Consider the following 115,343-nt stretch of genomic DNA (forward strand, 5'->3'; position numbering starts at 1 on the left):
CTCACAATACTGCTCGAAGGAATATCAAGATATCCATGAGAAACACAGAGTGACTTGCTCGATGACTGACGGGTATGACTGTTATCAGAATGCGTTAGCAGAGCGCGTAAATGGGATACTCAAAATGGAGCTCTTACTGAGGAAGCCGAAAGATCTGGAAGAAGCGAGGAAAATGGTAGCAGAATCTGTAGAGATCTATAATCAAATGAGGCCTCATACGGCTTTAAAATACAAAACGCCCGATGAAGTACATCGAGCGTTTTAGTTAAAAAGTGTCAACTCATATCAGGACGGGTCAGAAATTAATCGACAGTTTTGCTCAGTCTCAGACTCGTGATGGCGGCAATCACGCCGATGATCACATACAGACTGACGTTCCATACTCCAGCCTCCACCACCGCGTTCAACGGATTCGAACTGAGCAGCGCGTGCATCGGCAACGCGAAAATAGCCGTGAAGAAATCGCTGATGCCGTAAAAATCAAACAAACCGATCGACATCCATTTCAATGCGTAGATTGCCACTACCATCACCAAGATCGGGGAATTGACCCGCTGAGAGATCGCCATCGCGGTCAGCGCCAGTGGTATAACCAGCCCCCCCACTAACGCCATGCGCAAAATGAACTCCAGCCAATGCATGAGGACAAAGCTCAACGCCACCTGTTTATACAACCCATTCAGCTGATTGTCTGTCGACAGGTTCAACAGCCACAACAGCAAATCGGCTGCCAGCACCAGAGCCGAACACACCAGTGGAATGGCCAACAAACCAAACCCCAGCTTCACCAGTAACGTTTTCACATCACTGACCGGCATACTGCGCCAAAACATCAAACTGCCTTCCTGACGCGCTTTGCGCAGCGTTTTAGGAAAATACAGACTTGCCAATATCAGAGAGACCAACCCCGCCCCGCCCATGACCAATGTGTTCAGGCTGTCATTCAACTCAAGATCAAAGGGTCCGCTGTTGTCACCGAAACTCAGTTCAAAAAACAGATTGTGTTGAATGGTCGCGTTGGTCAGCAGGCTGGCAAACAAAGCCAGTCCACATATCATCACAAACAACGGGATGTACAGCACCACCCGGTTTTCCAGCCACTCTTTTTCCAGCATCGCCATACTCGCTCGCATCACGCAGCCTCCTTTTGCAGGGCCAAAAACAAATCGGCCAATTTTACACTGTAAACAGAACCTAAGTCGGCCACGCTGGCAGCATGCCTGGCATCCAATAACCAGCGCGTACTACCCAATGCTTTCTGAGACGATAAGGGGTTCAGAGCCCGGATCTGCGCCGCATGATCATCGCTGGCATCCAGAATAAAATAACGCTCACTGAGCTCATCCATGGAGCTTTGCATAACCGCACGGCCATGTTTGAGGATCAGTACATCGGTCAGCAGGTGTTCAATCTCAGCGACCTCATGGCTGGCGATGATCAGCGTCCGCTCACCGTCGTGAAACCATTCCAGCAGATGACGATAAAACGTATCACGGTACACCAGATCAAGCCCCAGAGTTGGTTCGTCCAGAATCAGTACCTGAGTGTCCGTCGCAATCACTATCGCCAAATGAAGCTGGACTTTCATCCCCTTAGACAGCGCCCGAACTTTTGCGCGGGCAACAATGTCCGTCTTGGCCAACATCGTCTGCGCTTTATTAATGTCAAAGCTGGGATGCACACCCTCGACATATTTGAGCAATTGAGCCACCGTCATCCATTCTGGCAGTACATTGACATCCGAGATGTAAGAAAGATGCGCCATCAGCTCTGCGCGGTGCGCAATCGGCTCCAGATCGTTAATGCGAATATCACCCTGATAGTGATGTGCGCCAAGCAACGCTTTGATCAGAGTAGACTTCCCGGCACCGTTGTGACCGAGAAGCCCCAGCACCTGGCCGCCACGCAGTTCAAAGCTGATATCGTGCAGCGCTTCACCTTGTGTCGCTTCGCGACCGGCATAGAGTTTCGAAACATGTTTCACACTGACTAACGGCATGATGGATCACCTTGTAAATGAGGTTGGAGCAGCTCGACGAAATCGTCCAGCGGCATACCCAAACGAGTTAATGTGGCTGCAATCTGCGGGATCTGCTGTTGGATAAAAGAGGCGCGCTCCGCCTCAGCCAGCTTGGTCGTCGCCCCCGCAGCGACAAACATACCCTGACCACGACGTTTTTCTACCAGACCTTCATCAACCAAAAGTTGATACCCTTTCATTACAGTTAAGTGATTGATTTTCATGTCAGCGGACACGCTTCGCACCGAAGGTAGTGCTTCGCCTTCGGCCCAGACTCCCTGCAGAATCTGTCGGGTGATCTGATCCGCCAATTGACGAAAAATCGGTTGGTTATCCTGCCATTCCGTCAAATCCTGGGTCCTCTCATTGATATGGTGTTATACATACATATAACACCATAATTAAAAGCCGCCAATAAAAAAAACTCCACCCGAAGGTGGAGTTTCTTAATTCACATGTTGAACGTAGGATCAGTTGGTCGTGCAATCTGCCGGACCGATCTCTTTCCAAACGCCCCACTCGCCCGTTGTTCCAGGCTCTTCTCCGGTGGTCCACCATTTGGCTTCCCAGACCTTCGCTGCCCAAGTAACTTGATCGCCGCCGTTGTACACTCCCGCAGTCTCCCACAGATTAGTGCACGTGCCGCCGCCGGTGTCTTTCTTCGCAACGACCACCGTGGTTGACGCCGACGCGGCCGCTTTGCCATCACTCACGGTGACCGTGAACTGCAGCGATGTGTCTTGCGTATATTCAGCCGCCACAAAGCTCAGGGTAGCGCCATCGATGGTTGCATTCACACCAGCAGGGACATCCCAGCTGAACGTCAGTGTATCGTTGTCAGCATCGCTGGATGCCGACGCATCCACCACCACCAGCTCACCCGCGACAGCATTGGCTGGCGCAGAGACAGCCGCTACCGGAGCGTTATTTTCTGGTTCAGTGCCTTTTGGCTGTACCGTTACGACCACTTGATCCGATGCTGAAGCACCATCATTGTCGGTCACAGTCAATTCGAACGTCAGGGTTTCCGTCGCAGCGACTTCGGCCACATTGAAACTGGCTTGCGCTGTGTTGGCGCCTGTCAGCGTCACTGGCGTACCCGCCACTTGTTGCCATTGGTAGCTGGCGATCGTGCCATCGGAGTCTCGCGATGCGCTGCCGTCCAGTGTCACGCTGGCCGGACTAGTCACCGTCACATCAACGCCAGCGGAAGCCGTTGGTGCTCGATTGGCAGGAGGATCCCCCGCCAAGCCTTCATGCATGGCGTTCAGGATATCGCCGTTATCCGCATCAATTTCCCATGAAAACAGACCCGCCAGCCCCAGACTGCGAGCGTAAGCGCCTTTCGCCAACACAGAGCGGTGGTCGTCAAACGTGATCAGCTGACCAGTTGAACGGTTCCACACCCAAGGCGCTTCGGCTTGCGCATCATAGCCATACTCGAAGCCATTGATGCCTGTGCCATCTGGCCCCAGCATGTAAGATTTCACGCCTTTGTAATCAATGACGCCCTCTTCCCACACGCCTTGCGCGGTAGTGCCTTTCAGCTTGCCGTTACCCACACCGGTCATCGGATCGTTCGGATCGCTCAGAGAACCAGGTGTGACACCTTCCCAGCCACGGCCGTACATCGCCGTACCCAGCACCAGTTTGTTCGCTGGCACACCCTGTGCAAGCAACAGCTGAATGCCGTTATCCGCGGTGTAAGCCGGACCTTTGTACGGTTCGCCGTTTTCATCGACGCCGGAGCCATCACACTGACCAGGGCGCATGAACGTGCCACAGTTGAGTGCTGTCTGATGGCCCAGCACGTTGTTCCAGCCGCCGTAGAAGTCGTACGTCATGGCGAAGATGTAGTCCATATACTGTACCGCTTCGCCGTAGTTCACGTCTTCGATCTTGTCGTAGCCCACACCAATTGCAGACGTCAGTTCGTAGGTGCGACCCGTCTCTGCTTCCAGTTCATCCAACATGGCTCGCAATTCGCGCATCAACGCCACGTATGCCGGGCCGTCATTGACTGGATCACCCAGATCCGGCGCCGCGCCGCCGCCGCCAGGGAATTCCCAGTCAATGTCGACACCATCATAGAATTTCCATGTTGTCAGGAAACGTTTCACCGACGCAACAAATGTGTCGCGGTTGGCTTTGGTGGTAAAGTCAAAGAACGGATCAGACAGTGTCCAACCACCGATTGACGGGATGATCTTAAGATCCGGATTGCGCTGTTTGAGCGCCATCAACATGGCGTAGTTGCCTTTGATCGGTGAGCTGTACTCGTGACCAGCTTGCGAAAAACTCTTCTGATACGCCGCCCAAGGGTCATGAATCACCACTTCGTAGTCCGGCACACCGTTACACGCCGTCATTAACGCGTTGTAGCTGTTACCGCCCACTTGCTTGACAGACTCGTTCGGACCACAAATTGGGATAAAGCCATACAGGATGTGGGTCAGGTTGTCTGCCGGGATATTGTCCACGGTATAGTTGCGGCCATAGATGCCCCACTCTACAAAGTAAGTCCCGACAACGGTATTTGGGTCGGTGTTGTAGGTTTTGTTGTTGGGATCCACATTCATGGTCAGCGGTTTCAGATGTGAGCCATCAGTGTCGGCGACAACCAGCTCAGCAGGCGCACTGGCACTACAACCACTGGAATCACACGCTTCGACGGTCATCTGGTATAAGCCACCTTTGCCATATTTGAAACTGGCGGTCGTTTGACTGCCGGTGATCGGGCCAGTCGCCACTTCCACGCCATCAAATAAAATTTTGTAGGTGTCGCCGGTGGTGCCACTCCACTGATTGAACTTAATGGTGATATCCGCTTGGTCGTGATATTTCACCATTTGGTTGTATCCCGCGGTGGTTTCCATCGCCAGCTCTATCTTGGAAAACTGAAGATTGTTGGAACCATAGACGTCAATACTAGGAGCCGCAGGTGCAGCCATCGCAGCGCCAGATAGTGCCATTGCGATACTCGCGGCGCACAAAGTAATACGATTCATACCTATTTCTCTCATTCCTTGTCTGTTTCACCCGCAATCGCCCTTTAACTGGTGTGTTCACCCCCAGGCCTGCGAGCAGCCAAATCTTCACCAATGCAGTGAAGATACCCAACAGTATTCGAGAGACTTTTTTTTAATTGAAAAAAATTAAAACACTATTCGAGTCAAGACGAAAAAATAGTCAGTTGTTATCATCTTGTTGCACTACAAAATCCACCCCGAGCCAATAATTTATAAATTTATTTAATAAAAGTGGAAAATGCGCCTGAGGTTACTAATTGAAGAAAAATAAGTTACAAAAGTGCAAATTAGCCAAGAGAGAAATCTTAAATTTCTTTAATTATCAGAAATATAAATAGCAAAAATCATCCGGTATTCCAGCCTGAGTATTGCATAGGATACGCTGAAACACCGGGATAATTTAACATTTAAGCAACAAAATGTACGTCATTTGCCCGCTGCCGCTTACAGGGCACGGAAACGCGCCGTAAAATGCCTCAACACCGGAGGTTCGTACTCGAACGTCAATCCTTTCAATTCGTGAGCACGCTGCTTGAGCGCAATGATGGCATCGGCGATGTAGTCCATATGATCGTTAGTGTAGACCCGGCGAGGAATGGTCAGACGCATCAATTCCAGCTCAGAGGATTTCTGTTCGCCAGTTTCGGGGTCACGTCCAAGCAGAAGGGAGCCGATCTCCACTGCTCGAATGCCCGCTTCCAGATAGAGAGCATTGCACAGCACCTGCGCCGGAAACTGCGCTGGCGGGATATGTGGCAAAATTTTAGCCGCATCGACAAACACAGCGTGGCCGCCGGTCGGTGACTGAATCGGAATTCCACCCTCAAGGAGCCGCTCACCTAAGTACTCAACCTGACTGATGCGATAGTGAAGGAAATCTTCATCCGCGGCTTCGTATAACCCGCGAGCCAATGCTTCCATGTCTCGTCCCGCCATCCCGCCGTAAGTCACAAAACCTTCCATCGGCACACAGCGGGTGCGTACCGCCTGAAACAGCTCTTCATGGTCACGAATGCAGCACAGCCCGCCGATATTGACCATGGGATCTTTCTTGGCCGACATAGTCAGCATATCGCCGTACTGGTACATCTCGCGAATGATATCCAGGATGGACTTATCCTGATAACCAGCCTCGCGTTGTTTGATGAAATAAGCATTCTCACAGTAACGGGCAGAATCGATCACCACCGGGATGTCGTGCTTAACCGCCATCTCATACACCGCACGCATATTGGCCATTGAGACAGGCTGTCCGCCTGAGCTGTTACACGTTACCGTGGTGATGATCGCACAAATGTTGTTGGCACCATGTACTTCAATGGTTTCCTCCAGTTTCTGCAGATCAAAATTGCCCTTCCAGTCATACGGTGTGGTGGTGTCAAATGCGTGCTTGTCCACCACGTTGATCGCCTTGCCACCATTGAGCTCAATGTGGCCTGCGGTGGTGTCGAAATGATAGTTTGAGATGAACACCGGGGTGCTGCCTCCACGCACCTGACGCATGCGTTCGATCAGCGCCGGAAACAGAATCTGCTCAGCTCCTCGTCCCTGGTGTGCCGGGACCGTCAGCTTGTAGCCGAAAAAGTGTTGCACCGCTTCGCACAAATGATAGTAGTTACGGCTGCCAGCGTAGGATTCGTCCCCCAGCATCAAGCCCGCCCACTGGTTGTCGCTCATGGCTCCGGTTCCGGAATCGGTTAACAGATCGATATAAACATCATCACTGCGCAATAAAAACGGATTGAGGCCCGCTTCGGCCAGTGCGCGCTCACGATCCGCTAACGTGGTCATTTTGATTGGCTCAACCATTTTGATTCGAAAAGGTTCTGGAATACGTTTCATCATTCATTTCCTTAGGAGTATAGAGTGCCCTGCAGTGAATACGCTGCACGGCGAATATCAGGTGGAGTTAGGTGTCAGAGACACCTGTCAGGAAACTAGAATGAAGAGCTCTCTTTGCTGAGCAGGGATAAGCCGTAATCGAGGTTATACCAGGGTGACAACACTAACGTGCTGTCGAGCAAATGGATGCGTCGCATAGCGTTATCTCTCCTTTGGTGACAATACACTCTAATATAGGACATTTTTCCACCACATCACTGTGAGGACGCCCTCAACTTAACATTTGAGAAACATTTGTCGTATGTTCAGGCCGGCGATTCCATATGCACTGACAACCGTATTGAGTGGGAGTGAAAACAAGATGTTAACAGCCATGAGAACAAATCGTAGGTTGGGATTAAATTTTGGTTAAATCTTCAAACTTCTGGCGATTAATCGTTGCATTCATCGTCATAGCTAGGCAGTCTCTTTCCGTTCAATAGGAATATGCACTAGGATAAATACAATGAATGCTATCAAACCTTTATCATTCTTGCTTGCTATGAGTGTCAGTGGCTTTGCAATGGCTGATGTGACGCTGAACATCCCAACCACCGTCGATGTGCTGGTTGCAAACGGTGAAAAGCCGTCGCTGTCCGGCAGCCTCTTTTCGTCAGAAAAGACGTTGACACTCCCAGACGGTGAGAACCAGCTGGCGTTCCGTATCGAGCAGTACTTTGATAAAGGCAATGATCGCATCATTGTGGAAAGCGACGTCATCATCGCCAAGTTTAATGAAAGCGGTAAAGAACTGAGCTTCGAGCTACCGAAATACCGCAATGAAGTTGAAGCTCAGGAAAACATCAAAGACGCGGAATGGTCGCTGGTGGATCAATCTGGTTCTCAAGTCAACGTGAGCGAAGACAAGCTGATCAAAAAAGGCATGCAGATTGGCCGTAACTACTCTCAGGAGCTGATGGAATATAACCGCAAAGGCGGTGTTGCCGCGGTAGCAGTTGCAGGGTATGCGGCCACGCCAGCAGTAACGGGCACACAACCTGCAGCGCCGGTTGCAACCAGCGCACCTGTCTCAGCCACAACGGCAGAAGAAATGCTGCACTTTTGGTACAGCAAAGCGGATGAGCAAACCAAAGCGCGCTTCAAAGCATACGTGAACGGTCAATAAATCGCCGTGTGAAAAAAGGAGCGTTTACGCTCCTTTTTTTATCTCCGACTGGCTGGTGTGTGAAGCATCGCGACCGGTGGAAATTTCATAGCACTTCTGCCCGTGTGCTTTGAGGCAGAAAAACACCCGGCTATCAAGCTGATGATTGACGACTTGCTGCTGGATAATCGTCATCGCCTGCTCCAGACTCATGCCATCCCGATACGGACGTGATTGGGTCAACGCCTGAAAAACATCCGTCATCGCCACAATCCGGCTCGGCATGTCCAACTCGCTGGCAGTTTTGCCAAGCGGATAACCGCTGCCATCCAATCGTTCATGATGATTAGAAGCCCACTCCACCACGCGCTGGGACGTAAACATACTGCGTAACGCATAACGAGTATCGGTCGCGTGGCGGCGAATGCAGGTGTATTCCGCTTCGGACAATCGGCCTTCTTTATGCAAGACATTATTAGGGGTACGAAGCTTGCCGATGTCGTGCACCAGTCCCGCCAGATACAACATACGCTGTATACGTTTGGAATACCCCAATTGCTTGCCGATGAACTCCGTTAACTCAGCCACGCGCAACGAATGCTGAAACGTAAACGAGCTTTTGGCATCGACCAACTGCGCCAAAAACTCCGCAATATGTATCGTTTCTTCCAGCCCCATCTGCGCTGAAAAAAATGGCACCGGTTCGAAATGCAGCGCCATATCTTCGATGTAATGACTCTCCATGGAAAACCAGAAGTCGTCGTTGTCCACCAGCTCACACAAATGCTGAACCATATTGGGTTCGAACAAGGTGCCACTGTTATCACCTAACTCCCTGATGATGGTGTGTTTGGCGTCCACACCCAGATTACCGAAGTGATCCGGATCGGCGATAGAATAGAGATAATCCAAGCGATCGGAGATAAACGCCAGCGCCGCCAACTGCTTTTCAACCTCGGTCAGCACATCTAAATGAGAGAGATCCTGCCACCAGGTATGATGGTGTAAAACTGGCACTGCAAACCCCGATAACGGATGACAGCTGCTGAGCAGTTCATACCCTTTCCGACAGTGAGAGTGGGTGTCCCGGGGTAATAACTCTGACAGCAGCGGGGTCATCTCCTCGGGCTGAGTGACACCACAGTCATGGATCAGGCCGAGATAAAAAGCGAGCTGAGCCTGCTCCTCATCCCAACCCATCCGTTTAGCGCAGCGATAAGCGATATACCCGACCCGGTGACCATGATACGCATCGTTGATGCCCACCGCATCCAGAGAATCAGCGATACCAAAGAGCACGCGACGTAAGTCAATGCTCACTTCGTCACGAAGAAAGTCCATTCTGTTAACCTAACTGACATGTTGTTTTTATTATGGTGCTCAGAGAGTAAAGCAAATGTGACGATTAATCCCATATTTTCTTGTGGTTATTAGGCAATTCGTGACTGAACTAACGTAGACCATGAATTACGTGCAACAAATAATAAAAGACTATTTGTAACAATAGGTTAAACTCATAACTACGGATAATATATCGCAAGGAGAACCGGATGTTCACCCGCATCATCGACGACGAGCTTGAACTGGCTCTGCCTCAACCATCATTCGCGCCGCGCTACCTGGAGCTGGTCAATACCCAGCGTGACTATCTGGCCCAATGGCTGGCATGGCCGACGAAAGCCCATAATGAAGCCTTTTTTGCTTCGTTTATCCGCAATGCTGTGAAAGATTACGCTGACGGGAACAGCATGGTCTGCGCCATTATTTATCAGGGAGAAGTGGTTGGAAATTGCAGTTTTAATCGCCTCTATCATGACCTGAAAAAAGCCGAGGTCGGCTACTGGCTATCCGAATCCCATCAGGGCAAAGGTATCATGACTCGCGTGGTCAAAACACTGATCGACATTGCCTTCAGTGAGTTGCACATGGAAAAAGTCGAACTGAGCGCCGCGGTAAACAATACTGCCAGCCGCGCAGTGGCTGAGCGGTGTGGCATGCAATTGGAGGCGGTTCTCAGCCATCAGGAAAAGATCGGGGAACGTATTCTCGATCACGCTATTTATTCGGTGACACGAAACTGACCAAACCAGCAAAGAGGTGCCGAACCACCGGCACCTCCCTAACAGGTTTTAGACCCAGAAGAACATGGCGATCATCGTCAGAGCAATGATGCAGGCAATGTTCAGTACCAAGCCCACTCGCATCATTTCACTTTGTTTGATGTGACCTGAGCCGAAAACAATCGCATTCGGTGGGGTTGCAACCGGCAGCATAAACGCGCACGAAGCTGCAACAGCAATCAGCACCGACAGCACCACAGGTGACAGACCAAACGCTTCAGCGACCGTAGCAAACAGAGGGATCAGCAACGCGGCGCTGGCGGTGTTGCTGGCAAACTCCGTCAGGAAAACCACAAAGATCGCAATCACCAACACGATGAAGAAGATGCCCAGATGCGCGATGGCGTCACTGAGTACATTGGCCAGAAATACACTGGTTCCAGTGACTTTCAATACGTTGCTCAGACAAATCCCGCCGCCAAACAGCAGCAGCACACCCCAGTCAGCGGTTTTTTCGATGTCTTTCCAGTGCACCACACGAGCAAAACTGACCAGAATAATAGCACCCAGCGCGACGATGGTATCGAACTTGGCGTACCCGCCCAGCATGGCGTTGATCGGCTTACTGAAAATCCACAACACAACCGTCAGGGAGAAAATGCCCAGCGTCACCACTTTGCCTTTATCCCAGTGGACGGCCTCTTGATTGAGCTCGAACTGACCGCGCAGATCCGGTTTAAGCATAAAGTACAGTACCGCAATGGCGATCGGCAGTAATACCGCCGCCGTCGGCAGGCCAAATGCCATCCAGTCAGTGAACGTCAGACCCACTTCTGCGGCGGCAATAGCGTTAGGCGGACTGCCCACCATGGTCGCAATACCGCCAATACTGGCACTGTACGCCACGCCTAGTAGTACAAACACATAGGTTTTATGTCCGCTGTCTGAATTGACTTTGCTCAACACCCCGAGCACCAGCGGCAACATCATCGCCGCAGTCGCGGTATTACTGATCCACATGGAAAGCAGCGCCGTCACCCCAAACAACATAAAGACCGCCACGCTCATGCGACCTTTGGCCAAAACCAAGACTTTATCGGCGATAACTTTATCCAGCCCCTGGACATGCATCGCGGCAGCAAGCGCAAAGCCCCCTAAAAACAGGAAAATGATTGAGTTGGCGAAGTTATTCAGCGCTGTCTGGGTATCAAACACCCCCAACAGTACGGCCATCACGGGCACTAGAATCGCGGTAACCGTCACGTGCAGAGCTTCGGTCAACCACAAAATGGCCACAAAAACCAGAATGCTGAGTCCAAGCACGACTTGCGGATCAAAGGGTAAGGTGGTGTACATCACCAAAAATAACAGGATATCGGCGATGATGATGAGGCTGTTTCGGTTAAAAAACCATTCTCGGGTATTGGAAGGTAAAGGGACACTATCGTTTCTGTTCATTATTATATTCCTTATGAAAGCCTGTCGGCGTCGCGCCCACTGAGTCAGACAGAAACAGCGTGCATCTCTGCTCAGAGGGAACCGGAATATGATCCCACAGATTCAAACACGGAGATAATAATGATTACAAAATTGTTAACCGCATCAAGGACGAGGTTATAATTATTAAATATTTGATTTGTATTGTAATAAAAAATAAACAACACCAATAAAAGCACGAGTACGCCAGACGGTTATCGAACAACGATCGGAGTGGTGAGGTGGTCATGGTAATAGGCGCTGCCCGGCACCGACTTAGCCACATACATGGCCTTATCGGCCAGCTGAATTAGCTTGCTTGCATTGTCTGACTGGCTCGGGTAGTAGCTGATGCCGATACTGACCCCGACACTCAATGTCTGATGTTCAAAACTGATCGGTTCACTGAGCTTGCGGATCAGCATCACAACTCGGTCAAGCAAAGCCGGGACAGACTCCTGCCCAACCAGTTCACAACAGATGATAAACTCATCGCCCCCCATGCGAGCCACGATGTCATGATCGCGGACACTATTAAGCAATCGCTTGGCAATGGTGCACAATAACGCATCCCCAGCGGCGTGCCCATGACGGTCATTCACCTGCTTAAATCCATCCAGGTCGAAATAAATCAGTGCGACATCCGAATCTCGGGACTGTGCCCGCTCAATCGCCGCATTGAGGTGATGTTCAAGCGCCCGGCGGTTGAACAACCCGGTCAGCGGATCGTGCAAAGAGAGGTGCAGCAGCTCGTTCTTTTGTTTGATGATCGCCGCGGTCTGCATCGCCACTTCTCTGGACAGTTCATTACGGGAAATGGTGGTCTGATTGAGGGTGTGGCCGAGTTTGTGGAGAAAATCAGCCAGCAAGACAAACTCTTTGTCGAGCGTATCAACACCAACCTGGTACTGATAGTTACCACTTTGTAACTCACGAATACACCGGGCAATGGCCCGCCGACCATGGGTGAAACGGTTGAGAATGAAAAACGCGGTGATGATTAACACCAGAGCAAAAGCACTCAGTACCGCAGCGACCAGATACATCATGCCGGTATTACGCTGTTCGGTGTCCACCAAGAGCTGACGCTGAGTACCAAGCAGTTGATCGGTGATGTTCTGCAGCACCATGTTGTAGCGGGCAAACAGCAGATCCTGTGCACTGTCGAACTCTCTTGTCTGCATCAGGTTACGGGCATTGTTCAGCCGCTGTTCTTGCTGAAGCAATTCGTTTAGACGAGACACCAGCTTCAACATAGTATCGTTGCTGCTTTGCTTGTCCTCAATTTTCGCCGCAATTAACTCAAAGTTAGCGAGTCCGGCATTGAGACGATCTTCTGCGCTGACGCCCTCAGACAAATACTGTTTCTGCCACAACAGGGTTCGCACCAACTCCAGTTGCCGCTGAGCCAGTGCGACCTGCTCAATCTGGCTATGCAGTTGATTATATTGAGAAACCTGACTCCAGATCAGTAACACGATCGCCGCACAGAGCAGAAAAGTGCAACTGAACTGGAAATACAACTTCTTGCGCAGCGAACGTTTCATTGCAACGGCACCTCAGTCTGCATCGCACGTTCAAACGGGCGCTGATCGATCACATGGCTCAATTCCATGCTGCCACCGTCTACTTTGCCCTGCTGCTGTGACCAGCGCATCTGATAACGCAGATTTGACATCAGGGCATTGCTCAGCGACACACGAAAAATGTAGTCGTCCCACACCCAGTGAATCAGATCATGGGACAGCCCAAGTGCGGTGGCAACCTGCCGACGCGCCCGCTCCGGATGATCGTGAATCCATTGCGTGGCCAGATTGAGCGCACTCAGCAATCGTCGGGCTTCATCGGTGTTTTGCTCGGCATACGCCCGCTGGCTGATCAGGTTAAACGACAAGGTATACACGCCGGGAATGCCCAGTTCACGCACCTGGCCGGAGGTTTGCGCGTATGCGTAGTACCCATGTGGTTCCCACACCGAAACGGCGTCGACTTCCCCGGACAGCAGTGCACTGTCGAGTTTATCGGAGGTCAGGTAGACTTTGTTGACTTGCATCGAACGCAAGCCACTGGCGATCACCACAGCATCAAAATAGAATTCGCTCGCGCTGCCGGGGGTCATGCCGACCCGGCGCTGAGATAAATCGGCAATAGCCTGAATCGGAGAGGAAGCGAGGCTCAATAGCTTAAGATCGTTATCGGATTCGACAAAGCTGGCGAGTAATACCAAATCGTGTTGGCGACGCCGCTCAGCCAGCAGCACCGACTCGGAGGCGGTGGCGTACTCAGCCATCCCCTGATTGAGCAACTGAGCACAGCGCACACCACCTTTCATCTGAATCAGCTCAACCTTGAGACCAAACCGAGCAAACAATCCCTGCTGCTCCGCAATGATCAGTGGTGCAGAAAGTGCTGTCTTTGATACCGCAATGCGAATTACTTTATCGGCACGCTCCTGATTGCGCACAGATTGTGTGACGGTAAACAAACACACCGCAACAATCCCCGCTAAAAGCACGCCTCTGCCAGCTCTCATGGTACAACCTGTACTTAACAACGAATAGAAAAACCATTATGTCCCACCATAGCCAGCTGACGGTGTTGTTATCGGAGATTGCAACTTTGTGCAGTCACACTTATTGAGTAATTAGATTATAATTTTTAGCTGAAAATGTGATGTTTTGCCAATACAAATAATGCATAAAGAAAGCAGGAATGGCTTGGGCTAAGCGAAATGGAAGAGCCGTGCACACGGCTCTTCACACAGAAGCAAACATGAAGTGCTTGATTTACAAGCTGGTATACGAAATACGACGCACTGTTTACGCTTGAGTAAGCGCATTAAACGCATCGAACACCATGGATGATTTCATGATCCGACCATGTCCCTGGTTGTGGGTCGTCACCAGCGTGACCCGCTCGATCTCCTGATCGGCCTGCTGAGACACTGCGTAATTGGCAAATTTATCCTGCTCGTCGTGCACGATAATGGTCGGTGCGTCACGCTGGGTTAAACGCAGGTAGGGATTGATGGACTGAATCGGGTAGCGGTACTGCTGTTCCACTTCTGACACCACAGCATGAAACAAACGCATCGAATAACCGGAGCGCTCAATGCTACCAAACAAGTTATCGAGGTAATCGAGGACTGGCGCAATTAATAGCATTGGTTTGTTTTCTAGTTTCGCATGTCGGCACTCCAGCGCAGAAGCCGTCCCCATACTGTGACCAATTAACCCCGCGACCTCGTCCACACTGTCGAGGATCGCGTCCAGGCCCATGACAAAAGCCGGGATATGTCCGTAACGGCCTTCGCTTTCCCCATGAGCGGGATGATCGTACGCCAGCGCCGTATAACCCTGACTGGCGACGTGTTCCATCAAAGGATAAAACTGGCTCGCCGATCCCGACCAGCCGTGGGTCATCACCCATACCGGCCCCTGACCCAAGCTATACGTGCGCAGTACACCTTCCGCCGAATGGATTTCCCCTTTGCGTAATCCTTGAGGCTCATGATTCTTTGGTTTGGCTCGTGCCGGTGTTAGCAGCAATTGACGCGCTGTTTTTCGGGCATGAGCCGGAGCCAGTGTGTGATGTAAGCGGGTACTCACATTCACGAGTGTTCTTTTTACACTGAACTTGTTGGAGGTATTAAAATAAATCTTCTCACTCATAATGTCGTCCTTTATGCGGTCATCATTTAATCGAACGACCGTGCTTTTTTAATGCAAATAATCGGTAAAACTCAAGGCCAGAACTTCACTAGCGTGATACTTTCCAGCGCTCGAGCAAACACTCCACACCATGCCAGAAGCGCTGATAGCTACTCTGCTGACCATGGATGGAATAAAACAGGTGCGCACTGAGGTAGAGCCCATACAGTTCAAACACCGCCTGACCGGCCGACAAATCGGCACGGAACTCACCATTGGCAATGCCTTTATCAATCTGGATCTCAAGGTAGTGAATCCAGGTTGCGATGGTTTTTTTCAGCACCTGCTGGGTCGCATCGTGTTCGCGGCCCGTCTCTTTCCACGCATCAAGAAACATGCAGCTGCCCTGAAACGAGTGATTCCACCCCAGCCAATTGTCCAGCAGCAGTTTGAGTTTGCGTTCAATATTGTCCGACCCCAGTGCTCTGGCCGGAGAAATAACCCGCTGCGTGAACACACTGTTGGCGTACTCGACCAGTGCCACCTGCAGATTTTCCTTCGAGTTAAAGTGTGCAAACAGGCCACTTTTAGACATACCGCACTGCTTGGCCAACTCACCGATGGTCAGGCTTTCCAGCCCATCTTCACTGGCCAGTTCAAATGCTTTGCTAAGGATGGTTTCCCGGGTCAGGCGCCCTTTACTCATGATGTGATCCGTCGTGACAATCAAGTTCTATATTTAGCACGATCGTACTATTATGCAAATTCTTATTTGCATCACGCTTAAATTATGCACAATAGATTCTTTACGCATGCTGTTTCAAAGGATTGATATGACTGGCATTCTCGATCAGTTGCTGTTCTCTGCGTCTATTACTGGCCCGATCTGTCTCATGCTGTTTCTCGGTGTCTTTTTAAAGCGCTCCGGTCGCATCAATGAAAACTTTATCGATGTCGCATCCAAGCTGGTGTTCCAAGTCACTCTGCCAGCCATGCTGTTCATCAGCATCGTCAATGCCGAACACGATTTCTCCTCCAGCACCCCGTTAATTCTTTACGGTGTGGCTGCCAATTTCGTCTTTTTCCTCATTGCCATTGTGGCAACCAGGAAGCTGCTGCGTGACAGCGGTGATCAAGGCGTGGTGATACAAGGTGGCTTTCGGGCCAATACCGGGATCATAGCCCTCGCTTACGTCGCCAATGCGTATGGGGAACCCGGCGTCGCGCTGGCCGCCATTTACGTTGCAGCCATGACGTTCTTGTACAACGTCCAGGCAGTCATCCTACTGACCCCGAAAGGTGAAACGTCCGGAATGCAGGCGATCAAAGTGATGTCGAAAACCATGACGCGCAACCCACTGATTCTGGCGATTGTGATTGGTATTTTGGTTTACGCTCTGGCGATTCCCGTGCCCGACATGGTGATTGATGCCGGACAGTATTTCGCCAGCATGACCCTGCCTCTGGCGTTACTGTGTACCGGCGGCTCGCTCGATATCAGCGCGCTAAAGCACGACAAAGCTCCCGCCTGGTTTGCCACCGGGCTGAAATTGCTACTGGCCCCACTACTGATTACCGGCACCGCCATCGGATTTGGCTTTCGCGGACTGGATTTGGGGGTGGTCTTTTTGATGAGTGCTTCGCCCACAGCGGCCGCCAGTTACGTCATGGCCCGAGCGATGGGGGGCAACGCACAACTGGCTGCCAACATTATCGCGCTCACAACCGTACTGTCTTTATTTACCTGTACACTCGGGATCTTTTTGCTTTCCAGCCAGGCACTGATCTAATCCGAACGCTTTCAGTGATCGATTTCGCTCCGACGAGCGTAAGCACATGGTGTAATAAGATCTCTGTAAGAGGGAGTTTTTGTTAGCGTTTGTCTATGAAACACTTGTAAGGTTGTCTTAGGACAACCTTTTTTTTACCTCGACTCAGGGAATCGTTATGCGCTTGATGGTGTTACTCGCCGCCTTAGTTAGTACTTACTCTTACTCCGCCAACGAAAAAACATGGACATTCATTAAAACGGAACAAGGCATCACCATCGACAAGCGCGACCATCAGGATGGGTTGATTGAAATTCGCGCCCAGATGCTGTTTCCGACCCGCTACTCAGCCTTTCTATTGTTGTTGGAGGACAGTGACAACATCCCTAATTGGATCGATAACGCCAGCCACAGCCGGGTGTTACAGCAAATCAGCTCTAACGAAAATATTGTCTACACCCAGTTTGCCGCCCCCTGGCCCGCCAAAGATCGCGACATGGTGACTTATTCTCGCTATCAATTTGTTGACGGCGCATTCGAACTGCTCATCAAAGACGCCAGTGACTATCTACCGCAAAATCCAGACTACATCCGTATCACAGCGGTACGGGCCCGCTGGGTCCTGGAAAAACTGACCAACGGCCAGACACACATCGAATACACCGCTTTTGCAAACCCGGGCGGTGCGCTGCCGGACTGGCTGGCCAATCAGTTGTCGGTGGACAGCGCGCTGGCGACGTTCATCGGCCTCAAGCGAGAACTGCCTGATTATCAGGTTCTCAATCACCCCAATATCGATGAACAAGCACTAAGACTGACGAGCGAGATCGCGGGCGAGAATGAGCGCTAAACCAAAAATTTGCAGGAACAGAGCGATGTTTTTATAAAACGCAATGCGCTCTTCAAGTTGCAAGGTGCGTTCATTCAGCGACAGATTCTGCAAATAAAAATCATCAATACGCTCCCGCTGATGACGCTGGGCAGCGTTGATCTGCACCATCAAGGCTGGTAAATGATCCGGCGTAACGTGCGCCACACTGTCGTCCCCCACCCAGATCGCCAGCTGTCCACGGAGTGCCTCATCCAGCGACTTGGAGAGCGGAGCCTGCGACGCGAGTTGCAAATGGAGCAGCAATGCCTCTCGCTTGCGCTCCAGCGTCTCAACGCCATTCCAGGCGAGTTGGATTGAATAGAGGTTTTCCGCTTTTTGCTCACTCAACTGGGCTTTGTCTGAGCTCAGTTTATCCAGCACGATACTCGACAACAGGATCGCCAGGATATTCAGCACTAACCCTGTGAGCACCAGCACCCAGGCCGCTGGCCACAAACGCTTCATCTTGTTACCACAAGTTAGCCAGCGGCAGATTAACCAGATTCAGGAGGATCAGCCCTGCCATAGCGGCAAAGGTGAGTTTCATGCCTTTGACCCGGCCTTTGAGACTTTCGTTAAGGATCGCGCGAGCATGAATAAAGCGCCCGGCACAGAACACCAGTCCGGTGAGATGGATCCAGAAAACACCAGCACCATTGAACTCAGCCAGCCCCATCAGAATCAGCGTGATAGGAATGTAGTCCACCGCGTTCCCTTGTGCCGTGCGTGCAATAGTTAGCTTTTCCACCCCGCCATCAGCGTACATCACCTTATTGTCACGTCGCTGATTAATGACCTGAAACGATAACCAAATCAGCAGCCCCGCCAACACTGACGCGTAAAGTGCTGTAATCATAAGAAGTTCCTTTCGATGAAATTGATCGTAACTAGTGTAGGCCAAGGCGAGCGTTTCATCGCCTGGTACGCTCACAGCCTGACTCTTTTATTCCTAACTTGTTGATTTTAAGCTTAACACTCTGATATTTGTCTTAGATTTAACTCAAACTGCCATCGTCTCACCTTTGAGAACAATTTTGCCCTAACAATGCACGGGCCTGAGCGCCGTCACTAAGATTGAATTTTCATGCATTTACATGAGCAATCCTTGAGCACTTTGGTTAAAATCAAGTGCGATAAATTTCATATCACACAATTTTCATAAATTTGGTGGATAATTCCGTCGTAAACTGTAACCCTGATCACACCTTGTGATGCGGCGATTCCAGGCGAAGAATCCCGGAACAAAACAGTGCAAAAGCGTCATAACCATAAACAGGAGAAATGAGAGCAGATCTATGAGAACACGATTATTTTGTTGGCTAAGTGTTTTGCTGGTCGCGTTCCCGGCAATGGCGCACGCGCGCACTGAGCCTCTGAGTTGGTTCGAAGAAAACTCAAAAATTATCTCAATGCTCCAGTATCCGGCTTTAACCAGTCGTGTGTATCAGGATGCGGATTTGCAGTTGATCTGGACCGACGAACAACTGCGTGACCAGTTTGAACAACAACTGGAAGTGATCCAGCGGGCCGGATTCAGTCCGTTATTCAGCCATCAACTGGATTACCTGCGCCTGTACCGAGAGCGCCACAGTTGGTTTGAATACGATCTGCTGGCAACCGATACCGCTCTGTTGTACCTCAGCTATGCACAACAGGCTCCGATCCAGGGTGAAAAATGGTTTTTCAGCTCGCGCCTGACCAGCAAATTACCAGAACCTCAGGCGGCTTCTGTCGCTGAATTTGAACAGGCAATCGCTCATCACAGCACCAGTGCTTATCTGCGTTCCTTTGCTCCTTCCCTGATCACCGACCCAGCGCTCTACAGTGCCTATCAGAGCCTCAAGCAGTTTGAAACCAAACCTCAACCCGTTTATTACCAAAGTGGTGTCATTCGTAAAGGGGATAAACTAGCCGATCGTCCTGCCTTGATTGCCCGATTAAACATGGTTGGTGTTGATGTCTCCGGTGTGGCCAACGATGTCGACTGGTACGACGAGAGCCTGGTCAGTGCGGTTAAAGCGTTTCAGCGCATCCATGGCCTGACTGACGACGGTGCGATTGGCCCGGCGACACTGAAATGGTTAAGCGTTTCATCGAGTAAGCGACTGGCCATGCTGGCACTCAATACCGAGCGGGCCAGAATGTGGCCGACAGAGCGTGATCAGCTGATCGTCGTAAACGTACCCGGTTTTTCAATGCATTACTGGGCTGAAGGTAATGAAGCATTTAGCTCAAAAGTGATCGTAGGGCGTAAAGCACGTCAGACCCCGGTGATGAAAACCTACATGAATGCGTTGATTTTCAACCCGACCTGGAACGTGCCTCCCACCATCATGAAAGAGGATATCCTGCCCAAGGCCAAAGTAAATCAATCCTACTTAAGCCAGCGCCACATTCAGATCCTCAAAAGCTGGGGGTCGAGTGAAGTGATCGATTATCAGCAAATCGACTGGAGCAGTGTCGATCCTAATAACTTCCCGTATCGCTTGCGTCAGGCCTCAGGCAACTGGAATGCGCTCGGACGTTACAAATTCAATACGCCAAACGCAGAAGCCATCTATCTGCACGATACACCGAGTAAATATCTGTTTAACCGCGCATCTCGTGCGTTCAGTTCCGGCTGTATCCGAGTGGAACATGCCGATAAGTTTGCTTCCGCTCTGATGCGAACACAGGGGCTGAACACCAAACCAGAATACCGTAAATCGTCCAATAAAGCCCTGCCACTGCGCAGCCGCATTCCGGTCTACATCATCTATAAAACCGCGTGGTATGACGGTCATCACGTACAATATCGTGACGACGTGTACGACTTTGACCACTTCGCTACCAGTCGCAGTTAAGCCTCACCGCCGGAGTTTCAACTCCGGCTTTTTTATTGCATGACCACCTGATTAAAGTCGATCCAGCCATTGGCCAGCAGTTCGGTCGTGGTCAGCCTGTCAGACACGTTCAACTCCTGCCGCACGTGATACAAAGGCTGATACACGCCTTTATCGATAAGCTTTTTTTCAATTTGAGCAAACCCACGCAAACGCTGGGCCAACGTTTCTCTGTTCATCACCCGTTCAATCTGAGTCTGCAGCCAGGTGCGCTCACGCGATGACAAGCACACTGACAACGAATGGGTGCACATCAGCCAGCTAAGCCAGGACATTTCTGTATCGTCACCGAACACTTCACCGCTGATCAGAATGTCCGCCTGAGACTGACGCAGACGACAATTGAAATCCGGAAAACTCAGCACTTGCCAGTCACAAGGAATACCCCGAGCCTGCAAAGCATACGCCAGCATTCGGGCTAGCGTGATATGGGTTTCCAGTTGATAGGTCAGGATCTTCAGCGGCTCCGCAGGCCGCGTTAACGGGCCAAACAAAGCCTCGAGATCTAATGGCTCGGGCGCAGTGAGCGTCTCCGGTTGTGACAGCATTCCCTTCGCCTTCGCCAGCTCTTCATCAAGTAAGTGTTGAGGCGGCTGCAGGCAAGTGGCCAAGTGCTGTAAGGCCTGACGATGGGCGTGCTTTTTCAGCCACGGGTGGCGCGACGGATTGAGCATCAGATACTCACAGCCCCGCTCCCATTGCTGGCAAATCTGATAGCCTGCCCGCGCCTTGCCACGCAGATGAACGCCATGCACCACATCGCTGTTGAGGGCAAAATCTTTCGCGTGAGCGCCGACATTCCAGATTTCAATACCATCAATCCAGGGACGATAACCATGATAATCAGCAAAACGGTGTAACAGGGTCCGGCGTTCGGTCTGCTCTGCAAGAGCAAACGGCCCGGAGCCCAACAATTGACCGTGACTCAGTTTGGTAATGCCCATGGCCCCATCGGCCAGCAGTTTGGGCAACAAAGCCGGCATACGCTGGCTGACAAAACGCAGCCGATCTGGGCTCAGTATCTCTACCCGGTCGATGCAATCAAACAGAGCCCGGTTCCCTGACTCTGAAGCTATGAGTCGCTCAAAATGCGCCACCACATCTGCCGCATTCAGCACAGAGCCATCATGAAAGCGCAGTCCTTTACGCAACACGACGTCCAGAGTGTCACCGCTTTGATACCAGGAATGCGCCAGGTCACCGTGCCAGTGGTCACGAATCGGGTCGTAACGAAGCAACGTGGCATAAAGGTAGCTGGCAATATGGTGCTCAGTGCGGCGGTTAATCGCTATCGGATCGAGCGAATGCGTAGCGCGATAAAACGGCACCTGAAGAATATGTGTGGACTGCGCCTGATTCTGATAACGGGCTACATAACTGGCAATGAAGGCGTCGCGCTGCGTCTCTGGGATGAGCTGCAATGCACTCTCCACTTTACCCTCTTCCAACAATCGGTTCGCCTTTGTTACCAGGCGATCCTCAATGGGCTTTTTCAGGCGCGCCCGAGGCAGGTTGCCACGTCCAACCCCGGGTTGCCAGTCTAAGGTCTGTTCTTGTGTTAAACGTCGCACCAGCAACTGGGCGTTGCGCCGCGTACAACACAGCGCTGTGGCGAGCGTATCCAGTGACACCGACTGCCACTGGTTGATCTCAAAATGGTCACGGCAAAAAGCGAGCGCTTTCCAATATCGCATATAGATGAAATCCCTATGAGCTCTCAGGCCATGTTTTCATGTTTCATGGCATCATAGGGATTTCAGCGTACAACAACAGCGCGATGTGGCAGGAGCGTTAGCACGAACACATTTTTGGCTTACAACTGGAGGGATCCTAGATTGTTCATCTGACGCATCACCCAGCGGGAACGTTGGTAGGTGTACTGTGTCATCGGGCTGGCTTTGATTCGATAAGGGTTTGGCAGCACCACCGCCAGTTGGGCAGCCTGCGATCGGGTCAAGCGGCTGGCTGGGACATGGAAGTAGTGTTCACTCGCCGCCTGCACACCGTAAATACCAGGTCCAAACTCAATCACGTTAAGATACACCTCCATGATGCGCTGTTTGCCCCAGATCACTTCCATCCACAGCGCAAAATACAGCTCGTACGCTTTTCTCAGGTATGAATGCGCCGGAAAAAGAAACACATTTTTTGCCGTTTGCTGAGTAATGGTGCTGGCGCCGCGGGACGGACCTTGATCATCTGCCGACAGGATCACGTCGAGCAGTGCCTGAGTATCCACGCCATGATGATAGGGAAATTTCTGATCTTCTGATGCCATCACGGCCACCGACATGCTAGTGGCAATTCGGTCCAGCGGCACCCATTGATGCTCAGTCCGGCTTGGATAACTGGCTGGCGGCGCAACCATACGCGCGATCTTCCAGCCCCAAATGGGCGGATCGATGAACTTGAACACGCCGATCAACACCACAGGCGCCAATAACAAGAAAAGACATATTTTGATCAGCAGCCGTTTGAGTTTTTTTACCATGCTTCGCCCAGATATCACCGATAACCGGCACAGTTTAGCGTACGGCAAGCAAGAAATGACAAATCCGTGTAATGAATCGTTGGTTTTTTATTCATCCATGCCAAGGATAAGGCAAACATAAAAGATGAAAATATGTTGAATATCTTCTATTTTTCTTCGTCTTTTAATTTCGATAATGAAACTTTTCAGGCCGTTAAAAGGAATTATAAATGAGCACCCTAACCCAAGAGCCGGGCTCGATATGGAAAAGCCGACCGTTTCTTATCCTATTTTCCAGCGCACTGTTTGTCGCCTTCAGCGCCCAAATTTATAACCTCGCCGTTCCCTTGCTGGTGTATGAACTGACTCACTCTTCCGAAATGATGGGCTGGATGCGCGCCGTCGAATTTGTCCCCAACTTGCTTCTCGCGTTGTTCATCGGCGTCTGGGTTGATCGGGTGGATAAAAAACGTTGGTCTCAGGCGATGTTACTCGGGCAGGTCGTTACCGTGAGTTGCTCCTATCTGGCGGTAGAATGGCTCCGCCAGCCGTTATGGGTGCTGTTCCCTTGTGCTTTTCTGATGATGGCGTTCAACTACGGTTACCACAATGCGCGTATAACCATGATGAAAAGCGCCCTGCCTCAGAGCATGCAAAATACGGCCACCGCGCGAATGAGTTCACTCAGTAGCTTTATGGAAACCGTTGGTCCGGTGTTGTCTGGGGCGCTGATGTTGCTGTCGGCGATCCACAATGTGTTTCTGGCCGTGGCCGGATTACTGCTGATTTCCTACTGGCAGCTCAACCGTCTGGAGTGGCACAGCACGCTCAATCCGCATCATGCCGGCGTATGGGCGGCGCTGCGCCAAGGTTGGCAGATCCTGCGCCAGGAGCAGAATATGTGGACCATTACACTGGCCGTGATGGTGATCAATACCACAGGTGCCGTGTTCTGGATTCAGGCCATTTATTATGCCAAAGCTGAATTGGCAATGAATGCCGTTGAGGTCAGTTATCTGGTGGCCGCATCCGGTGTCGGTGGCTTGCTTGGCGCATTCAGTGCCGACACAATTCGCCGCAAACTGGGGTTGGGTCCATTGCTGATCGGCGCCATTGCGCTGGAGTCGGTTGGATTTATGGTGCCACTGATTGTAACCAGTCCGTGGACACTGACACTGGCGTTTACCTGGGTGTCAGCCATAGGTCTGTTGAGCAGTATTTGCATCTGGAGCTACCGCCAGGAAGCCTTTGATGCCCAGCACCTCGGTCGGATCGCCGGTATCACAGGTTCGCTGTTCAAGCTGATGATGCCTTTCGGCCTGGTTGCATCAGGGTATCTGGTATCAGCGATTGGTATCGAACCCGTCTTCCTGCTCTGTTTCGCACTGCAAGTGTTAACAGCACTCTGGCTGGCCTGTAGCCGGGTTCGTTCCATCGAATAGTAGAGCCAAACCTGCCGAAACGGCAGGTTTTCCACTGGTTGGCTTGGTGTCTGCCGACCTAACTGACCGCACCTTTTCACGGATTCTGCGTCTTATCAGGATCCATTTTGCGTATTGTCATAATTATTTTTATCGTCACGACAATAAACCCGATATAAAGATTGTATATATACTCCCCGATTACAAACACTTAAAACCACTTATTTTAACCTCAAAGAAACGGACTCATTAAAGAATGAATAAATGGGTATTGGCACATGATTTCAAAACGATTTAAAAATCGATTAAGTTATCGTCCCAAGACATAAAAATAATTTAAGACGTATTTTCATCATTTTTAAAGCAACATTTTAACGCGTCGATATCAATAACCAGTCCATTGTATCAGCAAGCACATACCGCACAACACAGACGTTCAAAGGGAGAACTTATTACGATGAACCTAACCTTACTCGCGATTCTTTCAGGCATTATTGCGCTACTCGGACCATTGTTTCTGGTTGTGTACGGAAAATTTAATTCCAAATAACCCTGAGCAATATTGAAGCCCATACATTCACTTAACTGATAATAAATAATATTTAAGGTTTGCTTGTTATATTGACTCTTATCGATGGTCAGATAAGTACACCAAAAAATTAACCATTTAAAAATATGATGAATTAATTTGTCATATCGTAATATTTTATTTAAGGAAAGACGCATGTACGAATACATCGAATGGTCGTGGGGCTGGTATATTGCCCTACTGGTTTTACTCACTCCACTCAACCTGTTTTTTCGTGAATCTAAAGGACAACGCAGCCAAATTCGCTTGGACCACAACATGTTCGCCTGCTTTGCAGGCTCAGCATTCTGGTCCGGTATTATTAACCTGGCAATAGGGTTTCTGTAATGCGCTCCTTTCCGCTGCTTCTTTGCTTGATACTGGGGGTAACTGCACAAACGGCCGTGGCAAACAGTGTTGACGTACCGCCGGATATCGCATTTTCATCCTGTGTCCTGAAAAAGCAGGACGAATCCACTCACCTTGGGCTAAGTGGCGATGAACTTTATTACCTGTCGCTGTTAATGTGCAAACAAGAAGAGAAAAACTACACCACCTTTCTGTCTAAAAGTAGCCGTGATCTCGCCGACCATGATCGTCAACTCAGCAGCCTGAAGGCTTCGTTGATGGAATCCGCGCAATTGAAGACCATCATTTATAAACTCAATCAACAACCCGCCCAATAACCGGCAGCAGTGCCGTTCAGGCAATCACGACCTCAACGCCGCGTTCAGCAAAATCCTGAATGCAGCTTTGGGGAAACTGTGGATCGGTAATCACTTTGTCGAAACAGCTTATGTCCACAGCATGAAAGGGCGCTACCCGACCATATTTGGAAGAGTCACTCACCAGGTAGTTACTCTGCGCCGCCGCAATAATCGCCCTTTTGACTAAAACCTTGTCTTCACTCGGTGTGGAAATTCCACGCAAATTCCACGACGAGGTGGACACAAACGCCAGGTCGATATTCAACTCCCGGAGCAGGCTGGCGGCTTTGTCGCCGACACAAGACTGGTTAAAACGGTCAATTTTTCCCCCGGTGTGGTACAGCGCACAGTCGGAATTGGCCATCAGGTAAGCCGCAATTGCAAAATCATTGGTAATCACCGTGAGATCATGCCGCTGCGTCAGTTGATGGGCAATCTCAAGCGTAGTCGTACCTGCGTCCAAATAGATTGTGGTGTGTGGTCGGATGAACTCCGCAGCACACTGACCGATTCTGGCTTTTTCCTCCCGCTGCTTGGCAATCTTGTCGTCGTGCGGCAGCTCAATATGGATAGACTCAGTCAGTTGCACACCTCCTGAAACCGACATAACTCGTCCATCGGCCTCCAGCTTCGCAATATCACGGCGAATGGTCATGTGTGACACATCCAGTTGCTGCGTCAGTTCATTAATGCTGATCACTTGCTGATTACTCAGCAACGCCAGAATGGCGCGTTGACGTTCGGCAGGAATCATTTCTTTTACTCTGTGGCAATCAAACTGGCAAAAGCATAACACGTTATCGAACATCGATGTGAATATTTGTTAAACCTGAGAAACACATTCTCTCTAACTCATTGTTATTAGCTGTTCAGGACCAACTTATAGTCTTTTATTCACACAACCTCACAAGTGATAATTTAGTCAATGTTATTTTTTGTGATGAACATGGCAGTAATGTTTCAATCAATAGCTAGAATCACAAACATGAACATTAATTCACAAATTATAACAAAAGAGGATGGTGCGATGCACAAAGTACAATCGGTCGCCGTGATAGGGCTGGGCTCCATGGGAATGGGTGTCGCGCAGTCCTGCCTCCGAGCCAGTTTTGACGTCTACGGTGTGGATGTAAACCCACAAGCGCTGGAAACGCTGGCAACCAGTGGCGCTACCGCCACAGCAACCAGTGCGACCGCATTTGCTCAGGATCTGGACGCCGTTATCGTTTTGGTAGTGAATGCCCAGCAGGTTCGCAGTGTGTTGTTCGAATCGGGCCTGGCTGCAGCGCTCAAACCGTCGACTCCGATCATGGTGTGCGCAACTATCTCGGCAGAGGATGCCCGATCGATCGCGGCAGATCTGGCCGATTATTCACTGCCGATGTTAGACGCGCCCATTTCAGGTGGGGCCGTCAAGGCCACCGCCGGAGAACTGACCGTCATGGCGGCTGGCGCTCCGAGCGTCTTTGAGCAACTGGAGTCCGTGTTGTCCGCCGTCGCCAGTCAGGTTTACACCGTGGGCACAGAGATTGGCATGGGATCAACCGTCAAAATTATCCACCAATTGCTGGCCGGTGTGCACATAGCTGCTGGGGCAGAAGCTATGGCAATGGCCGCACGAGCCAATATCCCACTTGATTTAATGTATGACGTCGTCACACACGCAGCGGGTAACTCATGGATGTTCGAAAACCGGATGAAACACGTGGTGGACGGTGATTATACCCCCAAATCCATGGTGGATATCTTCGTGAAAGATCTGGGACTGGTGACCGACACCGCCAAATCGCTCCATTTCCCACTGCCTTTGGCGAGTACCGCACTCAATATGTTCACCACCGCCAGTAACGCAGGTCATGGCAAAGAAGACGACAGTGCCGTGATTAAAATTTTTCCAGGCATCACATTACCAACGAAGGAGTAATCCCATGTTATTAGGTGTCATCGCAGATGATTTCACTGGTGCGACGGATATCGCTGGGTTTCTGGTCGCCAATGGCATGAAAACCATTCAGTTGAACGGCGTTCCTCAAGAAGAGATGTCACTAACCGCCGATGCGGTGGTGATCAGCCTGAAGAGCCGTTCCTGTCCGGTCAACGAGGCCGTGTCGCTCTCGATCCAAGCGCTGCTCTGGCTGCAAGCGCAAGGCTGCCAGCAGTTTTACTTCAAATATTGTTCCACGTTTGACAGCACGCCACAGGGCAATATCGGCCCGGTAACCGATGCACTGCTCAATGAGCTGGGGGAACCGTTCACCATTATCTGCCCATCACTGCCCGTCAACGGCCGCAGCGTGTACCAGGGACACCTGTTTGTTCAGGGCGAGCTGCTCAACGAGTCCGGCATGCGCCACCACCCGGTCACGCCGATGAAAGACGCCAATTTAATGCGTCTGATGGAAGCGCAGGCACAAGGCCGGGCCGGATTAGTCAACTATCTGCAGATTGAGCAGGGCGCTGAGACCATCGCGGCACGTTTCGATGCACTCAGACAGCAAGGCTACCGCTACGCTGTGGTCGACACACTCAACGATGCACATTTGGCGTCGATCGGACGTGCATGCCGCGAGCTGAAGCTGATCACTGGCGGATCCGGATTGGCGGCTGGTATCGCGCAAAACTGGGCGAACGCGCTGTCGGATCAATCTGTGGCCATGCAAGCCGGACAACCCGGTTCAGGCAGCACTGTCATTCTGTCCGGCTCTTGTTCCGTCATGACGAATCGCCAGGTCGCCGCCTATCAATCTCAAGCCGCTCACTTTGCACTGGACGTGAAACAGTGTTTGTGTGAGCCGGCCTATATCGAACAGGTACTGGACTGGGTGATCTCCCATCTGAACGAGCCACTGGCGCCAATGGTCTACGCCACTGCACAGCCACACACGCTGCACGCGATTCAGGCTGAATTTGGTGCCCAGGCGTCCAGCCAGGCGGTAGAGCAATTTTTCCACCATCTGGTACAACGCCTGCAACAGCATGGCGTGAGCAACTTTATCGTTGCCGGAGGGGAAACCTCGGGTGTGGTCACTCAAAGCCTGAACGTCAGAGGTTTTTACATCGGACCGCAAATCGCCCCCGGAGTGCCTTGGGTCAAAGCCATCGATCAGCCGCTGTCACTGGCCTTGAAGTCCGGCAACTTCGGTGATGAACACTTCTTTACTAGCGCACAAGGGTTTATCCATGACTGAGCAACAATTAAGAGAACAGATGGTCAGCCTGGCCCGCTCAATGTTTGAGCGCGGCTACGCCACTGGCGGTGCCGGCAATCTCTCTGTGAAGCTGCCGGGCGGCACATTTCTCACCACACCAACCGGCTCGTCGTTCGGTCGCCTGAACGCCGACACGCTGTCCGTGGTGGATATTGATGGCCAGCATCTCTCGGGAGATCGTCCTTCGAAAGAGATCGCCTTCCATCTGGCGATTTATCGCAACCAGCCCGCTTGCAATGCGATCGTGCATCTTCACTCGACGTATCTGACCGCTTTATCGTGCCTGGAAGGGCTGGACCCGAACAACGCGATCCGTCCATTCACACCCTACTATGTGATGCGGATCGGACAGTTACCGGTGATCCCTTATCTGCGGCCAGGGGATCCTCAAATTGCCACTGAGCTCGCCAACCGGGCAGCCGACTACCGGGCGTTCTTGCTCGCCAACCATGGTCCGGTCATCACCGGGACCGATCTGTGTGATGCCGTCGACAACGCGGAAGAGCTCGAAGAAACCGCCAAACTGGCACTGATGCTTCGCGGTCAGACTATTCGTTATCTGACTGATGCGGAAGTCGATGATCTGAAAGGAAGGGGGAAATAATGGCCCGTTTTGCTGCCAATTTAACCATGCTGTTCACCGAGCAGCCATTTTTGCAACGTTTTGCTCTGGCTCGGCAAGCCGGGTTCAGAGCGGTAGAATTTTTGTTCCCTTACGCTTACGAGGCCGATGCGCTGGCACATCAGTTGAAAGCGCACCAGCTCGAACAAGCGCTGTTTAACCTGCCACCAGGCGACTGGGACAACGGCGAACGCGGTATCGCGGCACTGCCAGGACGTGAAGAAGAGTTTCGCCACAGTGTCGACACCGCACTGCACTACGCCACAACGCTGGGCTGCCCGAAAGTACACGCCATGGCCGGCATTGTTGATCCGCGCTACAGCCGGGCCCAGCACCTGGAAACGTTTGTCAGTAACATCCGCTACGCAGCGGATAAATTCGCCGAGCACGATATCACTCTGCTGATCGAGCCGCTCAACAGCCGGGATGTTCCCCATTATTTGATCGCGCATCAACGCGATGCTGCTCAGTTGATTGAGCGTATTGCACACCCCAACGTCAAGCTGCAGTTTGATGTCTATCACGCACAAATTATGGATGGCGACCTGACGCGCATGATCGCCGATCTGGCACCCGTAATCGGCCACGTGCAAATTGCTTCAGTTCCATTGCGTCACGAGCCCTCAGAAGGAGAAATCAACTATCCGCACATTTTTGCCGCGCTGGACAGCGCTGGCTATCACGGCTGGATAGGCTGCGAATACAACCCGAAATCAGGCACACAAGAAGGCCTGGGCTGGTTAACCCCATACCTATAACAGGAAGTACACACTAGCAATTACGACAAGGACAACCCTATGAACATCGTTATTACCGGTGGCGCCGGATTTCTGGGCGCCATGCTGACCCAAACCTTACTCCGTCGTTTTCCCGACATTACATCATTGAAGGTCGTCGACCGGGTGGTGCTGGCAGAATCCGCACAAACCGACCGCCGCATTGTGTCTGTGGTGGCAGACATCACCAATCCGGCTGACGTTGAAGGACTCATTGATACCGAGACAACCCATGTCTTTCACCTCGCGGCGATCGTCTCAAGCCACGCAGAAGAAGATTTCGATCTGGGCGTTAAAGTCAATCTCACCGCTACCCAACTGTTACTGGAAAAGTGCCGCCAGGTTAACCCGGCCATCCGCTTTGTCTTTTCCAGTTCACTGGCAGTGTTCGGCGGACAACTGCCTGCCGTGATTGAACCAATGACGGCTACTCAGCCGAGTTCATCCTACGGCACTCAAAAAGCCATGTGCGAGCTGCTGGTGAATGATTATGGGCGTCGCGGTCTGGTCGATGCCATCACCGTACGCCTGCCCACGATTTGCATCCGTCCGGGCACACCCAACAAGGCCGCCTCGTCGTTTGTGAGTGGCATCATTCGTGAGCCAATGAAAGGCGAAGGCGCCAACTGCCCGGTCAGACAGGATCTGCCATTATGGATTTCCAGTCCCGGCACGGTGATCGACAATATTATTCACGCCAGTCAGCTATCAGCCGAACATATCACGGGTTTCCGCACCTTCAATTTACCCGGCATTCAGGTCACACCAGCGACAATGCTGGCGGCACTGGCAGATGTGGCCGGCCCGCAGCGGTTGGCCCTGGTCAGTAACGAAACCGACCCAGTAATCGAACGAATTGTGGCCAGTTGGCCTCAAGCCTTCGACAACGACAAAGAACGGGCGCTGGGTTTTCAAGCTGACCGCGACTTCCCGACAATTCTGGCGAGCTACCTGAGCCAGTACCCAATCGCAGAACAGGAGGCCGTGTGATGTTACCTATTTCCGTTATTGGTTTGATTATCGCCGTGTTTGTGTTGATCTACCTGGTGCTTCGTACGCGTGTTCACGTTCTGATTGCCATGCTGGGTGCTGCCTGTATTGCTGGTTTGATCGGCGGTCTGAGTGTCGATGAAACCATGGCCGCCATCAGCAAAGGTTTTGGCGGCACGCTCGGCGGCATCGGTATTGTGATCGGGCTCGGGGTAATGATGGGCGCGATTCTGGAGACCTCCGGCGCTGGCGAGTCTATCGCTTACCACTTTATTAAATGGCTCGGCAAAAAGCGGGAAGAGATGGCATTGGCGATCACCGGTTATATTGTCAGTATTCCGGTGTTTGTCGACAGCGCACTCATCATTCTCTACCCCATTGCCAAGTCGCTGGCGAAAACATCTCAGCGTTCAATTCTGACGCTGACCGTGGCACTGGCCGGTGGTTTGGTGGTCGCGCACCACTGTATTCCGCCAACACCTGGGCCTCTTGGTGTTGCCAGTATCTTCGGTGTCGATATTGCCTCAATGCTTGGGTTAGGTCTGTTGATTGCCTTGCCGTGCATCTACGGCGTAGTGATGTACGCTCGCTGGCTGGAAAATCACTTTCCGGAGTACATGACACCGCCGCCGCTGGCACAGGAGTCAGACGATTTACAAAAAGTGCATGACGACTACATGGCATCAAAAGCCTCGAAAAATCTGCCGTCGCTGACCAAGTCGATCATGCCGATTGTGGTACCGATTATACTGATCCTGATTAACTCTCTGATGTCGCTGGCAGAAAAACAGCTGGGCATAGTGGGCCTGTCGGACAGCACCGCTGGCGCAACGATCAGCTTCCTCGGTCACCCGGTGATCGCGCTGTCTATCAGCACGTTGCTGGCCGTCTACACCTTGACTCCGTACCTGGATAAAGCCACCACCACCCACAAACTGGAAGAAGGGATTTCTACCTCAGGCATCATCCTGTTGGTTACCGGAGCCGGTGGCGCACTCGGCAGTGTGTTGCGTGAATCCGGCGCTGGCGCCGAAATCGCCAACCAGATTGCGGCCTTGTCGATTTCACCCATTATGATCCCGTTTATTATCGCCACACTGGTACGGGTGATTCAGGGCAGCGGCACGGTGTCGATGATCACCGCCGCCTCCATTTCCGCCCCGGTTCTGGCCGAAATGCAAGGCATCAACATGCTGTTTGCAGCCTCTGCCGCCACGATGGGCAGCCTGTTTGCCGGCTATTTCAACGACAGCCTGTTCCACATAGTCAACCGCTTGATGGGCGTAACGGAAGTGCGCAAGCAACTGGTCATCTGGACCGTGCCCACCACGATAGCCTGGGCCATCGGTGGCACGCTGGTGATGGTCCTTAACCTGTTGTTCGGTACGCACGGTAGTTGGTTCGACCCAGTGCTCCCTCTGTTGGTGCTGGCTGGCTGTGTCTATTTCGTAAAGTCACAAAGTAAATCGATGCAACACAGCGCCGCGTAAACCATCGTAGTCTAGTTTCACCAACGAATAAAAAGCCCGATTTACAGTATAAATCGGGCTTTTTCTTTGTTAGTTCAGCTTATTGCAGTTTGTAGAACAGCGTCGCCAATGGTGGAAGGCTCAGTGGTAATGAATGCGACAGACCCTGACTTTCAACCGCCTCGGTACGTAATTGTTGCGACACCGCATAGCAGCTGCCATGGTATTTAGCATCATCGGTGTTGAGCAGCAGGTGATACTCCCCCGCCACCGGCATACCCAGATGGAATACGTCATGAGGTACCGGGGTGAAGTTGGTCACCACCAGAATCCGCTCGCCGTGCTCGCTGATACGCTCATGAGCCAGAATGCTCATTTTCGCTTCATCTTGCAATCGCCACTCAAACCCACGAGGCTCACTGTCGAGCTCAAACAGCGCAGGTTGTTGACGATACATATGGTTCAAGTCACGAATCAGAGCCTGAACGCCCTGATGGCGCTCAAATTGCAGCAGAAACCACTGTAACTGATCATCGTGGTTCCACTCACCTGTCTGACCTATTTCAGCGCCCATGAAGTTGAGTTTTTTGCCCGGCTGACCATACATATAACCATAGTAAGCACGCAAGTTGGCGGTCTGCTGCCATTCGTCACCCGGCATCTTGTTGTGAATCGAGCCTTTGCCGTACACTACTTCATCGTGTGACAACGACAAAACGTAATTTTCACTATGCGCGTACACCAGCGGGAACGTGATGGTATCGTGATGATATTTACGATGGATTGGGTCTTCTTTGATGTACGCCAGACTGTCATGCATCCAACCCATGTTCCACTTGAAGCCAAAACCTAAGCCACCAGCAAAGGTTGGGGCAGACACGCCAGGAAACGCCGTCGACTCTTCTGCAATGGTCATGGCGTTCGGGAAGTATTTGTACACTTCCTCGTTCATCCATTTCAATGTCGCTATTGCATCGTAGTTTTCATTACCGCCATCGACGTTCGGCACCCATTGATCATGGCTACGGGAATAGTCGAGATACAGCATGGAAGCCACGGCATCAACTCGAATACCATCGATGTGGAATTGTTCAAACCAGTACAACGCATTGGCCACTAAGAAGCGACGGACGTGCTCGCGCCCCATGTCATAAATATAGGAATTCCAGTCCTGATGCCAGCCACGGCGCGGATCCGGGTCGTGGAATAACGGTGTGCCATCAAAGTCCGCCAGACCGTGATCGTCTGATGGAAAATGCGCCGGAACCCAGTCGAGTACCACCCCAAGGCCTGCCTGGTGGCACTGATCGACAAAATATTTGAAATCATCTGGTGAACCGTAACGGCTGGTGGGGGCAAACAGTCCGACCGGTTGATAGCCCCAGGAGCCGTAAAACGGGTGCTCAGAAACCGGCATCAGCTCAACATGGGTGTAACCCAGATCAACCAGATATGGGATCAGTTGGTCAGCTAATTGGCGATAGTTGAGAAAATCGCCGTTGTCATCCCGTTTCCACGAACCGGCATGCAGCTCATAAAACGACAACGCCTGTTTGCGTTTTTCGCTGATTGGGCGGGATTGCCAATTGGCATCATGCCATTGATAACGTTGGTGGTTGTAGGTCACCGAAGCAAACGACGGATACTGCTCAGCCTGAAAGCCCCATGGATCCGCTTTATGCGGCAGGCCTTTTCCGTCAGGCCCCTTGAGTTCGAACTTGTACTGAGCTCCCTCTTCCAGACCCGGAATGAATATCCCCCACACACCGTAGTCCAGGCGCTGCATCGGGGTACGACGACCATCCCAATTGTTGAAGCTGCCGATCAGACTGCACGCCGACGCGTGCGGCGCGTAGACCAGAAAGCGGATACCGTCGATCGGCTGACCACCGCGCTCTAACGTAACGAACTGCGCGCCCATGTGATGATACATGTGTTTCGGTGTGTGCAGATCATCATATTCAGCGTACAATTCATGGTACTGATACGGGTCATCCAGCAGTTGTTCCGTCCCGGCCCAGTCAACCGCCAGTTGATAGTGTGTGAATCTCAGATCACGTGCGGGTTTCAAAACGAATCCGGAGGCATCTTCGCGGGTTAGCTCAATTCTGTCTTCGCCCTCAATCACCAGAGACACGCGATCAGCCCCCGGCATCCACACGCGCAAAGCGCCCTGCTCAACCGTCAGATACGGCCCTAGAAAACCAAACGGGTCAGCAAAGGCCGCTTGAGAAAGCTGGTTATAGGCGTGTGTTTTTTTGTTATCAATGCTGTTGCTTTTCTTCAAATTCTTTCTCCCTAACCTGGCTGTCCTGCGGAGGTGTTTATCTCTTCCATTTGATAAAAAGCCCGCTATTTAGCGGGCTTATCTAGCGTTTGTCTATCTTATCGAAGTCAGTGCACGCATTGAGTGACACAGCCGATATTTTTCCATCTCACCGCCTGTCACCAGAGGAAATTGCCCATCTGGCGGAAACCAACAGGGATTTGCCAAGCAGCGCCTCCCTGCCAGTTGGGGGTTACTTAGACGCGCTGGTGCGCACGTCGGTCAAACGCTGAGCGATTCGATTGACTTCCGGCTTGGCGAACACTTCGTCGAGATTCATCGACAGTTTGCGACGCCAGTTCGGATACTCGTTCACCGTTCCTGGAATGTTGACTGGCTTGTCCATTTCAAGCCAGTCTTCCAACTGAACGCTGAGCAATGTTGATGCGCCAGATGCCACGTGCAATTGCAGCGCTTCCGCCAGGTAGTTATCCATCGGCACGAACTGCGCATCGCGGCCAATACCGGATGGCAAATTGTCGTGCCCCGCCACCGAGTCCAGGATCCCCTGCTTACTCTTGAGGCGGTCATCAAATAGACCTTTGAGCTGCTCTTCATCTGGGTACAATCCCAGCTCCTGACCCATTTTCAGATCGTCACAGTGCCAGAAACCACGCAGAGTCGGCATATCGTGGGTACACAGTGCCGACATCGACTGCACCGGATAGTGCTTCGGAGAAATATAACCGCCGTCTTCTTTGGAAGTTTCAAAGAAAAACACTTTGTACGAATGCACTCCGGCGTCACGCAGAATGTCCACGATTTCATCCGGCACCGTACCTAAATCTTCACCGATCACGCTGCACTGGTGGCGGTGAGATTCCAGTGCCAGAATCGCCAACATGTCTTCGACCGGGTAGTAGATGTACGCACCTTTGGTGGCGTTTTCACCTTTTGGAATCCACCACAAACGCAGCAAACCCAGCACGTGGTCGATGCGCAACGCACCACAATGTTTCATATTGGCACGCAGCAACTTGATGTACGCATCGTAACCGGTCGCCTGCAGCACCTGCGGGTTGAGTGGTGGCAACCCCCAGTTCTGACCCAGAGGACCCAGAACATCCGGCGGCGCGCCGATGCTGGCGTCAAGGATCAGATTACCGTCATCGGCCCAGGTTTCAGCACCGGAATCGGCCACACCCACCGCCAGATCGCGATACAAACCAACCGACATCCCCTTTTCTTCTGCCAGCAGCTGCGCTTCGTTGATCTGTGTGTCCGCCACCCACTGCAGGTACATATACAGATGCACCTGATCCTGATGTTCTTCAATGTACTTCTGCACCGCAACGTTATCAAAACGACGGTATTTTTCCGGAAACACCGGCCAGCCCCAGACGCTCATGTCCTGGGCATGCAAATCAGCATGCAGCGCATCAAACGCCGCCTGATGCAGCAGGCTGTCACCGCCCTCTTCCACAAACGCCAGGAACGCGCGGGCCCGATCGCTGTTTTTCTCCAGATGACGCTTTTTAAATTCGGCGAACAACATCGGCAGCACACTCATTTTCAGCGCCGCCACTTCGGTGTAGTTGACCCAGTGTGAATCGCGGGCTTTTTGCAGACGCTGTTGGAAGTCGGCACTGCCGACTTTCTGCTGTGCTTCAGCACTGAGCGCAAACTCCGCCACCGAGCTGACATCAATGTACAGAATGTTCAGCCAGCGACGTGACGACGGGCTGTACGGGCTCGCGCCTTCCGGATTCGCCGGAAACAGGGAGTGAATCGGGTTGAGGCCGACAAAGTCACCGCCGCGTGATGCGATATCAGACACCAACTGTTTCAGGTCGCCAAAATCGCCAATCCCCCAGTTGTGCTGAGTACGCAGGGTGTACAGCTGCACACTCGGTCCCCACATTTTTTTGCCGGTGAGCATCGGCGACTGCTTGTAGCAGGCTTGAGGAGCAATGATCAACGTCATTTCATACGGTGATTTACGACGCTTACGGGAAATAAACAGCTTGTGGTAGCCCCACGCCAGATCCCCCGGCAATGCAAACACTAAAGGGCCACCCTCATTGCGTTCATCGCGAACGATTTGTGACTGAAGATAGCCTTCAAGTACCTCTCCCTGCTCGGTTTCCAGACGCCAGCTGAACTCGCTTTCACGAGCACTCACGCCCAAGTACAGCGGTACTTCCACCGCTTCACCATCACGCAGGACCAGCACCGGGTCCAGCACGTCTTTGCGGTGTTTTTTCTCCGCAGATTTCAGCAGGGCATCGTCGCTGGTGGTGTCGTAGCCCAAAGACGCAAGCAAGCGAAGGAGAGTTTCATCCTCAACCTTCGCTTCGTCTCCCCACGCACTCACGTAGCTGTCGGCCAGTCTCGCCATTTCAGCGACTTGTTTTAATGCATTATGTTCTTTCATCGCTCTCTCCGAAGGACTGCAATAACCTTCAAATGTAGGGTGTTATGATCTGTGATCAGTTGTATCGTTATAAGTGACAGAGCCAAGGCTCTTCGAGCCTTGGCTTATTTGGATTAACGGTGAACCGCTTCCAGTTTCCAGATGTTATTCACGTAATCGCGAATACTGCGGTCGGAACTGAACTTGCCGACCAATGCGGTGTTCAGTATCGCTTTCTTCGCCCAGCCCGCCGGTTCGCGGTACTGTTTGTCCATGTCCTCATGCGCTTTGACATAAGAGGCAAAGTCCGCCAGCACCAGATATGGATCGCCGCCGTCGAGCAGGCTGTCATAGGTGGCTCTCAGCTTGCCAGGTTCGCCCGGAGTAAATTCATCCCCCAACAACAGATCCAGCGACGCTTTGAGCAACGGGTCCGCATTGTAGTAGTCATAAGGGTTGTAGCCGGACGCTTTCAGCGCTTCGACCTGATCCACTTCCAGACCGAAGATGTAGATGTTGTCATCGCCGACTTCTTCGCGGATCTCAACGTTGGCACCGTCCATCGTCCCTATCGTCAACGCTCCGTTGAGCGCCATCTTCATGTTGCCGGTACCCGAAGCCTCTTTACCCGCCGTCGAAATTTGTTCGGACACATCCGCCGCCGGAATGATGATTTCCGCCATGCTGACGCGGTAATCCGGAACGAATACCACTTTCAGTTTGCCACCGATACGAGGATCGTTGTTCACTTTATCGGCAATCTTGTTGATGGCGTAGATGATCTCTTTGGCCAGATGATAACCCGGTGCCGCTTTCGCCGCGAAAAACACCACGCGCGGCGCCATGTCAAAGTCCGGATCGTTGATCAAGCGGTGGTAGAGCGACAGAATGTGCAGCATATTCAGGTGCTGACGTTTGTATTCATGCAGACGCTTGATTTGCACATCAAAGATCGCATTAGTATCAAGATCGATCCCCATGTTGTCTTTGACCCATTTCGCCAGACGCTCTTTGTTCTGCTTCTTCACCGCCATGAACTGTTGCTGGAATCTGGTGTCATCGGCGTACTGCGCGATCGCTTCCAGCTGATCCAAATCTGCTGGCCACTGGTCGCCAATCTTTTCTGAAATCAAAGCTGACAGGCCTGGGTTACAGAACTTGAGCCAGCGACGCGGCGTGATGCCGTTGGTCACGTTTTGCAGGCGGGTTGGGTACAGTTGATCAAATTCCGGGAACAGGTCACGTTTGACCAGTTCAGAGTGGAGCGCCGCAACACCGTTGACTGCGTAAGAGCCGACCACACACAAGTTGGCCATGCGAACCATTCGGTGAAAACCGTCTTGAATGATCGACAGTTTTTGCTGTTTGGCTACATCGCCCGGCCATTTCGCCCGAACTTCCTGCAAGAAGCGGTGGTTAATTTCGTAAATGATTTCCATGTGACGCGGCAACAGACGCTGGATCAGAGACTCGTCCCAGGTTTCCAGTGCTTCAGGCAGCAAAGTGTGGTTAGTGTAGGCAAACGTTTTAGAACAGATCGCCCACGCGTCTTCCCATGACAGCGATTTGTCATCCAGCAGAATGCGCATCAGCTCTGGGATCGCAATCGTCGGGTGTGTATCGTTCAGTTGGATGGTTTCAAACTTCGGCAGCGAAGCCAGGGTATGGCCTGCTTCTTCATGACGACGCAGGATATCACGCACCGACGCAGCACTGTGGAAGTACTGCTGCATCAGACGCAGTGTCTTGCCTTTTTCATGGTTGTCATTCGGGTACAACACTTTGGTGATGTTACCCGCATCAATCAAGGCGTGCTGCGCTTCAAAATAGTTACCATTGTTAAAGCTCTCCAACGAGAAAGGAGCGATCGCCTGACATTCCCACAAACGCAGCGGGTACACCGTGTCACTTTCATAACCGACAATCGGCAGATCCCACGGCATGGCTTTTACAGACATCCCCGGTACCCAACGACGTTTCTCTTTGCCATTCTCCTGGTAAACATCCACGTGACCGTAGAACCCGATTTCCTGCGCCAAATCCGGACGCGCCACTTCCCACGGGTAACCCTCAACCCCGCACCAGGCATCCGGTGCTTCTTGTTGATGACCCTGTTTAAACGACTGCTTAAACAGGCCGTATTCATAGTGAAGGCCGTAACCGACGGTCGGAAATTCCTGAGCTGCCAGCGAGTCCATGAAACACGCCGCCAGGCGACCCAGACCACCGTTACCGAGTGACGGATCACGTTCCTCCTCCAGCAGATCGGTCAGGCTCTGCCCCAGCTCTGCCATAGCATCGGTGATCTGTTGGTACAATCCGAGGCTGATCAAGTTATTGCCGGTCAGACGGCCGATCAGAAACTCAAGCGACAGGTAGTTCACGCTCTTAGCATGACGGATCTTGTCGTCTTGTTCGGTTTGCAGCATGTCGAAGGTGGTCATTTCCGCTAAGGCACGGCCCATAGCCAGATACCAGGCCCGGCTGCTCGCATGCTCAACGGTGGTTGCGTAGGTCGCAGAAAGGTGCTTTTTCACACTCGCTTGGAAAGAAGCTTTATCAAAGTGTTTCTGTTGCGCAGGTTTCATGACGAAATCTCACTTACTTTTAGTTTTAATCCATCTGAGACGTATCGTGCATCGACAGTGCAATCGAAACATCCTCCTAAACTTTGGCAGGAGGAGGATGAGGGCTCAGGGCGTAGAGGGCGGATACAACACAACTCAGTGATCCAACTCTCATAACTGCCGCCATCGGACAAACGCAGCAGTGAGTCAGATCACAACACCAACGCATTGAGCATACATTCAGAGTGTGACGCGCAGGTTGAAGGAAAAATACACAAATGAGCAGAATACTACACAGATCACATATTAAGGCGTCATTTCGCATCGCCAACCACCAAACCGGTGTAACCAATGGCGCAAAGGGACGATTCAAAGCCAGACAAATTTGACCAAACTCACACTTACAGGGCGTAGAAGCACCAATTTTGTGAAACGAGCAAAAATCTCGTCCTCGATCAATAACCGTCACCAGCGACTTCCAGTACCATCTTAATAATTCGGTCAGTAGATAGTTCTACTGACCTTGAGGACTGATTTAATTAGGGGCTGAAATTCAACCATGTGGATTCCTTCTAAACTGACCCGGCCGGGACGGCTGCATAACGCCATTGTTCGTCCGCGGGTTCTCGAGCTGCTACAGCAGGCACCCTGCTATAAACTGGTGCTATTCCGCTCCCCAGCGGGGTACGGTAAGACCACCATGGCAGCCCAGTGGCTGTCGGACAAACCGAATGTCGGCTGGTACAGCATCGACGAAAGCGACAACGACCCGTTCCGCTTTATGAATTACATGCTGCAGGCACTGAACAAAGCCACCCACTTTTCCTGCCCGAATGCGCAGAAACTGGCGGAGAAACGCCAGTTCTCTTCGCCGCACTCTCTGTTTGGCGAAGTGTTCAGTGAAATGTCGGACTTTCATCAGGAGTGCTATCTGGTACTGGATGATTATCATCTGATTGCCGACGACGATATCCATGAAGCCATGCGCTTTTTCCTCAAGCACATGCCGGATAATCTGACGCTGGTGGTCACCAGTCGAGCGGCGCCTCCCTTAGGCACCGCCAATTTGCGTGTCCGCGATCTGATGATCGAGATCGGTCATGAATTGCTGGCATTTGACACCGAAGAAACCACCCGCTTTTTCAATCAACGGGTCAGTGATGGGATTGACGATACCACCGCCGACAATCTGCGCTCTTATGTGGAGGGCTGGCCGTCTGCGTTGCAGTTGATCGCATTACAAGCGCAGCATCAAAAGCGTACCTTGATCCAGTCGATGGAATCCGTTTCCCAGTTCAATAATGCGCATCTGTGGGACTACTTGGTCGAAGAGGTGTTTGATCTGCTGGATCTGGAAACCCGTCAGTTTCTGATGCAGTGTTCGGTACTGGACAACTTTAACGATGCGCTGGTCTGTGCCCTGACCGGACGCGATGACGCCCTGAGTATGATTGAATCGCTCAACCGTTTCGGTCTCTTCATTCACCCGCTGGAAGGTGAACAGAACTGGTACCGCTTCCACAATCTGTTTGGCGAATTTCTCGCTCACGAACGCATGGCGCGCATGCCACAAAAAGAGCTGGAGCTGCATAAAGCCGCTGCCAGCGCCTGGTTGGCACAAAATGCGCCCCATCAAGCGTTGCGTCACGCTCAGAAAGCCGACAACTCACAGCTGGTGGCCGATATTGTCACCCAGTACGGTTGGCAGATGTTCAATGGTGGTGAACTGCGAACGCTGGAAGCGGCGATAGAGTCCCTGACCCCGGAGCAGCTCTACAGTGAACCGAAACTGTGTATGTTGCAGGCCTGGCTGGCACAAAGTCAGCACCGCTACAATGATGTCGGTGATCTGTTGCGCAAAGCCGATGAACAGATGCGCGCGTTTAACGTGGTACTCAGTACCAAAGAGCAAGGGGAGTTCAACGCGTTGCGGGCTCAGGTTGCCATCAACCAGAACGAACCGGAAAACGCACTTGAGCTGGCTGAACTGGCGCTCAGTCAGCTGGACAATACCATCTACCGCAGCCGCATTGTCGCCACCTCTGTGGTTGGCGAGGTGAATCACGTGCTCGGGCAGCTCAGCCGCGCCCTGCCAATGATGCAACAGACCGAAAAACTGGCGCGTCAGTATCAGGTCTACCACCAGGCGCTGTGGGCCATGCTGCAGCAAAGCGAAATTCTGATCGCGCAAGGTTACGTTCAGGCCGCGTATGAGGTGCAAGACAACGCCTTTAAACTGATTGAAGAGCAACACTTACAACAGGTTCCACTGCACGAATTCCTACTGCGCATCCGCGCTCAAATTCTGTGGTGCTGGAACCGCCTGGATGAAGCTGAAGAGTGCGCTTACAAAGGTCTGGATGTGCTTGGCAATCACGATCCCAGCAAACACCTGCACAGTTATTCGATGCTGGCACGTATCGCCATAGGCCGTGGTGAACTCGACAAAGCCGCAAAATTCATCGATCAGATTGTCCACCTGATGAAGCAATCCACCTACCACGTGGACTGGACCGCCAACGCCTCTCTGTCGCTTATCTTGTTCTGGCAGGCACGCGGGGATCTTGATGCCATCCAGCAGTGGCTGGCCACCACCAGCCGGCCACAAAAAGCCTGCAACCACTTCACCCAACTGCAATGGCGCAATATTGCCCGCGCCTACATCAATCTCGGTGAATTTGCTAAGGCGGAAGAAACACTGGCCTTTTTGCAGCAGGAAGCGCAGGAATATCAGTTGGTGACAGACATCAACCGCAACCTGATCGTTGAAGCCGTCATGGCAAGTACCCGTGGCGATGAAGACACAGCGCGCAGCAAGCTGAAAGAAGCACTGGAGATGACCAACCAGACCGGCATTCTCGGTAATTTCCTCGTCGACGGTGCCAAAATTGGTCATCTGCTTGAACGCCTTACCAGCCGCGCCGAACTCGGCGATCTCGAACGTCACCGCGCTCAGCAGTTGATGAAAGACATCTCCACCACTCAGCGCAGCCGCTCTGTGCATTTCGATGAGGAGTTTGTTGAAAAGCTGGTCAACCATCCGAATATTCCGGAACTGGTGCGCACCAGCCCGCTGACGCAGCGAGAGTGGCAGGTACTCGGTCTGATCTACTCCGGTTTCAGTAATGAGCAGATTGCGCAGGAGCTGGATGTGGCCGGAACGACAATCAAAACCCACATCCGTAACCTGTACCAGAAGCTCAATATCGCCAACCGGAAAGAGGCGATCCGCACCGCAGAAAATCTGTTGCAATTGATGGGCTTTTGACGTGCAACATCCCTACCCTTAAAGCAAAAAAGCCAGCCATTACGCTGGCTTTTTGCTCTCGTGGTAACTTAACGCACAGCCGGTAAACTGGTCGCCTGCATGTGAATTTCCGCCTCCCAGGAAGGTTCCTGGCGCCACTGCTTCACCACACCACGGTTCGTCATCCACACCGTCGCCTTGTCCGTCGCATCAGCGAACACGGTTTCACTGTACACCTTACACGCTTCAAACGTGCCGGCAGCCACGGTGACACGCTCACTCCCCAGATATTTCTCACCATAGGTAAAGCGGCGTGATGTCAGTTGCTCAACCGGCGTCTCTTCCACCGCGTCCAGGATCTGGCCAAGTGTCACCGTCGCAAACTGACCGTATGAGGTCGTCACGCCCAGTTTGACCTGCTCTTTTCCGGTTGGTGCTGGCAAGACCACTTTAACGCTGCCCCACCGCTCGATTTGCACCGGATCGTGTCCATTCAGACCATAGAAAAAGTCCGCGTCCTGATACTGCTCTTCAGTAAACACGTGGCTCCCTTTGGCATCATAGCCGGTGACCACGGTTTGGGTCAGACCAGCCTGACCCAATGCGGCAGGCAAGCCCGTCACGTTGCTGTCGGTCAACCAGGAAAACTGGCTGCCAGCATGCTCAAAACGATAAACAAAATCCGTCATCGCGCCGTCATTCTGCCACGGTACTGAGCGCTGTACGGCGTACACCTGCCGATCACCGATCTGAGCCGTATATCCGGCATCTGGCAATCCATCAAGACACGCCTGTAATGTCATCGGCTGTGCGTAATTGTCGAGAAGAAAACGCATCCCTTCACGGTCAAACACGTACTCCTCTCCGCCGCTGTTCGCCTGTACAAAATGTGTAACCCGCACGAAACCATCGACCACAGACAGGTAGGCTTTATTGTCGGCAGAGTTAAAGTTACTCCAAGTGGTTTGAGCAGCGAGTGAAACCGGCAGTGTCACTTCTCGCAGAGTAACCCCATTGACACGAATATCTTGCCAGGTGCCGGTGGCGTCGTAGCGCGCATACGGCGTGCTCCAGTCCCAAGGCATGGAGTAGTACACCACTTGGCCGTCACTCAACAGTTGGGCATACACTCCTCCGGTTGCCACACCGCCCATCGGGATCAGATCGGCATTCGCAAACGTGCCAGCGCGGTTACTCTCATCTTGTGAGGCCGTGGCGGCCAACGTGGTCAGCCAGGTATCCTGGCCATCTTTAAAGGCACTGAGCCCATTACACATACCGTTGAGTTCAGCCATTCTCGCTTCATCACACCAACGGCCTTTATTAAACGAGTAAAAGCCGTGACTCGCGTTGCTGCTGGTGAGTTGGTACGCTTTCATGTTATCCGGGAACGTCAGTGTTGTGGGCAACACATCCGCCCAGACACCGTTACCACCCTCTCTTTGCAACAGGGTACGCACATTCACGCCACCGACATTCAACTGCTTGGCGGTGATAATTTCATTCAGAACCGAGCTGCCCTTCACCAGTTCCAGTGCATTATCGTCCAGCACTCGAACCTGGACAACCGTGTCGTCCTCGGCGCTCCAGCCTTGATCTGTCAGTACCATCTGTCCGCGATCGCCTTTCGGCTCCGCGGGTACAAATTGCCCACGGGCATAATCAAAAACCTGTTTAGCGTCTTCCACCTCGCCATCGCGGCTCAGCGACAGCTGACCATACTGTACAGAGCGGGCCTCATGATCGGCAGTTTCGCCGTCCAGCCAATACAGGCCACCAGACGAGAGCAGCTTCGCAAGATCCGCGCTAACGGCTTGCTTGTCAGCCTGATGCGCTTTGATCTTTTCCACCAAGTTCGAGCGATCCAACCCAATATGATCACGGTTGATGCCGGAGGCGATCGTGTGCGCCGCAAACTGATCACCCGCCGTCGCAATTTCACTCACCACCGTGGTCAGTACCCGGCTGACTTCTTCGTTGATCAATGACGCCAGCGCCTTCGCACTGATGCCTTCCCCTGCCGCGACTTGCGCCAGCCCCTCGTGGTTTTCCGCCATTATCGAAGCCGTAACCTGCGCCACGCGATGTAGCGTCTCATAGTCCGCTTGCTGTTCAGCAGTCAGCTCCGCTGACGCCTTGGCCGCAATGTAATCACGGCCAAGATCCAGACTCAGTCCCAGCGTTTCCTGAACGCTTGCCGTGGCCTGCTCCAGAGAGCGCCCGTTTTCAATCTCATGCTGGACTAACGTGGTGAGCGGGCTGACAAACGTCGCTCCCGGCGGCGCACTCAGGGTGTAACTCTGACTCAGCACCAAATCCGGGTTGTCGGTGTCTATGGTTTGTCCAGCCACCACTTCAATCAGTACAACCCCTTGCTCAAGCTGTGTCTGCGTCAGAGCATCGAGAGAAAACTCGCCGCCGTCTCCGGTGACGGCGGCAGGCTCACCGTCATCACAAGCTTTGTTGTTATTGATATCCAGACACGCGTTGGCACCCACTAAATACCCGTCTGCGGCTTTGGCACTGAGCGAGTACGTTGCGCTCTGCCCACCGTCCGTATTTCCTGCTTCGGAGCCACTACTGTCACTACCACATGCCGCTAACCCAAGAGCAATCGCCACCGCCAAAAGTGAACGTTGAGAATTCATCCTGTTTCTCCATAATTAATCATCGATGAACATTCTTTCTGTGAGGCGTGCATTCAGACAAACCACTCAACGCCGTGAGTTATTTGCATTTTTTTTGAGTGCACCTCACAAAAATACCAAATCTCGTCAACGTTCAAATAACGGTAAATGTGGCTTTCGCGAGCCAGTCGTCCTCGATTCAAATCAGTTTGCGTGTCATATCTAATAAATTGACATTAATGATAAAAACAACAAAAGTGATGTGTTTTTAATATGCAATAACAACCGTGAATTCCACACGGTGGCAGAAGGGGAGCCAAACAAGAGGTTTATCACATCGCTTTAACGCTGAGGGCATTAACGCAAACCGTCAGACGGACCAGGAAGGGAGGCAGGAAAGTAGAGAGCGATGCCAATTTGCCCGAACGACACATGCACGTCCGGGCCGTATTTACACTGTAAACATGGGGAGAGTGATCAGAATTTTTTCGGAGCAAAGCCCGTCATCACATCCAGACGCAGCTGTTTGCCCATTTTGGTCATGGGATGAACAATAACCAAACCTTTGACCGATTTTTTCAACTTACCTAGGTCAGCCTGTTCTTCTTTGGTAATTTCACGAGAGAATGGCATATCCAGCAAAGACTTACGTTCTTTGTTCATGTTGTAGTCTTGCTTACCCTTGAGTGAATTGATTTTCTTGGCCAGTTGGTCCACTTCATCGGTAAACTTGGTAATCATCTCCTGATCGCCACGAGCCTTTGCGCTGTCCAGTTTACGTTTAGCCGTATCCAGACGATTGTGATGGTGTTGAATATCGTTTTTCAGACTCATGATCTCTTGTCTCTGTCAGAAAATGAAAGGGCGCCGAGTTTATCAGACCCGGCGCCCAAATTATAGCGAACTAACTCAAATCAGCCAGCGCACGTTCCAGCAGCGACCAGTCACTCTGGCACAAGTACGGACGCAGCGCGTCAAACTTTTCCGGCGACCAATCGTAGATCCCCAGCGCCAACAGTTTCTCAATCACTTCCGGTTCAAACCGGTAGCGCAAAGGTTTCGCCGGATTTCCGCCGACAATCGCATAGGGCTCGACGTGTTTGGTCACCACACTGTTGGCCGCTATCACCGCGCCTTCGCCAATGGTCACGCCAGGCATGATCATCGCTCGCATACCAATCCACACGCCATCCCCGATGATCGTGTCGCCTTTGCCCTGATAAGAACGTTCTATATCGTCGAGAAACGGATACAGACAGAACCACTCGCTGCGATGGTTATGATTCCCGCCCATCAGGATCACACTTTCCGCGGCAATGCAGACGTAATCACCAATGTAGAGCTGATCGACCGGCCATTTCGGCTGCCAGTCTCGGCTGACTTCATCCCCAAACAGGTAGCGAACCACAGAGCGCTCGAAACCCTGGTCCCAGCAATCGCTGTAGTAGCTGTGGGTGCCTTTGATATGAATGTTCGGATTTTGTACCACCTGGTGCAACAATTGAATTTTTGACCAATGTTTTTGTGTCATGACAATTCCTTCAAGTTTCAGATCACTGTCACGGAACGATTTTCGTGACATTACTCAGACGTTCGGCAGAGTAATGTTTACTGCACGCGTGGTTGCTTCAATAACGGGTTCATTGCCAACTTTCCGGATCCACTTCGCGCTACAGAATAGCGCAAACCACCTCAATTGTGTCACACTATTTGTCCAATCCATTGTTGTGGTTTTCAGCGGATGCACACGGCACCCTTTTTCCTTTTATCTTCATTGGCACTGACCTCTACAGCGCAGGCCGGACCAAAACTGATCATCGATTATCTGCCGCCGTCGAAAGAGCACGAGCAGGCGTTAAAAACGGATATTCAACGTAGCGGCATTAACCAAATTGTTGTGGAGCTGTCTGAACGCTACTTCCGTTTTCAGGATCCGCTGACCATAGTGTATGGCAGCAGCGAGGGGCCGTTGTACGATCCACAACAGCATGTTATTCATGTCCCGTATCGCTTCTATCAGGACTCACTCGACTATTTCAGCAACAATGACTACGAAAAACGCTATGGTCGTTCGGCGCGCCAGGGGGCTCAGGACACGCTGCTGCATACTCTGCTGCACGAAGTCGGCCACGCGTTCATTGCTGAAAATGACATTCCGGTGCTGGGTAAAGAAGAAGACGCGGTTGACAATTTTGCGACCCTGATGATGATCAATTACGTCAGTGAGGGGCAAGACATGGCTATCAGCGCCGCCGATATGTTCGCCTTTGAGTCCGAGTTTCGTCCCGACTATTACGATTTTGGTGAATACATTGACGAACACAGCTTTGATCTGCAACGCTACTTCTCGACCCTATGTCTGGTGTACGGCAGTGATCCGAGCGGTTACCAACACTTACTCGATGAAGTGGAAAATGATTATTTGCAGGATCGGAAAGATTTCTGCATTTATCAATTCGAGCGGGTGAATCGGAATTGGCATCACTATTTGTCTTCTGCGCGATCGCCCGAGCAGAAATAACGTATAAATGACCAACGGAGGCGCATCCATGACTGAACTGATCCTGTTTTACGATGGGCACTGCCCGTTGTGTGTGAGCGAAATGCAGCGATTGACGCGCAACGATCAGCACCAGCGCCTGCTGCTGGTCGACATTCACACGCCGGATTTCGCCAACTACCCACATATTGACGCTCAATCGGCGTCTGACATTCTGCATGGCGTCACCGCTGACGGCACATTGCTACTGGGACTGGACGCGATACACCGCGCCTGGCAGTTGGTCGGAAAAGGCAGGTGGTATGCCCCGCTACGCTGGTGGTGGTTGCGACCTCTGGCGGACTGGGCGTACCTTAAGTTCGCTGCCAACCGCTATACCCTCTCTCGTTGGCTGACCGGACGCGCACGTTGTCAGCAAGGTCAGTGCAAAAAACAGCTCTGACCATCAACAAATAGTTACAAAACTATCATTATTCACATTTTTGCCATCAAAGTGTCGCTAATATTGATCAGGCCTATATGTATCGACCAGCAGATGGCTCCAATCACTGACACGTAGAAACCTAATTACATAACACCTTTGTGGATGTGTAGTGAGACAGGCTATTGTCGCGACCGCGCTGCTGAGTCGATGCGGATTATTACTTTCAGAGGAAGTCGCTATGAGTCTGACCATTCGCAAACGCTTGTACGTGCTGTCGATCGTGCCCCTGCTTATCATCGCACTCGGCATGATGAGCTTTACCTACATCAAAACCACCGAGCTGAACCAACAGCAAACCGAACAAACCCGCTTGAACATGATGGAAATGAAAAAAGCGGAGCTGAACAATTATGTGCAAATGGCGAAATCCGCCGTCACGCCGTTACTTAACCGCGGTGCCTCTTTACAAGAAGCCCTACCCATTTTGCGCGAACTGGAATTTGGCAGCAGCGGCTATATCTTCGGTTACGACTCCAAAGGCACACGTATTCTGGTGGGTAAAAACGACAACGGCATTGGTGAAAATTTCTATGATCTGCAGGATAAGCAAGGCAACTACCTGATCCAGGATCTGCTGAAAAATGCCAAAATCGGCAAGTATACCACCTACTACTTTCCCAAACCTGGTCAGACGGAAGCCCTGCCGAAACTCAGTTATTCCATCTATATCCCTCAGTGGGACCTGATGCTGGGCACCGGCTTTTATACTGATGACATTGACGCCATCATCACCGACATGGAGCAAGCCGCAGAACAAGCGCTGACCGAAACGCTGGCCGCAATAGCCTTATTCAGTATTGTGATTGCGGCAGCCGTCGGGGTGTTTGCAGTGATGATCAACCGCAGCATCATGAAGCCGCTTGAACTGTTTGATCGCTCAATCAGTTCATTTGCCAGTGGCGAGGCTGATCTGACCGCGCGCATGGAAAACTTCAATGCCCCGGAATTCTCACGTCTGAGCGGCAATTTCAACCAGTTCGTACATAGCCTGCAGAACATCATCCGCAGCGTCAGCAATGTTGGTCAGCAAGTCGTCAGTGAAACCAACAGCATGACACACCGCGCCGCTCAAGTTGATGAACTGGCATCTGGTCAACGCGAAGAAACCGAGCAAGTCGCGACCGCAATGACAGAGATGACCACCACGGCGCAGGAAATCTCCAACAATGCCAGCCAAGCCGCTCAGTCGGCCCGAGAGGCCGACGACAGTGCCAAAGATGCGCAAAGCATCGTCAATGCTGCGGCTAGCTCCGTCGAGGCACTGGCACAGGAAGTCTCAGAGGCAAGCAGCGTCATCTCACGCTTGGAGGGCGACGTCCAGAATATCGCTTCCTCTTTGGAAGTCATTCAGGATATTGCCGAGCAAACGAACCTGCTGGCGCTCAATGCCGCCATCGAAGCCGCGCGAGCTGGCGAACAGGGCCGTGGCTTTGCGGTGGTCGCCGACGAAGTCCGTAAACTGGCCAGCCGCACACAAGACAGCACCGGTGAAATTCACGATATGATCGAGCGACTCAAAGCAGCCTCAGACGACGCAGTGAAAGCGATGGATTCGAGCCAGGCGCGCGGTGCCAGTACGGTATCCGAAGCGCACGCCGCCGCAGAAGCGCTGGTCAAAATTCAGGAGTCAATCGGAACCATTATGGACATGAACTCGCTGATTGCGACGGCCACCGAAGAACAGAGTTTGGTGGGTCAGGAGATCTCTCAGCGCATTGTGGTGATTTCCGAACAGAGCAGTCAGTCTGCAGAACTGGCCAACGACAATCGTCAGGGCAGCCAAACACTGAATCAACGTGCCAACGAGCTCTACGGTTTGGTGGCGAGATTTACTGTTTAACCTCTGAATTTACAGTGTAAAAAATGCACCGGCCCCATGCAGCAAGGTTTGCCGGCTAGCATGCAGACGCTTGAAAAGACACAGACAAAAAAGGCTTCGCAGTGCGAAGCCTTTATTTATTAAGCACAGAGCTTACAGTTCAGCGTTGTGGTACACCTGCTGAACGTCATCACAGTCATCCAGAAGATCGAGGAATTTCTGGAATTTCTCTGCGTCTTCACCGCTGACGGGGGTGTGGTTTTGCGGCACGAACGTGATCTCTTCTACATCCAGAGTCACATCCGGGAATTCAGCGTTCAGCGCTGTTTTCGCTTTGAAGAATTCGGTGTGTGGTGCAAACACCGTGATCACGCCCTCTTCCAGCTCAATGTCAGCAACATCAACGTCGGCCATCATCAGAGCTTCCAGAATCGCTTCTTCATCGTCACCTTTAAACTGGAAAACCGCCTGGTGATCGAACATGTGAGCAGTAGTACCCGGCGAGCCAATTTTCGCCCCAGTCTTCACAAAGCATTGACGAACATCCTGGAAAGTACGGTTGCCGTTGTCGGTCAAGCAGTCAACAATCACGCTCGCACCGCCCGGAGCAAATCCTTCGTAACGCGCTGGCTGGTAGTCTTCGCCGCCGCCGCCGGTCGCTTTGTCAATCGCTTTATCGATTACGTGTGCTGGTACCTGGTCTTTTTTCGCTTTTGTGATCAGGTGCTTAAGTGACAAGTTCATGTCTGGGTCTGCACCGCCATTCTTCGCGCACATGTAAATTTCTTTACCGTATTTGGAATAAACTTTAATTTTTGCGCCTTGGGTTTTCGCCATAGAGGCTTTGCGCACTTCAAAACTTCTTCCCATCGGGATGTTCTCTCTTCTCAATTTAACGCGGGGATTTTAGCAAAAAGCAGAACCTTTTCAATTCTGCCTCGTTGAATAACCAACGCCGCGGAATCTGGAAAAATAAATGACGTTCCATCGGGAACCAGCAAGAACTTTTCCGGATCAGGCCACGCCCATTATCTGTTTGTATTTCGCGACGGACTCTTCAAACCAGATTTTTTCCTGTTCATCACGAATTTTTCTCAGCTGTTCAGTGATCTCTTCCGGACCACCTTTAGCTTCACGCAGTTTCCACACCAGAAAAGACGCCTGCTTATCCAGCTCAATGCGGTTCTTTTCCTCGGGTGGCAGTAGGGAAAGGTTCATCGACATGATTTTATCCGACTCTGTGTGACAACTGGGCACGCAATATAGCACAGCGTCACCATATTTTAAGTGGTTTTGTCGGCAAAATAACAAGGGTGGCCGTTAGCCACCCCTGGTTCAACCGGATTCAGCGTTTCTCCATCAGTGCAGTATGCCCAACTCTTTGGCTTCTTCAATCGTCAGGCCGCTTTCGCGGATCTCACGTAATGCCTCAATACGGCGGCGAGCTTCTGCTGATTTCACGCTTTTTACGGGTTTTTGTGTTTCTACTTCTTCCGTGAAGTCCCACTTTGTTGCAATGTTGGTCATATCATCATGGTCAATTGAATTAATGGACATAAATACCTCCGAACAAACCATGTAAGGGACGCCTAATCTGTAGCAAAGCGGCAATTTGTTGTTAAGCACAATCGCGTCAATCTGTGACTACGGTAATGATTCCGACAGCGCATTTATATTTGCCTCATTTAACCTTTGCTCCCGGTCAGTAGTCGCAGTACATTTAAGGAATTACGCCGTCGAAATGGAGTCTGATCCAGCTCTCATTTCACTCCCCCCTTTCCGCTTCTTTTAGACTGGTTAACATCACGCTCGTAATATTACGGCGCTGAATGGTTGCCGTTGTTTCCCCACTTAATCAGACAGCCCCCTCAGATCATGGTCACCTCTGAAAGCATGATCAAGAGATTCTTATCCCCCCATACTTGCGTGTTCTGCCAAAGCGCTAGATTGCTCCATCGCTCCCGTAATGACGGTCACACCACGGATCCATTGTGCCAGCTGAAAGGGACAGAGAGGTTGGATCATATGACGTCGGAACAATGATCAAGGAACGAGGCGTGATCGTTGCTACGAATAAACTCAACACGGATGTTCACGTAAGCATGATCAAGGAGTAACCAGGACAAAAAGTTCAGTGAGGCTTGACAGATAAGTGCGGCGGGGCAAATTACAGGCAAAAAAAAGCGAGTTCTAACGAACTCGCAAACATATTCAGAATGAATGTAACAATATGAGCCAATCTATTAATTCATCAGAAAGGACAAAAGGTTGTCTATTCGTGGTTAACTATAGTCAGCTCCGGCATTGATAATGTCATCGTTATGTCAGGGGAATGTAGTAGGTTTGTTCAATCGGTGATTCTGCTTCAAACCGTTGCCGATACCCTGTCCACACTTTACACCGCGACTTCATCCAGTGCCCGAAACACCATTTCATCCAGGTGCCCGTCGTACACTTGTTTGCACACTTTGCGTCTTACCGCCAGACCCGCAATCAGGCGTTCAATCGACAGATGTTTGTTCTCACTCTGGCCGTTGTACAGCTCGACCATCTTACTCAGCGTCTCGTAAGGAATAACATTGTCATCGACACGTAGCCAATCCAGCTTCTCTATAAGCTCACAACACTCGTCTTTAATCGAATTAGGGGTATGACCGGTCATTGCCGCTAAGGCCGTTATACTGCGTTCCAGAGCTTCTGGAGAGGTATACTTGGATAACGTGATGGTGATCTCATCGGCATTAATTTCCACCAGATGCTTGCGCAACTTAACCCGACGTCCCAATTTGCCTTTTGGTGAGGGCGCTTTACGTTGGATCGGTTCAAACTCGCCATCAATGATCTGAGACAGTTCATCAAGCTTCTGTTTTGACACCATCTCATTGCGCAGCGGGTTAGGCAGCGTCGGCGCCATATTACGCTTACCCGCATTGGTGGTGCGAGCGCGTGAGTAACGCAGCACTTCTTCCACATCGCACTTAATGTCCACCTGGTAGTCGACGATCTTCTCTTTTTCGATCATCGTGGTGATCGTCAGATGGTAGCCCCATAAGTTGACCACGAAAAGATCCTCACTCCCCTTCCCTTCCGACAACTTTTTCAGCTCGCGGATCAGATCCATCGAGAAGCGGCGCCATTCAATATTGCGAGCCAGTTTCTGATTGAGTTCGCTCAGCAGCATCACGTCCGTATGACGGCGCACCATACGACTACGGAAATACGAATAAAGTTGGAAGACCAGTGTGTGCTGCTTCAGAATTTCCGGTGGAAATAGGAAAAAGTAGTCACGCGTCAGCAGCTCTTCATAAAACGAAGGTTCCCAGACCAGAATGTAAAGGTTCGGTTTAATGCGAATTTCGCCGTCAGCGCCCTCTGTAGGGGCTTCTTCCGATGCGGTAATGGTCCGGGCCAAAAAACGAAAACGATCGCTCTTAAAGCCTTCTGGCATGTTTTCGCTTAGCCAGCGACCGGTCAGTTCATGCAACTGAAAATCGGTGTATTCAATGCGCTCGATACTGTCACGGATAGAATCGCGTGCTGGTCCGCTGTCTTTTTTACCACGCAACGACAAAATATCCGTGATGTACAACGGCGTTTTGTTGGGAACTTGTCTGGCATCAAGCTGATAGCCTTCCTGATGATGATCATGATACTGAACGGTTAGCGTAAACAAAGCGAACAGCGTCATCAGATCGTCCACCGTCATGATGTTTTTCGACGATCGTGTTTCGATCACCGCGCGAGTTCCAGAGATCGACACCATGGATTTCTGGTAGTGTTTTCGCGTTCTCGGTGGGGCCAGCGCCTGATCAATGATCCCGGCCCAATTGGTAGGAGAAACGACGAACTGATCCGCTTCATCTTTCATGGCCGGTGGCGTATATAAACCGTGTTCGTTCAGCAGCCGTTTGTTGACCTGAGTTTGAGCCAGCGCTTTGGAGCGTTTTTTCTTCTCTGTCTGTTTCACTGACTCTGTTACCAGGCTGGTGGCGCCAAGTGCAGAGATCAGCTGGTTCGGGTTCACAAAGCGATGCAGCATGGTTTTGCCCGCCAGACCTTCTTCAAACTTCACCGGGATTTGCGTAAACAAGCCCACACCAACAGCAGCACGCAAACGTTGTTGAATCGCAGCGCGAGTTAGTTGGCCATCGGTTGCATCAATCAGTTCGGTGGTAGAAACCAAACCATCCTGGCTACGAAATCCACGCAATGAGATCAAATTTAACAGTTCGACGATACTTTTTGTTACGCCTTTGAAATGTTGGTATTGCTCGATCCAGTCAACGGCGGTTTCTGACACTTCAAACAGGTGACCGTCTTTATGGCTGCGAGGCGCCTTGATCAATATTTTCTCTTGCGAACTCATTCTAATTAGATCCGTGTCACATTGGCCGTAATATCGCTATAGTTCTGGGAGAATAAAGAAAAAAAGATCATAAATAAAGAAAAAATTATGGCTCTTAAATAACTGATCTATTTGTTTATTCTGATCTATATTGATTATGTGATCTAATGATCTGACGCTCTGGTTGCTTATAACGTTATGTTTTTTATAAAGAAAAAAATAGCCTCGTCAGAAGCATGATCAACGTAGTCCAGAAAGCATGATCATTAACTGTTTGAAAGCATGATCAAAATCGTTCTGAAACATGATCATCAGCATCTCGTAATCATGATCAACGTATTTCCCGAAACATGATCATCGCATTGTCACATGTTATCCACAAGCCCTGATGCATTCTCTTTTCTTTGTGACATGATTCTGGTTTAACTCAAGCGTATCGCGCTGAAACGATGATCAAGGAAGATGCAATATTGATGAAAAAAACAACGAATTTATCTAGCCGGACAATTGAACCGACAAAGTTTGTTAGAAGCTGTGTGGACAAGCACTTGAGGGTTAGTCACGAAAGCATGATCAAGTGGCATTACGATGAAAGTCAGTTGACCGAATGTATTTTGATTAACAGCATATTTCGCATTGAATTTCTCTTCAGCCCCGTGTCTATCTGCATTGTTCCGTAATCTAGCTTTAAAAAACCATGCTTCCGAACAGACCTCTATCTTGATCATTGATCCTGAAAACGATCATTGGATCTTCATGGCAGTGAGGCATGATGGTCGCGGTGTGGATGCTTGATCATGCTTCCTTCTGCCCCATATAACGCCGAAAGCATGATCATCAGAGATTACTTGATCATGCTTCCAGATTGGTTCACCTATGTTTATCAATTCACGCTTCAATGACAATTCGGGTTTGAATCGTAAGAAGTATAAGACATTCTCTAGATTGAGAAATCAAAATGACACTGCCCGTAAAATTGCAAGGCATAATAATCGTTCCGAAGAGAAAATTGATGTATTAGCTTTACATTGTAAATAGGTGACATTGTAACATTTTTAATGTGTGACCATTTGCGAAGGAAACCCACAAGAAAAAATCGTCGCATTTTTGAGAGCATTTGTCACATGATCCATTAATTCGCTAAAAAATTTTCGATTTAATGTGATTGGTATGTATAAGTGTATGTTCACCTTTTTATTGTGTTAGTGTCATTTTGCTGTACAATCGAACTTAGTCACTAACAACGGAATTTGGTCATGAGAAGAGAACAAACGATCGAGAATCTGAATCAGCTTGCTGAACAGACGGCTCAGGTCCAGGCGGACCGTATCGAGATTGTATTAGAAGAACGTCGCGATGAGCATTTCCCACCAATGTCAAAAGCATTGATGGAAACTCGCTCAGGTTTGACTCGACGTAAACTGGACGATGCCATCAGTAAGATGGAAGAGGCCGGACATCAGTTTACTAAGAATAATGCCAACCACTATTCGATTTCACTGGCGGAAGCTCACATGTTAATGGATGCTGCTGGTGTACCCAAATTCCATGAACGTAAGAAAAATCAAAGTAATAAACCGTGGATTATTAATGTGCAGAACCAGAAAGGGGGCACTGGGAAGTCCATGTCGGCAGTGCATTTGGCGGCTTGTCTGGCACTGAATCTTGATAAACGTTACCGCATTTGCTTGATTGACCTTGATCCACAAGGGTCACTGCGTTTGTTCCTCAACCCGCAGATCAGTATTTCTGATCATGATAGCATTTACTCCGCGGTTGATGTCATGCTCGGTAACGTGCCGGATGGGGTCGAAATCGACAACGAGTTTCTGAATAAAAATGTGTTGATGCCGACACAGTACCCGAATCTGAAAACCGTGTCTGCGTTCCCGGAAGATGCCATGTTTAACGCCGAGGCATGGCAATACCTGTCGACAAATCAATCGTTAGACATCGTTAAGCTGCTGAAAGAAACTCTGATTGATAAAATTGCTGACGATTTTGATGTCATCATGATCGATACCGGCCCACACGTGGATCCGCTGGTGTGGAATGCGATGTATGCGTCGAACGCATTGTTGATTCCCTGCGCGGCAAAACGCCTTGACTGGGCGTCGACCGTCAACTTCTTCCAGCACCTGCCAACGGTGTACGAGATGTTCCCCGAAGATTGGAAAGGGCTGGAGTTTGTTCGTTTGATGCCGACGATGTTTGAAGACGACAACAAAAAGCAGGTATCAGTTTTGACCGAAATGAACTATCTGCTGGGCGATCAGGTGATGATGGCGACCATCCCGCGGAGCCGGGCATTCGAAACCTGCGCCGATACCTACAGCACGGTGTTTGATCTGACCACAGGTGATTTCGAAGGTGGTAAAAAGACGCTGGCGACCGCGCAGGATGCGGTACAGAAAAGCTCTCTGGAGCTGGAACGTGTACTTCACAGTCATTGGCCATCATTAAATCAGGGGTAAGTAGACTATGGCGATTAAAACATCTGATCTGAACGCAAAGCTGTTTGGCAAAGCGAACAAGCGTCGTGCAACTACGCCTCAGGAGGCGCAGACTGCGGCCAAAGAACAGGCGCAGGTGATTGAACTGGCGGTGGCCGGTGAAGAGATGGTGGCGTTTGAGCTGGTGCGTATTCCGGCCTCTGAAGTTGAGCAACAGACCGTTGTATTCGCGGAGAATGCCCGCGAACAGGCATTCCTCAATGAGCATGCGCTATCGGATGTCCTGAGCACACTGCGTGAACGAGGCCAGCAATATCCGGCCGTCGGACGTCGTACTCAAGATGGCAAAATTGAAGTGTTGGATGGTAGCCGCCGCCGCAAATCGTGTATTTTGTCGGGACAGGAGTTCCTGATTTATGTGGCGGAAGGCATCAATACTGAGCACGCCAAGTTTTTGTCTGATGTCGCCAACGCGCACAAACCACTGTCTTTGTACGAGAAGGGCAAAGAGATGCAGCTCAAGCTCGATAGTGGTGAAGCAGAAGATCAGAAAGCATTAGCGAAGATGTTTCAGTGCAGTGAAGCGCTGGTGAGCGGCGCGCTTAAAGCGGCGTCTTTGCCGCTTGAGCTCCTGCAGGCGTACCCGAGTGTGGCAGAGCTGGGGCGCCCCACCATTGTGAAGCTGCACAAACAGTTCAATGAACTCAGCAGTGACAACCAGCAAAAACTGTTGGATAAATGCCAGTCAAAAGAGGGATTCGTTTGGCAACGCAGTCAGGCGCAAGGCGTGGCACGTCTGACCAAAGAAGTGACCGAAACCATTGAAGAGTGGATCGCGTCTCTGGCACCGGCCAAGCGTACGGTCAGTCCGAAAGTGGAGCTGGTAAAAGGGCGTGCCAGTTACAGCCGTAAGGGGGCGAATCTGTCACTCAACCTGAAAAAAGTCGACGATAAAACCATGCAAGACATTCTCGATTTTGTTGCGGGTAAGCTCAGCTAATCCAATCCATTTTGCTAAAAGCCGCTCAGTGCGGCTTTTTTTGTGCCTTATGCTACTATGACGCCAACGAATCCGTAGCTGCGAATTACAGTATGTCTTCCACAACGCAATTCTTCACTCAACTTGCTCATCGTCTTCATCCGGGTCTGTTTCGCTGCGGTATTGTGGCGGCAGGCGATACCCTATGGCAGCAACAGTGTGTGACTGCCGCTCTGAACGCGCTGGCTCCTTCACAAGTTTTTCAGCTCGGTGGCCAACAAACGCACGGCTCTCCAAACCAACATGTCACGTTCAAACAAGGACAGCAACTGCTGGGTCAGGAGTGTGAGCTGCTGATCTGTGATATGTCGAGTGGCTTTGATGCCAACAGCTTTAGTGCGGCGTTGGGATCGCTGAAGGGCGGCGGCGTGTTGATTGTGCTGCCAGAATCGAACGGTGAGCAAGATGACGGTGCGCGCTGGCTCGAGCTTGGGTTACGACGTCTGACCTGGTTAATTCAGGGTCAGGCGCTGCCCGCGTTACCCGAATTTCCGTCCACTCATGAAGGGGAGGCGCGCTACGCGCAGCAACAAGATGCGATCGGAAGCATTATCAAGGTCGTCGAGGGGCACCGCAAGCGGCCTTTGGTGCTTACCGCCGATCGCGGGCGGGGTAAAAGCAGTGCTCTTGGTTTAGCAGCTGCACAGCTAATGCAAGCCCGGCCACGGCACATCGTGGTTACGGCCCCTCGTTTGGCCAACGTCTCTCCAGTGTTTGACCATGCTGCACGCCAGTTGCCTGATGCGCAGAAATCTAAAACGGCATTGACGTATCAGGGGGCAACACTCGCGTTTGTGGCGCCGGACGAGTTGTTACGCCAGCCGATCGAGTGTGATTTGTTGTTGGTTGATGAAGCATCAGCAATTCCGATCCCGATGCTAAAGCGAATGGTACAGCAATACCATCGGCTGGTATTTTCGACCACTATTCATGGGTACGAAGGGTGTGGGCGTGGCTTCACACTCAAATTTCAGCATTGGCTACGTACCGAGCGGCCGGGAGCGCGCTTTATTCAACTGGATCAGCCTATCCGCTGGGGACAGGACGATCCGTTGGAATTGTGGCTGTATCAAACTTTCTTGCTTGATTGTGAGCTGACACCGCTTCAAACTCCCATTACGTTGCTTCCACCACTCATCGAATTGAGTAAAGCGCATTTGCTGGCGACACCTGGATTGGTCCGTCAGTGTTTTGCTTTGCTGGTCAACGCCCATTACCAAACATCCCCGAATGACTTGTTTCATCTGCTGTCAGATTCCGCGACGCGTTTGTTTGCGTTGTTGGATGGCGATGTCTGCCTTGGTTGCCTTTTAGTGGTGGAAGAGGGCGGATTGGATGAGGAGTTAATCGGGCACATTCAGCGTGGCACGCGCCGCCCGAAAGGGCATCTGACGCCGGTCACTTTGGCCAATCAACTGGGCTGTGCGGAGGCCGCAACCGAGCGCAGCGTACGTATCATGCGCATTGCAGTCCACCCAGACGGTCAACGTCAGGGATGGGGAACGGCGATGCTCAGGCAGTTGGATGCCTTGCTCGACATTTCGTATTTGTCGACCAGTTTCGGTGCCACCAGCGATCTGATTCAGTTTTGGCAAAGCAATGATTTTGTACCGCTTAAGTTAGGCAGCCAACGCGATCAGGCGAGTGGTTGTCACTCTTTGCTGATGGTCAAGGGCCAATCCGAGTGGATCATCAAAGCGCGTCCGCGGTTTGAACACAATCTGGTTTACCAACTGAGCGACAGCCTCAAGGATATTGAACCTGACAATGTGCGTAGTTTATTGCCGCTTTCTCACCGTTCCGTGATGTCACAAGGGCTGAGCCCATTAATCGAGTTTTACCTTGAAGGTGGAAGCAGCTTCGACAGTGTTGCCCCGATGATCCGCGACTGCATACTCACAGCAACGCCTGCGCGGTTGGAGAACGTGTCAGATTTGATGGTGCGAAAAATAGTGCAGCAATGGAGCTGGCAGGCTTGTGCCATTGAGTTTTCGATAGCAGGGCGTAAACAGGTTGAAGCGCAGCTGCGACACGATTTACGTCAATTTACACTGTAAACCTGTCTTGAATGGCTCTGCCGTTTACACTGTAAATTGGCAGAGCGTCTGTCCTCCGATTCATCTTGGTGTCCGTTTGGGCCAATCTATTTGATAAAACTAGTGATCTGGCTCGTCAATCTCATACTAAAGTAGCCTTCTCAGTTTTGATACTGAGCGTTTCGTTCTACACTAAATTGTAATCGTACCTTCTTGCGTGTCTGTCACACTGAGAGTGAACGCACATCAGTGCCTGATACGTAAGGTCGATTTACACTGTAAACGAGCCAATAAAGGATTATTTGTTGAACCTCGATGTGGGTGGTAATGCTCACCAGGTTGTTCATAGGTTGTGGTATGTGGAATTCCTTTCTTCAATTGTCTGAAGACAAAACGCAAGTGATTGCAAAACTTCCGCCCGACATCCAAATCGATCGCAGTTTTGACCGTTCAGGTTTGGACGAAGAACTGAAGCGAGTTGGTGCCGAGGGTTACTTTCTGTTGGAAGAAGAAATTAACCGCTTCATCAATTATTCGCGCGAGATGAAAGGTGAGGCGTATTCCGGATTGGTCATCGGTGGGGTTCGTGATGCCAGCGTTCAGGTGGTGCTATCCGATAACGACATGATTGCGACCATGGTCGTCACGGGAGCGTACGGTGGTAAGCCATTGAATGGCGTCGGCTTGGTTCAGGCTTTGGCTCAGGCGCATGTGACGAAAGGTATCAATAAGCTGGCGCTGAAAAAAGTGTTGATGGTCAGTGCGACACTTAAGCCGGGTGAGGAGTTTTCTCAGGCGGTGGCGCAAGGAAAGCCGCCAATACAAGGCAAAGATGTGCAGTTTGTGCCATTGGTGGAAGATGTCAGTAAACAAGTCTTGGCACCCAAGCAGGATGAGCAGAACGATAAAATCGACATGCTCAATCTGGGGGAAACCATCACCGTTGATGAGAATCAGCCGCTGATGCGACGTAAACCGGCGACCAAAGGTGAGCCGGGCGTCACGGTTCAGGGCAAGTTGATTCCACCCAAGCCGGGGAAAGATCAGGCGCTGTCGGCATCGAAAGGCTCACATATTTCGCCTACGGATCCCAATCTGCTGCTGGCCAGTGTTTCCGGGATGCCGATCATTCGTAATAAAACCGTCGAAGTGGAAAATGCTTTGTGTCTGGCCAATATTGGCGTCGCAACCGGTCACGTGAAGTTTAAGGGCAATGTGATTGTTAACGGTGACATTGAGTCCGATATGGTTGTCCGGGCAACTGGCAGCGTTACGGTGGGCGGATTTATTGAATCGGCCGATGTTCAGGCGAAAGGCGACATTATTGTCGCCAAGGGGATCATCGGCCATACCGACACCGATGGCGAACGCAAAAGTTGTGTCGTTAAATCCGGTGCCAATATTAAAGCTAACTATGCGCAGTATGCCGAATTGCAGGCGGCGGAGGATATTGAACTGGTGGTGCACAGTTTGAGCAATCATCTGCGCTGCGGTGGCAATCTAACGGTATCAGACAAAACTGGGAAACAAGGCACGCTCAGTGGCGGCACCAGCCAGGTCGGGGGGAAAATCAGTTGTATCAACCTTGGTGTAGAGGGGGATACCGCAACTTATGTCGAAGCGTTTGCCCGTTTTAATGCCTACAAAGACAAAATCGCTCGTTACCGCGAAATGTACCGTCAGGTTCAGGAAGAAACCATGACCTTGGTGCGAAAGGAACTGGAGCTGAAAAAGCGGCCAAAAGCCGAGCGCAGTGACGAAGAGATCCAGCAGATGGAGCAGATGAAAGAAGCGGCCAATGCAAAGTTGGAAAAAACCAAAACGGCGATCGATGTGCTGGAAGATGAGTTTAATCGTGCGTTGGAAGAAAATTTCATTGAAGTAAAAAGTAAGGTCTATACCCATGTCACGGTGCAGTACGGGGAAGAAAAGGTCATTACTAAGCGTACGCACGGCGCGAGTCGTTTCTCGTTTAATCAATATGAGATCAAATGCTCTTCGTTGTTTGATGAGGACGCAATAGAAGAGGGCATCTGAACATGCGGAGCTTCGGCTCCGCTTTATGTTGGCCGTGCTATTTGAGGATCAGGCGAATGTCCGATGAAATGTCGTCGATCAGTTTTCGCGCCGACTCGTCTCGTTGTTGCACCAGCGTGATAAACAGCAGGTCGGTGATCACGTTTTGCGCCGTTCGTGATGCTATTGACGAACTGCGGTGTTGTGATTCGTCGGCAACCGTATCAAAGACCAAATCAGCCATGGCTCTGAGTTTGTTTTTGCGTGTTGACGTCAGCGCGATCACCCGGGCCCCTTTTTGCTTGGCCGCGTCGGCCGCCACCAGCATTTCTTTACGGTCACCAGAAAAAGAAATCACGATCTGAACATCCTGTTCGGTCAACGTCCTGGCGGTGGCAATTTGTACGTGACTGTCTTGCTCACTCAGAGCGGTAATTCCGAGTTTAAGCAGTTTGTACGACAAATCCTTTGCCGTCAGGGCAGAGCCGCCAATTCCCAATACCTGAACCCGGCTGGCCTGGTCAATCCAGCTTACCGCTTCATAACACGCCTCAAGCGACAAGGCATTGGTGGTTTGAAACATGGCATCGGTTTTGGCCTGCACCAATTTCTGAGCGATAACGGCCAGAGGGTCATCAAGCAGAATGTTGCTGTGCAAAGGGGTTGTCTGTAGTGCTTGTTTACGCGCCAGGTCTTCAGTTAATGCCAGCTTAAAATCACTGTAACCTCTAAACCCAAGCTTCTGGGTGAATTTGACGATGCTGGACTGACTGACCTCTGCCTGAGCGGCGAGTGCCTGACTGGTTAACAGCACCGCTTGGGCGGGGTGGGCGATGATCCAGTCGGCCACTTTCCTGCTGCTGTCAGACAGATGCGTGCGCCGTGCCACCAGAATATTAAGTACAGACACCGATTTCTCCTCAAAAAATCAAAATAATTTATTCCATGAATGTAATAACGACGACTCGAACTAACTGATTGATTCATTGCTTATGAACCTATGCCTATTGTCTCTCTTCGTCATCTGAAGCGCCAATTATTCCGTCATCGTACCGGTTAAAGAATAACTTTAACTGTGAGTACTATCACTAAATGTGAATATTTTATTCCATAGAATCGCGCTCATTCGTTAGGTAGTGAGAGTGCAAGATGAAGATAGATTTGACCGGTTTGGTCACCGAAAGCCGAAATAATGCCAGCGCGAAGATTGATACGCTGACGACATTTGAGATGCTCAGCGTGATCAATGCTGAAGACCAGAAAGTGGCGCTGGCAGTGAGAGCGGAACTGCAAAACATCACACTGGCGGTGGATGCAGTGACACACGCCTTTAGCTCTGGTGGGCGGCTTATCTATATGGGGGCGGGCACGTCCGGGCGTTTGGGTATTCTGGATGCCAGTGAGTGCCCTCCCACTTACGGTAGCGATCCGGGGCTTGTCGTAGGCCTGATCGCAGGGGGACAGCTGGCGATTCTGAAAGCGGTCGAGAATGCCGAAGATGATCGACGGTTGGGGCAACAGGAGCTAGAGCAGTTAAACCTCAGTGAAAAGGATGTGGTGGTTGGTATCGCAGCCAGTGGGCGCACACCCTATGTTCTGGGCGGGCTGGAGTATGCACGCTCGGTGGGGGCGGTAACCGTCTCGGTGGCGTGCAACCCGGGTTGTACGATGGCATCGCTGGCTGATATCGCGATCACCCCGGTGGTTGGCGCAGAAGTGGTGACTGGCTCGTCTCGCATGAAAGCCGGAACGGCGCAAAAGCTGGTCCTGAATATGCTCACTACTGGTGCCATGATTCGCTGTGGCAAAGTGTTTGGCAATCTGATGGTGGATGTGGAAGCGACCAACGCTAAGCTGGTCCAGCGTCAGATCAATATCGTTGCCGAAGCCACTGGCGTGGATGCCGATACGGCGGAAGCGGCGCTCAATGAGTGTGGGCGTCACTGCAAGACCGCCATCGTGATGTTGCTGGCCGATGTGGATGCGGAGCAGGCTCGTTTGCGCCTGAGCGCCCACAACGGATTCATTCGTCCCGCACTCAACAACCCTCAATAACCCACAGTATTAACGCTCTGAAGGATTCACTATGGCAAAAATTACTTCCAATATGATCTCTCAACTGCTGGACGCGGTAGGGGGGAGCAGCAACGTCGCAAAATGTGGCAATTGCATGACGCGTTTGCGTCTGTCGCTGGCAAACAACAACCTGGCTGATCAAGCAACACTCAAGCAGATCCCAGGTGTGATGGGGGTGGTCGAAAGCGATCAGCAGTTTCAGATCATTCTCGGGCCGGGTAAAGCCCAGCAAGCGGCTGAAATGATGAGTGAACTGATTGAGCGTCTGAGTGAAAGTGGGGCAGTGAACCCGGCTTATCAGCCGGATCTCACTTCGCTGGCTGCTGAGCAGAAAAAGCAGATGAAGAGCAAGCAAACCAGTGCGGTGCAACGCTTTCTAAGCAAGTTCGCCACCATTTTTACGCCATTGATCCCCGGTTTTATCGCTGCAGGTCTATTGCTTGGCTTTGCGACGCTGCTTGAACAAATATACGTGATCAACCAGGCCCCGAGTCAGTTTATGCTCGATCTGGTGGCGTATATGAAAGTGTTTGGCAAAGGCCTGTTTGCGTTTCTCTCGATTCTGATTGGCTACAACGCACAGCAGGCGTTTGGTGGTTCTGGTGTCAACGGTGCGATTCTGGCGTCGCTGTTTGTTTTAGGGTATGACCCGCAAGCGACCAGTGGTATCTATTCCGGAATGCATGAATTTTTCGGTTTTGCTATCGATCCCCGTGGCAACATCATCGGTGTCTTACTGGCGTGTATTCTCGGTGCTCAGGTCGAGCGTAAAGTGCGTCAGTTTATGCCGGACGATCTGGATATGATTCTGACATCAGTGATCACGTTACTGATCATGGGGGCGGTCACTTATCTGGTGATCATGCCAATCGGGGGCGAGTTATTTAAAGGGATGTCATGGTTGTTTCTCAATTTGAATGACAACCCGATCGGCGCAGCTTTGCTTGCCGGCTTATTTCTGATATCGGTGGTGTTTGGGATCCATCAGGGGTTTGTGCCAGTCTATTTTGCTCTGATGGACGCGCAGGGCTTCAACTCGCTGTTCCCGATATTGGCAATGGCAGGTGGTGGTCAGGTTGGGGCCTCCATGGCGCTGTATTTCAAAGCCAAACAAGACTCTATGCTGCGCTCTCAGGTGAAAGGCGCCATCATTCCCGGTTTGCTCGGGATCGGTGAGCCACTGATTTACGGTGTGACGCTACCCCGGGTTAAACCGTTCGTGACTGCTTGTATCGGCGGCGCTGCAGGAGGTTTTTTTGTGGGGCTGATTGCCTATCTGGGCATGCCGGTTGGCCTCAACACGGTGTTTGGCCCATCTGGTATCGTGGCGATTCCGTTGATGACCTCAGACAGTGGTATTTTCCCGGCCATGCTGGTGTTCGTTGCAGGTCTGCTTATTTCTTACCTGGTGGGTTTTCTGGCCACCTACCTGTTCGGTTGTAAAGACGTCGATTTAAGCTAACCCGTTTTTCCCCTGTAGAAACGGGGCGGCAAGCGCCTTTGCTAGTCACAAAGGCGCGCCTTATCACTACATTCCAGCTGTGTTGATTACTCCTTTGACAACAGGAGGGGATCAGTGCGTCTCAAACACAGCCAAAACAACCATAAATTGTGCATTGAAAGGTGATTCCCATGAAAAAACATTTACTCGCTCTTCTCCTCCCTGCCGCGTTTGTAACGCATAGTGCCTCAGCGGTGCAACTCTATCAGGCGGAAGATGGTTCTGCTCTGAATCTCTATTCCCGTCTTGGTTTCAATTTGACCGACAAAAACGATCAGTACGGTGATACCAATGGCGAATTTGACGGCCGTATCGGCCTGAACGGCTCACAAACCATTAACGCGCACGCCTCCGTTATTGGCCAGGCGCAATATCAGGTAGGAGCGGCGGAATACGCCAATCAGGTCAATGATAAGCCATCCCTGACGGCTCGTTATGTGTGGGCTGGGATTGATGGTCACGAGTACGGACGGGTCACTGGCGGGCGTGTGGCCTCCGGATTGATCATGTTTACCGACATCGGTGACGTATTCGCATCTTCTGATGTGTCCATGGCCCGTCAGGCGGCAAAAGTCGATAAAACCGCGACTCAGGTGTTTCGTCAAGATGGCACCGTGCAATACCAGAACAGTTTTGGCAACCTGGATGCGTCTGCCGCTTATATTTTAGGTAACAGCACCTCTGAGTTAGATTACGGCTACAACGCAGCCCTGCGCTATACGTTTGATATGGGGGAGTTCGGTCGGTTGGCTCCGGTGGTAGCCATACAAAAAAGCAAAGGTGATCATCGTGAAAGCAATGATACCGATTACACCTTCTGGGGTGTCGGTACGCGTTATTATCTGGGCGATTGGATGGTCGGAGCATTGTATTCGGAAGATAAGCTGGACGGCTATTACGCGCAGACCAGTACCGATGAAGTGACGGAACTGACCGCAGTTTACAATGTAAATGATAAGTGGGCACTGCGCGCGGGCTATCGTTATCTGGATAACAAAGGTGGTGACGAACTGCAACTGAAAGATACTACACTGGAAGTTCAGTTTAAGCTCACTGCGCGGTCGTCAATCTATACCAGTTACGTGGATCGTAATGGCCAACGCGGCGATTACAACGGTCAGGAAGTGTCGTTCGGTGGGGCGCACGCCGACGAAAGCTACTACCATCTTGGGTTGCGTTACGAGCTGTAAGCGCGCATCACTGTCCTAAATTGGCCGCAGGAGTTTGTCCCTCCTGCGGTTTTTTATTGCAGTGTGTGAGCAGCGTTGCCGTTGTTGAGCAAAAAGAAATCGATCGCCGACTCAAGGCTTTTTCGACGGTCTTCCTGTTCGTTTGACGCCATGCCAAGAAAGATCGGAAAAAAAGTCCGCCCTTTGACCAGCGCCCAGAGGTTGATTGCCAGTTCATGCGGATCCTGACGGGTCAGCGCACCGTAATCCATGGCCTCCGACAGCCAGTTTTCGAGTGGACACACTTTGATCTCGCCGACATCATTGAGATGGCAGGTGCCCTGACACATGGATTCAATGGTGATGGCCACCAGCAAGCGGCGTTTTTCACAGCTAAGTACCCGCTCCAACTGGAAATCAAACAGCTCAATCAACTGAGCGCGGATCTCTCGCTGAGGATTAAAGGCAGGGAGTGGCTCATCACTTTTCTCATGCAAAACGTGATGCACTACGGAACGATAGAGGTTTTCTTTTGAGCCGAAGTGCGCATACACTGTTGGTTTCGTGGTATTGGCTTGCTTGGCAATACTGCACAATGAGGCCCCCTGAACGCCCTGTTGTTTATAACATTCAATCGCAGCAGCTATGATGTTGGCCTTGGTTTTTTCGCCGCGTCGGGTTCGTTTGTCCATCTGATTTTCGTTCAATTTTTCTTGATTGATGTGGTTGTCATTCGTTGTGTCCATTGAGCAGTTACACCGATTCAGATTGCGGATTAGCGGTACAAGACTTCGTTTAACTGTTCAATCACGTTGATTGACGGTTCGATGCGGTTGCCGACCAGGTGAGGAGCTTCGTCGTCGTTGACGATAAAACTTTTTGCCGATAAACCGCCGCTGAGCGCCACGTAACCAGTGAAGGATTCTTTGGTGTAAATCGGTTCAATTGGTTGCTCGAGCACCACACGTTGCTCGTTCAGTACGTAGACGTAAGACTGGCCATCAATCTGCTGCACCGCACTCTGCGGGACCAGCATCACTTTCTGTTTCTGAGGTGCGTTGAGATAGAGACGAGTTTTGGTGCCCACAATGATCTTACTGTTGCTGTTGTCAAACAGCGCATAAGCATCAACATTTCCGGTATTTTGGTCTATGACCGAACCAACATAATGCAGTGTCCCATCGGTATAGGTGGTGGTGTTTCCGTGCGAAACCGACACCACCGGAGAGTTTTCGGGATCCTGATCATTAACCAGTTCACTGAATGCATCCATCTGTGCGGCAGGCGCGGAGAAGTGCAACTCTACTTTGTCGGTGGCGACCAGATCGGTCAGCACCGTGCCCGGCGTCACATACGTGCCTGCGCTTTGGGTGTTCTTACCGATTTTGCCGGAAAACGGTGAATAAATGGTTTGTTTAGCCATGGCACTCTTGGCTTTGAGTAGTCGGGTTCTGGCACGTTCGACACTCTGTTCGGCCAACAAGGCACGTGCTTCTTTTGAGCCGTACTGACGGGTGATTTCAAGCAGGTTCTGCATCGCCAGACGATATTCATTTTCTGCTGTGGCCAACGTCAGACGGGCATAATCCTCATCGAGGCGGTATAGCGGGTCACCTTTTTTTACGTGCTGACCATCTTTGAAGTAGACTTCGACGATTTTACCGTCGGTTTCAGCCACAATCTGAGTGAATTCGGAAGCCCGGTATTCGCCGCTAAACGGATACAGTACCGTGGCCTGACGCACCATCGGTAGCTGGACCGAAAATGCTGTCGGTACCAGTTTAGTTTTTGCTGCGAGCATGTCGCAATTGAATAAAGCCACTGAAGTCGACACTAGCCCTAGGGCAAGGCTAAGTTTTTTCATTATTTTGCCTTGTATTTTTTATAGTTAATTTTTATGAATGGGTGAATGAATTAATAGTTTTTATTATGGAATGTGCAGGGTATTTTAACTTTACTGGCAAGTAAAGTTTTATATTGCGTATGAAGTGCTTTTAATCCCACCATTTCGCTCACAATCTCCCCAATACCTCCCGCTGTGTTAATTTTGTTTTTATTCTCATTTAATGGGAAAGTACAATATAAGAAAACGTTCCTTTCTTGTCGTTTGAGAATATCATTTGAAACATGAGATCGACGGAGCTACAACACAGGTATGAAACAACCAAGACAGAATGCAGGCCAGGTTAATGAGAAATTACTGCAATTGCTGATGCAGGTGGCTGTGAACGATGAGCCAGTTCAGGCCAAAACCTTAAGCGAGCAGTTGAATGTACCTCTTAGCAGCCTGTACCGACATCTGAAGTTGCTGAAAGAATGGAGTTTGATTGAGGAAAGTCCGCACGACAAAACCTTGATCATCGGTCCGGCAGCACTGCTTTTAATGCGAAGCTATGAGACCAGCCCTCATAACCTCGATGCGGTCGAAGCGGTGCTTTGCCGTCTGCAAAAGCAGACGGGAGAAATGGCGGCGTACATGGTGCCAGTGGGTTACCGCGCATTGTGTGTCAGCCGCAAAGAAAGTATGCAGGCACTGCGTTGCAGCTACGTCCAGGGTCAAAGTCAACCTCTGCTACGTGGTGCCTCATCCAAAGTGATGTTGGCTTTTATGCCTGCATCGAGATGCGAAAAAATCCTGCGCCATTTTGGCGAAGCGCACCGACTGCACGAATGGCAGGGTGAGCTGGAGCAGATTCGTAAACAGGGGTATGCGGTCAGTACGTCAGAAATTGACCCTGGAGTCTCGGGCATCAGTGCTCCGGTGATGAAGGGCTCCAAACTGGTTGGCGCGGTGTCGGTGATGGCGCCTGCTCATCGTGTACAAAGGGACAAACAGCGGATCATTTTGCACGTGTTGCAGGCATCAAGGGCCCTGCCACCAGAACGATAACGGCACAAAGGTAAGCGACATGCTAGGACTATTCAAACGACACAAACCGGTGGTAATGCCGCTGGCCTCTCAAAGTGGTATTTTTCTCACTGTGTGCGAAAAAATTAAGCCGATGACAGAGGTGGAATTTGAAACGGTTGAGCAGTCGCTGGAGCTGGCGTTTGAGTGGTTGTACCAGGATCCGTCCCGCTCACCTTACCTCTGTGGTGGGCACTTTTCTCTGCCACAAACCGGTGTGCAGCCGTTTCATGCACGTTTAAGCCAATATCTGAGCCAGAGCGTCCTTCCGGTGATATTGACCAACATGCATGAAACTGTGCTGCGCAGCTTGCCGGCAGTGTCGCTCACCAATCGTGAACTGGGGATCGTCAGCATCAATCGTGGGTTTGAACTGAAACAGACACTTGAACCGTGTCGTGGGTCGGCATTTCATTTTGCGTTGTCTCGCTACCCTGATTGCCGATTATTTTGTCTTGGCATTGATCCAAGTCGGGTGAAGAGTAAAACTTTTGAATACGCCGAAGATCAAGGCTGCGACTGGATGACGCTAGAAGAGTGTCAGTTCCGTCACCGTTTCCAAGTCAAAAACCAACTGGCCACCTATTTGTCTCATTGTGACGATCTGATACTCGATGTGGATTTGGAATCGGTGATGACGGATTCTGGCTTACATGGTGATGAACACCTGGAAGTACAGATGGTTTTGCGAATGATCCGGCAGTGCCTGATGTCGGGAAAAGTGCGATTGGTGCATTTGACGGGCAAAAAAGAGAAACAGATCTTTTCCAAGCAGACCAAGCTGATCCTCGATGAGATCAGCACGATGTTGCCGACTACCCATTGTGCGGCATAATACCGAGCAAGCATCCATCACAGGCGTTTTTTTATGCTTCCGTCATTAGGCTGGATGTGTGTCGCCATCGGATAACCGACGGGTTTTGTGACGGCTATAAAATATTAAAGCTGGCACTTAGGCCAGCTTCTCTGCGGATATATCAATTACTTTTTGTCAGACGTGTCTTTATTTGTGTCTTTCCAGTATTGAATACGAATTCGATGTAATTGAGCTTTTCTCATTTTCTTCATAATTATCCCTCACTGATAAATAGTGGGCGCTCTTCACTGAGCTCACAAATACGATGAGTTGATCATGTACGCAAATCAATGTAGCTGTGAATCCTCAAGATCACTAGGATCTAAATCACACTAATACACCAAAATTTAGCGGATTTGTAGATAATATTTGCACTGGATCTCGTTTTTTCAAGATCGATGGCATCACTTTGCTGTTACTAAGCGCTGCGAAATCCGCTGTTATTTAACAGAAACAAAAGCTTAACGTAAGCGTCACGTTGCTCATCTATTGTGTGCTCACTAAAAAAAGCCGACCTTATGTCAAGGAGAAAGTGATGTGGAAGCGTGATGAGCAAGATTCTCAATTCAGTCAGATGATCGAAGCGAGACTCTCTCGCCGCCGTTTTTTGGCTGGAACCGCCGCGGTAAGTGCCGGAGCCTTTTTGTCATTAAACCCGATTGCCAAAGCCGTTGCGGCTGGTACATCGGCTAGCCAGTTATTGAACTTTGAAGCGGTTCCCGCCTCGACAGCGGACAGCTTTGTGGTGCCTAAAGGCTACAGAGCCACACCACTGCTCTCCTGGGGGGATCCGATCTTCCCTGATGCCCCGGCGTTTGCTCCCAATGGTAAACAGGATGCGCAAACTCAGGCTCAACAATTTGGGGACAATACGGACGGCATGAGTTTGTTCCCGATCTCCGAAGAGCGTGCGGTGATCGCTGTGAATAACGAATACACCAACTACGAATACCTGTTTGATCATCAGGGGCAGACAATGACGGCAGACGATGTGAAAAAAGCACAGGCTGCCGTGGGTGTGACGGTGTTTGAGATCGTCAAGCAAGGCGGTCAGTGGCAGGTGGATCTTTACGGGCAGCGTAACCGCCGGATTACCGCGTATACGGAAATGCGTCTGACCGGCCCGGCCGCCGGGCATAAATGGATGAAAACCAAAGCCGATCCATCGGGTCGCAAACCGCTGGGTACGTTCAACAACTGCGCCAATGGGCAGACGCCTTGGGGCACCTACCTGACCTGTGAAGAGAATTTTGATGACTTCTTCGGCACCAGCGCGGACGATGTTACACTGACTGACGATCAGACACGTTATGGCATCGCTGCGAAACCCAGTGGGTATCAGTGGGAAACGGCAGATGAACGCTTTGACGTCGCTAAGCATCCGAATGAAGCCAACCGTTTTGGCTGGGTGGTGGAAATTGATCCAAATGACCCTAAGTCGACACCAATGAAACGCACGGCACTGGGTCGTTTCAAACACGAAAATGCCGCGTTGGTGGTGAATGCCGATGGGCATGTGGTCGTGTATCTGGGAGATGATGAGCGCGGTGAGCACCTGTACAAGTTTGTGTCAAAAGAGCGTTATCGCCCGGGCAAAGATGCCCAAAACCGTAAGTTGCTTGAAGAGGGCACCTTATATGTCGCCAAATTCGACATCGATGGTACGGAGTTAAAAGGCAAAGGACAATGGATCGAGCTGACGCTGGGTAAAAATGGTCTGACCCCAGAGAACGGTTTCCACGATCAAGCGGAAGTGCTGATTTTTGCCCGTCGCGCGGCCACTTTGGTGGGCGCAACGACCATGGATCGCCCGGAATGGGTGGCGGTGCATCCGGATGAAAAGCACGTTTTCTGTACACTGACCAACAACAAACATCGTGGCGTGAAGGACGGCCAACCCGTGGGTGGCCCTAACCCACGCGCAGAAAACCATTATGGTCAGATCCTGCGCTGGATGCCGACCAGTGGCGATCACACCCATCAGGAGTTTGACTGGGACCTGTATCTGATTGCCGGTAACCCGACGGTGCACAGTGGCGATTTGTACGCAGGCAGTGACAATATCAATGCAGGCAATATGTTTAACAGCCCGGACGGCATCGGCTTTGACCAAGCTGGACGCCTGTGGATTCAGACTGACGGCAATTACTCCAATCAGGGAGACTTTGACGGCCAGGGTAACAACCAGATGTTGTGTGGTGACCCGCAGACCGGCGAAGTACGCCGTTTTCTGACCGGGCCGGTTGCCTGTGAAATCACCGGTTTGACGTTCAGCCCGGATTACAAAACCATGTTTGTCGGAGTGCAGCACCCGGGAGAAGACGGCGCGCCGTCGCACTTCCCTTATGGTGGAAACAGCAAGCCGCGTTCAACCATCATGATGATCACCCGTGACGATGGCGGTGTGATCGGCGCATAACAGCAATGTATCGGGAGAAAGCAAAGGGAGCGGTCGCTCCCTTTTTTCATTTCGGCCGTTTGACTAAGGAGCGCCGGGACTCGGTTTGTTGACATTGAGGTTACACTTCTGCGCTGATTGGCGCTACGATGAGCTCATCTTTCACCCAATTTTAATTACCAATGTCCGCTGCACGTGTACTGCTCCCCCTGATTGTTCTGATGGCGCCGCCGCAGATTCACGCCGCCGATGCACCGTTGCAACAATGGCAGCGCTTCTATCAGCAGGCGCTGGTGTTGCCGGCGATAAGTGAGGTGGCTGCGTATCAACTGGGGGACTATGCTGACGATGTGTTATCCAGTGACAGCCAGTACCCGGACTTTTCACGTTTCGACTGGCCGATGATTGAACGTCTCCATCAGCTGGCACAAACCTGTCAGTACACCGAACCGTGGCCCGCGATCTTGAGCCGTGCGGTTGAATTTGAGCGGGCACTGTGCCGCAAAACGCCGCTAACCGAAGAATGGTTTCGCTCCCCAGACTGGCGCCATCCCGCCGGTGGCAGTTATGCTGAGCGCTATTTAGCGCGTTTGAAGCCGGATGAGCAGGCCACTTTTGCAGCCCGGCACGTCGGACAACTGACGCTGGCCAGCGTCCGCCATCCTTTGCATCATTTATGGCAAGACCCCGGACGTGAAGGCGTTGATGCACTGCTGCGCGGATATCGCGCCTATCTGGCGCCGTCGCAACAATTGTGGCTGAGCAGTGACGACGGGTGGCGTGCAGTGCATGCCGAAGACTGGCGACCTCTGGCAGACCAACTCGGGTTGAAGCTCAGCCGCGCTCAGTCCGGGTGTGACTACCGCTATGGCAACTTGTGTCTGACTCAGGTGAGTACGGAGGTCATATGGTTGTCGGCAGCGCTGAGTGTCAGTCTGGCGCTGGTGGCTTTATTGCTGCTGCGTGCGTTGTGGGTGCGTTACCAACATATTCGCGAGCGGCGTTTTGTGTTGCAACTGCTCACTCATGAGCTGCGTACGCCGATCGCCAGCCTCGGTTTGACGGTAGACGCGCTGCGTGAACAATTTGACACTATGTCGGCCGAAGGGCAGGAGGCGCTTTGGCGTCTGATGGCGGATCATCAGCGCTTAGCGCAGTTGGCTGATACCAGCCGTGGTTATCTCAGCCCGGAGGACGATGACGCGTTCAGGTGTCATGAAGCCTGGCTGTCAGACTTTTTCGACCACTGCCTGCAAGGCTATCCGGTCGACCTGCACATTGAGCAAGACAAACTGGTGTCCTTGCCGTATTACTGGTTGGGGTTATGTGTGGTTAACTTGGTGAAAAATGCACTACAGCACGGCGCCGAGCCAGTGCAAGTGGACGTGTCGGTGTTGCGAACGCTGCGAATTGAAGTCTCTGACTGTGGGGACTTCGCACCCAAATGGCGACGTTTGTGGCGCCGCCGTCCCGTGACGTCTGACAACATGGGGGTGGGCTTGCAGTTAGTCAAACGGCTGATGATCCGTATGGGCGGGCAACTGACTGTCCGTCGCCGTCCGACCCGTTGTATTCTGGAACTGCCGTTATGAAAACGATTCTGTTGATTGAAGACGATAACCTGCTGGGAGCTGGTCTGCGTGACTATCTGATCCGGCAGGGATATCAGTGCCAGTGGTTAACGGGCAGCGAAAACGTCGACCAGCACTGGTATGGTGCGGATCTGGTGATCCTGGATCGTCAATTGAGAGATGGCGATAGCCTGCGCCTGCTGCCGCACTGGCTGATGCGCAAAGCCGTGCCGGTGATCATCCTGACGGCCCGGGTGGAGGTCGGTCAGCGCGTTGAAGGGCTGCAGGCCGGTGCCAATGATTACGTGCTCAAACCGTTTGCCCATGAAGAGCTGCTGGCGCGCATACAAGTGCAACTGCGCTCGGTGGGCAGTAGCCAGATTCGTTACGCGGATCTGGAAGTGGATGTGGCGCGCCGCGCTGTGATGCAAGCCGGTCAGGCGGTGACTCTCAAACCGAAAGAGTTTCAGTTGCTGGTGCTGCTGCTCCAGAATCCCGATCGCGTCTATCACCGTGATGAACTGCTGAATAAAATTTGGGGCTATCAGAGTTTTCCAACCACGCGAACCGTCGATAATCACATTCTGCATCTGAGACAAAAATTGCCCGGTTTGGCCATTGAGACGTTGCGTGGTGTCGGCTACCGTCTGAGAGGAGCGGAACAATGAAACGTATTGCGCTTGTCGGATTGCTGATGTGGGCAGCCCCGCACTCCCTTGCCGCGGCGTCAGAGGCTTGGTTCGCCCCCACGCTGCTGCGAAATACCTACCAGCAGTTGGCGCAGGGACATCCGCTGCTGGCCTGGCATGAACTCAGCTTGGCGCTGCAGTCACACTCAATCGATGAGCAGCATTGGCTGGCGGTGAAGAAGGTCATCCTGTCACGTACTCAGTGCGGTCAGGCGCTGCCATTGTTACTGTCTGTGCCAGCCGCTGTCACGGTATCGTTCATCGATAAAACCAACCAGAGTTTTCGCGGCCATCAGGTCAAAATTGCCGTGGAATTGTTGCGTCGGCCCGTCATGATCACACTGCGCGATCCACAAGGTAACGTGTTGCTTGAGCACGCATTCGAGCCTGTGGGCAGTGGGTCGTGGGAGCAGGACTATCTGGAAGCGGAAAGTGCAGAATTGCTGGCGCCGTTTACTTCGGGGCTCTATGCCCTGACGATCGATGGGCGTAGTGTGCCGCTGGTGATTGCTGCCTCCGAGTCTTCCCATTGGGCCGAGTCCGATGTTCGAGATCCACAACGTGTGTCACTGAATTTGCCATCGACCACCTCCGGTTGTGCCCCCGCTCAGGCCCAATGGCAGTATTTTGATCGCCAGTTCGAATTACTTGATGCCCAGCCTGTCGCCGCTGATACGGAAAATGTGTTTCCTCCCGCACCCCAGCAGGCGCGCTGGCAAAGTGTCAGTGTGATGCAGAGCGAGTACCAGGGCTCGATTCGCATTCATCGGGTTCAGCGCCTGACTCAGCCGGTGAACTGAGTTCGTAAGAAAGACATATAGGTGACATTGGTGATCCGCAGTGCCGCTTTAATCAGGCGGTTCATAACGCGGAGAACCCGATGAAAATTCAAATTTTACTCGCTGGGGCACTTGCCTTAACCATTGCCTTACCAACGAAAGCGCTGACGCTCAGCCGTGCTCAGCAAACCTGGCAGATTGATCCGGCAACGCTGGCCATCAGCGTACAGACTTCAGATGCGCTTCTCTCGGTCAATCAGGATGCGCTCAGCATCAATGATACTCCTCAACAGGCTGACATGCTGAGCCAAAGCGCGACTCAGGCGGAGTGGCGGTTGCTGCCTAGTGGAGTGCGGGTGTCAGCAACACTGGAACACGCGCTGCAACTGAGTTTCAGTTGGCCACCGGATCGTGCAGTCGCGCGTGCGCAGCCCGTTTCGCTGAACTGGTTTGAGCTGGCGCAGCAACAGAGCCAAACACTGCTGCTGCCACTGGATGAAGGCATGCGCATTCCCATCCGCCATGCTGGCTGGGCTCGCTATCTTACCGAGCATCATTCTGGGTCAAACACCACCCAGGATCTGAAGATGCCGTTCTGGAGTGTTCAACAGGGCACACGGTTTATCAGTTATCACCTTACGCACCCGACCAATAACCAGCTGTTTTTCTCGCAGAGTGGCGGGACATTAGGGATGACTGCCAGGCATCAGTTTACGTCGCTTAATCAAACGCAGCCGTTCACGCTGGCGATCTCTCTGGGCCATCACGCACTCGACGGTGCCAAGGCGTATCGCCGCTGGCGCGACCAACAGGGACTGCGTCAGTCTCTGGCGGACAAACGGCGCGTTAATCCGCTGGTAGAGAAGCTCATTGGGGCTAGCCATGTCTACCTGTTTGGTCGTGATCTGTTGGCACAGGAAGACGTGAACGATTGGTGGGGGCTGAAAAACTGGTATTTTCGCCAGCCGATTCTGCATCCGTCTGAAACCGTCCGCCAAGAGTTGACCGATCGGAAACACGAACAACAGTGGATGAGTGCTTATCATCGCCGCTTGCTGGTGGCCGATATCAATCAGGCGCTTAACCGTATGATATCACCGGCGGAGAACGGTACAGTCCGGGAACAGTATCTGGCGGCGCAGCAGCGTAAACAGTGGCTCACTGAGCAAGCTGGCGCTTATCTTCATCCGCCATCAAGCTGGGGGCAGGGGCTGTCATCGAAGATGGTTACGACGCTGCAACAAGCCGGACTTAACCAACTCTGGATTGGGTTGGATAACTGGATGCCGGCGTTTTATCAGCCACAGGTCGTCGATCAGATGAAACAGGCGGGTTATCTGCTCGGTGTGTACGATTCGTATAATACCGCGATAGACAAAGGCGTGAATGACAGCTGGCTGACCGCCCAACTGCCGGACGAAATGCGCCGAGAGTGCGCGATTGAAATAGCGGACGGCAGCAAAAAGACCGGGTTTCGCGGCCATGGTTTTTACCTTAATCCTGCCTGCAGGATGGATTACGTACAAAACCGGGTGCGTGAGGTGCTGCGCTATGGACGTTTCAACAGTTTGTTCCTCGATGTGGATGCCACGGCCATGGCCCGGGAAGATTACCACGCCAAAAGCAGTGAAAGCGCGATGTTGCGGGCGTTTAACCAGCGGATGACGACATTGGCGACGAATGAACCGGTGGTCCTGGGCTCTGAAGATGGCAACGCCCTGACGACGACGGGAATTGTGTTTGCGCACGGGATGGAAACGGTGGGCTTTGGCTGGCGGGATCCGGCGATGACCACGCAGCGCCAGTCGCCCTATTTTTTAGGAGCCTGGTATCCGGATGAGAAACCCGATTTCTTTTTTAAGTCAGCGCGGGTCAAGCCGATGTACCGTGAGTTGCTGTTTGCTCCTCAGTTCAAAGTGCCCCTGTATCAGGCGGTGTTCCATGACGAGGTGATCAACTCTCATCACTGGCATACTGACAGCCTCAAGTTTTCCGATGTCAAAACCGTGCGGGATCTGCAAGCGATGCTGTACAACACGCCAGCAATGGTGCATCTAAGTCGTGACGAGGCGAGTGCCCCAGATTCTCCGCGCATTCGTCAATTGCAGCACTATCAGCAAATATTCGCGCCGCTGCATCAGGTGTTATGGGATAAGGCGTTGGTCGATTTTGTGTGGCTGGACACGTCTGGTCAGGTACAACAAACCCGCTTTAGTGATGGCTCGCAACTGACGGCCAACTTCTCAGCTAAGGCGTACGAGTTGGACTCGGGTGAGGTGTTGCCTGGTGGCACACTGTTGGCGCAACTGAGTAATGGCAAAACGTTGCGCTGGCGCAGTTTGCCGCTGACCGTGCCACCCCATAAAACTGGGTAAGAGGAGCACACGTCTCCTCCTGCCTCTGCTTGCCCGGTTTACAGGGTGTAGCTGTCGCCGTCATCCGGCACCAGAATCTTCTGTTGCAACTGATGCGACGTAACAAACTCGCGCAATTCTTCGCGGCTGAGTACGGCGTGGTTTACCGCTTCCATATGTGTGGCAATAATGGTGGCCTCAGGTGCCGCGCGATGGGCGGTTAAGGTATCTTGCTTGCCCATAATAATCGCGCCAAGCCCCGGAATTTGCGCATCGCCCGCATTGAGAATGATCACCTGAGGTTGATACCGTGCAATGGCGTGCTCGACGTCTGAGTTCCAGACGGTATCGCCAGCGAGGTAGGTGGTTTTTTCGCTTGGGTGACGAAACACCACGCCACTCACCTGGCCGAGGCGCTCACCAAGCAGCGCCATGGTGGCGTCGGAGCCGTGCTGACCAGTCGTGATCGACAAAGTGACCTCTCCGAAGCGGGTTTGCTCCCCTAAAATAGACACGTTGCGAAAACCGGCATTCCGCACCAACTCGGCATCCGCGTCATGCTGTACCAATAGCGGCATGTCTTTGGGAACAGACTGAATCGCAGCCTCATCCCAATGATCGGCATGCGTGTGCGTGAGAATAATCGCATCAACGTCCAGAACCTGTGCGCTGTCCATCGGCAGCGGCACCGTCGGCCAACGAATGTGACTGTTGAGTGTGCCTTCAAAGCCGGGATAGGCATCTTTATCCGCCAGCACGGGATCTACCAGAAAACGTTGTCCGGCGTATTCAATCTGAACGGTGGCATTGCGTACTTGGGTGAATTTCATCATGGCTTCCTCTTGTTAACTTAGCGCCATTATCCTGAGTCACGGCGCTGTTAAACATTGTCCCAAAGGACATTGTTGATATAAATCGGGACAAAGTTGCTATACTGATCGGCACCAGAACTCACCCGAGAAAGCCAATGCTTGTTACCGACACGACACCGGAACCTCCACGCTCACTGCCTAAGGTTGCCATTGTTGCCTTCAACCATTTCAGCCCGTTTCACTTTTCTGTCCCGGCCATCATTTTTGGTCGCAGCAGTGTACGAGAGCCGTTATTTGAACTGTCAATTGTGGCCGGAGAAGACGGACCGATTGGTTCGGAAATTGGTATGGCGCTCACCCGTTTAGACGCACTGGAAACACTGCAACACGCAGACGTGATCATCATCCCATATTGGCGCAGCCACACTGAACGACCTAATCCGGCGCTGCTGGACGCTCTGGTAGACGCCCATCGACGCGGCGCGATGTTGATAGGGTTGTGTCTGGGTGCCTATGTGCTCGCCTACGCGGGGCTGTTGAACGGCAAAAAAGCGTCGACGCACTGGGAAGTGGAGCAGGATTTTGCCCGTCGCTTTCCTCAGGTGCACCTCGACACCAACTCATTGTATGTTGAAAGTGAGCGTTTGATTACGTCGGCAGGCACTGCTGCCGGATTGGATTGCTGTTTGTATGTGTTACGCAAATTCTATGGCAGCGCTGTGGCAAATAAAGTGGCTCGACGTATGGTGATCCCGCCGCACCGGGATGGGGGACAGGCGCAGTTTATTGAGCGTCCGATCCCGGAGAAAACCGCAGACGTCCGAATCAACCAACTGTTGAGCCGTTTACGCCTGGACATTCAGCAGGCGCACAGTCTGGATGCGTTGGCCGAATCGGTGATGATGACCCGGCGGACTTTTACCCGCCAGTTCCAGAAAGCGACCGGAATGTCAGTGGGACAATGGTTGACGGCTGAGCGTCTGCATCTGGCGCAGGAACTGTTGGAGTCGACGGATCTGACGATTGAACGTATTGCCGACAAAATCGGCTTCAGTTCAGTGATTGCGTTTCGCGATAAGTTTAAACAGCGCTTTGCTGTCACCCCTAAAGAGTGGCGCCGCACGTTTCAGAGCGAGGGAGTGCACGTCAACTAGGAGGATGAGTAGGAGACTTTGCCGCGCAGCGATTTGGTCGCACCAGTGCGTTTTTTCGCGTCCACCCGTTTGCGCTGTGAGCTCCGGGTTGGTTTGGTCGGTTTACGTTTCTTCTCCACTACCATGGCTGACAAGATCAGAGTTCTGAGGCGATTCAGCGCATCTTCGCGGTTTTGTTCCTGAGTACGGAACGTTTGTGCCTTGATCACGATGACGCCGTCTTTGGTGATCCGTGAATCAGACAAGGCGAGCAATTTCTCCTTGTAAATCGCGGGCAGCCTCGAGCGCTGGATGTCAAAGCGCAGATGGATGGCACTGGACACCTTGTTGACGTTCTGGCCACCACTGCCCATGGCGCGGATGGCGGACAGTTCAATCTCCCAGTCGGTCAGTTCAACGGTGTTGGATATCTTAAGCATAAGCCTGCTGTTGGTCGTGTGTTCTGTGGTTATTCTAATCAAGCCAACGCCAAGTTGCGAGTGGCGATCTGTGGGGCGTACAGGTTACTCGCTGTAAGCGATGGTTTGTTTCAGTACGTCGAGAACGGTGTGAAAACGTGCCGGCAGTGCGCGGTGGCGTTTTTTCACCAGATACAAAGTTTCCTGTACCGCCTGAGGCGCCTGATATACGTCCAACTGCTTGCGGGCAGAGAAGCTGTTCAACGCACTTTTTGGTAGAACCGTAAAGCCAATGCCTTTCGCGACTGGCACGAGGATCTGGCTGAGTTGATTGATGTAACCCGAGGTTGGGATAGTGTCAATATTCATTGCGGCCAGTTCCGGGTCACCGCAATGGGTAAAGTAGAGCGACAGATAGTGCGCCGCATCGGGGTGGTGGATAAGCCCCAAGTCCTGCAGAGATTGAGCGGCGTGGCTTGCGAACTTGGTGTTGGCCGGAACGATCAGGCACAAAGGCTCGTGGCCAAGCACATCGACATCGAACAGCGCCGGATTGGGTAAATGAGTCACAATGCCGAGGTCGATCTCTCCTTGTTGCACGGCGTTGAGAACCTGTTGATTGGGCGCGGCTTCGACGTGTGGAATCAGTTGAGGATATTTACATTGTAAATCCAGCAGTAGCGGGTAAATCTGTAATGCCAGTGAACCGGAACACGCGAGGGTAAAGTCTCCACGAAATGGATCGTCAAAACTGAGGTTGTCGAGTAAGGCCGCTTCCTGCTGCTGACACCGTTTTGCATAGGCGTACACCAGGCGACCCTGCTCGGTCGGTTGGAAACTTTTCTTGTCACGGAGGATCAGGGCGTGGCCACAGGCTTCTTCCAGTTTACGGATGTGCTGGCTGACTCCGGGTTGAGTCATGTAAAGCTTCTCGGCCGTTTTAGTGAAATGGCCCACGTCAAGCAGGGTGACGAACGTATTCAGCCACAGCGGATTCAACATAACTATTTTAATAAATTTATTTTATTAAAATAAGAATAAATCATAATTTTTTATTTATCCACCTCGGCCCTAATCTTGAGGGCAGTCAACAAGCGACAATCAAGAAGAGGTGATTATGTCAAATCCATACCCAAGAACGTTTTCTCATATCGGCATTTCTGTGCCGGATCTGGACGCTGCCGTTAAGTTTTACACCGAAGTGCTCGGCTGGTACGTCATTATGCAACCGACCGAAATCATGGAGGACGATTCAGCTATCGGAGAAATGTGTACCGACGTGTTTGGTGCAGGCTGGCAAAGTTTTCGTATCGCACATTTGTCGACCGGTGACCGCATCGGGGTAGAACTGTTCCAGTTTAGTAATCAGCAAAACCCGGACAACAACTTCGAGTACTGGAAAACCGGTGTATTCCATTTCTGTGTACAGGATCCGGATGTAGAAGGACTGGCGGAGAAAATCGTTGCCGCAGGTGGCAAGAAACGAATGAAAGCGCCTCGTTACTACTACCCAGGTGAAAAACCTTATCGCATGATTTACATGGAAGACCCGTTTGGCAACATTCTGGAAATTTACAGCCACAGTTACGAGCTGCATTACGCCAGCGGCGCCTATACTTCATAGTGGTTAAAAATATTGAGCGGTGCCCCGGACGATTTCGCGTCAGGGTAAACTGCCGGCTAAACCACAAGCCGGAAACGGCTTGAGACAGGCAGCGTCAGCGGCCTGTCGACGATTTCGCAGTGCAATGGTTGCTGCAACTATGTCCAGAGGAGTGTCATCATGAAAGCCGTAACCTATCAGCGTGTCGAGGATTCGTTTGTTCTTAAGGAACTGGCGATCCCGGTGCCGGAGAGTGAATTTGATGTGGTTGTCAAAGTACACGCGGTAGGACTTAACCCGGTGGATGCTAAAATTCATTTGTGGCATCAGACGGTCAGTCACATGAATGACGACTTTGTCGGCGGCTTGGATGTCTCAGGCGAAATTGTTGCAGTTGGTGAGGCGGTGAGCGAGTGGCGAATTGGGCAACGTGTGCTTTATCACGGTGATATGCGCCGTGCATATGGAGGATTTGCCCAGTATGCCCTGCAGGACTCACGCGCCTTGCTGCCGCATCCGGCCATCAGCGCCGAAATGGCCGCGGCTACTCCCTGTGCCGCCTGGACGGCTTATCGGGCGTTGGTGGACAAGCTCAATATTGCTGAACGTAGCAGCATTTTCATTGCCGGTGGCGCCGGTGGTGTGGGCAGCTTTGCGATTCAGTTGGCGCGGCTTTTTGGCGTGCATACCATCATTACCACCAGTTCGGCCTCTAATCACGGTTACGTGCGTTTGCTCGGTGCCACGGACGTGATTGACTACCATCAGGAAGACGTCGTGCAGCGGGTCATGGCCATCACTGCCGGACAAGGGGTGGAAGTGGCGCTCGATTGTGTCGGTGGGGACAACGATAAAATAGCTGCCGCAGTCCTCGGATTTGAGGGGGAACTGGTGGAGTTAGTAAAAACGGTGAACCCGACGGAATATCCGGGCGCGTTTGAGAACGGACTCAGTTTCCATCAACTGAGTCTGGGATCAGGCCACATCAATGGTGAACTGGGCCGGGCAACCATCACTGATGCCGGGCGCTCGGTCTCTTATCTGTTGGAAATGGGTGAGCTACAGCTGCCGGAACTGAAAGTAATTGAGCTGGAGCAGATCGGTGCCGCACTGAAAGCGCTGCGTGAGCAGCACACGGTCGGAAAAGTCGTGGCGCGTATTACCCACTGAGATTGTTGTTTGTGGCGCAAAAGTGATTTGTTATTTTTGCCGTTTACGCATTGAGTACACGGCACAATAATAAGCCTCATCGGACAACCCAATACAAAGGTAAAGTGAATGAATACCATCCCTATGCTTGGCGCAGGCACATTTCGACTCAACGAGCAGGCGGCCTTCGATTCCGTGTTGATGGCGTTGCAGGCTGGCTACCGGCACATTGATACGGCGCAGATATACGGCAATGAACAGCAGGTCGGAGAGGCAATCCGTGCTTCAGGGCTAGCACGTGATCAGGTGTTTATTACCACCAAAGTCTGGATCGACAATCTGGCTAAAGCCGACTTTATTGACAGCGTTCGCGACAGTTTGGCCAAGTTGCAGACCGATTACGTTGACCTGTTGTTGATCCACTGGCCACTCAAAGATTCAGGTGTGGCAATGGCAGAGTATCTGGGCGAACTTAAAGCGGCCAAAGCCACTGGACTGACGCGTCAGATTGGCGTGTCTAATTTCACCAACGCCCAGCTTGCACAGGCCATCGCAATAGTTGGTGAAGGCGAAATTGCGACCAACCAGGTCGAAGTGCATCCGTATCTGCAAAACCGTGATGTTGTGGCATGGTGTCGACAACACGGCGTCGTGGTGACCGGTTATATGCCGTTTGCTTACGGTGAAGTGCTGAAAGACGACACCATTTTGGCGATTGCCGATAAACACGGGGCGTCAGCGGCCCAAGTGGTGCTGGCGTGGATGCGGCAACAGGATCTGGTCACGATTCCATCGTCGACCAAAAAAGCCAATATCGAGAGTAATCTGGCATCGGATACCGTTACGCTGAATGCCGATGATATGGCGCAAATCGCAGTACTGGATCGAGGTCAGCGGCTGGCCAATCCAGACTTTGCCCCTGAGTGGGACTGAAGCTGAAAGTCAGTAAAAATGTGAAAATCCGGGCACCTGGCCCGGATTTTTTGTGTCTTTCCCGGTAATAGTTGCTATTATCAGCAGCATCGAATAGTCGGGGGGCCGTTGTCGTTTAACGATGACAGGCTGAGATCGCATTGCGAGACCCGTTGAACCTGATTCAGTTAGCACTGACGTAGGGAACTATTGCACCGTTTGCCTTGGCGCAGCGGTCCACGTTACTCAAGGGTAAATACGCTCTGCGGTGATCCGCCTCCCTTGTTCACGTGCCAGTTCCCGAACGTCAGTTTAGGAGCGAGCATGCCTCACATCACACACTCTTCATCTACGCCCATTGTCCTGACCATAGCTGGTTCAGACAGTGGTGGTGGCGCCGGTATCCAGGCGGACATTAAAGCTATTTCGGCGACCGGCAGTTTCGCCTGTTCAGCCATTACCGCGATTACTTCACAAAATACCCTGGGCGTTTCGGCCATTTTTCCGGTTCCGTTACAACACGTTGAGCAGCAGCTGGACGCCGTTTTCAGCGATCTCAATGTTGTGGCGGTTAAAGTCGGTATGTTAGCGGACGCGGAGATCATCCGTGTGGTGACCGCTAAGATCCTTCAGTATCAACCTCGATTTCTGGTGGTGGATCCTGTGATGGTGGCAACCAGTGGTGATCTGCTTCTGGAGCAGGCGGCGATCAGTACGCTAAAACAATTGCTGCTTCCGTTGGCGAATCTGATCACCCCCAACTTGCCGGAAGGCGCCGCACTGACGGGACGGCCAATCCCGAACAATGAAGATGATATGACCCACATGATCGCCGACTTACGTCAGTTGGGCGCGGGTGCCATTTTGCTCAAAGGTGGCCATCTGGAGCAAGACGCCCAGAGTACTGATCTGCTGATCACACCTGATCGGGTTGAGCGCTTGTCCTCCAAACGCATTGCGACGCGCAACACTCACGGTACGGGCTGCACACTGTCATCGGCGATCGCGTCGTACCTGGCTCAGGGCAATGTTCTGCACAAAGCGGTCCATCTGGGTAAACAGTATATTTCTCAGGCGATTGCGCATGCTGATGAGCTTGACATTGGTCAGGGACATGGGCCGGTACACCATTTCTTCGACGGGCACCGCTATGTGCGCTGAGCCGGCGGCGTTGGGCGTGACGCTGGAGCAACTTGCGCTGCGCTACCAAGACAGCGATACCGCGACGCTGAGTGGCTTCGATATGCACATTCCAGCCAGTCAGTGGACCTGTATTCTTGGTCGAAGTGGTTGCGGAAAATCCACCTTGCTGCGCTATCTGGCTGGCCTTTTACACGCGCAAGCGGCGGTCAGCGGCAAACTTACGGTGTCTGATGGGCAACCGCTCGAAGGTCGAATTGCCTACATGGCGCAACAAGATTTGTTGATGCCATGGTTGTCGGTACTCGACAACGTTTGTCTGAGCCGCCGTTTTGGCCAGGCGGCCCCGGCGGACACAGCGCGGGCGGTATCGCTGCTCCGGTCTGTTGGACTGGCTGAATATCAACAGGCCATGCCACAACAGCTGTCCGGTGGGATGCGCCAGCGGGTTGCGCTCGCCCGGACATTAATGCAGGACCAACCCGTCGTGTTGATGGATGAACCGTTTTCCGCCTTGGATGCGGTTACCCGCCACAAGTTGCAGACGCTGGCGGCGACGTTGCTGCGCGGGAAAACCGTAGTACTAATTACTCACGATCCACTCGAAGCCATTCGCCTCGCACATCAGCTCTATATTCTGCAAGGGATGCCGGCTCAGGCTGAGTCTCTGGCCTTACCTGCGAGCCGGCCACCACGCAGCTTGGATGCCGATGGTGCGCAGTTACAACAGCAGATCATTGAGGCTCTGGAGCAAGACTATGCGTGAGGTCTCTCAAATGGCGTCGCTGCCGTCTGCCTTTCGACGCAAGGAGCTCGTATCCCATCCGGCTGTTCGTCTGGCGCTCAGCGCCTTGGTTATCCTGGCGCTTTGGCAACTGCTGGTGGTCGTGCTGCGCCTACCGGCGTTTATCCTTCCAGCTCCGCTGGATGTGTTCGAACGTTTGCTGCTACGCCACGATGTTCTGCTGCGTCATACCTGGGTTACTGGCCAGGAAATTGTACTCGGCTTACTGCTGGGATTGTCGGTTGGGCTGATGTTTGCGCTGCAGATGTTGCTGTTCGCTCCGCTGAAACGTTGGTTGCTTCCTTTGCTGATCGCCAGTCAGGCGGTGCCAGTGTTTGCCATTGCCCCCATTCTGATGCTCTGGTTGGGTTATGGCATGGCGTCCAAAGTGGTGATGGCGGCGATCATTATCTTCTTTCCGGTCACCACCTGTTGTTATGACGGACTGCGAAATACGCCAAACGGTTATCTCGACCTGGCGCACACCATGCGTGCGACCCGCTGGCAACTGCTGCGTTACATTCGCTTTCCGGCGGCCTTGCCGGCACTGGCATCTGGCATTCGTGTTGCGGTGGTGATTGCTCCCATCGGTGCGGTGGCGGGGGAGTGGGTCGGCTCCAGCGAAGGGCTTGGCTACCTGATGCTGCAAGCCAATGCGCGCATGCAAATTGACGAAATGTTCGCGGCGCTCTTTATTCTTTCCGGGTTGTCGGTGGCGCTGTATTTCCTGACCGACACCTTACTTAAACGATTTATCCCTTGGGAAAGTCACTGATTAAAAAGGACTCTGTGTGAAAACAACCAAATTTATCTGTGCTGTTACTCTGGTGGCGTCACTGTTTTCCATCGCGGCACACGCGGAAACCAAACCTCTGACTCTGATGCTCGACTGGTTTGTGAATCCGAACCATGGCCCGATTGTGATTGCCAAACAACGGGGCTACTTTCGTCAGCAAGGGCTGACGGTGGATATTCAGGAGCCGGCAGACCCGAGTACGCCTGCCAAGCTGGTCGCAGCGGGTAAAGTCGATCTGGCCGTATCATATCAACCAAGCCTGACCATGGATGTGGCACAAGGATTGCCATTGATCCGCGCCTCAACGCTGATCGCGACACCGCTGAACACCCTGATGGTGCTGGACAACGGTAAGATCAATACCATGGCCGATCTCAAAGGGAAGAACATCGGTATCGCCATTGCAGGCAATGAGGAGGCCACTATCGGGACGATGTTGGCGCAGGAAGACGTGAAATTCAGTGACGTGAACATCATCAACGTGGGTTGGGCGCTTTCGTCGTCACTGGCGTCTGGCAAAGTCGACGCTATCTGGGGGGGCTTGCGTAATTTTGAAACCAATCAACTGGCGCTGGAAGGGTATCAAGCCAAAGCATTTTTCCCCGAAGAGCTTGGCGTTCCAGCGTACGATGAGTTGGTGTTTGTGGCCAATGCCAAGCATTACGATGCTAAAGCCATTCAGGGGTTCAATAAAGCGATCGAGCAGGCGACGACCTATATTGTGAATCACCCTCAGCAAGCCTGGAACGAGTTTGTTGCCTATGCTCCGGACACTCTGGGCAATGAACTGAACCAGCGCGCCTGGCAGGATACTCTGACACGTTTTGCGCTGCGCCCGTCCGCGGTGGATCTGAAGCGATATGATGACTACGCGCGGTTTATGTATGACCAGCACATCATCCAAACTCTGCCTAAGGCAGGCGATTACGTTGTTGATTTTAACTAACCGGAGCACCCGATGAATTATCAGGATTTGATTGAGGCTTGCCGTGATGACTGGCAGGCGTATACCCAGCATCGTTTTGTTCAGCAACTGGCAAGTGGGGCTTTGCCACAACCCTGTTTTTTGCACTATTTGCAACAGGACTTTCTGTTTCTCAAGCAGTACGCCCGTGCGTACGCGTTGGCGATTTACAAAGCGCGCACGCTGGAGGACATGCGGCGCGCGTTGCCAAGTGTACACGCGCTACTGGACTCGGAAATTGCTCATCACGTCCGCTACTGCGAACAGTGGGGACTGACAGAGCGAGACATGGAAAATGAAGCGGAAGATGTCGGGACCGTCGCCTACACTCGCTTTGTACTGGACGCGGGAATGAGCGGTGATCTGGTCGATCTTTATGCCGCTTTGGCGCCGTGCTCCATCGGTTACGCAGAGATAGGCCGCGCGCTGTTGGCGGCAAAGGAGACATTGCTTGAAGGCAACCCGTATGCGACCTGGTTGCAGCTCTATGGCGGCGAAGAGTTTCAGTCTGGTGTGGCCGACGGCGCCGCGCATTTCAACCAGTTGCTGGCAGACATCGACCTCTACAGCTCGCGCGGACAAAATCTGATTCAGGTATTCAAAACCGCCACCCGAATGGAAGTGGCGTTCTGGCAGCAAGGTCTGGATGCACAATAGGAGAACACGACGTGGAAAAACAACTCATCGTAGACGCATTACGCGCAGTCCGGGCGCAGAAACCTCTGGTGGTGAATATCACCAATTACGTGGTGATGAATAACACGGCCAACGCCCTACTCGCGCTGGGAGCGTCCCCCATCATGGCGCATTCCAAACAGGAACTGGCCGAAATGATGGCATTCGCTGGTGCGCTGGTGATCAATATTGGCACCCTCGACAGTCAATGGCTGCCGCGGATGCGCTATGCGGTGGAGCAGGCCAATAGTTACGGCAAAGTCGTGGTGCTGGATCCGGTCGGATGTGGGGCCAGCCGTTTGCGTACCCAAGCGTCACGCGAGTTGGCGCAACTGGCGCAGCAACTGATTATTCGGGGGAATGCGTCCGAAATCATCGCACTGGCTGGCGAGCAGGCGCAAAGTAAAGGTGTGGATGCGCTGGACAGTAGCGATGCGGCTGTTGGCGCCGCGCATTATCTGGCAGAGCAGTATCAGGCCAGTGTGGTGATTTCCGGAGAAAGTGATTACGTGGTCTCGGCCGATCGCATTCAGTCACTGTCCAATGGTCACGCCATGATGCCATATGCCACGGGCATGGGGTGCACGCTGAGCGCGCTCACTGGTGCGTTCGCTGCTGTTGGAGAAACCTCAGGACTGGCGGCTGCGGCGGTCATGGGCGTGGCGGGGGAACTGGCTGCGGAGTTAGCTAACGGGCCGGGTAGCTTACAGATGCATCTGCTGGATAGCTTGTATCAACTGGATGAAACGGTGCTGTTATCGCGCCTCAAACTGCAATGACCGAGCGCAGAAGCGGAGACTCTTTTATGAATCCTTATCGTTTGTACCTGGTGACGGATGATCAACAAGACATCACCACGCTCAAGAAGGTGGTGGCGGAAGCGGTCGCCGGTGGGGTTACCATGGTGCAGGTCCGTGAAAAACACGGTGATGTGCAGGCGTTTATCCAGCGCGCCGAAGCCGTCAAAGCGGTCTTGCAAGGTTCCGGGGTGCCGTTGATTATTAATGACAGAGTAGATGTGGCACTTGCGGTCGGGGCAGACGGAGTGCACCTTGGGCAGTCCGATATGCCAGCAGACATCGCCCGCCGTCTGATTGGTGATGATAAACTGCTCGGGTTGTCGATTGAAAATGAGCAGCAACTGGCCGACGCGGAGGCTCTGCCGATCGACTATATTGGGCTGAGTGCGATTTTCTTGACCCCGACTAAGACCAACATCCAGAAAGAGTGGGGGATACCCGGGCTGGAGTATGCGCTGGCCAACAGCCGTTATCCGGTGGTGGCGATTGGCGGCATTCATCCGGCTAACCTCCAACAAGTCTGGGAGACGGGCGTGCATGGCGTCGCTTTGGTGTCGGCTATCTGTCATGCCGCAGACCCGCGCACGGCTGCCGCGGCCATCTTACAGCAGCTATCCGACGAGCCAAACTGAGCGATCATGAGCCATCTCCTCAGTCTGTGGTGCGGTGGCTCTGAGACGTTTTTCTCACTTGTGTGATTTACTTTCCGCGATTTGACAGCAAATTGATTATTCCCGGCCTGCTTGTCGGCTACCATGCCGAATCTTCCAATGGTTGCTTGGGCGGAATGAGCGATGAAAGAGCACTTATACAGTAAATACAATGGGTTACTTATGCTACTGCTGATGTCGGTGCTGTTGGTACCAGTGTGTTTACTGAGCACCAATGTGGACTTGCTCTCTCACGTGTCTGACTTGACTGGAATCACTTACAACATGCTGACCAATTCCGCTGGTAGTAAAGGTTTCCTGTTTACCCTGATTTTTCTTACTGCCCTGACGTTCATACTGCGAATCCCAAAAGCGCAATGGGCGTCACGCATGTTACAACTCGCTCTGATCCTGATAATAGGGTTTGCCAGCAAAACCGGCCTTAAACACCTAACGGAAAGCCCTCGTCCTTACACTGAACTGCTGACTGCGCAGTTGCTGATCCCGGATCCGGGTCATTTCTACAAACTGGATACTGCACAAAAAGCGGCGGTGATTCAGGAAGCCCAAAAAGAAGTGAGTCACTGGCGCACCGTGAACTGGCAGGGGGAAAAAGATTTTTCTTTCCCATCCGGCCACACGCTTTTTGCGGCGATTTGTGTGGCGTTCTTTGGCGGTCTGTTCTTTGAACGTAAGCGCTACGCGCTGGCCGTGGGGGTACTCGCCTGGGCACTGGCCGTAGCCTATAGCCGGTTGTGGTTGGGTATGCACCGACCAGCCGATCTGTTTGGCTCAGTCCTATTCATTACGGCGGTGTATGCTTTGATGCCAAATTTCACCCAGGTTGGGGACAAACTGGTGGCCAAGCTGCCTGAACGTTGGCAGCACGTGTTATCACGTTGAGCTGGGTTTCTGGGAATCAACGCGCCACTCCGCGCCTTGAAGTCACAATGAGATAGGCTATAACTAGTTATAACTGACTCATTTACGAGGCGATTTATGATCTCATACGCCGGTCGGGTAGGCATTTTATTGGTTTCTGTATACGGCATCAGTGCCTGTGCACCTGATACCGATCCGCCGGTCCCCAGACACGCAATTTGTCAGGCGTTCAATCACAATCAGGTGGTGGCCGTATTGGGTGAGAGCCCGGTGTTGCAAGGGGAGTGGTATGCTGACTGGTCCCATCAACTTAACCAGTTTGTCGCAACACACCCGGACGTGTCGGTCACTCACAGCCGCGATATTGACGCGCTTCAGGTACCGGAGTACACCTTGCTGGTTGCTCAGAAAGTGAACGGGGAATACTGGTTGCAGGAGGTCACGCAATCGCCATACTACGACTATGTGATGGCCGATATGACCGGGCAGCCGATCAAAGGCATACTGCGTTATTTTACCTTAGAAGAAGAAGAGTACTCGCAACTGGCTCACTACTGCGAGTAACGTTTTCAGTCACATCAAATCGCGATGCAGAATTTCCAGCTCTTCACTGGCCTGTTCGATGATTTGATGCAGATCGTCGGCGTCTTTTTCTGCCAGCGTCAATTGCCAGGGGCGCGCACCTCTGACTTCTTCGCGACCAATCACACGAACATGCTTACCCTGCTTTTCAAATTTCAGGTCATCAAAATTTGAACGGTAATGCTGCTGGTTTTCGACGATGTCGACATCGAGCACCCCCACCGGATTTACTTGCATCCGCGCATGAAAATACTCGGTTCCCATTAAAAGGTAGTTTCTGTGTTTAGCGATCATCCTCCCCTCCTTGAGTACAGTGGCGACAGACTGCATTAAGAGTGTAGGACAGGCGAAAGGGGATAAATGTGAAATAACCATGAAGCTTGATCTGCCTTGCGCTTCGGATGATTGTCTGTGATTGATGTGTCGTCTTGGCACGCTTTATTCGTCAGATTAAGGAATATGCAATTATTTTTGTAAAAGTGCTTGTTCTGTAACCTGAAAACGAGATAATCGCGCTGTGTTCCCTGTCACTTTTTTGTTGTAACCCTATGTCTGAAACTACTCCCCCGGTGAGGTCTGATTCTCGCCATCTTCAGTATTTGAGAGTGTTTGCTCTGGGCTTCAGTGCATTCATCTTTAACACCACCGAATTTGTGCCGGTTGGTTTGTTGTCGGATATTGCCCGAGATTTCGACATCACGCCAACCTCTGCTGGCTGGATGTTGACCATTTACGCCTGGATTGTTGCGTCGATGTCGCTGCCGATGATGATGCTGACCAGCAAAGTCGAGCGTAAAAACTTGCTGTTGTGTGTGTTTACGCTGTTCATTGTCAGTCATGTCTTTTCGATTTTGGCCTGGAGTTTTGAAACCCTGATCGTCAGCCGGGTGGGGATAGCGTTTGCCCATGCGGTGTTCTGGTCTATTACGGCCTCCATTGCCATTCGGGTTGCGCCTCCGGGTAAGAAAACCCTGGCTCTTGGCGTGCTGGCAACCGGAACCTCGCTGGCGATGGTACTTGGCGTGCCGATTGGGCGAATTATCGGTCAGTGGTTTGGCTGGCGGGCCACATTTGCCCTGATCGGTGTGGTGGCGATGGTGATCATGCTGGTGTTGTGGCGCCTGTTGCCAAAACTGCCAAGTCTGTTTACGGATACCACACAAAAACTGCCGGAACTGCTGAAAAAGCCGACGCTGATGGGTTTGTATCTGTTCATTTTCCTGATATTCACCGCCCACTATTCGGCTTACAGCTACATTGAGCCGTTTATGATTAACATCGGCGCCATGAGTGGCAACTTCACTACCTTCTTGCTGCTGCTGTTTGGTGGCGCTGGCATCATTGGCAGTGTCATTTTCAGTTACTGGGGAGAGAAGAACAACACGCCACTGCTGGTGACCAATACCGTCATTGTGATGTTGTGTATGGCGCTGATGATGATGCTGGTAAGCAGTCAGTGGGCTACCGCGACCATGTTGGTGTTGTGGGGGACCGCGCTGATGGTGGTGGTGCTGGCGATGCAGGTGAAAGTGCTCAACATCGACTTGAACGCGTCGGACATGATCATGTCGATGTTTTCCGGCATCATCAATCTCGGAATTGGGGCGGGCGCCCTGATTGGTGGTCAGGTGATACATTTCAGCTCACTGCAGGGCATTGGTTACGTTGGCGCTGGTTTCGCGCTGCTCTCTTTAGTGTTGATTCTGGTGATGTTGCGTCGCTATCCTGACATCCGCTAACGCCAATCATGCCAGATGATATTGAGCCCGGTGTTCCCGGGCTTTTTTATCTCTGCTATTAATCAATAAAATGGCGGAAATGGCCATCGTTGAGAAATCCGCGAGTGTCCACCATCCGGCCATTGACGTCTTCGAGTGGAAAGCGCGTTTTAATATGGGGTTGTAAATCGTGTTATCAAATGGGACACAACGTCAGTTAGGATTGCACTGAAACAGACGATGACAAAGAAATCGACCTGAGCGTGAGATGTGCCTGGGTGCATATTGTATGAGGTCTGGTCGTTTTAATTTCAGCGGGCACGCCGGCGATCCGGGATGCAATTGCCCCGTCCGCTATGTTAGGATGGCACGCTTTTATGATCAGCCTCACACTTCTTGCTGATGTGAGGGCCATTCACGCGCCGATTCTTTCGGGCAAAAAAAGCGAAATTTCTATGTCTAGATCTACCCTGATCGCAGAGCCATCCAGCATTTCCGAGGCGGATTACTCAGCGATCCACCCTCCGCAGTCATCCTCTCTTCGTACTCAACTGGCGCTGAATAACCCGGTGTTTTGGTTAAGCGGCAGCTTCCTGTCTCTGTTTGTGGTTCTGGCGATCGTCAATACTCCTCTTCTTTCTTCTCTGGTGAACACGGGTTTCAGCTACGCAACACAGTGGTTTGGTGCGTTCTGGCAAATTCTGTTGCTGGCCAATTTTGTGATTGGGCTGGTGCTGGCATTCGGTCAGACTGGCTACGTACGTCTGGGCGCGTTGAAGACCCCAGAGATCGACACCTTTAAGTGGATCTCCATTATTCTGTGTACGCTGCTGGCGGGCGGCGGCGTATTCTGGGCGGCGGCTGAGCCGATCGCGCATTTCGTTTCTGCGCCACCGATTTTTGGTGACGCGTCTCCGCGCCGTATGGCGATCAATGCATTGTCACAATCGTTTATGCATTGGGGGTTTCTCGCGTGGGCCATCCTCGGCTGTCTGTCTTCTATCGTGCTGATGCATCTGCATTACGACAAAGGTCTGCCGCTCAAACCGCGTACTCTGTTGTACCCGGTGCTTGGCGAGCGCGCGCTGCACGGCTGGGTTGGCAGTGTGATTGACGGGTTAAGTATTTTGGCGGTCGCGGCAGGAACCATTGGTCCGATTGGCTTCTTAGGTTTGCAGATCAGCTATGCGCTGAATCAGTTGTTCGGTCTGCCGGATACCCTTGTCAGCCAGAGTCTGGTGGTGGTGTTTGCGATGTTGATGTACACCGTATCGGCGCTCAGTGGTTTGAGCAAGGGCATTCAGATTGTCAGCCGCTACAACATCATTTTGTCGGTTGCTCTGGTGCTGTTCATTCTGGTGGCCGGGCCAACCAGCTTCATTATTGATGGTTACATGCAGGGCGTGGCCCGCATGGTCGATCAGTTTGTGCCGATGGCACTGTATCGCGGAGATACCGGCTGGCTGAGCTGGTGGACAGTGTTTTTCTGGGGATGGTTTATTGGTTACGGTCCGATGATGGCAATTTTCATTGCGCGTATTTCTCGTGGCCGGACGATACGTCAGTTGATTCTGGCAGTGAGTGTGGCAGCGCCACTGATCACCTGTTTCTGGTTCAGCATTGTGGGTGGCAGCGGGCTGGCGTTTGAACTGGATAATCCGGGCGTGATTGCCTCGGGTTTCGAAGGGTTTAATTTACCAGGTGCGCTGTTGGCTATCACGCAGCAGTTACCGTTCCCTGTACTGACCGCGTTGCTGTTTTTGGTGCTGACCACTACGTTCATTGTTACTACTGGTGATTCAATGACTTACACCATCAGTGTGGTGTTGACCGGACAATCAGAACCGAATGCTTTGGTGCGTGCGTTCTGGGGTGTGCTGATGGGAGCCGTTGCCATCGTCTTGATTTCTATGGGTGAGGGCGGTATTTCTGCTTTGCAGTCGTTCATCGTGATCACCGCGGTACCCGCGTCGTTTATTCTGTTACCGACCTTGTGGCATGCGCCTAAGATGGCTCATCAGATGTTACGCGAGCAAGGGTTGTTGAAGCCTTAAACAGACAACACAACGGCTCCCAGAGGAGCCGTTTTTAGTTGTGTTTCAATGGCTTTTTTCCATTGCTTGTCGCGACAATTTGAGCACCATTTTTCGCGGCAGTAACGGCATGATCCATTCCAGCATCATGCGCAAGATACCTTCATTAAACACCACCAGTTTGCCGCGTTCCATCGCCCGATACCCGACTTGGGCCACCGATTCCGGGCTCTTGGCATTTTTCCAGATGCCGACGCCTTCCAGGTTCCCGGCCGTCACAAAGTTGGTCGCTACCGCGCCAGGACACAGTACGGTGGCGGTGACATTGTGCTCGCGCACCTCTTCGGCAATCGCCTGGGTAAACGAGGTGACATAAGCTTTGGTGGCGTAATACACCGCCTGGAGCGGACCCGGCATGAATGAGGCGGTGGAAGAAACATTGAGAATCTGGCCTTTTCGCCGGGTGATCATGCCCGGTAAATAGTAGTGAGTCAGGTTGGTGAGCGTGACCATGTTGACCTGCATCATCGCTTGTTCATCGTTTAGGCAGCGCTCATGAAAATAGCCATGACCGCCAAAGCCAGCGTTGTTGATCAGCGTATCAATCTGCAGGCCGAGTGCTAGGGTTTGGTCAAAAATACGTTGGGCCGAGTCCGGTTGAGATAAGTCTTCCACAATTGTCAGGACGGAGACTTTGTAGTGGTTTTCCAGCTCCACCCTGAGCGCTTCCAGTTTGTCTTTGGAGCGGGCGACCAGCACCAGGTTGCCCCCTTTCTGAGCGTGAATACGAGCCAGTTCCAACCCGATTCCCCCTGATGCGCCGGTGATCAGGGCGGTATTTCTGTTGGCCATGTTGTGCTCCAGTTGCAATGAAGTGTTGAACACAGTTTAGACAATCCAGTGGTGGCCCGCACGGTTGAATCACGCCGCCCGTTTGGCAAAGACGACAGGCGGATCTGCCGTCTTTGTTTGTGCCTCAGGCTTTTTGAGCATTCAAGCGCTGGGCACGTTGCATCAGACGACCTACCAACACCAGAGTCACGGCGCCAATCAGTACTGGCGAAACTAAAAACGACCAGCTTTGTCCGGCCAGCATGATCAGCATTGGGTTTGCGCCGGCTGGCGGATGCGTGGTTTTCGTCAGCAGCATGCTACTGACGGCCAGACCAGTGGCGGCGGCCATTGAGAGGGGTGTGACACCGACAAACTGAACAAAGCACACGCCAATGAACGCCGTAAGCAGATGACCAATAATGACATTTTTCGCTTGTGCCAGAGGGCTGTCAGGGACGCCGAACACCAGCACGGCAGTGGCACCGAATGGAGCCATGAGCAGAATGAATTCATGTTGTGCGCTGTCTGCCAGAGAGAGCACTGCAATGCCCAAAAACGCACCAATACCGGAGATTAATGCAAAAAGTGGATTGTTCATGATGATTTCCTTTTGGTAGACCAAGTTGTCTACCTAGCATGATAGACAAATTGGTCTACCTGTGTCAACATGCAATCAGTGAGGTGAATCATGAGCGATAAACGGAATCTGTTGGTCGATACGGCGTTGAGGCTGTTCTATGACCACGGTGTCAACAACGTTGGCATCAACGAAGTATTGAAAGTCGCCGGAGTGGCGAAAAAAACCCTTTATCACCATTTCAGTAGTAAAGAGGCCCTGGTGCTGGCGACTCTCGAAGCGCGGGATCAGCGTTTTTTGTCCTGGCTGGATGGGTGTTTAAGTGGCCAGACGGATGATGCTGCCGTGGTGCAGGCACTGTTTCACGCGTTGGATGACTGGTTTCACGATCGGGTGGCCGAGCTGGATACGTTTCGTGGCTGCTTTTTTATCAACACCTCCGCAGAGTTAGGAGAAAAGGACAGCCGCATTGCAGAGTACTGTGCGGCGCATAAACGGCATGTGCGCGCTTTGATCCGAAATCGACTTGAATGCCGTGATGCGCAGTGGCTGGATTTGCTGTGCTTGTTAAAAGAGGGCGCGATTGTGTCAGCGCACATCAGCGCAGAGCGCGATGCCGCCCTGCGTTGTATTCCTCTGGCGCTCACTCACCTCAGCCATCTCAGACATTGACACCATTCAGTCTGCCGACCAGACGTTTTTGATGTCCGGCCAGCCCCAGTTGGTGAGGGCGACGTCTTTCAACACGCCGTGAAAACGCAAAGTCTGGCGATGGTGGAACAGTGGGGTCAGCCAATACTCTGTGATCAGAGCCGAAGCCAGCGGCTCCAGCGCATCCAGATACTGGTTCAACGGGGTTTCCGCGCGCAATTGTCTCAGCGCTTCGTGAAACCACTGGCTGGCTGGGGGGCCTATCGCGTTGTGCAGCACCGGGTTGTGAAATAGATTGGCGAATGCAGAGGCGTGGCGGTTGTCGTCCAGATTCATATTGGTGATGATCAGCTCTTCTGTCAGCGTCTGACGTTTAGATTGTTGTATCAGTTGCCGATAAGAGTAAGTGTTTACTTTTACTCGTATGCCTTGTTGCTCGAGCAAAAAACGTATGCCTTCAGCACAGTTTTTTAACGCAGTGTAATCATAAACGGCGATAGTGAGTTTTTTGGGCAGGCGGGTTTCGGGGGCCAGAGGGCGGGTGATCTTATGCCAGCTTGGGAGCAAGTTGCTTGCCACGACGGAGCCGAACTGTGCCCCTTGTTGTTGCAGTCTCACGGCCAGTTTGTCTGCCGACAAGTAGTTGGACAGCGAGCGCCGCTGCGCTTCACTGAGTGGGCTGGCAGCATTTTGGTTAAACAGAACGAACATGCAACCGTCTTCCACTCGCGAATGTTGTGTCTCGTGCGCGTCAGACTGGGGGGGCTCTGAACTCAGATAATAATTGCAGGCAGATGTGGCGACCGCGCCAGCACCAGGCTGATTGGTGCTGATCATGGGCTGGTTTGGCTCTTGTCCCTCCAGCAACCAGATCGTGACTTGATCGGTCAGGGCCCGGCAGGCATAAAAGCGTTCAAAGGCCTGTAATTTCAGCTGACTGGAAGAGTGTTCCTGAACTTCAAACGGGCCGCTGCCAATCACATCATACGTTTGCGCGTTATTCACCTGACTGGTGGGCTGAATGGCGTAACGGACGCCAGATATCAGGCCCGCAAAACCTAAGTCGGGCTGACTGAGCGTGAATACCACCTTGTGCGGCTGAGGGGCGCTGACGGTGACCAGATGAGCCAGCTCGGTCTGATAGTCACCCAGACTGCTCAGTTTCGCGAACAGGCTGACAATGGTGTCACTGTCGATAATGTCACCATTGTGAAAAACCAGCCCGGGACGTAAGTAAAACGTCCATTGGCAGGCATTATTGGCGCATTCCCAATGGTGCGCCAGCTCTGGCTGGACGTGGCCCTTCGAATCACTCGACACCAGACAACAGTAGATCTGACGCAGAAAAAAGCGTTCGCTGGAGCGTTGCAACTGATGCGGTACCAGCCGTTCGAATGGACGTTTGTAGGTCAGTTGAATGTGCAGTCGGCCCTCACGTATTGAGGCTCCGGATGTGCTCTGCAGTAAGCGGCCGAACGATCGCTGGTCGTTGTCCAGAATGACCAGCGCCTTTTCATAGCGGCCCTGACGGACACGCTCTGCCGCCAAGAGCTGTTTCAGTTCGCTCAGCTCAATGTTGAGGATCAGAGTTGAGCGCTGATTGCGTCCGACTTTGGGCTCCCAGTTCAACCAGCCGTGTTTTTGCATCTGATTTAGCAGGTTACGCGCATGACGAAGACTAGTGAACAGCCGTTCCGCAATGTCCGACAGGGCCAGTTTAATGGGCTCCGCAATGCCCAGCGGTGCCAGACGCGAATAATAGCGCAGTAAATTCAGATCAGACACGTTGGTGCTCCCCACTTTTCAGCATACTGTCTCAGTTTACCGAAATCCGGCGCGCGAAAATAAGAAATCTTTCCCTGCTTTCGTTCCGCATTTTCGTCTCTGGCTGGTCGAAGTGGCTGATTATGACCCCTGCTACGTTTTATCCGGAAAAAAACATCTGTAACTTGTCTCTGTTTTTCTTCCGTGTTCAGCGGCAGACTGAATATTGTCCACCGCGTTGCCAGAGAGGGCGTTGTGATGGACATCTTGTCAGTGCCTGTCAGCATTATGCTCCTGTACCCCCACGAACACGCTGTCAGGCACTGCTTTCTGTTGCACTGTTTCACGATGAAAAATGTCAATTGGCTTCCGTTTCTGCATCTCAACCGGGCATTTTGTTCAAGATGTACTTAACTGTAGTGGCATTTCATGGATAGAAAAACAGAGGGACATACATGTCATTATCACTCCAACAGGCCTATGATCTGATGCTCAACGATCTGGCTACTTTTATGAATCGGGTTCCGGTGATTGTGTACGGGGCGGGCTCCAAAGTGAATGAAGTGGATTACTACTTATCCCTACAAGGGACACAAGCCAGGGGCTGGAATCAGGGGGTGGCGACGGTCGAAAACCGTGTTCGCTTTACCCCTACTTCCCAGAGCGGAGCGAAAGGGCCAATTAAGTGCATTCACATTCCTGTGACGGAAGTGGAGAAGTTAAAGCCGGAGCACATCGTGCGGGTCAGCCATTATGACGACGCGAAGTTTCTCTGCACCACGCGCCTGTCGGGCTGTACGTTTGCGATTCGCCAGGGACAGGGCAACAGTATTGAGTTTGTCCATCTTCGGCCGACCACGGATTTCCCGGCTAAAGATCTACAGCGTGCCGCGCAAAATGAATTCCAGACATCCTTTGGTCGCGGTGATCAAAACTCGAACACCACTTATGACGACACCACTGCTGCAAACATTATTGGCGTAAGGAAGAACGGCTTGTGGCACATCTATGTGCAGCATTCTGATGCCCAGTTCAATGTCATTCGCAGCGAGTGCATTTACCGTCAGCCAAGCGGTGTTCAGTATGTGACCTGAGCAGGTGTCTTGTGCTGTCAAGCCACGCGGTTGCGTGGCTTTTTTTTGTACTCGAGGAAAAGTCTGAAACCCGTGTCTGGAAATTGGGACATTGGGCAAATTACCGGCCGGAAGGAGGAAAAAAATCCGTATTGACGCTTTACTCAATGTACCTGCCTGCGTTTTTTGTCGGCTACATTGAGGATTGCTTATGTCGTTAACTCTACAACAAGCGTACGGGCTGATGCTTGATGACCTGGACACCTTTGTTCGGCGTGTTCCGCTGACCATTGCCCGCGTTGGACGAGAACTCTGCGAATGCGATTTAAGTTTGTGTCACAGCGGCACTCTGGCCACTGGCTATGACCACGGTTTACCTTGTCGTGAAAGCCGGCTGTTGCTGGTGTCTCAACCTAAAGGGCGCAGCCGCGGGCCGATACATTGTGTGTATGTCCCGGTGAACCGCCTCTGTTCGGTGGCACTGACGGAAATCGAGCACTATGCAGAGCGTTGTGGCGCTTTGTTCTTTTGCTCCCAGTTGTCCAATTGTACCCTGGACCGTATTCACGTTGCTGATGGCCATTGTGCGTTTCGCCGTCATCTAGCTCCCGGTCGTCACGCCGCGTTGCTCGGAATGAAAATGATCGATAAATGGAGGGTCTGGGTTCAGTACCAGGACGATCATGGCAACATTGTGGGTGTGATGCCGTTGTTTGGCTGCAAAAAGTTGACCCGGATGGCATAGTCAGCCGGGAAAATGGTTTTTTCTGCGTGAACTCTCCTAAGCTTTCTAGCGGATGTCACTGAAGAACGTGATGCAATCTCCCGGCTAGGGAGACGATGTTCGGCGATTCGTAGGTCATTTTACGGTATCTCGTAGAGTGACAATCCGCTTATAAATGATAAAGTTAAGCCATAGCAGAGCATTGGAAGCAGAATATGGAACGTGTCGTCGATATCAACCGCTGGAACCGGGAGCACATCAAAACTGAAGACGATCTTCAGGCGATCTTTCGTACTGTTCAAGCGGCTTTTCAGGCTCAGCCCTGGTCAGATTACGCTCAGAGAATGGCGCGGCTAGACGCGCTGTACGGTGCGTTGTTAGAGCATCAGGACGCGTTGAGCGAGGCACTGCGCCATGACTACGGTTTTCGTACCCAGTTTGATTCGACCATCTGCGATTTATTGCCATCCATGCAGCATCTGCGTCATACCAGACGTCACCTGCGTCACTGGATGAAACCGGAGAAACGTTCAGCGGGCCTGCTGTTGTCTCCGTCTTCTTTGCAGGTGCACTACCAGCCTCTTGGTGTGATCGGCGTGATTGTGCCGTGGAATTTTCCGATTTTTCTCAGCCTTGGTCCTGTGGTGACGGCAATCGCCGCGGGCAATCATGTCATGGTGAAACTGAGTGAATTTACGCCCCACACTAATGAGGTATTAAGCCGAATTTTTTCAGTGCTGGAGGGGGAAATTTACACCATCGAAGGTGGGGCAGAGATCGCAGGCTTCTTTAGCCGCCTGCCGTTTGATCATCTGCTGTTTACCGGCTCGACCAAGGTTGGGCGTCTGGTGGCTCAGGCGGCGGCGCAAAATCTCACGCCAGTGACTCTGGAGTTGGGCGGAAAGTCACCGGTGATCGTGGCAGATGATGCCGATATCAGCAAAGCCGTTGACATTGTTATGTTTGGCAAATCCAGTAATGCCGGTCAGATCTGCGTGGCACCGGACTATGTTCTGCTGCCGCAGGGCAAAGAGCAGCAGTTTATTGACCTTTACCTGCAACGTTTCGAACACTATTTTCCGGCTGGCGATTTGGGTCGGGAAATGACGCAGATCATCAATCAGGCGCAATACGACCGCCTGCAACGGTACCTGGACGATGCGATTGAACACGGTGGGAAACTGCACACCATTGATCCGGGCAGTTCGTTACAGGGGCGACAGATGCTGCCGCACCTGGTGACTCGGGTGAAAGAGAAAATGTTGTTGATGCAGGAAGAGATTTTCGGCCCGATCTTACCCGTGATCGGTTATGCCCATTTGAGTGAAGCGATCAGTTACGTCAACAGTAAACCGCGTCCTTTAGCGTTGTATCTGATCAGCAACGATACGGTGCTGCGGCGACAAATCGTGCAACAAACTCACAGTGGAGGGGTCTGCATTAACGACACACTGATGCATGTTGCGGCGGACGATGCGCCGTTCGGGGGGATTGGTGAATCGGGGATGGGGCACTATCATGGCGTGGAAGGGTTTCGTACCATGTCGAAAGCTAAAACAGTGCTCAGTACACCGTCTTGGTTGCCCCGTGGCCGTTGGTTGCTGCGTTACGCCAAATCGGCAGAAAAACTCCTCAATAGACTGTTTGTTCGCTGACTTTTCTCAAATATCTCGGTGAGATTGCTTTTCAATTCACAGTGAAAGCAATACCATATGTCCTCGTTCGCTCGCAGAGTGAACGAGGACATTTAATTTTTTAATTCTCAGGGCGGGGCGGAATTCCCCACCGGCGGTATATCCAGTTTGGATCAGCCCGCGAGCGCTCGATTCGTCGAGGTCAGCAGATCTGGTGAGAAGCCAGAGCCGACGGTTACAGTCCGGATGAGAGAGAATGACAATCCACCAGTACGCCCCCCGCGCACTGGTGCACTTCGTTTTGGATTTTATCCCTCATAAATAGCCCTGATTCTGGTGATTTTTAGGAGTTAAACCATGAATCAGTCATCTTTGCTTGCCGAGTTCGGCGATCCGATTGTCCGCGTAGAAAACGCACTGACGGCCCTGCGTGAAGGCCGTGGCGTATTGCTGCTGGACGACGAGGACCGCGAGAACGAAGGCGACATCATTTATTCTGTAGAACATCTGACGAGCGCTCAAATGGCGCTGATGATCCGTGAGTGCAGCGGGATTGTGTGTTTGTGTCTGACCGACGAGCAGGCCAATAAGCTGGAGTTGCCGCCTATGGTGGTGAACAACAACAGTGCCAATCAGACCGCTTTTACGGTGTCTATTGAAGCCAAAGTAGGCGTAACCACGGGCGTGTCGGCGCAAGATCGTGTCACCACGATTAAAACGGCAGCCAACCCGGAAGCCAAGCCGGATGACTTAGCTCGTCCAGGGCATGTTTTCCCGCTGCGTGCACGCGCTGGCGGAGTGATGACACGTCGTGGTCATACCGAAGGGACGGTTGATCTGATGCAAATGGCTGGGTTGCAACCCGCCGGGGTGTTGTGTGAAGTGACCAATCCAGATGGCACCATGGCCAAAGCGCCAGAGATTGTTGCGTTTGGCAAACGGCACAACATGCCAGTACTCACTATTGAAGATATGGTGCAATACCGCCTGCAACATGAGTTGAAGCTGGCATAAAGACAAACGAAATCTTTGTTCGCACTAACCAAAGGGCGTGGGTATTCCGCGCCTTTTTACTCGCGGGAGTCGGCAAACTCGGCGACCACAAAGTCGATGAAAGTCCGCAGCCCTTTAGATTGATATTTGTCGCGATGAGAGATGACGGAGAAGTCGACACCGGGCACGTATTATTGCTCAAATACTTCCTCCTGCTCTCCGGCATCAATATGAGACTGACAGTAGATTCTCGGCACACGAACAATACCGTTGCCATTTACGGCACCTTTCACTAACACCCGTCCGTTTTTACAGTGTAAATGTCCCTGTAACTGAATATCAAACGGTTCACCGCTGCAGTGATGCACGAAATTCCAGCGTGTGACCGAACCAAGCAGGCAATGATGTTGACCCAGCTGTTTCGGATGCTGCGGCCGTCCGTAACGTTGCAGGCAGTCTGGGCTCGCTAGCGTTCCCATCTCAACTGACATCAGTTTGCGAGCAGTGAAATCCTATTCATGTGGACCGACCTCACAGACAATGAGGGATTAATTGTCAAAAATAGGAAATAATTTATTGAACAATGTTTTTAATCTGGAATTATATAGATTCCTTATAGCGGTCTGACAATTAAGACTAAGCTCAGACCTAGAACAGCAAATAATGAGAATAACTGTGGATAGCAACAAATTAGTTATCGTTGAAGATGATGTAAAACTGCAGAAAATGCTGGGAGACTATTTTTTGTCTCAAGGGTTTAACGTCACACTTGTGGCAGAAGGGAGTCAGGCGGCGGAGGTGATCCTCGCCGAGCAGCCCGCGTTGGTGATGTTGGACTTAATGTTGCCGGGCAAAGACGGATTAAGTGTCTGCCGTGAAATTCGCGAGCATTATCAGGGCAAAATCATGATGCTGACTGCCAGCAATGACGACTTCGACCATGTGGCCGCGTTGGAAATTGGCGCGGATGATTTTGTCACCAAGCCAATCAAGCCACGGGTGTTGCTGGCGCGTGTCCGGATGCTGTTGCGTCGTCCGGAAATCAAGGAGCATAAATGCGATGAGAAAAGTCGCCAGTTCGGTAAGTTGTCTCTCAACTGTTTGCGTCGCGAGTGTTTACTCGACGGTGAGACGGTGGCGCTGACCGATGGTGAATTTGATCTGTTGTGGCTGCTTGCGTCTCACCCTGAAGAGATCCTTTCACGCGAGAGCCTGACCCGTACTCTGCGGGGCATTGAGTACGACGGGACGGATCGCACCATTGATAACCGCGTGGCGATTTTGCGTCGCAAACTGGCGGACGTCAGTGTGCCTCCCAAGCGGATCCTGACTGTGCGCGGCAAAGGGTATATGTTCCTGCCGGATGCGTGGAACTGAGTCACGGAGCCACTATGAAACGCATGTACATTGAGGCCTTTGTGGGCCTAATCGCGCTGTTTTTTGCTACTTTGCTGGGTTATGAGCTGATCGTGTACGAGTTCAATACGGATTACGACTACGTGTTGGAAGAGTATCAAGCCGAAGCGATGCACACGCTGATGATGCCGACCTACCTCAATCGGGGAGAGGAGGCTGCGGTCAACAAGGTGCAACACTACGCAGACAAAACCAGTATGATCCTCAGTCGTTATCATCGCGCGGAACTGCCGACCGAGATCGGTCAGGCCTTTGCTGCCGATCCGCAGCGGATGGTCAAGTTTGATGATGACCGCAATATCTGGTTCCGCTTTGATGAACACTCCTATTTCTACAGTCTGTTTCCAGACGAAGAGTCGCCGCTGCGCAAAGCGATCGCATTTGATGACAACTTACTGTGGGTGTTCTTCCTTGGTGGATTTGCGCTCTACTGTGTGCTGCTGATTTGGTTTCTCAGCCGCCGGAGCCGCGCGCTTGAACGTACCACGCTGGCATTCGCCTCAGGGGATCTGACGGCACGAGCCGATACATCCAGCGCCCGCTCGGTGGGCTCACTCAACAAAAGCTTTAACCTGATGGCGGACAAAATCTCTACCCTGATCACCAGCAATAAGCTGCTGACCGATGCGGTGGCACACGAACTGCGCACGCCGCTGTTTCGTTTGCAGTGGCAGGCGGATTTGCTCGCCGATACGCCGCTGACACCCGAGCAGCGCGATACAGTGAATAGCATCGTTGAAGATATTGATGAGATGAGTGAGCTGGTGGAAGAGCTGCTCTACTATGCCAAAATGGAGCGCACGGATATGCCGATCCAAGCGCAGGACGTCGATGTGCAGCAGTGGCTGGCGCCGTTGATGCAGCGTTGGCAAGGCGAAACCGACAAACAACTGACTCTGGAGGTGACGGCGTCGGTCGGCACGGCTCGTCTTGATCCTCACTTGTTGCGCCGCGCATTGGATAATCTGGCTCGTAATGCGATGCGCTATGCCGATCAACACATCATGCTCAAAGTTGAACGTGAACAAGAAACGTTGCGACTTGAGGTGCATGATGACGGGCAGGGCATCGATCCCAAGGAATGGCCGTATCTGTTCGATGCGTTTTACAGTGCCGACAAAGCGCGTAACAAGGCCACCAGTGGTCATGGTCTGGGTTTGGCCATCGTCCGGCAGATTGCCTTGTTGCACGATGGTGCCGTGGAAGTGGGTGACAGCCCGCTGGGCGGGGCCTGTTTTACCATTCTAATATGACGTTGATCATCGATTTCCCCCTTCTTACATAGCCGGACATTCTGTTACACGGACCAGACAGAATCCGAGTAATCAAACAGTGTACATTTCCCGTTCTGTCACTGAACGAGGAAATGTACATGATTAGCCTTCCCCTTTGTTTCAACTACCATGAGCATTCAGTTCCGTGTCTTCGATATTGTTTGAGCGCTGGTACGGTTCAGGCAGCACTCGCGCCACTTTGCGTGGATACCCGCTTGCGATATCTCGTTGGTGGTCATCAGTGTGTGCTATCGGTTGGGGCCCATTCATTGGCGGTTTTCACAAATTGTTCACGTCCGCTGGCGTAAAGTGCCCGAGACTCATAGCCATGCATACCAGGACGGACCCCCGTTCGTGCTGGATCCCGTGTTATCCAGAAAGTAGTAGGTAGAAAGTGAAGCCAGGTAAATCAGGTGTTCGTCGTGTGGTCGATGCGACCGGTTATTCCATCCAGGGGCTGAAGTCAGCTTGGCAACATGAAGCCGCATTCCGTCAGGAAGCGGTGTTGACGGTTATCTTGAGTGTCGCGGCTTTTGCTTTGCCGGTCACTCATCTCGAACGGATTGCCATGATTGGCAGTTTGCTGTTGGTGGTGATTGTTGAACTGATTAACTCGGCAATTGAAGCCGTGGTGGATCGTATCAGTGATGACTGGCATGAATTGAGTGGCCGGGCCAAGGACATCGGCTCTTCGGCGGTATTTGTTGCGCTGGGATTGGCGCTGTTTGTCTGGGGTTCGATCCTGCTTTGAGTTTGCCTATGAAACCACAATGCTTTTCCCAAACGGGCGTTTCGTACGTCTCATTTACTTTATGGTTAGCCCTGTTTTTTACCTTGGTGGTGAACCTTCCGGTTTACAAAGAACTGTATCAGGTATTGAGTCAACTGGAAGCGGTGGATCCCGGATTTGTTGTGTCTGTCCCGGTGTTTTTTGCCGCGGTGCTCAACCTGTTGTTCAACGTTTTCAGCTGGCCGCGGATCGCCAAGCCATTTTTTATTGCTCTGGTGTTGGTATCGGCCTTGGTCAGTTATGCCGAGTTTAATTATGGTTCAGTGTTCGATCAGGAGATGATCACCAACATCATCGAAACGGATACCACTGAAGCCGGATCATACCTCAGCGTTTACTCGGTAGTGTGGACCCTACTGATGGGCGTGCTACCGGCGTTGATAATTTATAACGTTAAGCTGAAACAAGAACGCACTGTGGCCAAACTGGTGCTAAAAAAAGGCGCCTCAATGCTGGTGTCACTGCTGGTGGTGGCGGCAGTTGCGGGTGTGTTTTATCAAGATTACGTGTCGGTTGGCCGGAACAACAAATACCTGGTGCGTCTGATCATCCCGACCCAATGGGTTCACGCCACCAACAGTTATATCAAAGAGACGTATTTCACCACGCCACAACCGTACCAACAGATTGGTCTGGATGCGAAGCAGACACCACAGGCTCTGCAGCAAGCTGAAGTCAAGCCGACTCTGTTGGTACTGGTGGTGGGGGAAACAGCGCGCGCTCAGAATTATCCGGAAAACGGCTATGCGCGTGACACCACACCGTTTACCCGCGAGCTGGACATTGTGAAGTTTGAGGACGTGGCTTCATGCGGTACCGCAACGGCGATCTCGGTGCCATGTATGTTTTCGGCGCTGAATCGTCAAACATTCAATCGACAGCAAGCGGATAATCAGGACAATCTGCTGGACCTTTTGCAACGGGCTCAAGTGTCGGTGCTGTGGAAAGAGAACGACGGTGGCGACAAGAAGGTGGCCAAAAACGTCAATAAAATCGTGGTGGATCGCAAACGTCAGGATGCTCAATGCCAGAACGGCTCGTGTTACGACACCGCGTTACTGGAGCAGTTTGATGACAACGTGGCTGCGATGAAAGGCAACCGGGTGCTGGTGCTGCATCTAATGGGTAGCCATGGCCCGACGTACTTCCGCCGTTACCCTGAGAGCATGAGCGAGTACCAACCGGAGTGCGCGCAGGCCGACATAGAAAACTGTTCAGTGGATGAGATCGTCAACACCTACGACAACACGTTGCGTTACACCGATTACGTATTGAAGAAAACTATTAATAAATTGTCGTCTCTTCAGGAACGTTATAATACCGCGCTGGTCTATATCTCCGATCACGGTGAATCGTTGGGCGAAAATGGCCTCTTCCTGCATGGAATGCCCTACAGTCTGGCACCGGATTATCAGAAACGTGTGCCGATGTGGGTTTGGATGTCACCAGGCTTTCAGCAGAGCAAGCACGTAAATTATGACTGCCTCAAACAAGAGGCAACCCGTAAAAATACTTATTCTCAGGACAATCTGTTCCACTCGGTCCTGGGAGTCATGGATGTTCACACTCAGGAATATCAGTCCGCTCTGGATGTATTCCGCACCTGTCGACGTAGTTAGGATGTATTGATGTCGTTTTTCTCTCTGTTGGAGCCGGTCAAGCAAGTGACCGGCGTGATGTTCCCTATGCTGATGCTGTTTGTATCCGGCGTGATAATTTTGACCATTTCCCGCACCTTGTTGTGTGTCTGGCAGAGAGAGCGCGTGTCCAACGCCCGTGGCTGGAAGCCGATCTTTGTGTCTGGATTGCGCATGGACGTTGTCAGCTTATGTTATCTGGTGATCCTGCCGTGTCTGCTCACCCCTCTGTTGGTGGGCGTGCCTTATTTGGGTCAAGCCTGGTTGGTATTGCTGTCGCTATGGATCACGTTCGGTTTGTGGTTGCTGGTCTACATGGAAGCAGCGACGCCGTTTTTCATTGAAGAGTACGACGTGCGTCCGAATCGTTTTTTTGTCGAATACCTCATCTACCCAAAAGAAGTGATGAGCATGATGTGGCAGGGCTACAAGCTTGAACTGGCACTTGGCCTGGCGATCTCGCTGTCAACGCTCTACTTTGGCTGGCAGTTTTCCGATTATTTAGTGCAGGGATTATCGGCCCCGGAATGGTACTGGCGGCCTGTGGTCGCACTCTGCGCGGTTGCGCTTTGCGTACTGGGTGCCCGTTCCAGTTTAGGCCATCGTGGTATCAACCCATCAATGATTGCCTTCTCCCATGACAACTTGATGAACGATTTTGCGCTCAACTCGACCTACTCGGTGTTGTACGCGCTGAAATTGATGCGCAAAGTGGCGGACTCATCCAAGATGTATCCGTCGATGCCGATCGACGACATTGTCCAAACGGTGCAACAGAACAGCCAGTTGCCCGTCAGTGCCTTTAGCGAATCACACTTGCCGACATTGGCGTACCGCGAAGCAAGTTACGCTGGACGACGTAAAAACATCGTGATTTTGCTTCAGGAGAGCCTGGGAGCACGCTTTGTTGGGGGCCTAGGCGGTTTACCACTGACGCCGAACCTGGACCGACTGATGCAAGAGAGCTGGAATCTGACTCGTTTGTACGCAACCGGGACCCGTTCGATCCGGGGGATTGAAGCGGTCACCACGGGCTTTTTTCCTACTCCGGCGAATGCCGTGGTGAAACTGCCGAAGAGTCAGCACAATTTTTACTCTCTGGCTCAAACCCTCAAAGCCGAAGATTACCATACGCAATTCATCTACGCCGGAGAGAGCCATTTCGACAACATGAAAGGCTTTCTGCTGGGGAATGGGTTTGTCGATGTACAGGATCTGCCTACTTTCAGCAATCCGGAGTTTGTTGGCTCCTGGGGGGCGTGCGATGAAGATCTTTACCGTAAGGCGCATGAGCAGTTCAGTATGCTTTCGCAGCAGGAGACACCTTTCTTCAGTTTGGTGTTCACCACCACCAACCACTCTCCATACGAGTATCCGCAAGGCAAAATTGAACCGTATAATCAGCCGGCCGCCACGCGGGAAAATACCGTCAAATATTCCGATTACGCGCTGGGTCAGTTCCTTGAGCAGGCGAAGCAATCGGATTACTGGGATGATACCATTTTTGTTTTGGTTGCCGATCATGACTCACGTGCGTATGGGGATCAGGTCGTGCCGATTGATTGTTTCCATATACCGGCGGTGATATTTGGTGGTGGTGTCTCGGCGCGCGAGGACGATCGTTTAGCCAGCCAGATTGATTTACCGCCAACGCTACTGTCTCTGGCTGGGATCAGTTCCTACCACCCCATGTGTGGACACGATCTGACGCAAGAGGTGGCGCCACATAAACGCCGTGCGGTGATGCAGTTCCATCAGAATTTTGCCTGGCTTAATGAGGACAATCACGCGGTGGTTTTTCAGCCGGATAAAGCGGCCATGGGATGTCATTATGATCCGGTCGGACACACGTTGACGCCGTGCGAATTGCCGGAAGGCGAACTCAGAACTGCCAACGCCTTCGCACTCTGGGGCAGCGTCTGCTATAAGCAGGATTTCTATCAGTGGGACAAGATAGAGTCGGCGGCGCGCCGGTAAACGAACCTGATGTTAAACGCCTGCTCAGCTGAGCGGGCGTTTATCATTTCACCGCAAGCACTTGGTTTGGCAGGATAGGGTTTTCCCTCCTACACTCAACACTAAGCTCAGTATTTTTTATTTAAAACAGCAAGTAAGAGCACCTGTACAGCGGCGCCGATTCGAGTTTGGCGTACCACGATTTCACCATGTGTTGCTGGGATGCTCAATCAATGGCGGCGGTTATGTTTCGATCCTCACTTGTATACATGGCAGGGATCGCATCGTTGTTCAGTTTTTCAGTCAGCGCTGGTCTGCGCTCTACTCCGATGCGAATCTACTCCCAGGCACCTTATCAGTCCACGGTGCTCACTACTCAGCTGCGCTCTGCTTTTACGCCAGAGAGCAGCGAACTGTTCGTGATAGGAACGGTGGCCAGTATCTGGGCCAGAAATGAAGACTACCAGCTCGACTATTACCAAAATCAGGTGTTTGCTGGGATTCAGTGGGCGTTGAGCCCGCGTTGGACGGCGGAATTGCAGTATCAGTTCGGCTGGGCCGGAAATAATCATTTGGATAGCCTGACCATTGATTTTCATGACTTTTTTGGCTTGGATCAAAACGGCCGGGATGAAGTGGATAAGCACCAGTTTACTATCGCCAACGAACGCTACGGCATTCAGGTGAGTGACTTTGAAGATGAGGTGGTTGTCCGCGCACTGCACGGCTACCTCCAGTATCGATTGTGGCAGCAGCCAAACCATGCGCTCGCGTTGGGCGCCAGCCTGTATTACAACGACGTGGATGACTATCCGTTCACCACGCACAGCTTTGAGCAAGGTTTGCAGCTCAATTACAGCTATCAGTCCGGCGCCCATGCCTGGTTTTCCACCGTCGGGGTCACCCATCGCAAGCCAGATCGGATGATCCTCAACAGCCTGCCGAGTAAAGCCTACAGCTGGGCTGTCGCTGTGGGGTACGGCTACCGATTCTGGACACGTCATGAAGTGCTGCTGGAGTATCACGGTTACGAAGGCATCCTAGACGACGACAGCGACCTGTCCGATGTCACCAACGAAGTGATTCTCGGCTACCGTTATTATTTCGATCGTCTGCTGGTGGAGTTCTCGGCCACTGAAAATGTGTTCAACATGGACAACTCCACAGACATAGCATTCAGTTTAGGCCTGCGTTATCACTTCTCGCCGTCAGGCTGACGGCCGCAAAATATCCTGCTGCCATGCCTCGGCGATAAAATCGATGAACTGCCTGACTAAGGGAGACTGGTAGCTGCGTGACAGATACACGGCCCACAACTTACTGACCGGAATGTAGTAGTCGTTGAGAACAGAGATCAGACGGCCGTCAGCCAGCAGTGGGTTGGCTAAATCACACGGCAGACGAATCACACCTACGCCATCTTTGGCCGCCTGCATCAGCGTCAGTACATCGTTGGCCTTGATGGTGCCCTCAACCTGTACCTGAAATGGCTGATTGTGGCGCACAAACTCCCAGAGATGTGCGTCAAGATGAACCAGACAGTTGTGCTGTTTGAGATCGTCTGGATGAGCAGGAACGCCGTGTTCGGCCAGGTAATCCGGAGCGGCGCAGATCACCGCGTCGATGGTCATCAGCTGACGAGCGATCAGGTGATCGTCTGGCTGGTGAGTATAACGCAAAGCGATATCCACGCGCTCATCAACCAGTTGCGAAAATCGGTCTGAGGCGAGGATGTCGATGGTCACCTGTGGGTGCTGGCGAGTAAACGCCGTTACCACGTGAATCAACATGTGTTGCGCCAACCCGATTGGCGAGGCGACACGAATCGTACCTGATAAGGAGTCCCGATGCAGCATCGAGTCCAGCTCCAATGCCGTGGTTTCGCTGAGAATGCGCTCGCAACGAACCAATGCGTCTTCGCCGGCGCTGGTCAGGCTGACTTTGCGGGTGGTGCGATGCAACAGCCTTTGCTTCAGCCAGCTTTCGACCTCCTGTACGTGACGTGAAACCTGCAAGCGACTGAGTGAGAGGTTGTCGGCGGCTTTGGTGAAGCTAGCGGTGTTGGCGACCTCAACAAAACTGCGGATAGCGGTAATACGATCCATAGCAAGACTCTATTAGTAAACTATACTGATACAATCTACATCAATATTGCGTATTTATCGCCAATTAGTTCACTACTAAACTGCAATGGTTGTTCAGAAACTGATATGAATTGAAAAGAGTGAGGAGAACGCAATGAAAGTAGCAGTATTGGGTGCATCAGGTTGGATTGGCGGTCACATTGTGGCAGAAGCCGTTGCTCGTGGTCATCAAGTGGTGGCATTGGTTCGTGATACGAGCAAAGTGACCCGAGATGATGTGGAAGTCCGTGAGTTCGATTTGCTGGCTGAAGGTGCCGATTTGGCAAAAGCGGTTGAGGGCGTAGACGCGGTCATTTCAGCCATTGGTGGTCGCGCTGCCGGCAATCACGACATCGTGGTTCAAACCGCAGAGACACTGTTGCAAGCTTTGCCTCAACACGGGGTAAACCGCCTGCTTTGGGTCGGAGGTGCCGGCTCTCTGGAAGTTGCACCGGGCGTGGCTCTGATCAGCCTGCCAGACTTTCCTGAAGCATACAAACCAGAAGCAGAAGTGATGGGTCAGGCATTGGCCGTGTTCCGTGCCAGCGACAGTACCTTGAACTGGACCTTTGTCAGCCCGGCGGCTGAGATATTCCCCGGCGAGAAACAAGCACCTTACCGCGTGGGCGGTGATCAACTGCTGAGCGATGAAGAGGGCAACAGCCGAATTTCCGTCAGTGACTACGCCGTGGCTATGATAGATGAACTTGAACGATCGCAGTACCCGCAACAGCGCATCGGAGTTGCATACTAAGAGACGCACGAAAAACCCGCCATCGGCGGGTTTTTGCTATTGGTTGACAGCTGATTACTGTTGCTTGGCGTATTCGATCAACATCGGTAATACATACACCCAGGCGACGTAACCAGCGGCAACGACCAGTGCGGTCCAGACGATAAAGGACAGCAACTTACTTTTGGCCAGGTGGTGCAACGGGTCGGGCTCACCACAACCTGGGCAGGTATGTGCACGTTTCGAAATCTGCTTTTCACAGACGGGACAAGGGATTAAGGGCATGACCGGATTCCTGAAAATTTTGAACCCGCAAAGGATATGTGCCTCGCTTTGGTTATGCAATGGCATTCCTAATGAAAACGCCTTGCGGGATAACAAAATCGCGAATCGGCTCACGTGTCTCTGAGCAAAAAAAACACCGCCAACCACGAAGGGTTGGCTTTAGGTGTTACTGAATAAACCAGGAAATGAAGATCAGGGCGCCGAACAAACCCGTGGCAATCAGCGCTGGTTTGCCGCCTTCCGCGGTGTACGTTCCCGAGCGGGCCAGGTGTTCAAAGCCGGGCTGGTTTGTCGGTGTGCGCTTTGCCAGACACCACGATGGCACCCATCACTAGGCTGAAAGCACTGTAACAAAGCTGAGGCGACAGCTGGATTTCCAGGTTCAGCAACAGCTTGTGCAGCAGGTCACCAATGCCAATGGTGTAGGCGATCAGCATGCACACCAACAACAGGTAGAACAGGGCATTGATAATGTGTTGGCCTTTGCGGCCCAGCGTCAGATAGGCTACGCTTCTCATTCCGCTGTTGTCGTGGGTTTTGGTGCAGCAGTAGGGACGCATAGGTGGTATCGGCAAATATGGTCAGCATTAGTATCAGGCTAACGACGAAGCCAAATTGAGCCAGCACCATTGGAATAGCCAGCATACCGGCGCCTAAGGCAGTTCCTGATAGAATTAAAGCGCTGCCGACCAATTTCATAGTCAAATCGAATGTCTTCTTGAGGGCAGTTAGGTGAGCG

The 115,343-nt window shown here is 52.0% G+C and carries 98 protein-coding genes, 2 pseudogenes and 2 riboswitches; of the genes and pseudogenes, 60 read left to right on the forward strand and 40 right to left on the reverse strand.

Annotated features, from left to right (window positions below):
* Positions 1 to 265 (forward strand): integrase core domain-containing protein (locus tag VPR01S_RS17420; RefSeq protein ID WP_040903042.1); only part of this gene is annotated, 265 nt, incomplete at its 5' end.
* Positions 266 to 302: 37 nt separating this feature from the next.
* Here the strand turns inward: VPR01S_RS17420 and VPR01S_RS17425 are convergent.
* The 5 genes from VPR01S_RS17425 to VPR01S_RS17445 all read right to left on the reverse strand — a co-directional run bounded on the left by VPR01S_RS17425 (position 303) and on the right by VPR01S_RS17445 (position 6,891).
* On the reverse strand, positions 303 to 1,133 hold the full coding sequence (locus VPR01S_RS17425) for a hypothetical protein (protein ID WP_021706688.1): 831 nt from the start codon (positions 1,131 to 1,133) through the stop codon (positions 303 to 305).
* Positions 1,133 to 2,002, reverse strand: a complete 870-nt coding sequence (locus VPR01S_RS17430; protein ID WP_156008751.1) for an ABC transporter ATP-binding protein — start codon at positions 2,000 to 2,002, stop codon at positions 1,133 to 1,135. Before VPR01S_RS17430 ends, VPR01S_RS17425 begins: the two co-directional genes overlap by 1 nt.
* A complete protein-coding gene (locus tag VPR01S_RS17435; protein ID WP_021706690.1) occupies positions 1,990 to 2,370 on the reverse strand; it encodes a GntR family transcriptional regulator in 381 nt (126 codons plus the stop codon). Before VPR01S_RS17435 ends, VPR01S_RS17430 begins: the two co-directional genes overlap by 13 nt.
* A 120-nt stretch (positions 2,371 to 2,490) precedes the next feature.
* Positions 2,491 to 5,028, reverse strand: coding sequence for a glycosyl hydrolase family 18 protein (locus VPR01S_RS17440; RefSeq protein ID WP_021706691.1), 2,538 nt, complete (start codon positions 5,026 to 5,028; stop codon positions 2,491 to 2,493).
* A gap of 465 nt (positions 5,029 to 5,493) precedes the next feature.
* Entirely contained in the window at positions 5,494 to 6,891 is a 1,398-nt protein-coding gene (locus tag VPR01S_RS17445; protein WP_040903044.1) for a tryptophanase, read from the reverse strand.
* 505 nt (positions 6,892 to 7,396) lie between these two features.
* On the opposite strand from VPR01S_RS17445, the gene VPR01S_RS17450 reads away from it, so the two are divergent.
* Positions 7,397 to 8,056, forward strand: a complete 660-nt coding sequence (locus VPR01S_RS17450) for a DUF2057 family protein (protein ID WP_021706693.1) — start codon at positions 7,397 to 7,399, stop codon at positions 8,054 to 8,056.
* Positions 8,057 to 8,080: 24 nt separating this feature from the next.
* On the opposite strand, the gene VPR01S_RS17455 is transcribed toward VPR01S_RS17450, so the two are convergent.
* On the reverse strand, positions 8,081 to 9,376 hold the full coding sequence (locus VPR01S_RS17455) for an HD-GYP domain-containing protein (protein WP_021706694.1): 1,296 nt from the start codon (positions 9,374 to 9,376) through the stop codon (positions 8,081 to 8,083).
* 209 nt (positions 9,377 to 9,585) lie between these two features.
* Here VPR01S_RS17455 and VPR01S_RS17460 point away from each other — a divergent pair, with 209 nt between their 5' ends.
* Entirely contained in the window at positions 9,586 to 10,116 is a 531-nt protein-coding gene (locus VPR01S_RS17460) for a GNAT family N-acetyltransferase (protein WP_021706695.1), read from the forward strand.
* Between the two features lie 48 nt (positions 10,117 to 10,164).
* On the opposite strand, the gene VPR01S_RS17465 is transcribed toward VPR01S_RS17460, so the two are convergent.
* From VPR01S_RS17465 to VPR01S_RS17485, 5 genes are all read right to left on the reverse strand, one after another.
* Entirely contained in the window at positions 10,165 to 11,553 is a 1,389-nt protein-coding gene (locus VPR01S_RS17465) for an SLC13 family permease (RefSeq protein WP_021706696.1), read from the reverse strand.
* A gap of 233 nt (positions 11,554 to 11,786) precedes the next feature.
* On the reverse strand, positions 11,787 to 13,118 hold the full coding sequence (locus VPR01S_RS17470) for a GGDEF domain-containing protein (RefSeq protein ID WP_021706697.1): 1,332 nt from the start codon (positions 13,116 to 13,118) through the stop codon (positions 11,787 to 11,789).
* Positions 13,115 to 14,104, reverse strand: coding sequence for an ABC transporter substrate-binding protein (locus VPR01S_RS17475; RefSeq protein ID WP_021706698.1), 990 nt, complete (start codon positions 14,102 to 14,104; stop codon positions 13,115 to 13,117). The genes VPR01S_RS17470 and VPR01S_RS17475 overlap by 4 nt, the downstream gene beginning before the upstream one ends.
* Positions 14,105 to 14,390: 286 nt before the next feature.
* Entirely contained in the window at positions 14,391 to 15,242 is an 852-nt protein-coding gene (locus tag VPR01S_RS17480; protein WP_021706699.1) for an alpha/beta hydrolase, read from the reverse strand.
* A gap of 88 nt (positions 15,243 to 15,330) precedes the next feature.
* On the reverse strand, positions 15,331 to 15,927 hold the full coding sequence (locus VPR01S_RS17485) for a TetR/AcrR family transcriptional regulator (RefSeq protein ID WP_021706700.1): 597 nt from the start codon (positions 15,925 to 15,927) through the stop codon (positions 15,331 to 15,333).
* Positions 15,928 to 16,054: 127 nt separating this feature from the next.
* Here VPR01S_RS17485 and VPR01S_RS17490 point away from each other — a divergent pair, with 127 nt between their 5' ends.
* A complete protein-coding gene (locus VPR01S_RS17490; protein ID WP_021706701.1) occupies positions 16,055 to 17,011 on the forward strand; it encodes an AEC family transporter in 957 nt (318 codons plus the stop codon).
* 157 nt (positions 17,012 to 17,168) lie between these two features.
* On the forward strand, positions 17,169 to 17,840 hold the full coding sequence (locus tag VPR01S_RS17495) for an START domain-containing protein (RefSeq protein ID WP_021706702.1): 672 nt from the start codon (positions 17,169 to 17,171) through the stop codon (positions 17,838 to 17,840).
* Here VPR01S_RS17495 and VPR01S_RS17500 read toward each other — a convergent pair.
* Both VPR01S_RS17500 and VPR01S_RS17505 read right to left on the reverse strand, forming a co-directional pair.
* Complete coding sequence (locus VPR01S_RS17500; protein ID WP_021706703.1) at positions 17,799 to 18,326, reverse strand: hypothetical protein; 528 nt, start codon at positions 18,324 to 18,326, stop codon at positions 17,799 to 17,801. The two genes, VPR01S_RS17495 and VPR01S_RS17500, sit on opposite strands and share 42 nt — an antisense overlap.
* 4 nt (positions 18,327 to 18,330) lie before the next feature.
* Complete coding sequence (locus VPR01S_RS17505) at positions 18,331 to 18,717, reverse strand: MAPEG family protein (RefSeq protein ID WP_021706704.1); 387 nt, start codon at positions 18,715 to 18,717, stop codon at positions 18,331 to 18,333.
* Between the two features lie 439 nt (positions 18,718 to 19,156).
* Here VPR01S_RS17505 and VPR01S_RS17510 point away from each other — a divergent pair, with 439 nt between their 5' ends.
* Positions 19,157 to 20,704 (forward strand): L,D-transpeptidase family protein, encoded by a 1,548-nt coding sequence (locus VPR01S_RS17510; protein WP_021706705.1) that lies wholly within the window; start codon positions 19,157 to 19,159, stop codon positions 20,702 to 20,704.
* A gap of 32 nt (positions 20,705 to 20,736) precedes the next feature.
* On the opposite strand, the gene VPR01S_RS17515 is transcribed toward VPR01S_RS17510, so the two are convergent.
* Both VPR01S_RS17515 and mtgA read right to left on the reverse strand, forming a co-directional pair.
* Positions 20,737 to 22,437 (reverse strand): ABC transporter substrate-binding protein, encoded by a 1,701-nt coding sequence (locus VPR01S_RS17515; RefSeq protein WP_021706706.1) that lies wholly within the window; start codon positions 22,435 to 22,437, stop codon positions 20,737 to 20,739.
* A 119-nt stretch (positions 22,438 to 22,556) separates the two neighbouring features.
* Positions 22,557 to 23,234 (reverse strand): monofunctional biosynthetic peptidoglycan transglycosylase, encoded by a 678-nt coding sequence (gene mtgA / locus VPR01S_RS17520; RefSeq protein ID WP_021706707.1) that lies wholly within the window; start codon positions 23,232 to 23,234, stop codon positions 22,557 to 22,559.
* A 209-nt stretch (positions 23,235 to 23,443) separates the two neighbouring features.
* On the opposite strand from mtgA, the gene VPR01S_RS17525 reads away from it, so the two are divergent.
* The 3 genes from VPR01S_RS17525 to VPR01S_RS17535 all read left to right on the forward strand — a co-directional run bounded on the left by VPR01S_RS17525 (position 23,444) and on the right by VPR01S_RS17535 (position 25,888).
* Positions 23,444 to 24,655 carry an MFS transporter gene (locus VPR01S_RS17525; protein ID WP_021706708.1) on the forward strand — a complete coding sequence of 404 codons (1,212 nt, stop codon included), beginning with the start codon at positions 23,444 to 23,446 and terminating at the stop codon, positions 24,653 to 24,655.
* A 703-nt stretch (positions 24,656 to 25,358) separates the two neighbouring features.
* Positions 25,359 to 25,550, forward strand: coding sequence for a hypothetical protein (locus VPR01S_RS17530; RefSeq protein ID WP_021706709.1), 192 nt, complete (start codon positions 25,359 to 25,361; stop codon positions 25,548 to 25,550).
* A complete protein-coding gene (locus VPR01S_RS17535) occupies positions 25,550 to 25,888 on the forward strand; it encodes a hypothetical protein (RefSeq protein ID WP_021706710.1) in 339 nt (112 codons plus the stop codon). Before VPR01S_RS17530 ends, VPR01S_RS17535 begins: the two co-directional genes overlap by 1 nt.
* 16 nt (positions 25,889 to 25,904) lie before the next feature.
* On the opposite strand, the gene VPR01S_RS17540 is transcribed toward VPR01S_RS17535, so the two are convergent.
* The gene (locus VPR01S_RS17540) at positions 25,905 to 26,663 is read right to left on the reverse strand and encodes a DeoR/GlpR family DNA-binding transcription regulator (RefSeq protein WP_021706711.1); all 759 of its coding nucleotides are present in this window, start codon (positions 26,661 to 26,663) and stop codon (positions 25,905 to 25,907) included.
* Positions 26,664 to 26,936: 273 nt separating this feature from the next.
* Here VPR01S_RS17540 and ltnD point away from each other — a divergent pair, with 273 nt between their 5' ends.
* The 6 genes from ltnD to VPR01S_RS17570 are packed head-to-tail and all read left to right on the forward strand — an operon-like array spanning position 26,937 to position 32,996.
* On the forward strand, positions 26,937 to 27,833 hold the full coding sequence (gene ltnD / locus VPR01S_RS17545) for an L-threonate dehydrogenase (RefSeq protein ID WP_021706712.1): 897 nt from the start codon (positions 26,937 to 26,939) through the stop codon (positions 27,831 to 27,833).
* A 4-nt stretch (positions 27,834 to 27,837) separates the two neighbouring features.
* Positions 27,838 to 29,097 (forward strand): 3-oxo-tetronate kinase, encoded by a 1,260-nt coding sequence (otnK, locus tag VPR01S_RS17550; protein WP_021706713.1) that lies wholly within the window; start codon positions 27,838 to 27,840, stop codon positions 29,095 to 29,097.
* The gene (otnC, locus tag VPR01S_RS17555) at positions 29,090 to 29,722 is read left to right on the forward strand and encodes a 3-oxo-tetronate 4-phosphate decarboxylase (RefSeq protein ID WP_040903046.1); all 633 of its coding nucleotides are present in this window, start codon (positions 29,090 to 29,092) and stop codon (positions 29,720 to 29,722) included. Before otnK ends, otnC begins: the two co-directional genes overlap by 8 nt.
* Complete coding sequence (gene otnI, locus VPR01S_RS17560; RefSeq protein ID WP_021706715.1) at positions 29,722 to 30,498, forward strand: 2-oxo-tetronate isomerase; 777 nt, start codon at positions 29,722 to 29,724, stop codon at positions 30,496 to 30,498. The genes otnC and otnI overlap by 1 nt, the downstream gene beginning before the upstream one ends.
* Positions 30,499 to 30,537: 39 nt before the next feature.
* Positions 30,538 to 31,506, forward strand: coding sequence for a D-erythronate dehydrogenase (gene denD, locus VPR01S_RS17565; protein ID WP_021706716.1), 969 nt, complete (start codon positions 30,538 to 30,540; stop codon positions 31,504 to 31,506).
* A complete protein-coding gene (locus tag VPR01S_RS17570) occupies positions 31,506 to 32,996 on the forward strand; it encodes a GntP family permease (RefSeq protein WP_021706717.1) in 1,491 nt (496 codons plus the stop codon). Before denD ends, VPR01S_RS17570 begins: the two co-directional genes overlap by 1 nt.
* Before the next feature lie 79 nt (positions 32,997 to 33,075).
* On the opposite strand, the gene glgB is transcribed toward VPR01S_RS17570, so the two are convergent.
* The 3 genes from glgB to VPR01S_RS17585 form a co-directional block, all read right to left on the reverse strand.
* Positions 33,076 to 35,262: a 1,4-alpha-glucan branching protein GlgB gene (gene glgB, locus VPR01S_RS17575; RefSeq protein ID WP_021706718.1), complete on the reverse strand. Its 2,187-nt coding sequence runs from the start codon at positions 35,260 to 35,262 to the stop codon at positions 33,076 to 33,078.
* 232 nt (positions 35,263 to 35,494) lie between these two features.
* A complete protein-coding gene (gene malQ, locus VPR01S_RS17580; RefSeq protein ID WP_021706719.1) occupies positions 35,495 to 37,675 on the reverse strand; it encodes a 4-alpha-glucanotransferase in 2,181 nt (726 codons plus the stop codon).
* Between the two features lie 113 nt (positions 37,676 to 37,788).
* Positions 37,789 to 40,242 carry a glycogen/starch/alpha-glucan phosphorylase gene (locus VPR01S_RS17585; RefSeq protein ID WP_021706720.1) on the reverse strand — a complete coding sequence of 818 codons (2,454 nt, stop codon included), beginning with the start codon at positions 40,240 to 40,242 and terminating at the stop codon, positions 37,789 to 37,791.
* A gap of 538 nt (positions 40,243 to 40,780) precedes the next feature.
* Between VPR01S_RS17585 and malT the strand changes: the two genes are divergently transcribed.
* Entirely contained in the window at positions 40,781 to 43,489 is a 2,709-nt protein-coding gene (malT, locus tag VPR01S_RS17590) for an HTH-type transcriptional regulator MalT (protein WP_021706721.1), read from the forward strand.
* Between the two features lie 68 nt (positions 43,490 to 43,557).
* On the opposite strand, the gene VPR01S_RS17595 is transcribed toward malT, so the two are convergent.
* The 3 genes from VPR01S_RS17595 to VPR01S_RS17605 form a co-directional block, all read right to left on the reverse strand.
* A complete protein-coding gene (locus tag VPR01S_RS17595) occupies positions 43,558 to 46,116 on the reverse strand; it encodes a hypothetical protein (protein ID WP_021706722.1) in 2,559 nt (852 codons plus the stop codon).
* Positions 46,117 to 46,572: 456 nt separating this feature from the next.
* Complete coding sequence (locus tag VPR01S_RS17600) at positions 46,573 to 46,929, reverse strand: YibL family ribosome-associated protein (RefSeq protein WP_021706723.1); 357 nt, start codon at positions 46,927 to 46,929, stop codon at positions 46,573 to 46,575.
* A 70-nt stretch (positions 46,930 to 46,999) separates the two neighbouring features.
* Entirely contained in the window at positions 47,000 to 47,626 is a 627-nt protein-coding gene (locus tag VPR01S_RS17605; RefSeq protein WP_021706724.1) for a CatB-related O-acetyltransferase, read from the reverse strand.
* Positions 47,627 to 47,836: 210 nt separating this feature from the next.
* Here VPR01S_RS17605 and VPR01S_RS17610 point away from each other — a divergent pair, with 210 nt between their 5' ends.
* The 3 genes from VPR01S_RS17610 to VPR01S_RS17620 all read left to right on the forward strand — a co-directional run bounded on the left by VPR01S_RS17610 (position 47,837) and on the right by VPR01S_RS17620 (position 50,919).
* Positions 47,837 to 48,616: a DUF4344 domain-containing metallopeptidase gene (locus VPR01S_RS17610; protein ID WP_021706725.1), complete on the forward strand. Its 780-nt coding sequence runs from the start codon at positions 47,837 to 47,839 to the stop codon at positions 48,614 to 48,616.
* 28 nt (positions 48,617 to 48,644) lie between these two features.
* The gene (locus VPR01S_RS17615) at positions 48,645 to 49,037 is read left to right on the forward strand and encodes a thiol-disulfide oxidoreductase DCC family protein (protein WP_021706726.1); all 393 of its coding nucleotides are present in this window, start codon (positions 48,645 to 48,647) and stop codon (positions 49,035 to 49,037) included.
* A gap of 220 nt (positions 49,038 to 49,257) precedes the next feature.
* Entirely contained in the window at positions 49,258 to 50,919 is a 1,662-nt protein-coding gene (locus VPR01S_RS17620; RefSeq protein WP_021706727.1) for a methyl-accepting chemotaxis protein, read from the forward strand.
* A 132-nt stretch (positions 50,920 to 51,051) separates the two neighbouring features.
* Here the strand turns inward: VPR01S_RS17620 and VPR01S_RS17625 are convergent, their stop codons facing one another.
* The 4 genes from VPR01S_RS17625 to VPR01S_RS17640 all read right to left on the reverse strand — a co-directional run bounded on the left by VPR01S_RS17625 (position 51,052) and on the right by VPR01S_RS17640 (position 55,264).
* Positions 51,052 to 51,768, reverse strand: coding sequence for a YebC/PmpR family DNA-binding transcriptional regulator (locus tag VPR01S_RS17625; RefSeq protein WP_021706728.1), 717 nt, complete (start codon positions 51,766 to 51,768; stop codon positions 51,052 to 51,054).
* A gap of 144 nt (positions 51,769 to 51,912) precedes the next feature.
* Complete coding sequence (locus VPR01S_RS17630; protein ID WP_021706729.1) at positions 51,913 to 52,122, reverse strand: DUF3283 family protein; 210 nt, start codon at positions 52,120 to 52,122, stop codon at positions 51,913 to 51,915.
* Positions 52,123 to 52,257: 135 nt separating this feature from the next.
* Positions 52,258 to 52,455 carry a PA3496 family putative envelope integrity protein gene (locus VPR01S_RS17635; protein WP_021706730.1) on the reverse strand — a complete coding sequence of 66 codons (198 nt, stop codon included), beginning with the start codon at positions 52,453 to 52,455 and terminating at the stop codon, positions 52,258 to 52,260.
* 838 nt (positions 52,456 to 53,293) lie between these two features.
* A complete protein-coding gene (locus tag VPR01S_RS17640; protein ID WP_021706731.1) occupies positions 53,294 to 55,264 on the reverse strand; it encodes a replication initiator protein RctB domain-containing protein in 1,971 nt (656 codons plus the stop codon).
* Between the two features lie 1,235 nt (positions 55,265 to 56,499).
* Here VPR01S_RS17640 and VPR01S_RS17650 point away from each other — a divergent pair.
* From VPR01S_RS17650 to VPR01S_RS17665, 4 genes are all read left to right on the forward strand, one after another.
* Positions 56,500 to 57,717 (forward strand): AAA family ATPase, encoded by a 1,218-nt coding sequence (locus tag VPR01S_RS17650; protein WP_021706734.1) that lies wholly within the window; start codon positions 56,500 to 56,502, stop codon positions 57,715 to 57,717.
* A gap of 7 nt (positions 57,718 to 57,724) precedes the next feature.
* Positions 57,725 to 58,696, forward strand: coding sequence for a ParB/RepB/Spo0J family partition protein (locus VPR01S_RS17655; RefSeq protein WP_021706735.1), 972 nt, complete (start codon positions 57,725 to 57,727; stop codon positions 58,694 to 58,696).
* 92 nt (positions 58,697 to 58,788) lie between these two features.
* The gene (locus VPR01S_RS17660; RefSeq protein ID WP_021706736.1) at positions 58,789 to 60,792 is read left to right on the forward strand and encodes a tRNA(Met) cytidine acetyltransferase TmcA; all 2,004 of its coding nucleotides are present in this window, start codon (positions 58,789 to 58,791) and stop codon (positions 60,790 to 60,792) included.
* A gap of 336 nt (positions 60,793 to 61,128) precedes the next feature.
* Entirely contained in the window at positions 61,129 to 62,808 is a 1,680-nt protein-coding gene (locus VPR01S_RS17665; protein WP_021706737.1) for a flagellar assembly protein A, read from the forward strand.
* A 37-nt stretch (positions 62,809 to 62,845) separates the two neighbouring features.
* Here VPR01S_RS17665 and VPR01S_RS17670 read toward each other — a convergent pair whose 3' ends face one another.
* Positions 62,846 to 63,697 carry an SIS domain-containing protein gene (locus VPR01S_RS17670; RefSeq protein WP_021706738.1) on the reverse strand — a complete coding sequence of 284 codons (852 nt, stop codon included), beginning with the start codon at positions 63,695 to 63,697 and terminating at the stop codon, positions 62,846 to 62,848.
* 239 nt (positions 63,698 to 63,936) lie between these two features.
* Here VPR01S_RS17670 and murQ point away from each other — a divergent pair, with 239 nt between their 5' ends.
* The 3 genes from murQ (at position 63,937) to VPR01S_RS17685 (ending at position 67,554) form a co-directional block, all read left to right on the forward strand.
* Positions 63,937 to 64,842, forward strand: coding sequence for an N-acetylmuramic acid 6-phosphate etherase (murQ, locus tag VPR01S_RS17675; RefSeq protein ID WP_021706739.1), 906 nt, complete (start codon positions 63,937 to 63,939; stop codon positions 64,840 to 64,842).
* A 31-nt stretch (positions 64,843 to 64,873) separates the two neighbouring features.
* Positions 64,874 to 66,325: a PTS N-acetylmuramic acid transporter subunit IIBC gene (murP, locus tag VPR01S_RS17680; RefSeq protein WP_021706740.1), complete on the forward strand. Its 1,452-nt coding sequence runs from the start codon at positions 64,874 to 64,876 to the stop codon at positions 66,323 to 66,325.
* Positions 66,326 to 66,495: 170 nt separating this feature from the next.
* Complete coding sequence (locus VPR01S_RS17685) at positions 66,496 to 67,554, forward strand: porin (protein ID WP_021706741.1); 1,059 nt, start codon at positions 66,496 to 66,498, stop codon at positions 67,552 to 67,554.
* 53 nt (positions 67,555 to 67,607) lie between these two features.
* Here the strand turns inward: VPR01S_RS17685 and VPR01S_RS17690 are convergent, their stop codons facing one another.
* Positions 67,608 to 68,225, reverse strand: a complete 618-nt coding sequence (locus tag VPR01S_RS17690; protein ID WP_052035779.1) for a TetR/AcrR family transcriptional regulator — start codon at positions 68,223 to 68,225, stop codon at positions 67,608 to 67,610.
* 83 nt (positions 68,226 to 68,308) lie between these two features.
* On the reverse strand, positions 68,309 to 69,397 hold the full coding sequence (locus VPR01S_RS17695; RefSeq protein ID WP_021706743.1) for an efflux RND transporter periplasmic adaptor subunit: 1,089 nt from the start codon (positions 69,395 to 69,397) through the stop codon (positions 68,309 to 68,311).
* Positions 69,398 to 69,688: 291 nt separating this feature from the next.
* Here VPR01S_RS17695 and VPR01S_RS17700 point away from each other — a divergent pair, with 291 nt between their 5' ends.
* The 7 genes from VPR01S_RS17700 (at position 69,689) to VPR01S_RS17730 (ending at position 79,109) form a co-directional block, all read left to right on the forward strand.
* Complete coding sequence (locus VPR01S_RS17700) at positions 69,689 to 70,423, forward strand: IclR family transcriptional regulator (RefSeq protein ID WP_021706744.1); 735 nt, start codon at positions 69,689 to 69,691, stop codon at positions 70,421 to 70,423.
* Between the two features lie 19 nt (positions 70,424 to 70,442).
* The gene (locus tag VPR01S_RS17705; RefSeq protein ID WP_021706745.1) at positions 70,443 to 71,276 is read left to right on the forward strand and encodes an arginase family protein; all 834 of its coding nucleotides are present in this window, start codon (positions 70,443 to 70,445) and stop codon (positions 71,274 to 71,276) included.
* A gap of 556 nt (positions 71,277 to 71,832) precedes the next feature.
* Positions 71,833 to 73,716, forward strand: a complete 1,884-nt coding sequence (locus VPR01S_RS17710; protein WP_021706746.1) for a PhoX family protein — start codon at positions 71,833 to 71,835, stop codon at positions 73,714 to 73,716.
* A 161-nt stretch (positions 73,717 to 73,877) separates the two neighbouring features.
* Positions 73,878 to 75,287 carry an ATP-binding protein gene (locus VPR01S_RS17715; protein WP_021706747.1) on the forward strand — a complete coding sequence of 470 codons (1,410 nt, stop codon included), beginning with the start codon at positions 73,878 to 73,880 and terminating at the stop codon, positions 75,285 to 75,287.
* Entirely contained in the window at positions 75,284 to 75,934 is a 651-nt protein-coding gene (locus VPR01S_RS17720; protein WP_021706748.1) for a response regulator transcription factor, read from the forward strand. Before VPR01S_RS17715 ends, VPR01S_RS17720 begins: the two co-directional genes overlap by 4 nt.
* Positions 75,931 to 76,755, forward strand: coding sequence for a DUF2861 family protein (locus VPR01S_RS17725; protein WP_021706749.1), 825 nt, complete (start codon positions 75,931 to 75,933; stop codon positions 76,753 to 76,755). The genes VPR01S_RS17720 and VPR01S_RS17725 overlap by 4 nt, the downstream gene beginning before the upstream one ends.
* Positions 76,756 to 76,835: 80 nt before the next feature.
* A complete protein-coding gene (locus VPR01S_RS17730) occupies positions 76,836 to 79,109 on the forward strand; it encodes a glycoside hydrolase (RefSeq protein WP_021706750.1) in 2,274 nt (757 codons plus the stop codon).
* 38 nt (positions 79,110 to 79,147) lie between these two features.
* Here VPR01S_RS17730 and VPR01S_RS17735 read toward each other — a convergent pair whose 3' ends face one another.
* A complete protein-coding gene (locus tag VPR01S_RS17735) occupies positions 79,148 to 79,921 on the reverse strand; it encodes an MBL fold metallo-hydrolase (RefSeq protein ID WP_021706751.1) in 774 nt (257 codons plus the stop codon).
* A 134-nt stretch (positions 79,922 to 80,055) separates the two neighbouring features.
* Between VPR01S_RS17735 and VPR01S_RS17740 the strand changes: the two genes are divergently transcribed.
* A complete protein-coding gene (locus tag VPR01S_RS17740; protein ID WP_021706752.1) occupies positions 80,056 to 81,054 on the forward strand; it encodes a GlxA family transcriptional regulator in 999 nt (332 codons plus the stop codon).
* Here VPR01S_RS17740 and arfB read toward each other — a convergent pair.
* Together arfB and VPR01S_RS17750 are read right to left on the reverse strand one after the other, a co-directional pair.
* Entirely contained in the window at positions 81,051 to 81,473 is a 423-nt protein-coding gene (gene arfB / locus VPR01S_RS17745) for an alternative ribosome rescue aminoacyl-tRNA hydrolase ArfB (RefSeq protein WP_021706753.1), read from the reverse strand. The genes VPR01S_RS17740 and arfB overlap by 4 nt on opposite strands.
* 84 nt (positions 81,474 to 81,557) lie before the next feature.
* Positions 81,558 to 82,454 carry a LysR family transcriptional regulator gene (locus VPR01S_RS17750; protein ID WP_021706754.1) on the reverse strand — a complete coding sequence of 299 codons (897 nt, stop codon included), beginning with the start codon at positions 82,452 to 82,454 and terminating at the stop codon, positions 81,558 to 81,560.
* A gap of 115 nt (positions 82,455 to 82,569) precedes the next feature.
* Between VPR01S_RS17750 and VPR01S_RS17755 the strand changes: the two genes are divergently transcribed.
* The 12 genes from VPR01S_RS17755 to VPR01S_RS17810 all read left to right on the forward strand — a co-directional run bounded on the left by VPR01S_RS17755 (position 82,570) and on the right by VPR01S_RS17810 (position 92,371).
* Entirely contained in the window at positions 82,570 to 83,076 is a 507-nt protein-coding gene (locus VPR01S_RS17755; protein ID WP_021706755.1) for a lactoylglutathione lyase family protein, read from the forward strand.
* Positions 83,077 to 83,235: 159 nt separating this feature from the next.
* Positions 83,236 to 84,225 (forward strand): zinc-binding dehydrogenase, encoded by a 990-nt coding sequence (locus VPR01S_RS17760; RefSeq protein WP_021706756.1) that lies wholly within the window; start codon positions 83,236 to 83,238, stop codon positions 84,223 to 84,225.
* Positions 84,226 to 84,333: 108 nt separating this feature from the next.
* The gene (gene dkgB / locus VPR01S_RS17765) at positions 84,334 to 85,137 is read left to right on the forward strand and encodes a 2,5-didehydrogluconate reductase DkgB (RefSeq protein WP_021706757.1); all 804 of its coding nucleotides are present in this window, start codon (positions 84,334 to 84,336) and stop codon (positions 85,135 to 85,137) included.
* Between the two features lie 88 nt (positions 85,138 to 85,225).
* A riboswitch (TPP riboswitch) is annotated at positions 85,226 to 85,339 on the forward strand.
* Between the two features lie 101 nt (positions 85,340 to 85,440).
* Positions 85,441 to 86,277 (forward strand): bifunctional hydroxymethylpyrimidine kinase/phosphomethylpyrimidine kinase, encoded by an 837-nt coding sequence (gene thiD / locus VPR01S_RS17770; protein WP_021706758.1) that lies wholly within the window; start codon positions 85,441 to 85,443, stop codon positions 86,275 to 86,277.
* On the forward strand, positions 86,267 to 87,022 hold the full coding sequence (locus tag VPR01S_RS17775; protein ID WP_040903056.1) for an ABC transporter ATP-binding protein: 756 nt from the start codon (positions 86,267 to 86,269) through the stop codon (positions 87,020 to 87,022). Before thiD ends, VPR01S_RS17775 begins: the two co-directional genes overlap by 11 nt.
* A 10-nt stretch (positions 87,023 to 87,032) precedes the next feature.
* Positions 87,033 to 87,815, forward strand: coding sequence for an ABC transporter permease (locus VPR01S_RS17780; RefSeq protein ID WP_425585318.1), 783 nt, complete (start codon positions 87,033 to 87,035; stop codon positions 87,813 to 87,815).
* Between the two features lie 16 nt (positions 87,816 to 87,831).
* Positions 87,832 to 88,782: an ABC transporter substrate-binding protein gene (locus VPR01S_RS17785; protein WP_021706761.1), complete on the forward strand. Its 951-nt coding sequence runs from the start codon at positions 87,832 to 87,834 to the stop codon at positions 88,780 to 88,782.
* A 12-nt stretch (positions 88,783 to 88,794) separates the two neighbouring features.
* Complete coding sequence (gene tenA, locus VPR01S_RS17790) at positions 88,795 to 89,457, forward strand: thiaminase II (RefSeq protein ID WP_021706762.1); 663 nt, start codon at positions 88,795 to 88,797, stop codon at positions 89,455 to 89,457.
* Between the two features lie 11 nt (positions 89,458 to 89,468).
* Positions 89,469 to 90,254 (forward strand): hydroxyethylthiazole kinase, encoded by a 786-nt coding sequence (thiM, locus tag VPR01S_RS17795; protein ID WP_021706763.1) that lies wholly within the window; start codon positions 89,469 to 89,471, stop codon positions 90,252 to 90,254.
* Between the two features lie 26 nt (positions 90,255 to 90,280).
* Complete coding sequence (thiE, locus tag VPR01S_RS17800) at positions 90,281 to 90,907, forward strand: thiamine phosphate synthase (protein ID WP_021706764.1); 627 nt, start codon at positions 90,281 to 90,283, stop codon at positions 90,905 to 90,907.
* Between the two features lie 162 nt (positions 90,908 to 91,069).
* A complete protein-coding gene (locus tag VPR01S_RS17805; RefSeq protein WP_021706765.1) occupies positions 91,070 to 91,828 on the forward strand; it encodes a phosphatase PAP2 family protein in 759 nt (252 codons plus the stop codon).
* Positions 91,829 to 91,924: 96 nt separating this feature from the next.
* Positions 91,925 to 92,371, forward strand: a complete 447-nt coding sequence (locus VPR01S_RS17810; RefSeq protein WP_021706766.1) for a hypothetical protein — start codon at positions 91,925 to 91,927, stop codon at positions 92,369 to 92,371.
* A 9-nt stretch (positions 92,372 to 92,380) separates the two neighbouring features.
* Here the strand turns inward: VPR01S_RS17810 and VPR01S_RS17815 are convergent, their stop codons facing one another.
* Positions 92,381 to 92,683, reverse strand: coding sequence for a hypothetical protein (locus VPR01S_RS17815; RefSeq protein WP_021706767.1), 303 nt, complete (start codon positions 92,681 to 92,683; stop codon positions 92,381 to 92,383).
* 254 nt (positions 92,684 to 92,937) lie between these two features.
* On the opposite strand from VPR01S_RS17815, the gene VPR01S_RS17820 reads away from it, so the two are divergent.
* Positions 92,938 to 94,128, forward strand: coding sequence for a sugar transporter (locus tag VPR01S_RS17820; protein WP_040903060.1), 1,191 nt, complete (start codon positions 92,938 to 92,940; stop codon positions 94,126 to 94,128).
* A 434-nt stretch (positions 94,129 to 94,562) separates the two neighbouring features.
* Positions 94,563 to 96,161 carry a BCCT family transporter gene (locus tag VPR01S_RS17825; protein WP_040903071.1) on the forward strand — a complete coding sequence of 533 codons (1,599 nt, stop codon included), beginning with the start codon at positions 94,563 to 94,565 and terminating at the stop codon, positions 96,159 to 96,161.
* 45 nt (positions 96,162 to 96,206) lie between these two features.
* Here the strand turns inward: VPR01S_RS17825 and VPR01S_RS17830 are convergent, their stop codons facing one another.
* Positions 96,207 to 96,992 (reverse strand): SDR family NAD(P)-dependent oxidoreductase, encoded by a 786-nt coding sequence (locus VPR01S_RS17830; protein WP_040903062.1) that lies wholly within the window; start codon positions 96,990 to 96,992, stop codon positions 96,207 to 96,209.
* A 124-nt stretch (positions 96,993 to 97,116) separates the two neighbouring features.
* Positions 97,117 to 97,572 (reverse strand): HPP family protein, encoded by a 456-nt coding sequence (locus VPR01S_RS17835; protein WP_021706771.1) that lies wholly within the window; start codon positions 97,570 to 97,572, stop codon positions 97,117 to 97,119.
* A gap of 90 nt (positions 97,573 to 97,662) precedes the next feature.
* On the opposite strand from VPR01S_RS17835, the gene VPR01S_RS17840 reads away from it, so the two are divergent.
* Entirely contained in the window at positions 97,663 to 98,223 is a 561-nt protein-coding gene (locus tag VPR01S_RS17840; RefSeq protein WP_021706772.1) for a TetR/AcrR family transcriptional regulator, read from the forward strand.
* 6 nt (positions 98,224 to 98,229) lie between these two features.
* Here VPR01S_RS17840 and VPR01S_RS17845 read toward each other — a convergent pair whose 3' ends face one another.
* The gene (locus tag VPR01S_RS17845; protein ID WP_021706773.1) at positions 98,230 to 99,987 is read right to left on the reverse strand and encodes an SgrR family transcriptional regulator; all 1,758 of its coding nucleotides are present in this window, start codon (positions 99,985 to 99,987) and stop codon (positions 98,230 to 98,232) included.
* Between the two features lie 434 nt (positions 99,988 to 100,421).
* On the opposite strand from VPR01S_RS17845, the gene VPR01S_RS17855 reads away from it, so the two are divergent.
* The 4 genes from VPR01S_RS17855 to ribB all read left to right on the forward strand — a co-directional run bounded on the left by VPR01S_RS17855 (position 100,422) and on the right by ribB (position 104,411).
* Positions 100,422 to 101,060 carry a hypothetical protein gene (locus VPR01S_RS17855; RefSeq protein ID WP_021706774.1) on the forward strand — a complete coding sequence of 213 codons (639 nt, stop codon included), beginning with the start codon at positions 100,422 to 100,424 and terminating at the stop codon, positions 101,058 to 101,060.
* Between the two features lie 190 nt (positions 101,061 to 101,250).
* A complete protein-coding gene (locus VPR01S_RS17860) occupies positions 101,251 to 101,784 on the forward strand; it encodes a hypothetical protein (RefSeq protein WP_021706775.1) in 534 nt (177 codons plus the stop codon).
* A gap of 194 nt (positions 101,785 to 101,978) precedes the next feature.
* Positions 101,979 to 103,418, forward strand: a complete 1,440-nt coding sequence (locus VPR01S_RS17865) for a coniferyl aldehyde dehydrogenase (protein WP_021706776.1) — start codon at positions 101,979 to 101,981, stop codon at positions 103,416 to 103,418.
* A 99-nt stretch (positions 103,419 to 103,517) separates the two neighbouring features.
* Positions 103,518 to 103,659: riboswitch (FMN riboswitch) on the forward strand.
* 95 nt (positions 103,660 to 103,754) lie between these two features.
* Entirely contained in the window at positions 103,755 to 104,411 is a 657-nt protein-coding gene (gene ribB, locus VPR01S_RS17870; protein WP_021706777.1) for a 3,4-dihydroxy-2-butanone-4-phosphate synthase, read from the forward strand.
* A 170-nt stretch (positions 104,412 to 104,581) separates the two neighbouring features.
* Here the strand turns inward: ribB and VPR01S_RS17875 are convergent.
* Positions 104,582 to 104,890 (reverse strand): annotated as a pseudogene (locus VPR01S_RS17875) (LysR substrate-binding domain-containing protein); the annotation flags it as partial.
* A 163-nt stretch (positions 104,891 to 105,053) separates the two neighbouring features.
* Here VPR01S_RS17875 and VPR01S_RS17880 point away from each other — a divergent pair.
* From VPR01S_RS17880 to VPR01S_RS17905, 6 genes are all read left to right on the forward strand, one after another.
* Positions 105,054 to 105,767, forward strand: a complete 714-nt coding sequence (locus tag VPR01S_RS17880) for a response regulator (protein WP_040903067.1) — start codon at positions 105,054 to 105,056, stop codon at positions 105,765 to 105,767.
* A gap of 14 nt (positions 105,768 to 105,781) precedes the next feature.
* A complete protein-coding gene (locus tag VPR01S_RS17885) occupies positions 105,782 to 107,059 on the forward strand; it encodes an ATP-binding protein (RefSeq protein WP_021706780.1) in 1,278 nt (425 codons plus the stop codon).
* A 415-nt stretch (positions 107,060 to 107,474) separates the two neighbouring features.
* The gene (locus VPR01S_RS17890; RefSeq protein ID WP_021706781.1) at positions 107,475 to 107,831 is read left to right on the forward strand and encodes a diacylglycerol kinase; all 357 of its coding nucleotides are present in this window, start codon (positions 107,475 to 107,477) and stop codon (positions 107,829 to 107,831) included.
* 8 nt (positions 107,832 to 107,839) lie between these two features.
* Positions 107,840 to 109,489 carry a phosphoethanolamine transferase gene (locus tag VPR01S_RS17895; RefSeq protein ID WP_021706782.1) on the forward strand — a complete coding sequence of 550 codons (1,650 nt, stop codon included), beginning with the start codon at positions 107,840 to 107,842 and terminating at the stop codon, positions 109,487 to 109,489.
* A 9-nt stretch (positions 109,490 to 109,498) separates the two neighbouring features.
* A complete protein-coding gene (locus VPR01S_RS17900) occupies positions 109,499 to 111,484 on the forward strand; it encodes an LTA synthase family protein (protein WP_021706783.1) in 1,986 nt (661 codons plus the stop codon).
* A gap of 224 nt (positions 111,485 to 111,708) precedes the next feature.
* Positions 111,709 to 112,680, forward strand: a complete 972-nt coding sequence (locus VPR01S_RS17905; RefSeq protein WP_040903076.1) for a DUF3187 family protein — start codon at positions 111,709 to 111,711, stop codon at positions 112,678 to 112,680.
* Here the strand turns inward: VPR01S_RS17905 and VPR01S_RS17910 are convergent.
* Positions 112,672 to 113,568: a LysR family transcriptional regulator gene (locus VPR01S_RS17910; protein WP_021706785.1), complete on the reverse strand. Its 897-nt coding sequence runs from the start codon at positions 113,566 to 113,568 to the stop codon at positions 112,672 to 112,674. The two genes, VPR01S_RS17905 and VPR01S_RS17910, sit on opposite strands and share 9 nt — an antisense overlap.
* A 133-nt stretch (positions 113,569 to 113,701) precedes the next feature.
* Between VPR01S_RS17910 and VPR01S_RS17915 the strand changes: the two genes are divergently transcribed.
* Positions 113,702 to 114,340: an NAD(P)-dependent oxidoreductase gene (locus tag VPR01S_RS17915; protein ID WP_021706786.1), complete on the forward strand. Its 639-nt coding sequence runs from the start codon at positions 113,702 to 113,704 to the stop codon at positions 114,338 to 114,340.
* A gap of 54 nt (positions 114,341 to 114,394) precedes the next feature.
* Here VPR01S_RS17915 and VPR01S_RS17920 read toward each other — a convergent pair whose 3' ends face one another.
* Entirely contained in the window at positions 114,395 to 114,604 is a 210-nt protein-coding gene (locus VPR01S_RS17920; RefSeq protein ID WP_021706787.1) for a hypothetical protein, read from the reverse strand.
* Positions 114,605 to 114,891: 287 nt separating this feature from the next.
* Positions 114,892 to 115,303 (reverse strand): annotated as a pseudogene (locus VPR01S_RS17925) (aromatic amino acid transport family protein); the annotation flags it as partial.
* Positions 115,304 to 115,343 lie beyond the last annotated feature (40 nt).

It is taken from the genome of Vibrio proteolyticus NBRC 13287 (assembly GCF_000467125.1).
GTDB classification, from domain to species: Bacteria; Pseudomonadota; Gammaproteobacteria; order Enterobacterales; family Vibrionaceae; genus Vibrio; species Vibrio proteolyticus.

What these genes read in the sequence shown, in the direction of transcription:
- VPR01S_RS17425 (WP_021706688.1), bottom strand. Translation starts at nt 1,133, where the DNA reads ATGCGAGCGAGTATGGCGATGCTGGAAAAAGAGTGGCTGGAAAACCGG.
- VPR01S_RS17440 (WP_021706691.1), bottom strand. Translation starts at nt 5,028, where the DNA reads ATGAATCGTATTACTTTGTGCGCCGCGAGTATCGCAATGGCACTATCT.
- VPR01S_RS17445 (WP_040903044.1), bottom strand. Translation starts at nt 6,891, where the DNA reads ATGAAACGTATTCCAGAACCTTTTCGAATCAAAATGGTTGAGCCAATC.
- VPR01S_RS17450 (WP_021706693.1), top strand. Translation starts at nt 7,397, where the DNA reads ATGAATGCTATCAAACCTTTATCATTCTTGCTTGCTATGAGTGTCAGT.
- VPR01S_RS17455 (WP_021706694.1), bottom strand. Translation starts at nt 9,376, where the DNA reads ATGGACTTTCTTCGTGACGAAGTGAGCATTGACTTACGTCGCGTGCTC.
- VPR01S_RS17460 (WP_021706695.1), top strand. Translation starts at nt 9,586, where the DNA reads ATGTTCACCCGCATCATCGACGACGAGCTTGAACTGGCTCTGCCTCAA.
- VPR01S_RS17465 (WP_021706696.1), bottom strand. Translation starts at nt 11,553, where the DNA reads ATGAACAGAAACGATAGTGTCCCTTTACCTTCCAATACCCGAGAATGG.
- VPR01S_RS17470 (WP_021706697.1), bottom strand. Translation starts at nt 13,118, where the DNA reads ATGAAACGTTCGCTGCGCAAGAAGTTGTATTTCCAGTTCAGTTGCACT.
- VPR01S_RS17475 (WP_021706698.1), bottom strand. Translation starts at nt 14,104, where the DNA reads ATGAGAGCTGGCAGAGGCGTGCTTTTAGCGGGGATTGTTGCGGTGTGT.
- VPR01S_RS17480 (WP_021706699.1), bottom strand. Translation starts at nt 15,242, where the DNA reads ATGAGTGAGAAGATTTATTTTAATACCTCCAACAAGTTCAGTGTAAAA.
- VPR01S_RS17485 (WP_021706700.1), bottom strand. Translation starts at nt 15,927, where the DNA reads ATGAGTAAAGGGCGCCTGACCCGGGAAACCATCCTTAGCAAAGCATTT.
- VPR01S_RS17490 (WP_021706701.1), top strand. Translation starts at nt 16,055, where the DNA reads ATGACTGGCATTCTCGATCAGTTGCTGTTCTCTGCGTCTATTACTGGC.
- VPR01S_RS17495 (WP_021706702.1), top strand. Translation starts at nt 17,169, where the DNA reads ATGCGCTTGATGGTGTTACTCGCCGCCTTAGTTAGTACTTACTCTTAC.
- VPR01S_RS17500 (WP_021706703.1), bottom strand. Translation starts at nt 18,326, where the DNA reads ATGAAGCGTTTGTGGCCAGCGGCCTGGGTGCTGGTGCTCACAGGGTTA.
- VPR01S_RS17505 (WP_021706704.1), bottom strand. Translation starts at nt 18,717, where the DNA reads ATGATTACAGCACTTTACGCGTCAGTGTTGGCGGGGCTGCTGATTTGG.
- VPR01S_RS17510 (WP_021706705.1), top strand. Translation starts at nt 19,157, where the DNA reads ATGAGAACACGATTATTTTGTTGGCTAAGTGTTTTGCTGGTCGCGTTC.
- VPR01S_RS17515 (WP_021706706.1), bottom strand. Translation starts at nt 22,437, where the DNA reads ATGCGATATTGGAAAGCGCTCGCTTTTTGCCGTGACCATTTTGAGATC.
- mtgA (WP_021706707.1), bottom strand. Translation starts at nt 23,234, where the DNA reads ATGGTAAAAAAACTCAAACGGCTGCTGATCAAAATATGTCTTTTCTTG.
- VPR01S_RS17525 (WP_021706708.1), top strand. Translation starts at nt 23,444, where the DNA reads ATGAGCACCCTAACCCAAGAGCCGGGCTCGATATGGAAAAGCCGACCG.
- VPR01S_RS17530 (WP_021706709.1), top strand. Translation starts at nt 25,359, where the DNA reads ATGTACGAATACATCGAATGGTCGTGGGGCTGGTATATTGCCCTACTG.
- VPR01S_RS17535 (WP_021706710.1), top strand. Translation starts at nt 25,550, where the DNA reads ATGCGCTCCTTTCCGCTGCTTCTTTGCTTGATACTGGGGGTAACTGCA.
- VPR01S_RS17540 (WP_021706711.1), bottom strand. Translation starts at nt 26,663, where the DNA reads ATGATTCCTGCCGAACGTCAACGCGCCATTCTGGCGTTGCTGAGTAAT.
- ltnD (WP_021706712.1), top strand. Translation starts at nt 26,937, where the DNA reads ATGCACAAAGTACAATCGGTCGCCGTGATAGGGCTGGGCTCCATGGGA.
- otnK (WP_021706713.1), top strand. Translation starts at nt 27,838, where the DNA reads ATGTTATTAGGTGTCATCGCAGATGATTTCACTGGTGCGACGGATATC.
- otnC (WP_040903046.1), top strand. Translation starts at nt 29,090, where the DNA reads ATGACTGAGCAACAATTAAGAGAACAGATGGTCAGCCTGGCCCGCTCA.
- otnI (WP_021706715.1), top strand. Translation starts at nt 29,722, where the DNA reads ATGGCCCGTTTTGCTGCCAATTTAACCATGCTGTTCACCGAGCAGCCA.
- denD (WP_021706716.1), top strand. Translation starts at nt 30,538, where the DNA reads ATGAACATCGTTATTACCGGTGGCGCCGGATTTCTGGGCGCCATGCTG.
- VPR01S_RS17570 (WP_021706717.1), top strand. Translation starts at nt 31,506, where the DNA reads ATGTTACCTATTTCCGTTATTGGTTTGATTATCGCCGTGTTTGTGTTG.
- malQ (WP_021706719.1), bottom strand. Translation starts at nt 37,675, where the DNA reads ATGAAAGAACATAATGCATTAAAACAAGTCGCTGAAATGGCGAGACTG.
- VPR01S_RS17585 (WP_021706720.1), bottom strand. Translation starts at nt 40,242, where the DNA reads ATGAAACCTGCGCAACAGAAACACTTTGATAAAGCTTCTTTCCAAGCG.
- malT (WP_021706721.1), top strand. Translation starts at nt 40,781, where the DNA reads ATGTGGATTCCTTCTAAACTGACCCGGCCGGGACGGCTGCATAACGCC.
- VPR01S_RS17595 (WP_021706722.1), bottom strand. Translation starts at nt 46,116, where the DNA reads ATGAATTCTCAACGTTCACTTTTGGCGGTGGCGATTGCTCTTGGGTTA.
- VPR01S_RS17600 (WP_021706723.1), bottom strand. Translation starts at nt 46,929, where the DNA reads ATGAGTCTGAAAAACGATATTCAACACCATCACAATCGTCTGGATACG.
- VPR01S_RS17605 (WP_021706724.1), bottom strand. Translation starts at nt 47,626, where the DNA reads ATGACACAAAAACATTGGTCAAAAATTCAATTGTTGCACCAGGTGGTA.
- VPR01S_RS17610 (WP_021706725.1), top strand. Translation starts at nt 47,837, where the DNA reads ATGCACACGGCACCCTTTTTCCTTTTATCTTCATTGGCACTGACCTCT.
- VPR01S_RS17615 (WP_021706726.1), top strand. Translation starts at nt 48,645, where the DNA reads ATGACTGAACTGATCCTGTTTTACGATGGGCACTGCCCGTTGTGTGTG.
- VPR01S_RS17620 (WP_021706727.1), top strand. Translation starts at nt 49,258, where the DNA reads ATGAGTCTGACCATTCGCAAACGCTTGTACGTGCTGTCGATCGTGCCC.
- VPR01S_RS17625 (WP_021706728.1), bottom strand. Translation starts at nt 51,768, where the DNA reads ATGGGAAGAAGTTTTGAAGTGCGCAAAGCCTCTATGGCGAAAACCCAA.
- VPR01S_RS17630 (WP_021706729.1), bottom strand. Translation starts at nt 52,122, where the DNA reads ATGTCGATGAACCTTTCCCTACTGCCACCCGAGGAAAAGAACCGCATT.
- VPR01S_RS17635 (WP_021706730.1), bottom strand. Translation starts at nt 52,455, where the DNA reads ATGTCCATTAATTCAATTGACCATGATGATATGACCAACATTGCAACA.
- VPR01S_RS17640 (WP_021706731.1), bottom strand. Translation starts at nt 55,264, where the DNA reads ATGAGTTCGCAAGAGAAAATATTGATCAAGGCGCCTCGCAGCCATAAA.
- VPR01S_RS17650 (WP_021706734.1), top strand. Translation starts at nt 56,500, where the DNA reads ATGAGAAGAGAACAAACGATCGAGAATCTGAATCAGCTTGCTGAACAG.
- VPR01S_RS17655 (WP_021706735.1), top strand. Translation starts at nt 57,725, where the DNA reads ATGGCGATTAAAACATCTGATCTGAACGCAAAGCTGTTTGGCAAAGCG.
- VPR01S_RS17660 (WP_021706736.1), top strand. Translation starts at nt 58,789, where the DNA reads ATGTCTTCCACAACGCAATTCTTCACTCAACTTGCTCATCGTCTTCAT.
- VPR01S_RS17665 (WP_021706737.1), top strand. Translation starts at nt 61,129, where the DNA reads ATGTGGAATTCCTTTCTTCAATTGTCTGAAGACAAAACGCAAGTGATT.
- murQ (WP_021706739.1), top strand. Translation starts at nt 63,937, where the DNA reads ATGAAGATAGATTTGACCGGTTTGGTCACCGAAAGCCGAAATAATGCC.
- murP (WP_021706740.1), top strand. Translation starts at nt 64,874, where the DNA reads ATGGCAAAAATTACTTCCAATATGATCTCTCAACTGCTGGACGCGGTA.
- VPR01S_RS17685 (WP_021706741.1), top strand. Translation starts at nt 66,496, where the DNA reads ATGAAAAAACATTTACTCGCTCTTCTCCTCCCTGCCGCGTTTGTAACG.
- VPR01S_RS17690 (WP_052035779.1), bottom strand. Translation starts at nt 68,225, where the DNA reads ATGGACAAACGAACCCGACGCGGCGAAAAAACCAAGGCCAACATCATA.
- VPR01S_RS17695 (WP_021706743.1), bottom strand. Translation starts at nt 69,397, where the DNA reads ATGAAAAAACTTAGCCTTGCCCTAGGGCTAGTGTCGACTTCAGTGGCT.
- VPR01S_RS17700 (WP_021706744.1), top strand. Translation starts at nt 69,689, where the DNA reads ATGAAACAACCAAGACAGAATGCAGGCCAGGTTAATGAGAAATTACTG.
- VPR01S_RS17705 (WP_021706745.1), top strand. Translation starts at nt 70,443, where the DNA reads ATGCTAGGACTATTCAAACGACACAAACCGGTGGTAATGCCGCTGGCC.
- VPR01S_RS17710 (WP_021706746.1), top strand. Translation starts at nt 71,833, where the DNA reads ATGTGGAAGCGTGATGAGCAAGATTCTCAATTCAGTCAGATGATCGAA.
- VPR01S_RS17715 (WP_021706747.1), top strand. Translation starts at nt 73,878, where the DNA reads ATGTCCGCTGCACGTGTACTGCTCCCCCTGATTGTTCTGATGGCGCCG.
- VPR01S_RS17720 (WP_021706748.1), top strand. Translation starts at nt 75,284, where the DNA reads ATGAAAACGATTCTGTTGATTGAAGACGATAACCTGCTGGGAGCTGGT.
- VPR01S_RS17725 (WP_021706749.1), top strand. Translation starts at nt 75,931, where the DNA reads ATGAAACGTATTGCGCTTGTCGGATTGCTGATGTGGGCAGCCCCGCAC.
- VPR01S_RS17730 (WP_021706750.1), top strand. Translation starts at nt 76,836, where the DNA reads ATGAAAATTCAAATTTTACTCGCTGGGGCACTTGCCTTAACCATTGCC.
- VPR01S_RS17735 (WP_021706751.1), bottom strand. Translation starts at nt 79,921, where the DNA reads ATGATGAAATTCACCCAAGTACGCAATGCCACCGTTCAGATTGAATAC.
- VPR01S_RS17740 (WP_021706752.1), top strand. Translation starts at nt 80,056, where the DNA reads ATGCTTGTTACCGACACGACACCGGAACCTCCACGCTCACTGCCTAAG.
- arfB (WP_021706753.1), bottom strand. Translation starts at nt 81,473, where the DNA reads ATGCTTAAGATATCCAACACCGTTGAACTGACCGACTGGGAGATTGAA.
- VPR01S_RS17750 (WP_021706754.1), bottom strand. Translation starts at nt 82,454, where the DNA reads ATGTTGAATCCGCTGTGGCTGAATACGTTCGTCACCCTGCTTGACGTG.
- VPR01S_RS17755 (WP_021706755.1), top strand. Translation starts at nt 82,570, where the DNA reads ATGTCAAATCCATACCCAAGAACGTTTTCTCATATCGGCATTTCTGTG.
- VPR01S_RS17760 (WP_021706756.1), top strand. Translation starts at nt 83,236, where the DNA reads ATGAAAGCCGTAACCTATCAGCGTGTCGAGGATTCGTTTGTTCTTAAG.
- dkgB (WP_021706757.1), top strand. Translation starts at nt 84,334, where the DNA reads ATGAATACCATCCCTATGCTTGGCGCAGGCACATTTCGACTCAACGAG.
- thiD (WP_021706758.1), top strand. Translation starts at nt 85,441, where the DNA reads ATGCCTCACATCACACACTCTTCATCTACGCCCATTGTCCTGACCATA.
- VPR01S_RS17775 (WP_040903056.1), top strand. Translation starts at nt 86,267, where the DNA reads ATGTGCGCTGAGCCGGCGGCGTTGGGCGTGACGCTGGAGCAACTTGCG.
- VPR01S_RS17780 (WP_425585318.1), top strand. Translation starts at nt 87,033, where the DNA reads ATGGCGTCGCTGCCGTCTGCCTTTCGACGCAAGGAGCTCGTATCCCAT.
- tenA (WP_021706762.1), top strand. Translation starts at nt 88,795, where the DNA reads ATGAATTATCAGGATTTGATTGAGGCTTGCCGTGATGACTGGCAGGCG.
- thiE (WP_021706764.1), top strand. Translation starts at nt 90,281, where the DNA reads ATGAATCCTTATCGTTTGTACCTGGTGACGGATGATCAACAAGACATC.
- VPR01S_RS17805 (WP_021706765.1), top strand. Translation starts at nt 91,070, where the DNA reads ATGAAAGAGCACTTATACAGTAAATACAATGGGTTACTTATGCTACTG.
- VPR01S_RS17810 (WP_021706766.1), top strand. Translation starts at nt 91,925, where the DNA reads ATGATCTCATACGCCGGTCGGGTAGGCATTTTATTGGTTTCTGTATAC.
- VPR01S_RS17815 (WP_021706767.1), bottom strand. Translation starts at nt 92,683, where the DNA reads ATGATCGCTAAACACAGAAACTACCTTTTAATGGGAACCGAGTATTTT.
- VPR01S_RS17820 (WP_040903060.1), top strand. Translation starts at nt 92,938, where the DNA reads ATGTCTGAAACTACTCCCCCGGTGAGGTCTGATTCTCGCCATCTTCAG.
- VPR01S_RS17825 (WP_040903071.1), top strand. Translation starts at nt 94,563, where the DNA reads ATGTCTAGATCTACCCTGATCGCAGAGCCATCCAGCATTTCCGAGGCG.
- VPR01S_RS17830 (WP_040903062.1), bottom strand. Translation starts at nt 96,992, where the DNA reads ATGGCCAACAGAAATACCGCCCTGATCACCGGCGCATCAGGGGGAATC.
- VPR01S_RS17835 (WP_021706771.1), bottom strand. Translation starts at nt 97,572, where the DNA reads ATGAACAATCCACTTTTTGCATTAATCTCCGGTATTGGTGCGTTTTTG.
- VPR01S_RS17840 (WP_021706772.1), top strand. Translation starts at nt 97,663, where the DNA reads ATGAGCGATAAACGGAATCTGTTGGTCGATACGGCGTTGAGGCTGTTC.
- VPR01S_RS17855 (WP_021706774.1), top strand. Translation starts at nt 100,422, where the DNA reads ATGTCATTATCACTCCAACAGGCCTATGATCTGATGCTCAACGATCTG.
- VPR01S_RS17860 (WP_021706775.1), top strand. Translation starts at nt 101,251, where the DNA reads ATGTCGTTAACTCTACAACAAGCGTACGGGCTGATGCTTGATGACCTG.
- VPR01S_RS17865 (WP_021706776.1), top strand. Translation starts at nt 101,979, where the DNA reads ATGGAACGTGTCGTCGATATCAACCGCTGGAACCGGGAGCACATCAAA.
- ribB (WP_021706777.1), top strand. Translation starts at nt 103,755, where the DNA reads ATGAATCAGTCATCTTTGCTTGCCGAGTTCGGCGATCCGATTGTCCGC.
- VPR01S_RS17880 (WP_040903067.1), top strand. Translation starts at nt 105,054, where the DNA reads ATGAGAATAACTGTGGATAGCAACAAATTAGTTATCGTTGAAGATGAT.
- VPR01S_RS17885 (WP_021706780.1), top strand. Translation starts at nt 105,782, where the DNA reads ATGAAACGCATGTACATTGAGGCCTTTGTGGGCCTAATCGCGCTGTTT.
- VPR01S_RS17895 (WP_021706782.1), top strand. Translation starts at nt 107,840, where the DNA reads ATGAAACCACAATGCTTTTCCCAAACGGGCGTTTCGTACGTCTCATTT.
- VPR01S_RS17900 (WP_021706783.1), top strand. Translation starts at nt 109,499, where the DNA reads ATGTCGTTTTTCTCTCTGTTGGAGCCGGTCAAGCAAGTGACCGGCGTG.
- VPR01S_RS17905 (WP_040903076.1), top strand. Translation starts at nt 111,709, where the DNA reads ATGTTTCGATCCTCACTTGTATACATGGCAGGGATCGCATCGTTGTTC.
- VPR01S_RS17910 (WP_021706785.1), bottom strand. Translation starts at nt 113,568, where the DNA reads ATGGATCGTATTACCGCTATCCGCAGTTTTGTTGAGGTCGCCAACACC.
- VPR01S_RS17915 (WP_021706786.1), top strand. Translation starts at nt 113,702, where the DNA reads ATGAAAGTAGCAGTATTGGGTGCATCAGGTTGGATTGGCGGTCACATT.
- VPR01S_RS17920 (WP_021706787.1), bottom strand. Translation starts at nt 114,604, where the DNA reads ATGCCCTTAATCCCTTGTCCCGTCTGTGAAAAGCAGATTTCGAAACGT.